The organism is Cedecea colo (assembly GCF_011808225.1).
GTDB classification, from domain to species: Bacteria; Pseudomonadota; Gammaproteobacteria; order Enterobacterales; family Enterobacteriaceae; genus Dryocola; species Dryocola colo.
In genome coordinates, this window is the sequence record NZ_SOYS01000002.1 from 1 (window position 1) to 114,921 (window position 114,921).

Genomic DNA, 114,921 nt, shown 5'->3' on the forward strand with positions numbered 1-114,921 from the left:
TAAAGCCAGTGATGACGAGGCCTGTGGCGAAATAGAAACCGCGCATCCGGGTTATCTGGGTTCGCAGGACACGTTCTACGTTGGCAACCTGAAAGGCGTCGGACGTATTTATCAGCAGACGTTCGTCGATACGTACTCAAAGGTCGCTCACTGCAAGCTGTATGTCACCAAAACGCCGATTACTGCGGCTGACCTGTTGAATGACCGTGTGCTGCCGTTTTATGAGTCTCAGGGGCTACCGGTGCTGAGAATACTGACCGACAGAGGAACAGAGTTCTGCGGTAAAGTGGAGCAGCATGATTATCAGCTTTATCTGGCAATAAATGACATCGACCATACGAAGACCAAAGCGATGTCACCGCAGACCAACGGTATCTACGAGCGGTTCCATAAAACGATACTGAACGAGTTTTATCAGGTAACGTTCCGCAAAAAACTGTATGGCGATCTCGATACGTTACAGTCGGATCTTGATGAATGGCTGGCTTATTATAATAATGAGCGAACTCATCAGGGGAAAATGTGCTGTGGCCGGACGCCAGTGGAAACATTACTTGATGGAAAGCGCATCTGGGCTGAGAAGAATTTAAGCCAGATGTAAACTGACAGATACCTGTATAAATAACCGGTAACTGTCAGATCAGGTCTGAGCTAATACACATAAAATCATCTTATTTTTGTATTATATATACATGATCTGAAGGAATGGCTAGTGAAACGGTACCTATTGGCTTTTTCATCTCAATAACAACGTTTCGTCCAAAGCCATTAAACAGAATAGCAACATTGCTGAATTTAGAATATTCACCCCCAAAATTACTTTTCTCACCAGTCAAACCATATTCAACAGCATATGTAACATATGGTTCTTTGATATGTACTACCGCTGCATCCTTACGAAGATTTGCTAATCGCATCGTTCCATCTAATAGTTCCCCTGTAACGCCTCCCACTAACAATGGAAGGATTAAGAAAATTACGACTATGAATGGTTGTGCACTATTTAGATTCTTTAACCGTTTGATGTCATCATCTGTAGGTGTTTCCTTATGCTCAAGTATAAAAATATCACGATAATTCTGTTGGTATGTACTCCACATCAACGCACAGCCCCATACACACAGGGTTAAAGTCAACAGTATTTTTATGTCAAAGCGGCTAAACCATATAACAAAAAAGATACCGAGCATGGCAAAAAACCAAAATTCAATGCGAGCTTTTTCAATAGTAAATGGATGGTGCTTAATATTTTTTTTGGTTATTTTTTTACATATTATTAATAGTAACGAAAATAATTTTTGCAATCCACACCACACCGGCCCAAGAACGATTCCAAGGCTTGTTAAGCACACAATGAAAAAAAGATAAAAACCACCAAAGGCAATTGCCAGTAATATTAATAACAAACCATCACCGACTGAAGCGTCCTGAGGGAAATATCCAATGCGCCAGCAATAAAAAATAAAAACCGCGCCACCAAGTGCAACCCCAAGTTTGAATGATAAATTTATAAAAGAATTAATCACTTCAATAGTGTCATTCAATCTATTCATTTTCCCCATAGTTTCCTCATCGATATAATATATAAAATATCGTAAGTATCCCATTAATACCGTTATGGATAAATAGTAATAACGAGTTTTATTTGCAACATCCCCCTTGATTAAGGATAGCGTTGCATCGACCCGTTGAACTCACAGCACGAAGCGGACGAACTAACTGAGTTGAAGGTCCGCTGCGAGCGAGGAGCGGAAGTTGGCAATTATTTTCACAGCTGATAAAGGTATTACTAACATCACGGATGTATTAATCCACGGGGAGCAAGCCAGAGGTGAAGGACAGTAAATATATGTAAAACCTTTATTTTTCTTAGTGGAATGGTGAAAGCATAGGGCCAAAAAACGGAGAGATATATGAACGTATCAATGCCTTGGAGTTTAGCTGGACGCCTTTTTAAGTGGATATGGGGCAAAATTACTCGGTTATGGTTACTAAAGACCTATCAAAAATCTCACGAGTACAAAGCTAGTCGCCTTCGGTTAGGAGCGCGTTGGGAACCACTTGGTGAGCACTTGGAGTACTCTTTGCGGCTTTCTAGTCCTGCTGATCATGAAACGGTAAAATCCTGTATAGCTTTTCGGGCAAAAGAAATTCTGGTAGAGAATGTTAAACTTTATTTTGAAGCGTCTGGACATGGTATTCGTTACCAGCAGAAAATTGAGTTGGTAAATCTGGACCAATCTGTCCTGATTGTTTACTTAGATCAAATTCCTCGGCAGGAGCTTGTGGAGGCTTCTGAGCGCGGTATATTCTTTTCGATTACCGAAACGCAGTTCATTCAATGCGTCATTACGTTAGCCGGGGGTCAACAGCAGCAACCCTTTAATTCAATAAGGTCCCACCTTACATATAACTGGTTGCTTAATGACAAATGGGTGCGACGCTGGGGAGAGTTATGGAACTGTAATGCCATTGAGCATGCGAAAACCGAAATGAAGGCTTACTGGCGTTGGCGATTGGGAGAATTTAAACATTTTTCCCTTTACAGTGCTGGGCTCGGGCCTTATCCTTGGAATGGAATATTACGCAAAAGCCTGTGCAAGCTTTTGATCAACCACCATATTATCACAGTACAGTTCTGGCTGGCGGTACATTCTGGGCGGTATATTCTTGGAGATGGAAAACTGAAGCTTAATCAGCGACGAATTAGAAAAGTAAAACCCAGCAAAGCTTCGAACCTTTGAGCTCAGTTGCATTGTTCATTCCGAGTCCTAGGCGCTGGGGGACTGACAAAGATATTACCGTGAATAATGGCCTTCACTGCAGAAACTGCCAGTCCTCCTGTAAGCACCTATGACGATTACATGGTGCTTTAACGCATCACTTTGTTCCAGTCGATTACATGACCAGCAGCCTCGAGTTCACGGGAAAGAGATTGCTTCCATCCATTATTATCATCCATCGGTTCCCAAACAACACCGGCGAAATCACTGGGTATTTCTACTACCCCTTTTTTAAGGGCGCAGACTTTATCCCGTCCAAGGTGACCAATAAAAAAACCTAACTCCAGAAGCACATTTTGGCGTGCTCTGGGTTCAAGCGTACCACCTTTTACACACCCTTCATCATCAGGGGTAAGTAGGACAACCGCAAATCCCACGTTGCCGTATTCAATAACTTTCTCAATAACAGTTCGTCCCCGATTAGCCTGTTCATGCAATATAATTGCTTCCAGACCAAGGCGTTCCAGAAAGCGAGCCACTTTTTCCCGGGAACCCTCATCGTGACCATGAACAATAAATACTTTCTTAGATAGAGGGGGAGTTAAAGCGCCGCCAGAAAGAGTTCGTTGATGAACGCAATTAGCAGCCTAACGAATATGCAAGGATGCGTTATGTTCGCAGATAGCCAATGCCGTACTCAGGCCGAAAGGAAAGCTCAATCGACTCAACGCCTGGGTTAGATGTCATGCTTCCCAGCTAAGCCAGCTCGATGCGGAGATTACATAAAAGCCTCATTTGTTCCTTTGTCTAAAAACCACCCCGCTGCTTTCTCCGCATAGCCTGTTAATTGGAACTATCCTTAACGACGGTTTACTTTTTTCGGTTAGGGGAAAAACGATGACGAAAATGACCAGCGATTTTTTCATTGAGCGCCTGAAAGCGTGGGGCGTCACCCGGATCTATGGCTATCCCGGCGATGGCATCAATGGCGTGCTCGGCGCCTTACAACGCGCGAATAAAGCGGGCGAAGGCATTGAGTTTATTCAGGTGCGTCATGAAGAGATGGCGGCGTTTATGGCGGCGGGTCATGCCAAATTTACCGGTGAACTGGGGGTGTGCCTTTCTACTGGCGGTCCTGGTGCCACCCATCTACTGACCGGGTTGTATGACGCTAAAATGGACCACTCGCCGGTACTGGCGATCGCCGGTCAGGCGGAGGTGACCGCGCGCGGCGCGAGTTATCAGCAAGAATTAAATCTCGATCGTGTTTTCGCCGATGTGGCGAATTTTGTGCAGGAGGTGGCCTCGCCCAGCCAGTTGCGGCATTTGGTCGATCGCGGTGTGCGTATCGCGGTGGCGCAGAACGGCGTGACGGTGCTGGTGTTGCCGAAGGATATCCAGGATGAACCCTGGCAGGCGCCGCCGCATACACATGGCTTTACCCATTCGGGAGCCGGCTACCAGCGGCCAAAAATAGTGCCCTATAAGGTGGATCTTCAACGAGCGGCGGATGCCCTTAACGCCGGCAAAAAAGTGGCAATCCTGGTGGGTGCCGGGGCGCGCGGCGCGGCGCTGGAAGTGGTGCAGCTAGCCAACGTACTTGGTGCTGGCGTGGCAAAAGCGCTGCTGGGCAAGGATGTACTGCCGGATGATGCACCTTTTATTACTGGCTCGATTGGTTTGCTGGGGACTAAGCCGTCTTATGACATGATGATGAATTGCGACACCCTGCTGATGATTGGCACTGGTTTTCCATGGACAGAATTCCTGCCAAAAGAGGGACAGGCTCGTGCCGTGCAGGTGGATATCGATCCGGCAATGCTTGGGCTGCGCTATCCGGTTGAAGTAAATCTGCATGGAGACGCGGCGGAAACCCTGCGCGCGCTGCTGCCGCTGTTAGTGCATAAAAACGATCGTAGCTGGCAGGAAGAGATAGCCCTAAGTGTCAAAGAGTGGTGGCAGACGCTGGAGGAGCGCGCGCTGGCCGCGGCCAAACCGGTCAATCCTCAGCGGGTGGTATGGGAAATGTCGCCGCTGCTGCCGGAAGATGCTATCGTCACCTCCGATTCCGGCTCCTGCGCCAACTGGTTCGCCCGTGATTATAAGGTGAAGCAAGGGCAACGCGCCTCATTGTCCGGCGGCCTTGCCTGCATGGGCGCGGCAGTGCCTTACGCCATCGCCGCCAAATTCGCTTATCCGCAAAAAGTAGTGGTAGCGCTGGTAGGCGACGGGGCGATGCAGATGAACAATATGGCGGAACTGATCACCATTCAAAAATACTGGCAGGGCTGGAGCGATCCGCGCCTGATTGTTTGTGTTTTCAATAATCAGGATCTTAATCAGGTTACCTGGGAGCAGCGGGTAATGGAGGGCAATCCGCGTTTCGAGGCGAGCCAGCAAATCCCCGATGTCAGCTATGCCCGGTTCGCACAATCGCTGGGGCTGAAAGGTATTTTCGTTGACGATCCGGAGCAGTTGCAGAGCGCCTGGCAAGAAGCGTTAACGGCCGATCGCCCGGTGGTGCTGGAAGTAAAAACCGATCCAGAAGTCGCACCGCTGCCGCCGCATATCACCCTGAAACAGGCGAAAGCCTTTATGGCTTCGATGGCTAAAGGGGATCGCTCCGCCGGGAAGGTTTTCGCCGATACCGCCAGCCAGATTATGAATGAGATATTGCCGGGCAAAAAGTCGTGATCGCAGGCACGATCGGGCATAACAAACCAGCCTTCTGAGCGTCAGCGGCAAAATAAAACGCCCGTTAAGATGATAATTAACGGGCGGGAAAGAAAGTAACGATAAGGTTTAAGGCTGGAGGCGATAAGCAGCCAGCCCTGTACAGCAGGCTATTATTGCGACGGCAACAGCTCAGTTTTGATCCAGCCCGGCTGACGCTTATCAAAGCTCTGGTAGGCGGAGACCACATCGGATAACGGCTCCACCTGGGTCAGTACCTGAGTCGGATCGATTGCTCCCATGCGCACCAGCTCCAGCAAACGCGGAATAATAGCGTGATGGTTACAATTGCCCATTTTCATAGTCAGGTTTTTATTCATCGCCATACCAATGGGGAAAAACTGCGCGGCGGGAGGGTAAACGCCGATAATGCTCAGCGTGCCCGCTTTTTTCAGCGCCTGAATCGCCCATTCCAGCGCCTGTCCCGGGGCGTCGCCCGGGATCCAGTTTCCATTCTGCACGTGCCGGTGGTCAAAGTTTTCCGGCGCCACCTGTTGTACTTCCTTGCGATATTGATCCTTTTTCTGTTCGGCCTGTTGTGCCGCCGGGCCATGGTGAGCGTGCTGGCTGTCAACGCCTACGGCGTCAATGGCGATATCGACACCGATGCCGCCGGTAAATGATTTGATGGCTTCCAGCGGATCTTCTTTCTCAAAATTGACGGTAAAAGCGCCCTGACGACGCGCCATCGCCAGCCGATCTTCCTGCGGATCGACAGCGATGACCCGACCGGCCCCCATTAACAGCGCACTGGCGATAACAAACTGACCGACCGGACCGCAACCGAACACCGCCACGGTGTCTCCACGTTTGATGCCCGCCATTTCCGCGCCGAACCAGCCGGTGGGAAAAATATCGCTGATGAGAATCGCCTGTTCATCGCTGACGCCTTCCGGCACTTTCACCAGCGTATTGGCGGCGAATGGGATACGCGCTTTTTCCGCCTGTAATCCGTCGATCGGCCCGGTAGTTTGCGGGCCGCCAAAAAAGCAGGTGCCGGCTTGCGGGCCGTTCGGGTTGGAATTATCGCACTGCGCGGTGTTACCGCTGCGGCAGGGTGGACAGTAGCCGCAGGAGAGAGTGGAACAGACCACCACCCGATCGCCGATATCGAAATTACGTACCCGATCGCCCAGTTGCTCGATAATGCCAACCCCTTCATGGCCGAGAATAGTGCCCTCCTTCATGCCGCTGAAGGTGCCGCGAATAAAGTGAAGATCGGTACCGCAAATCGCCGAGGCTGTAAGTCGAATAACCGCATCGGTGGGTTGTTCAATCTGCGGTTCAGCGACCTCATCAAGACGAATATCGCCGGTAGCGTGCCAGACGAGAGCTTTCATACTTTCTCCTCTTTTCGGTGAGACAGAAGTGCTTCATAGCTGGCCGTCCATGCCCGCTATGACAGCCGGTTATAACTCAGAGAGGTGAAAGTATAGTCAGCGATCGAATGCGCTGCGGGCGACAGCCCCCTGGTTGCGGGCTATCAGCGGCGGGAATATGTAAGGGAACATGTATGCGTCGATGCGTCAATTAAGCGGTTTGCTGTTGTAATAAACCGCCAAAAATTACAGAAGAGAATGTCAGCACGTTCAACCAAATCTGTGCCGGTAAGTAGAGCTCGAAGGATACCTGTGCGAACGAAAGTATCAGCAGAACCGATAAACCCTGAATAGCGGAACAAGTCCGGAGAACTTATTCGCTTTCGCTTTGCGCGATCAAAGCTCTTAATTCCAGCGCATCATGGCTACAAAAAAAGGTGATTTCCTGAGCATAGCGACCCGAAAGTTCCCGTAGCCGCTGCTGGTTATGGCGCCTGGCGCCGTTATCCATCGCCATCATCCATTGATAAAATCGCAGGCCTGGCGTGCAGTGAGGTTTTTGCTGGTGCATTTCGCCGCGATAGAACCATGCGTCACCGCCATGCAGCAACCAACCTTGCGGCTGGCTTATGGCAATCCCCGCATGGCCCAGAGTATGTCCTGCCAGCGGCACAAGCAGGATTTCCGGCGGCAATCCTTGCAGCGCAGTAACCGCCTCAAAGCCATACCATTTTTCACCTTGCGGCTGATAACCTACCCAACCGGAAGCGCCGCTCCACTGTCCGGGACGGTAGCGCTCTCGCGCCAGCCAGCTATGCCGCTGCTGCGCGGTATCGATCTCCCTTTGCAGCAAATGTATCCGCGCATCGGGGAAATCGGTTAGTCCGCCCGCATGGTCAAAATCAAGATGCGTAAGAATTATGTGCCGGACATCCGCTGCGCTGAAGCCCAGCGCTTCTATGCGCGAGCGCGCGGTCAGCTCTTCCCGACGCTGAATATTATTTATTAATCGAAAAAAGCCTGATAGCCGCTGCTCTGGCTGGCGTATATCGTCCCGTCCGAAACCGGTATCCACCAATACCAGCCCATCCCGGTCTGTTTCAATGAGTAAACAGTGACAGACCAGATGTGCATGTAAACCTTTACTGAAACCATCATATAACGCGCCGCCCAGCGGACACATGCAACCACAGTTGAGATGATGAACTTTCATATTTTCTCCCGGAGGTCGTTACTTTGCTTGTCTGGTTTGTTCTGATGTTCCGAAATGCGCGGTTTCGCCGCGAGCATGCTCGCCAGAGCCCTGCACCCGCCTGAGCTGGATAACCTCGCCGTGCCGCCATGCGTCGGCCCCTGCCGCCACAGGATGTGCCACCAAATCTTCGCGCTCACGTTTGATGGCCTGCGTATCCACATCAAGCCGCCGATCTCTGTCTGCCAGTAGCGCCGGATCAAGCTGCCCTTCTCCGGTAAAGCCCATCATCAGCGCCGGAATACCGAGTGGTAAAGTCTTATCGCGATCGGTATGCCATGTGTGCCAGGTTTTCCCATAAGTATTAACAATCTTGCTCATCAGCGCTTTGTCGGCCACCGCAGGCAAACCGGGCGCGGTCAGGCTGCCGGACTTCACTTCATACTGATGGCTATGCCAAAGTTTTTTTTCCTCTGGCGGCAGCGTTTTAAACAGACGTTCGCTAATGATGTATTCGACGCCCATCAAGCGGGCATCTTTGGTGTTGCTGTCGTAAATCACTGCCTGCATGACATCGTCATTAAGCACCGTCACGTAATGATGAGCTTCCATCTGGCCATTTTTATCACCGTTATAAAAATGGAAACCGTCAAGATATGCGCTTATTGCATCAACAGGCGGGCGGGATTGAATAATCTGCGCACCGGTTTCAAGGGTGCGCATTTGAGCAGAGGTTTTTTCACCGGGAACGGGCGTTTTCGGTGGGGTATTATTCGCACCACAGCCCGTTAACGTCAGGCTTGTTAAGATTAAAAGCGATAAGGGTTTCATTCGCGCTCCACGTCAAAGCAACATTACTGAACGTAGTACACCAATGGAGATTTGGCGGTAGAAATTTCGCACTATATAGCTTGTTCAGGAATGTACGCTTCTGAACTCATCCATTTCAATGCGGATAATAAGTTGTCAGCACAGCGACCAGGCGTGTGGCCTGTTCTTTAGCCATCTTTTCCTGTTCAAAAATCCACGCGCCCGCGTGGATTGTTCATTTCTTCCCCGCAGCTTCAGGTTCGCGTAAGCTGTTCATTTACCTGACGACGCAATTCCAGCAGAAATTCCGCTTCACGCGGATAGCTTGTAAAGGTAATGGACATTCCGGCCAGCCTCGCTATCAACTGTTCCACGTGTTCACGGCTGGTAAGCGATTCCAGCAGTTGCAACGCGCGGATATCCTGAAAGGCTTCACGTAATACCATCAGGCGTAATGATTCCACCGGCTGATAATCTTTCCCCGGATAGACCACAAACAGATCGCCTGAAGGAAAAGCGCCCCGCCCGTCTGTCACCGCGAAAGGATCCAGTTTCTCCAGCGAATGCCCGCTGTTATAAAAATTGAAGCCCCAGTGCAGAAAGCCGGTGATGCGATAGAGATAAAGCTGCACGCCGAGAATACGGTTGCGATATGAAGGTTGTGCGAAGAAACGATTGGCGACATTTAATTTCTGCACGCAGCAATAATATGTCCACAACCCCGGCACCTGATTGGAAAGGAAAGGTTCAAGGCGATCGCTTGCGGTCACCGGATTTTTCACCAATCCCTGCTGATAAAACTCATAATCAGACAGCGCATCCAGAACCGGAAAATCTCCGATCAGCGGACGGATCAGATCGCTGGCGCGGCGATAAACATCTATATCCGATATTTTTGGTTCATCAGACACATGGAACCACGCATGTTTTTCCAGACCTTTTCCACGCAGCCAGTCACAGAGCACCGGCAAAAAAGCGTGCAAAAAATCACGATACTTCTGCCCATATGCATCGGTTTCCCAGCCAAACTCCCGTACCACCTGGCCGCCTTTGTGCACCATAATTTTGGGGGCGTGATGAGCGCCCCACTGAGTAAACAGGTGGGAAATTTCAAAGGTAGTGATTCCTTCTTCCCGACATAATTCCACCCAGCGCTGTAGCGCAGAAAAATCAAACTGATAGTCGCCGTTAACCTTTTGAGTCACTCCCACCAGCTGCACCGTTGTACGCTCTCCCCCGATGGCGGTATCCAGCGGCGGCGTGAAAATCGGCGTCAGGATCATGTTCACGCCGTTATTTACCGCGCAACGCACAAAGTGACGCACCGCCTGCCACCAGGCATCGCTGAATACCTCAATGCCATACACGTCAGCCAGACAATCGGTGTGCAACCATTCGGTATGGAGCAGGGTTTGTGGTGGTAACGCTCCCGGCAGAATCTCGATTTCAAGATGCAAACTACCCAGCATTTCACCGCTTGCAACATCGAATAACCGTAAGCAAAGCGAGCTTTCCCCCGTAGGCAAGCTTTCGTTTTGCGGGTTCACCGTCAGCCATAAACTGCCGTAATAATCGCTATTGACGAAAAATGTTTTATCCGGCAACGGCATCAGCGGATCGGGAAAAAGTCCCGGTGCTGTGCTCAGATAATCGTCGTCGGTGGTGCGGTAACAGGGAAAAAGGCTGGGAACGTGGCCAACCTGGCGCACCGATATAAACTCCGCAAGGTCGCCCTTTAATTCATAACGTAATTGCCTGCGCGGTTCATCATCGTCCTGATACAAACAATAACGGCACTGAAAGGAAAGGCTTTCATTCTTTAATAATGAAAGGTTGTTTATGGTAGCGATTTCCTTTGCTTCTTTTTGATGGAATATCTTTTCCAGACTGTGAGTGAACAATAATGACAGGCGCATAGAGTAGTACCCGTATCGGTGATAAATAAAATGAAAAGTCAGCCTGCCATTTCTTTTTGAATTAAACAACCCTGTTAAATAAATCACCTCAGCCAGCAGGCTCTCATTATAAATAAGAATGATTCCTGATAGCGGACCAGAAGGTGATGAAGCTGCATTATGCTCAATGAACCAATCTTTTTTTTGTTTAATTGCATCACAAAAACGAAAGATTTATCTCACTGCACAATAAAAGCATTGTTATTCCCCATATTAGTGCAGGGCTTTTCATCTTTGAAACCCCGGGCTCTGCGGCTGATGGCGCATATCCTCTGGGAAAAATGCCGCCAAATGTTATAAGAAAGTTACAATAATCGCCTTTCAACTTTCACTTTCTACCTTTCGTTTTTAACAACATCGAAAGGCAAACGCACTGATTTAGAGCACTCTTCGCCGTATTGACACACTGAAAGATAGGAGATAGAAAGATTAAACGTTACGCAAATGTTTATTTTCGAACGCTCAAGGGGATGTCAATGTCACTCAAAATATGCGCCAGATCTTTTCTTACTCAGGCATCATTCCGCCGCAGTATAATTACATCAGCGATATTATTACCCGCCCTGGTTTCCTTGTCCGTGCAGGCAGCAGAGCCGATTACATTACGCTATGCGGTCTGGGATAAAAACCAATTAGCCGCTGAACAGGAAATTGCTAAAAACTTCGAAAAACAAAATCCTGACATTAAAATTGATATTGAACTGACGCCGGCGGCGCAATATTTCGTAAAATTAGATGCCGCTGCTGCGGGCGGCGTTGCCCCAGATATATTCTGGATCAATATGCCTTATTTTATTCAATATGCTAAAAACGGGCTTCTGGAACCTTTAAATAGCGACATCGATAAAAGCAAACTGGACATGGGTAACATCGTCGCCAGCTCCGTGAAAGCTTATCAATATAACGGAAAACAACTGGCTATTCCGCGCGACGTCGATTCCATTGCCGTCTGGTATAACAAAAAGTTGTTTGATGAAGCGAAAGTCAGCTACCCGACCAACAACTGGAGCTGGGATCAGCTAAAAGCCAAAACCGCCGAGCTGAAAGCCGGGCTTAAAGGCGATGCCTTCCCGCTGGTAATGGATCTCAGCGGCGACGGGCAGGACAGTTACCTGAATCTGCTGTACCAGAACGGCAACAATGTAGTACCCATCGACGACAAACCAACCGATATCGACAATGACAAATCCATCTGGGTTTACCATCAGCTACAGGAAATGATGAAGTCCGGTCAGCTACCGACCGCACAGCAAATGAGCGAAGTTAAAACCGAGAATATCTTCCAGTCCAATCGTGCCGCAATGGCCTATGCCGGTTCCTGGCTGGCTGCACCCTTTGCAGGCAACCCGCTTATCAACGATCACATCGGTGTAGTGCTGATGCCGAAAATCGAACGTCAGTCCGGCGTAGCGCACAGCCTGGGCTTTGCCATGTCGTCCAAAGGTACACATAAGGCTGAAGCCTGGCGCTATATCCAGTTCATGAGTTCAGAAGCCTCGCAGGAAATTCTCGCAAAAGCGGTGATCCCAGCCAATAAAACCGCCGCGAAAGCCTGGGCTGCCAACATCAAAAATGTCGACGTTACGCCGTACATTGAAACGCTCGAATTCACTAAAGCCTATCCGACCGCCGGCACCAATACGCCGAAATGGCAAAACATATGGATAGCCAGCCTGAAGCGAATCTTTATGGGCACCGATGCCAAAAAGGAAATGGATAAATCGGTGAAAAAAATCTCACGTGTCATGGAAAAATAAACCCGTCTCTCAGGTCTGTCCCGTCGGGCCTGAATGATTTATTTCCCTGTGCAGAGGACTTCCGTTATGTCGCTTGCAGATTCGGTTTCCGTTACGGTAAAGCATAAAAGCCACGCCGCCGACGTTAAACCGCCAACGAAAACCACGGCCCGTCCGGCCCTCACCCGCCTTGAACGCGCCGAGCGGTTCTGGGGCTGGATTATGGTGCTGCCTTTGCTTATCGGGCTGGCGGTTTTTTATTTCATCCCTTTTGTACAAAACATCTTTTACAGTTTTACCGACCTTGACCAGTTCATGAACTGGAGCACGTTTGACATCAATAATTATCTCGACCTGTTTAGCGACGATGACTTCTATTCGGCGGTGTTCAATACGCTGTTCTACGTGGTGGTCTGTGTGCCGATCGGCCTGGCGATATCCCTTCTGCTGGCAATTGGGTTAAATCAAAACATTCGCGGTAAAGCCCTGTTCCGCACGCTGCTGTTCCTGCCTGCGGTCACCATGCCAGCGGCGGTCGCGATGGTCTGGCAATGGCTGTTCAACAAAGATTTCGGGCTGATCAACTACCTGCTGCATTTCTTCGGCGTTTCCGCCGTGGGCTGGCTCTCCGACCCGGACATCGTGCGCATCAGCGTTTCCATCATCATCATCTGGTCTTCGCTGGCGCTGAAAATCATTATTTTGCTGGCTGGCCTGCAAAGCATCCCACGCTCTATTTATGAAGCCGCTGATATCGACGGCATCAGTACATTACGCCGTTTTTTTTGCCTGACCCTGCCAATGATGGTGCCAACGCTGTTTTTCGTCTCGGTTATGAGCTTTATCGAAGTGCTGCAAATCTTCGACGTAGTGTTCCTTACGTTTGATCGTTCGATGGTGGAAAGCGACACCATGACCGTTACCTATCTGTTCTATAAAAATGCGTTTTACCTGCAGCAGAAAGGTTATGCCTCCGCGATCACCGTGGTGCTGTTTATCTTCACCATGCTGATAACCCTTGTGCAAATGGCCATCGGCAAACGTCTGAAAGTGGCGTAAGGAACTTCGGATGACAATATATTCCCCGGCAACAACCAACCGCCCCGCGCCAGGCGTAATGCCGCGCAGAAAAGCCGACATGCAAAAAGGGCTGGTCTATCTGTTTATGCTGCTGGCAAGCCTTGCTTCCATCACGCCCTTTATCTGGATGCTGATCACCTCGCTGAAAACGCAGGCGGAGAGTATTCAGATCCCGCTGCAGTTATTGCCTGCGCATCCCGCTTTTACCGCTTATGGGCGCATTCTGCATGAAATTCCGTTTACCACCTTTTATCTGAACTCGATTCTCGCCACGTTTTTCACCGTCACCCTGCAAATGGTCATCGCCACGATGGCGGCATACAGCTTCGCCCGGCTTCACTTTCGCGGCCGCAACGTCGTATTCGTGCTGTGCATTTCCATCCTGATGGTGCCCGGACAGGCGTTCCTTATTCCACAATTTTTAGCGGTGCAAAAACTTGGCCTGCTTAACACGCTGACCGGTCTGATCCTTCCGGGCGTATTCAGTATTTACGCCACCTTCCTGCTGCGTCAGTTCTTTATGGCGGTGCCAAAAGAGATGGAGGAAGCGGCGCTGATGGACGGCTACAACCACTTCACTATCTTCTGGCGGATCATGCTGCCGCTGATCCGTCCCGGCATTATCGCCTGCATCATCATCAATGGCTTGTGGAGCTGGAATAACCTGATGTGGCCGCTGATTGTCAACACCAGCAGCAGCAAACTGACGCTGCCGGTCGGGCTGGCCTCGCTCTCCAGCCGCGCCGGTGAGGAATATCCGATGCTGATGGCCGGCGCGCTGATGGCCATCATTCCGATGCTGATGTTGTTCATCGTCTTCCAGCGCTATTTCATTCAGGGCATCGCGGGTGCCGGCGTGAAAAGTTAATCCTGTGGGCTTAAACATTGAGGAAAAAGTTATGACCGGAATACAACTGCACAGCGTGGAAAAAGTGTATCCCAACGGCTTTAAGGCGCTGCACGGTATCGACCTTGATATCCGTGAAGGCGAATTTATGGTGTTTGTCGGACCGTCAGGCTGCGCCAAATCTACCCTGCTGCGGATGATCGCCGGGCTGGAAAGCGTCAGCGAAGGTCAGATTGTTATCCACAATCAGTGCGTGAACGACACCATGCCGAAAGACCGGGGAATTGCGATGGTGTTTCAGAACTACGCGCTCTACCCGCACATGACCGTGTACAAAAATATGGCCTTCAGCCTGATCGGCAAAGCGAGCAAACAAGAGATTGACCGCCGGGTGCGTGAAGCCGCGGAAAAACTTGAGATAACCAATTTATTGCAGCGCAAACCGGGACAGCTTTCCGGCGGCCAGTGTCAGCGCGTGGCGGTAGGCCGGGCGATTGTGCGCAAGCCAAAAGTCTTTCTGTTCGATGAGCCGTTGTCCAACCTTGATGCCAAACTGCGCGTTACTATGCGCGTACAGCTGATTGATTTACATCATCAGCTCAAACGCGAAGGCGTTGGCGCCACCATGATTTACGTTACGCACGATCAGGTTGAAGCCATGACGATGGGCGACCGTATCTGCGTGCTCAACCGCGGTGAAATCATGCAGGTGGACAAGCCGGTTAACCTCTATCACCACCCGGCCAATAAATTTGTCGCCGAGTTTATTGGCAGCCCGTCGATGAATCTCCATGACCTGGAGGTGCAGCACAACCACGATGCGGTCAGCCTGCGTCTGAACGATAGCGCAGCGCTGAATCTGCCCCCCGATCTGACGGAACAGATGCTTAGCTACAGCCACAACGACATTTGTCTGGGTATCCGTCCGGAGTATCTGCGCATTGTCTCCGGTCCCGAAGAAAACGCCGCTCAGGCCGCCATCATGACCGTTGAACGCATGGGCAATGAAGAGCTGCTGCATTGCGACATCGGTGGTTACCGCTTCATCACTCGCGTAGCAACCCGGCACGACTGGGAGCCGCTGCCTGGCGAGAAGATCTGGCTGCATTTCGATCTGCATCGCGCGCACCTGTTCGATAAAGAAACAGGGCTGAACTTAAAACAGCGTCATTAAAGCCCGATAACCTGCTTTGAGCAATGTGGAGAATTACAATGTCATCCGAATCTGTAAAAAATACTTCCGGCTGCAAACCGGTCTCTGTGCTGGTAGCTGGTGCCGGCGCGCGCGGTGAAATCTATTCCCGTTTCGCCCTCGCCCATCCTGAGCTGATGCGCGTTGTTGGGGTGGCAGAGCCGCGCGAAACCTACCGCCAGCAGTTCGTTGCACAGCATAATATCGCGCCTGAAAACGTCTTTCACGACTGGCGCGATGCCGCAGCCGCAGGGAAAATGGCCGATGCGGTGCTGATTTGTACTCAGGATAATATGCATCTGGAACCGGCTCTGGCGTTTGCCGCGCAGGGTTACCATATGCTGCTGGAAAAACCGCTCTCACCCGACAGCCGCGAATGTAAAGCCATCGTCGATGCGGTAACGCGCGCCGGGGTAATTTTTTCCGTCGGCCACGTCCTGCGCTATACCCGCTATACGCAAAAACTCAAACAGCTGCTGCGCGACAAAGTGATCGGCGACGTCATCAGCATGCAGCATCTGGAGCCGGTCGGTTACTGGCATCAGGCGCACTCTTTCGTGCGCGGCAACTGGCGCAACGACCGGCTTTCTGCCTCCATGCTGCTGCAAAAATCCTGTCATGACATCGACTGGATCCGCTACATCATGGACACGCCCTGCGAACAGGTCAGCTCGTTCGGCGGGCTGCGCCATTTCCGCGCCGAAAATCAGCCAGTAGGGGCGGCTGACCGCTGCCTTGACTGCGGAGTGGAAACCACCTGCCCTTATTCCGCTAAAAAGATTTACCTCGGTGAACAACGTAAATCAACCCCCGGCTTTCTGCGTGTGCTGACGCCAGAAGTCAGCCAGCAAAATCTTCTAGCCGCCCTGCGCGAAGGGCCGTATGGCCGCTGTGTCTACCGCTGCGATAACAACGTGGTCGATCATCAGGTGGTCAATATTCAGTTTGCAGGCGGCAAAACTGCCTCATTCACCATGACCGCATTTACCCGCCACGAAGACCGCAAAACGCAACTGTTTGGTAGCCACGGTCAGCTTGAAGGCGACGGTCGTTTTATCCGCATTACCTCGTTTATTGATGACAGAGAAACGGTTTACGACGTTGAGGATATCGCAGACACCGATCCGGCGCTGAACAGTGCAATGGGCGGGCATGGCGGAGGCGACTACTACCTGATGGCGCATTTCATTGATGCGGTACGCAACAACGATGCCAGCCAGATCTTTTCCGGCCCGCAGGAAACTTTAGAGAGCCATCTGATGGTCTTTGCAGCCGAACGCGCCCGTCGTGAAGGCGCGGTTGTTACCGTGAATTCGGATGCCTGAACGTTCACACCGGGGAAATAACGATGCGATACGGATTTGATATCGGCGGAACCAAAATTGAAATGGCCGCCTATGATGACCGACTGAACCAGGTGTTCTGCCAGCGAGTCAGCACGCCGACAGCGGATTACAGACAATTTCTGAGCTGTGTCAAAACGCTGGTAGCGCAGGCAGATATGACGTTACGCGCGCGCGGCACGATAGGCATCGGCCTGCCGGGAGTTACCGATCCGAAAAGCCGCAAGCAGCTCTCGGTAAACGTGCCCTGCATTACGGGTCAATGCCTCGCCGAAGATCTCGCCAGCACGCTCGACCGGCCGGTTGCCATTGAGAACGATTGCCGCTGCTTTGCGTTATCAGAGGCCAGCACTGAACAAACGCAGCGTCACGATATTGTTTTTGGCGTCATTCTTGGCACCGGCGCGGGCGGCGGTCTGGTGCTGCATAAGCACCTGCATAAAGGCAAAAACGGGCTGGCCGGGGAATGGGGACATATTCCGATTTCCGCACTGTTGGTTCAGCGCTACGACCTGCCGCTGTTTGCGTGTAGCTGCGGGCTCACCGGCTGCTTTGAGCGTTACGTTTCTGGACGCGGACTGATGGCGCTCAGCCAGTATTTCCACCATCGGGCAACCAGCGTGCCGGAGCTGCTCGGTTTTTATCGTCAGGGAGAACCCCTGGCTCGGCAGCTGATTGCTATCTATATCGACATTCTTGCTAGCGCTCTCGCCAGTCTGCAGCTGATGCTTGACGTCGATGCGTTTGTGCTGGGCGGCGGCGTCTCCAACATACCCGAGCTTTACCGCCTGTTACCCCTGGCCATGCGCGACTGGTTGTTCCCCAACAGTGAACCCGCCGTCATTTTATCGCCGGTATTTGGTGATAGCAGCGGAGTGCGTGGTGCCGCTTTGCTGGAACAGCATGAACGCTGAATACGGCACAGGAAAAAATAACAAAATAAATGACGAAAAATAAACGAAGGATAAAAGAAACAACCTCCTGCGGCATCTTTCGGTTTCACCGGAAAATATTGTCAGCAGGCGTGAAAGGAATGCTGAAATATAACAGATTTAGCAAATAAAACGCTTTCGCCTTACCTTTCGATTGCAGACAAATCGAAAGCCAGAAAGCAACATAACTTACTGATATATAAATATTTATTGTGAAAGCACCGTTGCATTTCAGTTTTTCGTTTGCTGTAATTCAGGCCGAAACACCGAAAGCAGCCGAATACGCGTCCGCGCCAGGCTCAATGCTGTTTAGGGGATTAAACATCAATGATAAATACGCTAAAACGCCGGGAATTGATTATCGACCAGCTATGTCGTGAGGGTTCCGTGCGCGTCGAAGAACTCAGCGGGCAATATGAAGTGTCGAGCGTGACCATTCGCAACGACCTGCGTTACCTGGAAAAAAGCGGCTGCGCGGTACGGGCTTACGGCGGCGCCAAACTGAATAAACAATTCGTGTTTGACCGCCCGTTGCAGGACAAAGGGCGCATCAACCGCGACGTGAAATATACCATTGCCTGCGCGGCAGCAGCGCTTATCAACGACGGCGACTCGATCATTCTCGATTCCGGTTCGACCATCAGCCAAATGGTGCCGCAGTTACAGGGCAAGCAAGAACTGGTAGTGATGACCAACGCGCTGAATATCGCCTTCGATTTGGCCAGTAACGAACAGGTGGATCTGATGGTGATTGGTGGCAGCGTGCGGCGTAAATCCTGGTCGCTGTACGGCCCTTCTGCCGAACAGCATATCCGCCAGTACCGTTTCGACAAGCTTTTTCTGGGCGTGGATGGTTTTGATCTGGTTAGCGGCATCACTACCCCTAATCCCGGCGAGGCCCAGCTAAACCGTGCGATGTGCGACGTGGCGCGGGAAGTTATTGCCGTCGCCGATGCCAGCAAGTTCGGCCGTACCAGTTTTTGCATGATTTGCGAAATCAGCAAAATCAACAAGCTGGTCACAGACAGCCGCATCCCGGACGATTACCGCCGGGCATTACATGACTCTGGCGTCGAAGTGATCATCGCCGACCGGTTGTCCTCCCCTTTCTGATAAGGAGTTTGGCTTATGCAACAACTACTTGAATTGATACAGCGCCATAAGGCCGGGGAACCGGTAGGCGTGTTTTCCGTCTGTTCAGCGCATCCGTGGGTGATTGAAGCTGCGCTGCGTCAGGCTTTACAGCGTGGCACGGCGGCGCTGATCGAGGCAACGTCTAATCAGGTGAACCAGTTCGGCGGGTATACCGGCATGCAACCGCACCAGTTCCGCGATGCGGTGTGGAAACAGGCTGACGCCATCGGTTTACCCCGCGACCGCGTGTGGCTGGGAGGCGATCATCTCGGCCCGAATGCCTGGCAGGATCAGCCGGCGGAACAGGCCATGCGGTTAGCCGAAACGCTGATTGCAGATTACGTCGCTGCGGGTTTTCGCAAAATTCACCTCGACTGCTCAATGTCCTGCGCCGATGACCCTTCACCGCTGGGTGACGATGAAGTTGCCCGCCGCGCCGCACGGCTGTGCGCTGTGGCAGAGAAAAGCTGGCAAAAGCACGGTGGTGAAGCGCCGGTATACGTAATTGGTACGGAAGTGCCGATACCGGGCGGCGCTCAGGAAGCACTGGAAGAAGGGCTGCACGTCACCACGCCGGACGCGGTAGAAACCACGCTTGGCGTGCATCGTAGCGCCTGGATGGCGCAGGGGCTGGCCGCCGTCTGGCCACGGGTTATCGCCGTAGTGGTTCAGCCAGGCGTCGAGTTTGATAACCATAGCATCGAACGTTATCAGCCCGAACGCGCCCGTCAGCTGACGCGTTTTATCGAAAACTGGCCGACGATGGTTTACGAAGCACATTCTACGGATTATCAGGCACCGCTAGCCTATCGGCAGCTGGTTCGCGATCACTTTGCCATTCTCAAAGTCGGCCCTGCCCTGACCTTCGCCTTACGCGAGGCGTTGTTTGCCCTCGACCATATTGAGCGCGAATGGCTGGGTGAGCATCAGGCTTCTCATCTATGTTCCACGCTGGAGCAGGTGATGTGCGAGCGCCCTGAACAGTGGCGTCGTTACTATCCCGGAGAGCCGCATCAGCAGCATCTTCACCGCCAGTACAGCCTGAGCGATCGGGTTCGCTATTACTGGCCGCTGCCGGAGATCCGCATAGCGGTCGACAGCCTGCTGAACAATCTGCGTCACAATCCTGTGCCGCTAGCGTTGCTCAGCCAGTATCTGCCCGAACAGGCCCGCGCCATCAATGCCGGCCAGCTCTCCTCCGATCCACAGGATTGGGTTTTACACAAAATCAGCGAAGTGCTGGCCGATTACGCCAATGCCTGCCAGCCAGCCACCAGGGAGCACGTATCATGAAGCAATATTTTTCTTACAGTAATGAATGGCTGGAACAGCACAACGCCCAGCATACCGCGCGCGAGATTTGGCAGCAGCCTGATTTGTGGCACGCCCTGCATCAGCAGCTGCAGGAAACTCAGGCGCAGTGGCAGCCGTTTCTGCAACCACTGCTGGATAATCCGCGCCTTCAGATTGTGCTGTGCGGCGCTGGTAGTTCGGCGTTCGCTGGGCGCGCGCTGGCCCCGTGGCTGCGCCAACAAACCGGTCGTGATGTAGTGGCTTATGGCACCACCGATATTGTTGCTAACCCGCATCAGTATCTTGACCGTTCCCGCCCGACGTTGCTGGTCTCTTTTGCCCGTTCAGGTAACAGCCCGGAAAGCGTAGCCAGCGTCGCGCTGGCCGACCAGCTGGTGCCGGAGTGCTATCACCTGATGCTGGTGTGTAATCCGGACAGCCAGTTGGCGAACTATGCCGAAGGTCACGATAACGTGCTGGCGCTGCTGATGCCGGAAGGCTCAAACGACCAAAGTTTCGCCATGACGTCAAGCTTCAGCTGCATGTTACTCAGCGCAGCCTTGCTGCTTGGTCCGCATACGCTAAGCGAAGCGCACAAACCGCTCGGACGCATGGTCGCCCGCTGTCGCGAACTGCGCGAAACGCTGCAAATGCAGGTGAAAACACTGGCCGCCAGCGGCTTCCGTCGTTATATCACTCTCGGCGGCAGCTGTTTTACCGGCCTGGCCGAAGAAGCATCATTGAAAATGCTGGAACTGACCGCCGGACGCATCGTCACTCGTTACGATTCCTCACTGGGACTGCGGCACGGACCGAAATTTATGGTGGATAACCAGACGCTGGTCCTGCTGATGTTCTCAAGCGACAGCTACGCACGTCAGTACGATGTGGATTTATGGCATGAGCTCAAACGTGACGGGCTGGCGCAGCAGATGGTCGGGCTGAGCGGAGAACCACACGATTTCGCTGGAGTGCAAACCTTGCACAATGACCCCGACGATCTGTGGCTGATGTTCCCATATCTGCTGTTTGTGCAAATGCTGGCGATGGAAACCTCGCTGGCGCAGGGACTGACGCCGGACAATCCTTGCCCGACCGGTGAAGTTAACCGCGTAGTAAAAGGCGTGACCATTTACCGCTATTCCAGAACAGCCGTACAGGCCAGCACGGCGGCGCTGTAGCCGCAACCGAAATTCAGGGAGTTTTTATGTACTTAGTCTCTAATCGTGAAATGCTAAAAAAAGCCCAGCGTGAGGGTTACGCCGTTCCGGCGTTCAACGTGCATAATCTGGAAACCGTTCAGGTGGTCGCAGAAACCGCTGCGGAAATGGCCTCACCGGTGATCATGGCGGGCACGCCCGGCACGTTTTCCTATGCCGGTACTGACTATCTGGTGGAAATCTGTCAGGCTGCCGCCCGCCGCTATAATCTTCCGCTGGCGCTGCATCTCGATCACCACGAAGATATGGGTGATATCGAAGGCAAAGTACGTCAGGGGATCCGCTCGGTAATGATTGATGGATCTCATCTGCCGTTTCGTCAGAACATTGACATCGTGTCGCAGGCGGTAAAGCTCTGTCATCGTTACGGCGCAAGCGTGGAAGCGGAGCTCGGACGGCTCGGTGGTCAGGAAGACGATTTGTTGGTTGATTCAGCCGACAGCTTCTTTACCGACCCGCTGGCTGCGAAGGAGTTTGTCGAACTGACCGGGATTGACTCGCTGGCCGTAGCCATTGGTTCAGCACACGGGCTGTATCAGGGCGAACCGAAACTGGATTTCGAGCGGCTGGAAAAAATTCATGACTGCGTGGATATTCCACTGGTCCTGCATGGCGCATCAGGAATTCCTGAAGCCATGGTGGCACGGGCAATTTCTCTTGGGATCTGTAAAGTCAACGTGGCGACGGAACTGAAAATCGCTTTTGCCGATGCTGTTAAAAGTTATTTTATCCAGAATCCGCAAGCTAATGATCCGCGAAAATACATTGTGCCCGGCAAGCTGGCAATGAAAGAAGTGGTTGCCGAAAAAATTCGCATCTGCGGCAGTGCCGGATGGCTGTAGAACGCCTGTCTGGCGTATTTTGCAATAAATCTCGCGCTAATAAAAAAACGACCTTCCCCTGTGGAAAGCCGTTTTTTATTATGGATGATACTTTGATCTGCAGATAAACCGGCGTTGTCGTCAGGCGCAAAGACGTTAACCGGCAACCGGCCGGACGTTTTTTTGCCCGGCGACGCACAACAAAAGCATAACCGCCCGGCGTGACGGGCTCCGCTCATTAAAACCAGCTATGGCCCTGGATGGCGTTTTCACCACGTTCATGAGGCCGTACATCCACCGGTTGCGTGGAAAGATGCCCTGCCCAAAGGCCGGCAATCCACTTGACGCCACGTGCGGTAAAGCGCGCCTGGGCCCAGGTATGCTTGTTCTCTCCGGTACCGCTATGTACGGTAAAATAACCCGCCTGGATATGAGATTGTGCAGGCATCAGAACGCCGTTAGCACGGGACATGATGTTACGTTCCAGCAAAAATTGACGAAACTCCGCCTCTTTTACCTTGAGCATTTTACAAAGCTGGCGGAAGCCAAGCGTGTCATTGACCTGGACATACCAGTCAAAAAACTCTGCCTTTGGGGCAATAAGAGCAAGCTGCTCCTCTGCCCGCTGGCGTTTTTCATACTGCTCGGCCCAGGCGTGCGCCGCGACGGCAGGATTAGTAAAATCTGGCAGGCAGACGCTCTTTTCGCGTTCCTGCCAGCGATCCAGCACTTCTACCGTAAAGCCCGGCGATACGCTCGCAACGGTCAGCAACGAGTCTCGCTTATTAAGCAAATACTCCTGCCGCATCTCGCCTTCTTGCTCATACTGGTTAGTCGTAACCGACTGCGACAGGCGCTGTGCCGTTTCCAGACTTTTGACCATACGCTTCACTTCTTTATGAGTGATGCCCGTCAGCCTGGCGATTTCACGACTGCTCATGATGGGAGACCGATCGTGCGAACTTAAACTTTCCAGTGGAATCACCATATTTCCCCCTAACCAGTACTATTAACGAATGACTTACTGAAGAAATAGTATACAAATGCCTGGTTAAATATCCAGTATTTTTTTTGAGCACAAGTAAGCCGCTGAAAAATCGGATTTTATTCCCTATAGGCAGCAATCAGGCGTATCCGCAACGTTATACGCGATACCTTCTTTACTCAAAGCCTGCTGGATTCTGCGCGTCACTGTTTCGAACTCGTCAGGCGGGAAAGCGATTTTGTCTGTCGATGAGAGGCAGCCGTTCTGGCCGCCAGGTTTTCAGTTCCCTGACTTCCGGCTACGAATTCCGTACGGCGGCAAGCCTCGTCTCCCCGTACGCTCGCGTCCAGTATTACCGGACCTGGCTGGATGGCTATGCAGAATCGGACGCGGACGTTTTCAATCTGGCGTTTACCCGGCAGACTTTCTCGCAGGTGATGACAAGCGCAGGCCTGCGCGGAACGCATAGCGTGCCGACCGCGTGGGGCTTTATGAAATTGCAGGGCCGCCTGGAGTACTCGCAGCTGGTGGATGACAGCGGCGGCGCCCGGGTAGGCTATGCCGACGTCAGCGACGATACCTGGGGCATGTCGCTCTATGAAGAGAGCAAGCAGACGCTGGCGCTGGGCTTTGGCGTCGATTTCCTGCTGCCATATGACATCACGCCGGGATTCGCCTGGCAGGAAACCATCGGGCTGGATGAACAGAAGTCTCGTTCAGGGATGTTTATGTTTCGCATGAATATTGGTTTTTAATACGCGCTGAAAGCGGATTTGATAGCCATATTTAGTATGGAAGAAAAAATAAGGCAGCATTCGATAAGTTACCGCTCGCCTCTTTCTGTAAAACGTAAAAAAGCCGATAACACAGTTATCGGCTTTTTATTTTGCTGCAACGTCAACATCAGTCTGCGTTATTAAGCGCTCAGCAACCGTTGCGCCGTTTCATCCACCAGCGCCAGCAGGATTTTAATATCTTCCAGGCTAACCGTTGGGTTTAACAGCGTCAGCTTCAGACAGGTTACGCCATTAAACTCGGTCACGCCTACGTTTGCACGCCCGGACTCCAGCAAAGCATCGCCAATCTTTTGGTTCAGCAACGCTACCGCTGCATGCTGGTCGGCCGCCCATGCAACAGGACGATAGCGGAAGAGGACGCTGGCCAGCTGCGGCTGCATCACCAGCTCCAGCGCTTTTTGTTCAGTGACGTATTGCGCCACTTCCTGCGCCAGGCTCACGCCGCTATCGATAATCGCGGCATATTGCTTCTGGCCTAAAGCTTCAAGGCCCATCCACAGTTTTAAGGCATCAAAACGGCGGGTGGTCTGCAAAGATTTAGAGACCAGGTTCGGCACGCCCTGGGCTTCATCAAACTCGGAGTTCAGGTAAGCCGCCTGGTAGCGCATCAGCTCGTAATGACGGGCTTCTTTTAACAGGAAAGCGCCGCAGCTTATGGTCTGGAAGAACTGTTTATGGAAATCCAGCGTGATGGAATCCACCAGCTCAAGGCCGTCCAGATAGTCGCGGTACTTTTCAGAAAGCAGTAACGCCCCGCCCCACGCCGCATCAACGTGCACCCAGATATTATGCCCGGCTGCAAGCGTTGCAATTGCGCGTAGTGGATCGATTGCACCCGCGTCTGTCGTACCGGCGGTAGCCACAATGGCGAGGATCTGCTCGTCGTTAGCCTGAGCCTGCGCCACTTTCTGAGCTAAATCATCCAGGTCCATACGCGCGAAACGGTCGGTTTTCACCAGCGTAACGGACTGATAGCCCAGGCCGAGTAAAGCCATGTTCTTCTGCACCGAGAAATGGGCATTTTCAGAACAAAGGACCTTAATCTTCTTCAGGTTACCCACTAATCCATCTTGCTGGATAGAATGGCCCTGACGAGCAAAGAAGGCGTCACGCGCCAGCATCAGCCCCATCAGGTTGCTCTGGGTACCGCCGCTGGTGAACACGCCCGCGTCGCCCGGCTGGTAACCCACCTGAGCGCGCAGCCATTCGATAAGCTTCATCTCGATAATGGTCGCCGACGGGCTCTGATCCCAGGAGTCCATGCTCTGGTTGGTGGCGTTAATCAGTACCTCGGCGGCCTGGCTTACCACCAGGCTTGGGCAATGCAAATGCGCGACGCACTGCGGGTGATGCACCGACAGGCTGTCCTTTAAAAAGTATTCAATCGCGCGTTCAATTGCGGCCTGGTTGCCCAGGCCCTGAGGATTAAAATCGAGCGTAATACGTTCACGCAGTTCGGCAACGGTTTTCCCCTGATACATTTCAGGTTGCTGCAACCACTGCACTACGGCCTGGCTGCTCTGGGCGATCGCCTGCTGGTATGCCTCGGTGCTTTGCGCTGAGGCCGCCAGAATCGGGTTTAATTCGGACATTGCGATAATTCGCTCCATTCAGACAGGTTTGATGCCGGCCGCTAACAGGGCCTGCTCAAATTTATCCAGGAAAATATTTAACTCATCGTTGGTGATAAGCAGCGAAGGCAGCAGACGCAGCACGCAACCGTTGCGGCCGCCGCGCTCCAGAATCAGCCCGGCCTGGAAGCATTTTTTCTGCAGCAGGGCGGACAGCTCGGCATCTGCCGGGTAGCAGCCCATATGATCCTGCGCTTCGTTTGGCTTAACTATTTCAATGCCAATCATTAAGCCCAGGCCGCGAACGTGGCCAATCACCGGATAGCGTTTTTGCAGCTCGGCCAGTTTGGCTTTCAGCCATTCGCCCTGCGCGGCTACTTTGTCAGCAATATTGTTCTCTTTCAGATGCTTCAGGGTCGTCAGGCCGGTCGCCATCGCCAACTGGTTACCACGGAAGGTGCCGGTATGGTGGCCAGGCTCCCAGGCGTCGAACTGTTTCTTGATGCCCAGTACGGCCAGCGGTAAACCGCCGCCCACGGCTTTTGACATCACGATGATGTCCGGCTCGATGCCCGCGTGTTCGAAGGCGAAGAATTTACCGGTACGCGCGAAGCCTGCCTGAACCTCATCGATAATCAGCAGAATGCCGTGCTCCTGGGTGACCTTGCGAATGCGCTGTAACCACTCGGCCGGCGCCGGGTTGACACCGCCTTCACCCTGCACCGCTTCAAGGATGACCGCCGCAGGCTTGCGCACGCCGCTTTCCACATCGTTGATTAAATTATCGAAGTAATAAGTCAGGGCCTTAACGCCAGCCTCGCCGCCGATGCCCAGCGGGCAACGGTACAGGTGCGGATAAGGCATAAACTGTACTTCCGGCATCAGGCCGTCGACCGCTTCCTTCGGCGATAAGTTGCCGGTGACCGATAGCGCGCCGTGGGTCATGCCGTGATAGCCGCCGGAGAAGCTGATCACACCTGAACGGCCGGTGTATTTTTTAGCCAGCTTTAATGCGGCTTCAACCGCGTCGGCACCGGATGGGCCGGTGAACTGCAGGCAATACTCTTTGCCCTGAGCGGGTAATAAAGAGAGAAGATATTCGGAGAAAAGATCTTTCAACGGCGTTGTCAGATCCAGTGTATGTAACGGCAAGCCGCTGGTAATGACATTTTGGATGCTTTGCAGCATATCAGGGTGGTTATGCCCAAGAGCCAGAGTACCGGCTCCCGCCAGGCAGTCAAGATACTGATTATTCTCAACGTCTGTTATCCACACGCCTTCGGCTTTGGCGATTGCCAGCGGTAATTTGCGCGGATAGCTCCTGACATTCGATTCAAATTCAGCCTGTCTGGCTAAATAAGTCTCGTTGTTTCCCTTTAATGAAGTTGCACCTAAAGTATCAATACGGACTTTATCCGTCATCATATCACTCCTACAACTGAGGTTATGGGTTACACCGCAGTTGAATAATTGAAAGTAAAAAGTAAGTAGCCTGCAAAAAACGCGGCCAATATAGGTTTTTTTAGCCCGCTACTCAATAATTTATTTCATCACCAGGCGTTTATATTTTATGTTTAATATCAATAGGTTAATTTATATTCAGATTTATGTGCTGCCATAAAGCCATTCAGAAGATGTTAACACCAGGCTGGCAAGGCCGGACTGCTGGCTGCGCACGTTTTCTCCGGGCTGCTTTCCGCTTAACAGCCGAAGCGCCCAATCAGGCATATTAAATACATGTTTATTAATAGAGAGATAGAAATCTTAGCGGCAGATATTTTATCTGTCCGACTGATGTTCTTTATTCTCTTGCATGAGGCGCATGGTAAAAATTCATTATCGAGGCGGATATCAGGAATACGATAAAATAGTGTACCTGCTGATGCTCAAAACAATGCCCGCCATCCGGATACGGATCAATTTCGATTTAAGATTAACCTCAGGTAAATCCTTTCAGCATCCATTCTTTTGCCGGTAGTACAGGCTCTTTTTTTGCCCTATAGCTAATGTTATTCATATTTTTCAATAAGTTAAATTTAAAGCGTTTATTAATTGCTTTTTCCTCTTCCCGGCATTTCGGGCGTAACACCTGAAGGCTATAGCCTCTGCCTCTCTTCTTCTTTCAATCCATCTTCGTTTAATGTCGGCCTGCGGTTATCTCGCCATTGAATTGTTATTCAGGCTATGTAAAATCACGGCTACTATGCTTAACCCATATGAATCATTTCTATTCCGGGCCGGGTCGTTTCCTGCTCATAAGGTAAAATGTTCATGGGCGTTTCCTGCGCCATGGACTATTTTTTCCTCTGTAGCACCGCGCTCCACGGCAGGCGGGTTTAAACCATTTTTTCAGGGAAAGTCACGATGAAATTGCGAAATCTGTTAGCCCTTCTTGTGATCACAAGCGTAGTCGGATGCAAAGCGCCCCCCCAGAATATGACGGACGACACTTTGGTAACCAGCGAGGTTAACGGTGTGACGCTCACCCACCGTTACGCGGTAGCCGCGCCGAGCGAATTTACACCGATCAATGCCAGCTATCGGGCGCTCTATCCCGGCTCCATTATGAGCAAACCGGATTTCGGCGGTAAGGTCATCAGCCAGCTTGAAAACGGCCAGACCTATACGGTGCTCGGCCAGGTTGAGCACGCCTGGCTTGCGGTTGCCGAACAGGATAAACAGGAAATGCTGGGTTACGTGCCGATGCGTGCTTTGGTCAAAAGCGAGCTTTACGCCCAGACGCTGAAAAAAGATCGTCCGCGTCCGCGCAAGTCCACGAAAAAAGCCGCTTCCACCTGTGTTGCCGTCGATAACGACAGCAAAGCGTGTCAGAACGCCAATAGCGGGACGTGGATTATTGATTAACCGGCAGGGGCAGCGGCAAAAGAAAATATTTAAAACAACCGGTTACCGTGAGAATATAGGGCGTATCCGGCGACAACCTCTTATTGATGCCGCTTCCCCCTCATCCTTATTTACTTTGGCTTGCAAGGAATTTTATGAAACTCTGGCTCTCTGGTGTGGCATTGCTACTGGCATCTACAACCGTGTTGGCAGGGAACTATCGTATTGTGCAATCCCCTTCGCAGAAGCTGGATGTATGGATAGATAACATCAAAAATAATTCCCCGCAAAGCTGGTGCGATACGGAGCTTCCGCTACGTATTGTCGCCAACGGTGAGAAAAATCCCGCCTTACTGAACACCTTTATGCCGCGCCTGGGTGCCCTGCTGGAAAATCAGTGCGAAAAAATCGCAAGCGTTAGCTGGCGGATGGAAGACGACCGGGGCGATACGCTGGCCTACGGCACCACAACGAAAGATAGCGACTGGGCCGTAACTATCGCGCCCGTTATTGCAGGCGTAGCGAATACCACTGAACGCGCCGAAGAAATGTCACCCCCGGCTGACCGCACGCCGTGGCAGGAATTTACCCTACAGGATGGCTGCCATCTGCGTACCTTCTGGCAGGGCGACGCGGCTACTTCAGCCCTCTTTATACCCGATGGCAAATGCGAAAAAGGCGGCTGGCTCAACGGGCGCAGCGAAGTCATTCAGAGCGGCAAAAACGGCGAAAAACGCCTTGAAATGACCTTCGTACATGGTTTCCCGGTCAGCGGATTAAGCAGCCAGACCAATGCGGACAGCCTGCTTATCACCGGCCTGAATAATGAACGTATGGTGGTCAGTACGGAACATGCGCCGCTTAGCTGGATGATTCTGCCCTATAAACCTGAGCTGAACGGCTGGCAGGCCAGCGGGACGATTGCCGTTGAAGTGCCGCGAGAAATGGCGCTTGATGAATCCCGCCTGCAGGCCCGGCTTAACGAGGTGCGCAAAGTGTGGTCCGGCTGGCTTGAGCCCGACACCACCATAACGCTGTTATTGATTGATTCTCTGCACCCGCAATTACGCGATCCGGCAGTCGGCGCCTGGCGTGCCCAGAAATAATCCTGAATATTCGTCAATTTTCGAGCAGAGAAAGCTATCATGACAGATAACGATTACACCCCGAGGATCCCCGACGCTCTGCCGCCAGGCTACCGTTTCGACGAGTTTGAAATTCAGGAAGTCATTGATTCAACCAACGTCGGTATTATCTATCGCGCCTGGGATCACCAGCTTGAACGTCCGGTCGCCATCCGTGAATTTATGCCGCGAGCGTTGACGGTGCGCAGCGATAATATGCGTCTGGTTTTGCGCAGCAAGCAGGATAGCACCGCCTTCAACGCTGGCCTGAACAGCTTTATTCAGGAGGCGCGCCAGCTCGCCCATTTTAACCATCCGAATCTGTTGCAGGTTTTACGCTTCTGGACGCTGAACGAAACCGCCTATACTGCCACGCTGTTTTACAGCGGCATTACCCTTGCGGAACTGTATCAACAGCAGCCAGAGATCGTTAATGAAGGCTGGATAAGGCACATGTTGCCCATGCTGTGCAGCGCGCTCGCAGCGCTCCACGAGGGCGACTATATTCACCGTGACCTGTCGTTAAAAAGCATTCAGATTCAGGATAACGGCATTCCACTCCTGCTTAACTTTGCCGCCTCGCGCCGCAACGTAAACGGCATGAGCGATGAAAGTAAAACCCTGCTGCACCCGGGCTTCGCCCCGCTCGAACAGTACACTGAAGACCTGGAAAACCAGCTCGGACCCTGGACGGATATTTATGCGTTAGGCGCCGTGCTCTACACGCTTATCACCGGTGCCAGTCCCCAGGCAAGCGTTGCCCGCAGCATTCAGGATACCTGCATTCCCCTCGCAGAAACTCAGCCGGCAGGCTACACGCAAAGTCTGCTGCTGGCGGTTGATCGTGCGCTGGCGCTCAAGCCAGAAGACCGCCCGCAGTCGATAGCAGAATTTGCCGCTCTGGCGGAAATTTCATCGGCGGATATCAGCGAGTTATCGGGCGCCAAACAGCCCGGAACAATGCTGGTGGCGGTAGAGGAAGAGTCTGACGCAGGCGGGTTGCCGCTGTGGAAGCGCTACAAATCACCGTTACAGGTTGCAGCGGGTATTGTGGCAGGGATTATTGTTGGCGCAGTTATTTTTGGTAGAACGCCGCAGGCGCCTGTCGAGAGCAAAAGTGCGGCAACCCAAACCGTGCCTGCAAAAAATAACGCCGATCCTGCGGCAGCGCCGGCCACCCCAGCTGCAAACGGCCTGATTGCCCGTGTTTACGTCCATATAAACGAAGGCGAAGAGATGGAAGTGAACGGGGAAGCGCAAAAAAACGTTCCCTCCATCAATGGCTACGGCATTCTGCAACTGCCGGCGGGCAAATATGATATCAGGCTGCATAACCAGACCCAGTCGCGCAGCGTAACGGTATCCGTCGACAAACCCGGCACCTGGCTTTTAAATCCGCAACAGTAATCCATCGTGACGAGGTAATTTATCTGCTTTCGTCACTTTTGCTACATCCTGCACACAGGCTGGTACAAATTCGTCTAAGGTTTTCATATGGTTGATCGCGGTAAACTTTGGCTGCGATCCTGCAAAGGAGAACAATAGATGATAAATCCTGTTTTGCGCCGTCCGCGAACGCTACTGCTTGCTATCCAGATGGCGCTGGGTTGCGCCTTCGTTACTTTCACCCTTCCCGCCGCCGCCGATGACAACCCGCAAATCCGTACCCAGCCGCAGCCGCCGGATGTGCTGCTCGGCCCGTTGTTCAGCGATGTACAAAGCGCGAAGCTTTTTCCCGACCAGAAAAGCTTTGCCGATGCGGTCCCGAAAGGCGATCCGCTGATGATCCTGGCGGATTACCGCATGCAGCGCAGCCAGTCCGGCTTTGACCTGAAGCATTTTGTCGAAGTGAACTTTGTATTACCGAAAGACGGTGAAAAATATGTTCCGCCTGAAGGGCAGTCGCTGCGTGAACATATTGATGGACTATGGCCGGTTCTGACGCGCACAACGGATAGCCTCGGTAAATGGGATTCCCTGCTGCCGCTGCCAAAACCTTATGTCGTGCCAGGTGGCCGGTTCCGCGAAGTTTATTACTGGGACAGCTATTTTACCATGATGGGACTGGCTGAGAGCGGGCACTGGGACAAAGTGCAGGATATGACCGATAACTTTGCCAGCGAGATTGATACCTGGGGCCATATTCCCAACGGCAACCGCAGCTATTACCTGAGCCGCTCCCAGCCGCCTTTCTTCTCCTTTATGGTCGAACTGCTCGCCAGCCATAACGGCGATGAGGTTTACAGCAAATACCTGCCGCAGCTTAAAAAAGAATACGCTTACTGGATGGAAGGCAGCGAGAGTCTGTCGCAGGGCCAGGCGAATAAGCGCGTGGTGAAGCTCAAGGATGGTTCCGTACTTAACCGCTACTGGGACGATCGCGATACGCCGCGTACCGAATCCTGGCTTGACGACGTGACCACCGCGAAAAATAATCCGGATCGCCCGGCAACGGAGATTTATCGTGATTTGCGCGCCGGTGCCGCATCGGGCTGGGATTTCAGTTCGCGCTGGATGGACAACCCCGAGCGGTTAGGTTCTATCCGTACCACGTCTATCGTGCCGGTAGATTTGAACGCGCTGATGTACCAGCTTGAAAAAACGCTGGCGCATGCCAGCGTCGTGGTAAAAGACGACGCGGCGGCGAAGGAGTATCAGCAGCTTGCGGATGCGCGTCAGAAAGCCATTGAGGCGAACATGTGGAACGCCAAAAAGGGCTGGTATGCGGATTATGACCTGCAAAATAATTCCGTGCGCAACCAGCTAACCGCGGCGGCGCTGTTCCCACTTTATGTTCACGCAGCGGCGCAGGACCGGGCAGACAAAATGGCCACGGTAACTCGCGCGCAGCTGCTTAAAGCTGGCGGGCTGACCACCACCAATGTGAAAACCGGTCAGCAGTGGGATGCGCCAAACGGCTGGGCCCCGCTGCAATGGGTCGCCACCGAAGGCCTGCAGAATTACGGACATAAAGACCTGGCGATGGAAATCACCTGGCGCTTCCTGACCAACGTACAGCACACCTATAACCGCGAGAAAAAGCTGGTGGAAAAATATGATGTGACGAGTACGGGCACAGGCGGCGGCGGTGGCGAATATCCGTTACAGGATGGTTTTGGCTGGACCAACGGCGTGACGCTAAAAATGCTCGATATGCTCTGCGGCAGCGAGAAACCATGTGATTCCACGCCGGATAAACTCCCTTCGGCAACGCCTGGACCGGCAACATCCACCACCCCGGAAAAAACGCAGGAAACGCCTCAGCCTGCGGCCGTGCAATAATTTTGTCAGGTGGATAAGCGCCACCGCTTTCCACCGCTTTCAGCCTGCGGCGGGTGACCTGAAGCTCACCCGCCCCGCCATTTCCTTTCGGTTCCACAACGGCTCCGGTTTTACCGCGATCTCTACCTCTCTTCCTGCCGAAATCCATACTTGAAACTGATAACAATAACGATAATAATTCGCATTCCTTATGAAATGGCAACTTCAGATGCCTGGCGGTCCTGATGGCCTGCGGCGTCTTTTGTAATAACAACTCTACCTTCACGGGAAAATAATAAAATGAAACTGGCCTTTACCGTAAAGCGCTCCGCTTTACTTTGCGCGCTTGCACTTGCCGCTCCGGCATACGTCATGGCAGAAGATACGGTTGTCGTCACCGCCAGACCAGCAGATAACGCAACTTCTCCAACTCAGGGTTACGCTGCTACCACTACCCGTGGGGCGACCAAAACCGACGAACCGCTGATTACCACCGGTCAGTCCGTTTCCGTCGTTACTCGTCAACAGATTGAAGATCAGGGTGCGCTATCCGTGAACAGCGCACTGAACTATACGCCGGGCGCGTTCACCGGTTTCGCTGGCGGGGCGACACGCTATGACACCGTTGCCCTGCGTGGTTTCCACGGCGGCGATGTAAATAACACTTTCCTCGACGGCCTGCGTCTGATGAGCGACGGCGGCAGCTACAACGTGGTGCAGGTCGATCCGTGGTTCCTGGAGCGTATCGACGTCATCAAAGGGCCATCTTCGGCGCTTTACGGGCAAACGATCCCCGGCGGCCTGGTGATGGAAACCTCAAAACGTCCTCAGTTTGTCGCGGAAGGCCATGTTCGAGCCATGTACGGTAATAATAATACCAACGGCACCGCGTTCGATTATACCAACGCGATTAACGACGAGTGGGCTTACCGCATCACCGGTATGACGAAAAATACCGATACCCAATACGAGCACACTCGCGAAGAGCGCTATGCTATTTCACCTTCTCTTCTCTGGCAGCCAGACGAAAATACTTCGCTGCTGCTGCGGGCGTATCTGGAAAAAGATCCGTCCGGCGGCTTCCACGGCTCCGTGCCGGGCGATGGCAGCATCTACTCTTCGACGGGGCGTAAAATCAGCACCGGTTTCTCTGACGTAGAGCCCGGCAACGACGCGTTCAAGCGCCACCAGCAGATTTACAGCTATGAATTCGCCCACGGCTTCAATGACGTCTGGGCATTCCGTTCCAACGCGAGCTATACCCATTCGAATGTGGATCTAAAACAGGCCTATCAGATTGGCTGGGCAGATGCGGCGCACAACGAACTGATGCGCTATTACAGCGGTGAAACATCATCCCTGGACGCCTGGGCGATTGATAACCAGCTGGAAGCTGATTTTGCTACCGGCGATCTACAGCACAAAGTCGTGCTGGGCGGTGAATTCCATAAATACAACAACAATCTCTCAGACGACTCCGCTTATACGACGAACCTGAACCCGTGGAGCGGTGAATCCGGCGGTGCCGGTGGTTTTTACTACTACGATCCGCGTGACCCAACCTACGCCACCGTCAATCAGGGCCTGCTGACTAAAGCCGGTAAACGCCAGTATGAGCAAAGCGGCGTCTACCTGCAGGATGATATGAAGTGGAACCAGTGGCATATGACGCTGTCTGGCCGCTACGACCATATCGTCACCAAAAGCCATATCGTTGCGCCAGCCATTGAAAGCGACGTTACCGATAACCGCACCGACGACCACTTCAGCGGCCGGGCTTCATTACTTTATGCGTTCCAGAACGGCGTTTCTCCGTACATCAGCTACAGCCAGGCAATCACGCCGCAGGTATTGCCAGGCGCCGATGGTAATCTGCTGAAACCAACCACTGCCGAACAGTATGAAGCAGGCGTGAAATATCAGCCGGTTGGCACCGCTGATATGTACAGCATCGCGCTGTATGACCTGACGCAGAAAGATGTGGGTAACCGTATCGTGCAGGGCAGCTATTATGAACCTGCCGGTAAAGTACATTCTCAGGGCATTGAACTGGAAGCCCGTTCACAGTGGAACGATCGCTTTTCAACTATCGCGGGTTATACCTGGAACAAGGTTCGCTTTAAAGACGCCATTGACGGTAACGACGGCAACACGCCGTACGTAACGCCTGACCAGATGGCAAGCCTGTGGGGTGTTTTCAAAGCCGATTTCGGCATCAGCATGGGCGCTGGCGTGCGCTATATCGGCAAGCAATGGGCGGATAACGAGAATACCCTGCGCGTACCTTCCGCAACGTTGCTGGATGCGATGGTGCGTGCCGATATGGGCGCGTGGTCGCCTGCGCTGAAAGGCGCTTTCGTGCAGGTTAATGCCGCCAACCTGACCGGCCGTGATTATGTTGCGGGCTGCTACGGAACTGGCTACTGCTACTGGGGAGCGGAACGCTCGGTTATCGCCACCGTGGGTTACGACTTCTGAGTCGGTGAACCCCTCTTCCTTGTGCAAGAGGGGTGCTTTGCTTACAAACTTACGCTTCCGGCGGGCTTTATCGCCGCTGGCGTTTCCAGTTGACGCTCCAGCGCGATTTGCGCTAAAGGCGTATCCGCGTCATAACGCGCCCTGGCATCAAGTCCTTTCTCATATTTATTGTATTTCCACCAGGCATAGCCGAGGAATATTACCAGCCCGCCGACGTTATAAAAGACGATGGTCATGATGCTCGCCCCTGTCGGGAAGGTTGAGGCGATAAATCCAACGGTGAAAATAACAATCAGAACGCTGACGATAGCTATTCCCTGCATCCGCGATCCCATGCGGAAGTCGCGCTCAACCCGATCGTATTTCAGGCGCAGGTTGAGGTAGGCCAGCATAATAAACAGCGGCGGCAGCATCGACGCTGCGGCGGTCATATTGATCAGCGTGTTCATCAGTTCCTGTACGCTACCTGAGCCAATCGTTGGGATAAGCATCAGAGGAATAACAATCAGGAACTGGATCCAGGCCGCGCGGGTCGGCACGCCGTGCTGGTTGAGGCGCACTGTTTTCTCGCCAAAAATACCTTTTGGAATTTCAGTGAAGAAGATTTTTACCGGGGCCGCCGTCCACATCAGCAGGGAGCCAAACATCGCGGTAAACGAAACAAGTCCCACAAAACGGTTCATCAGCACAGGAGGCAGGCCAAAGTGACGGGAAAGCCCTTCGAATACCTGAACCGTACCGCCGGTAAAATGCAGCTCGGCTTTATCAACAAAGACGTTAATCAGCAGGGAAGAAACTGAATAGAGCACGCCAATAAACAGGCCGGACAGGATAATCACTTTCACGAAGGCTTTGCTGCCGCCCTTCACGTCGTTGACGTAAACCGCCACGGACTCCGCACCGCCTGCCGCCTGGAATATCCACGCGATAATACCGAGGAATGCCCAACTGAACTGCGGTGTAATCGCCTGCACGTTAATCGGGTCGGCTGGCTCTACGCCGCCGATTACCGCTGCACCTGCAAGGATAATGTAGGAGAACGTCAACAGCAGCATCAGGGTGGAGGTTACCGATGTCATCGGCCCCAGCAGTTTTGCCCCGTGGTTGGAAATCCAGGTGGAGAAAGCAAACAGGCAAATGCTGATGAGCGAGGTGGTTAACGGAGTAAAGATATAATCATAGCCAAGGAACGCGTAAGAGGCGTAGGCAATTACCCTTGGCAACAGTGCGGTAAAGAAGAACAGGTTTACAAACCAATAGGTATAAGCGGTGATGAACGCCCAGCGCCCGCCCAACGCGCTTTTTACCCACGCGTAAACGCCCGCCTCTGAATTACGATTTAGCGAAACGAATTCCGCGATGATAAGACAGAACGGAATAAAGTAGATGATGGTCGCCACCATAAATACCGGCGCCGATGCGATACCTAACTGAATATTGTTATTAATCACGTTATTGAAGCTGAAGACCGCCGCAAACGTCATTGATAATAAGCCGAACTTGCCAATTGTATTTCTGCTGGTCGAAGCCATGAACACACTCCACGTTTTGTAGGGTATTTTTATTGTGTTTTTTCGACCCTTGCCATTTTATATCAGCCAGGGTCGGGAAGGTTATTTGTTCAGGAAATAGGTCTCTTCAACGGTGACCTTCAGGATCGCTTTTTTAACGCCCGTGCTTTCTCTAAAGCGGTACGCCTCATGGTTTTCGAAGATAGCGACGTTCCCTGCAACAAGCGTGCAGGCTGCGCCTTTACCACAAAAATATTCACGGTCGCTCTCGTCCCGATAAGCCGCTTCCGGGGTTAAAGTTTTTTTATCGGCATATTCCACCGTCTCCTGCCCGGACAGGTAATAATGCACGTCGAAATAACGGCGATGGCCTTCAAATAACTCTGTTCCTTCCTCTGTGCCCTCGGCAAGACGATAAACCAGCGAATCGCCTATCGAATAGAAGACGTTCGGCAGAATATTATCCAGGTTATTGATAGCTTCCATACAGCGCTGCCATTTTTTCCCCGCACGGTAAATGCGCTGGAAATTTTCTACAGTATCTAAAATAATCATTACGCATTTTCCCATTCTGAACGCGGCAGGAAATTGTATTTCGCAAGCGTCGCGGCGCAGGTTTTTCCCTGACGGAACGGCACCATCGTAAAGCCGTACCGGAACGACCGCAGGTAGACCCGGAACGAATCGAGAACCTCAGAGCCCCAGGAATTGGAGCCCAGGCCGAGAATTTGCTGGTCAAGATTCAGCGTCAGGTACTCGCTTTCCTCCAGCTCGTTAATGTGCTGCGCCTGTTGCAGCATTTCCGCACTGTAAGGCCAGAGGCTGAAGTTAATAGGGTTGCGCGGCTGAATGAAAATACCGCTGCCCTTTTCATCTTCAACGGCAAGCCAGCGCACCTGCTGACGGTTGCCGTTGTCCTGCGGGAACGGATAGTGCTCAAACAGGCTTTCCAGCGGCTGGCGATAATGGCCGATCAGGTTGCTCTGGCTGCTGTCCGGATAGTTTTCACCCGGCCCGCGTCCGTAATATTCCACCTGTTTAAAGCGTTTGCTGAGGCCAAAATCCAGACCGATTTTTGGAATGATTGCCTGATAATTCCCGTAAGGTGTCCCGGTAAGATCAAGCGTGACCTGTCCTGCGGATGTGATGCGCCAGCGGTAAGTGCAACGCATACCGAAATCAAACACCGGCGGAGCAATAACCGTATCCACTTCTATCACCACCTCATCGCCGCGCGGGAGATGCCGCATTTCACGGAAATGATGCTGCATCAGGTGCAGATGGTACGGTTCCCAGAGTCCTTCAAACTCCTGCTTGTGGTTATCGATCACCGGTTTGAAGAAGGAGAGATGCGGCGCGCGCCCGATAATTTCTTCTCCATTCACCCGCCAGGAGAGCAGTTCGCCGCTCAGCTTGCAGAAGGTCAGCGAAAAATCTGCGCCGCTGATAATCAGCTGATGCTCACGCGTTTCACTCTCTGGCGCGCCCTGTACCTTCTGAGGGAAAGGTTCACGAGAAGCCGCTTCCTGATACAGGAACTGATAATGCCCGAGCGGATGCATAGCTTCGCTCCAGGCGGTGGCGCTGCGCCTGAAGATTTCTACATTGATAAAAACTTCTCCGGCAGGCAGGGCTGGCGGGCACAGATGCAGCTCGCCCGTTTCACCCGGCAGGATATGCGGCATGGCCAGCGTTTGCTGCGCTACCGTTTCACCCTCCAGTTGATAGCTTACAAGCAACTCAATGTCGTCGAGGGTGCTGAACCAGTAACGGTTATCCACCAGCAATACGTCAGCCTGCTTCACGCTGCGAATGGCTACGGGACATAAAACCTGCTTATATTCGCGCAGGCCGGGGCCGGGACGCTGGTCGGGATAGATAAGCCCATCCATGCAGAAGTTATAGTTGTTCGGATAGTCGCCGTAGTCACCGCCGTACTGATAGCGTTCCCTGCCCTGCTCATCATGTACCAGCAGGCCGTGATCGCACCATTCCCAGACGTAGTGGCCCTGTAGACTTTTATGCTGGTTAAAGACCGCCTGGTATTCGGCAAGCCCACCCGGCCCGTTGCCCATCGCATGTGCGTATTCGCAGATGATGCGTGGCTTCGGATGCGGATATTCGCCAAAGGCGTTCATCATCGACACGCGGGAATACATGGTGCTTATCACGTCCACTACTTCTGCGTCGCGGTCTTCTTCATAGTGCACCAGGCGAGTCGGGTCCAGCGCTTTACAGCGGGCCGCCATAGCGCGGATATTACAGCCGTAACCGGATTCGTTGCCCAGCGACCAGATGAGGATGGAAGGATGGTTTTTCTGCGCCATCACGTGTCGCTCAATACGTTCAACGTAGGCCTGCTCCCATGCGGGATCGTCGGTAATGCGGCTGAGATCGCCGACGTTAGCAAAACCATGGCTTTCCAGATCGGTTTCTGCCATCACAAACAGGCCATAGCGATCGCACAGAGCATAGAAACGCGGATCGTTTGGATAGTGGGCCGTGCGCACGGAGTTAATGTTGTGCTGCTTCATCAGGATGATGTCGCGTTCGGCCCGGGCCATATCTATTGCCCGGCCTTTGAGATGATGGTGATCGTGGCGGTTAACGCCGTGCAGCTTTAGATAACTGCCGTTGACATAAAACAGGCCGTCGCGCACCTGGATATCGCGGAATCCCACCTGCTGCGGCACCACGGAAACGATTTCATTGTTCGCGTTACGCAACGTCAGCAACAGCAAGTAGAGATGCGGATGCTCCGCGTTCCACTGTTTTGGCTCTTTAACGGGCATCGAAAACCGACATGGCTCTTCGTGAGAGGCGTTCAGGCGCTGTTCTGCAACACAGCGTTCTGCGTCGAACAACTGCGCCTGAAGCTGATAACCTTGCGTCCGGGCGCTGGCAACATTACCCAGCACGCAGGTGACGTTAAGCTCCGCATCGCGGTAGTTTTCATCAAACTGAGTGACGACGGTAAAGTCGTGCAGATGGACTTTTGTCTGGCCTGTCAGGTAGACGTCACGGAATATTCCCGCCATCCACCACATGTCCTGATCTTCGATATAGGTGGAGTCAGCCCACTGCATAACGCGAACCGAGAGTAAATTTTCTCCGGCCTTAACATAAGCGCTGATATCGAATTCCGCGCTCAGGCGGCTGCCTTTGCTGAACCCAACGTAATGGCCGTTAACGTAGACTTCAAAGTAGGTTTCAACGCCGTCGAATTTAATGATCACCTGGCGCTGGAGCCACACTTCCGACAGTGAAAAGTTGCGTTGGTAGGCGCCCGTTGGGTTGTTAGTCGGCACAAAGGGCACGTCAATGGGGAAAGGAAAACCTTCATCGGTGTATTGCAGCTTGCCGTGGTCTTCCATTTGCCACATGCCGGGCACGGTGATTTCACCCCACTCCGCCATCGTCTGATGATAAAACGCAGCCGGAACCTTGTCCGGATGGTCGAAATAGTTAAACGTCCATCTGCCGCTCAGCAGCTTAAAGCCCAGGCTTTGCGTACGGTCAAGCGTTCGGGCCTGCTGTTCGCTGGCGTAGCTATGAAACCACGCCCGTGGCGGTAGTCGGTTCTCGGACTGTCTGTCTATGTTTTCCCAATTTTTCACGTCGCCATCCTCATTACGTGTATTTCGGAAAACAATAAGTAAATTTTTACTAAATTAAAAACCAATGATTTACTAATTGCTGTGGGGATCACAATAAATCGTCATCCCGTACGCAAAGCAAAACGCCCCGCCGACGGTGAATATCGGCGAGGCGTTTAACGTAACTGGTTGATTATTCAGGTATGGTTGTATCGCGTAGCTGCAGGGAGCTTGGAACATACAGCGAAAGAGGAATCGCCCGATCGTCGCGGATGCGCTCTGCCAGCAGATTCACCGCCTGCGCGCCCATCGTTTCAGAAGGGATACGCACGGTAGACAGCGCCGGGTAAACAAAGCGCGCGGTAGGAATATCATTGACGCTGATCAGCGCCATCTGCTCAGGCACCCTGATGCCATGCTCATGCAAAGCGCGCAGCACGCCGATAGCAATAGAGTCGGTGGCAACAAACAGGGCTGGCGGGTGATCTTCCGAGGCGGCCAGCATTGTCATTGCACACTGATAACCCGCCTGGCTGGTGAAATCGCCATAATAGATATCCTGCGGCCGAACAACTTTTTTAGCGCGCCCGTATTCCACAAACGCCAGCTCACGCTGATCCGCATAGGCCGGGTCGTCGCGCCCGCCAATAAAGCCGATGCGCATATAACCGCGCGAGATGAAGTAGTCGATAACCTTCCGGCTTATTCTGTATAAATCGACGTTTACGCAGTCAAAACGCGGATCGTCGATAACGCCATCCAGGTATACAAGGGGCAGCTCCTGCTGTTGCAGCAGCGTCTGCGCCGCCGGTTGAGGTTTACCGATAACCAGTAAACCATCCGCTGCTGCAAGGAGACGTTCGCCTTTAAAGTCATAACAGGAGATAAGCGTTATCCCCAGCTTTTCGCATTGGGTTTCAATGCCATAGCGCATCGCCAGATAATAGGGATCGTTAATTTCTAACTCTTGCCCGTGGGTATAAAGGGCGACAAAAGTGAGGCGCGCGCCAGCCTGGCGTTTTGCGCTCGGCACTTTGTACTCAAGGCGCTCTGCGGCTTCGAGGATTTTCTGACGCGTCTGGCTTTTCACGCTCAGAGTGGGATCGTCATTCAGCACCCGCGAAACCGTTGCCACAGATACCTGGGCCGCCAGGGCGATTTCCTTCAATGTAGCCATAACTTCCCGATAATCATCAGCCGAAAACAACAGCTTAATGCCATCTCCGGTGCATGTATACCCCTGCGCTTGACCCGCAACCGGATTGGATAATGCTGTGAACTGCTTACCGCTTTACCAGCTCAAGCGTATTTTTAGTAAAAATTAACTAACTTTTGCGCCGCTCCTCTGTCCAGATGTACCGATAAAAACAAGAACTGCACTCATGTTTAAGTTTTCCTCCGGGGCTATGCCTGTCCTGCTGCTCTTACCGGGCGGCACGCTTCTTGCCGCAGAATCCGTGGTTCCGGCTGAACATCAGGGCAATGCCTGGGTGCCGGATCGCGGTTGGGCGGTTTCGAAGGAGACATCAACCGCTTCTACGGCGGCTACCGGACCGGCAAAGGCGACGGGCACGATGCCGGTAGCGAAAACGGGATGCTGATTAGCGGCATGATGAACCCGCTAAGGGACTCTATTTCTCCATCGCGCTGGAGTTATGCGAAACATCTGCTGGATAATGCCGAAGACCAGACCACCTCCCGCGCCCAGTTTGGCATCTGGTATGAGTACCTCGGGGGAAAATTAGCCACCGCGCTGGACAGCCGCTTTTATCTGCAAAACGACATCACGGACGCCAGCAACCCGGTATTCGTGATGCAATAACCGGTAAGGATACAACATGACGCTTTTATTCCGTCTTATCCCGCCGGGCACCGCTTCGCTCACTAACCCGGCCTTTGGGGCGGACATTTACTGACGCGGCCGCGTATGGGTGGATCGGCTCAACTTTGGGCTAAAAGGCATGGAGCGTTACGGCTATTGTGCCGATGCGGTTGAAATGGTAAACCGCTTCTTTGCGCATGCAAACGGCCTGGTGGCAGACGGACCTGTTCGCGAAAACGACAATCCGCTGGATGGTCAACAACAGGGGGCGCCAAACGTCTCATGGAGCGCGGCTCATCTGTATATGCTGTACACCGATTTTTTTACCCGCCGATAGCAGCCTTAACAGCAGAACGGCCCCGCAAAGGGCCGTTCGATTGCTGACAAAGAAGGAAAAAGCGTGGTTTTTCCTTCTTTGGGGTTATCAGCCGGTAATTAACCTTTTGATTTCCGGGTTTATTTTATTAAAGACATCTTCAGAGCTTTGCACGCCATGAGGTTTGTCATCGGCCCCGCAAGGAGCCGTTTTTATAAAAGTTAAAATAAATTAACGCCGCACCATGCGGAAAATCGCCAGCACGACGATCGCACCCACAACCGCGACCAGGAAACTGGGTAGGTTAAAGCCGGTTACGCTGCCGCCGATATGGAAAAATGTCGCTAACCACCCGCCGACTACGGCACCCACAACGCCCAGAATACAGGTCAGGATAAAACCACCACCATCTCTACCAGGCATGATAAATTTCGCGATAACGCCAGCGATCAAACCGAATACAATCCAGGCAATGATACCCATTTTTGAAAATCCTCTTCATTATTGTGAGCAGTAACAAGGCCGAACCGCTACGTCAGGCAGGGATCGGTCTGTCGGTACGCTAAGTATAATCAAGCTGTAGAAAAACGTGACGAACATCACTAGCTTATCGAAAATTTCATCCTAACCGCCTGAGATTTATCTTAAGTTTCCTTTTTCCCTGCCGATAACTTCGCTTATTACTATCTCAGAAGACCACAAGGACCAGGGCCTTGAGTAACTATAACGAGCAGTTTCTGAAACAAAGTCCTCTCGCTGTATTAGGCGTATTACGCGATCTCCACAAGCAACAGGTCCCGGTACGTCTTACCTGGAATGCAGGGCAATTCATTAGTAAGATTCTGGAAGTTTCGCCTGCGCAGCTGGTGATGGACTTCGGCAGCCAGTCGCACGAAAACCTGGCGGCGCAGAAAGCGACCGATATTCAGTTCATGGCAGAAACGCAGGGGGCGAAAGTAGAGTTCACGCTGCCCAAACTGCAGACCGTGAATTACCTTAATCTGCCCGCGTTTAGTTCACCGCTGCCGCCAACCCTGTGGTTCGTGCAGCGACGAGAGTATTTCCGTATTAACGCCCCGCTCCATCCGTTTTATTTCTGCCATACAAACCTGCCGGACGGCACTCCATTTGATTTCAGGCTATGTGATTTATCGCTCGGCGGCATGGGCGCGCTGCTTGATGGACCTCTGCCGGCCGGGCTTTGCGCCGGCATGCGCTTTGCGCAGGTGGAAATCGATCTTGTGGAATGGGGTAAGTTTTACTTTGATATGCAGCTGGTGACGCTTTCAGAACGCAAGGTGGTGGACAATAAGAATGAGACCGTCAGTACGCCGCGTCTTAGCTTCCGCTTTCTGAACCTCAACCCGGCGGTTGAGCGAGAATTACAGCGGATAATTTTCTCGTTAGAACGGTCAGCCCGGGAAAAGGCCGACCGCGTTAAATAGCGTTACATCGCCTCCATGGCCCGCGAGACTTTATACAGGTAGCGCGGCGCCTGGGCGGCAGGATGGTTTTTCGCTACGTATTCCCAGAATTCATCAGGGCTCAGGCTATTGATTTCGCTGATGGCCTTTTTGCGATCTGAGGAAAACGTTCTGAGCAGCGCCCCCGCCCCGTTCGCATAAGATACCAGCAGGGCGTATTGCATGGTTTGTGGGTCTTCAATGCCGGCGAGAATGCCATGTTCCATAATACTGAGATAGGCCGTTCCGATAGAGATATTACGCGCCGGATCTTTCAGCTCGCCGGTAGACGGTTGCCCGCTCCATCCCAGATGGCGATAGACGTCGGCGCCCGCCGTAGAAGCTTTAATCTGCATCAGGCCAACCGCATTGGACTTGCTGACAAGCGCCGGATTACCGCCGGACTCTACGGCGATGATAGCCGTAATCACTCGCGGACTGACGCTCCACTCTTCTCCCGCCTGTTCGGTTAAAGGCATCCAGGTAAGGGCGCGCTGGACCGGTTTCGTTGGGTCCCATACCGGTTGTTTAGCGGTGTGGCTGGAACAACCAGCAAGAAACAGAACCAAAACAATCAGCCATCTTATTTTCACGCAATCTATCCTTATTAAATACTTGGCTCGCTATTGCAGTATTTCAACGCCGCCGGGCGAGTGACAACCGCCCGGGATAACGGCATCATAACCAAATAACCTATCGCCAGGAAATGCCATGTCTCTGATTCGTTTGATTGCTCCTTCAGGCTATTGTGTTAACCAGACTGCGGCGGCTCGCGGTATACAGCGCCTCCAGGATGCCGGGCATCAGATTGAGCATCAGCAGGCGGTCACCCGGCGTTTTCAGCGTTTTGCAGGTACTGACGAAGAGCGTCTGGCCGATATCCACCAGCTCGCCTCGCTTTCTCCCGAATGCGATATCGTTCTCGCCGTACGCGGCGGCTATGGAGCAACGCGCCTGCTCGAACAAATTGATTATTCACGCCTGGGGCACGCGCTGCGAGCGCGAACGCCGGTGATTTGTGGTCACAGCGATTTCACTGCCATCCAGCTCGCTTTGCTGACGCAGTGCGGCATTATCACGTTCAGCGGACCGATGCTAGCCGGAAATTTTGGCGCAGAGACGCTGGATGACTACACCTGGCAACACTTCTGGAAAGCGATCGCGCAACCGCGGTTTACCCTAAGCTGGCAAAACGCGGCTCCCGCCTGCTCCGTTAGCGGCACGATTTGGGGCGGTAACCTCGCCATGTTGGTTTCGCTTATCGGTTCGCCGTGGCTGCCCGCAATCGACGGCGGGATTCTGGTGGTTGAGGATATTAACGAACATCCTTTCCGCGTCGAGCGCATGCTATTGCAGCTACACCATGCCGGCATTCTGAGGCGGCAAAAAGCGCTTATCCTTGGCAGTTTTAACGGCACGACGCTCGGTGACTACGATGCGGGATATGATTTTAACGAAATGTGCAGCCTGCTTGCGGAACGATTTTCTGTTCCTGTGCTGCCGGGTCTGCCGTTCGGGCATGAGCCGCAAACGGTAACGCTGCCGCTCGGCGCCTTTGGCGAATTAAAGCACGATGGCGGCACAAGCGTGCTATCAGTTAGCGGACATCACGTGATCAGGTAAAAAAAGCCTGTTTTCGGACGTTTAATCAGCCACTTCCGTGTTAACATTTTGCAATGATCACAGCGACTCTCATATAAGGAGAATGATAATTTTGGACGCGGGTGCGATAATTAGTCTGTTTATTTTAGGTTCCGTATTGGTAACTTGTAGTATTTTATTGAGTTCTTTTTCTTCCCGCCTTGGTATTCCCATCCTCGTTATTTTTCTCGCTATCGGTATGCTGGCGGGCATTGACGGCGTGGGCGGTATCCCGTTCGACAATTATCCTTTTGCCTGGCTGATCAGTAACCTTGCACTTGCGGTCATCCTCCTTGATGGCGGTATGCGTACCCAGGCCAGTTCGTTTCGTGTCGCCCTTGGTCCGGCGCTTTCCCTTGCCACCGTTGGCGTTCTGATTACGTCGGGATTAACGGGCATCGCCGCCGCATGGCTGTTTAACCTTGATTTGATTCAGGGCCTGTTAATTGGTGCCATCGTCGGGTCTACCGATGCGGCTGCGGTATTTTCCCTGCTGGGCGGCAAAGGGCTCAACGAACGCGTTGGCGCAACCCTTGAAATCGAATCCGGCAGCAATGACCCGATGGCGGTATTCCTGACCATCACGCTTATTGAGATGATTGAGCAGGGGCGAACCGGCCTGAGCTGGATGTTCGCGGTGGATATCCTGCAACAGTTTGGCCTCGGCATACTGCTTGGTTTAGGCGGCGGCTACCTGTTATTGCAGATGATTAACCGCATCACCCTGCCGCAGGGGCTTTATCCCCTGCTGGCGTTAAGCGGCGGCATCATGGTGTTTGGTATCACCACGGCGCTTAACGGCAGCGGTATTCTCGCCGTTTATCTGTGTGGTTTTCTGCTGGGCAACCGCCCGATCCGTAGCCGCTTCGGTATTCTGCAAACCTTTGATGGCCTGGCCTGGCTGGCGCAAATCGGCATGTTCCTGGTGCTGGGCCTGCTGGTTAACCCGTCGGATCTGCTGGCCATTGCGATACCGGCATTGCTGCTTTCCGCATGGATGATTTTCTTCGCGCGCCCGCTTTCCGTCATCCTCGGCCTGCTGCCTTTTCGTGGGTTTAACGGCCGTGAACGCATATTCATCAGTTGGGTTGGGTTACGCGGCGCGGTGCCGATCATTCTTGCCGTTTTCCCAATGATGGCCGGGCTGGATAACGCCAGGCTGTTCTTTAACGTTGCGTTCTTCGTGGTGCTGGTTTCGCTGCTGTTGCAGGGCTCTTCCCTGGGCTGGGCGGCGAAAAAAGCCAAAGTCGTCGTGCCGCCGATTGGCTGGCCGGTTTCCCGCGTTGGGCTGGACATCCATCCGGAGAATCCGTGGGAACAGTTTGTCTATCAGCTTAGCGAAGATAAATGGTGCGTGGGCGCTGCCCTGCGCGACCTGCATATGCCCGATGAAACCCGCATCGCCGCCCTGTTCCGTGACAATGCTTTGCTGCACCCAACCGGCAGCACACGCCTGCGTGAAGGCGATGTTCTGTGCGTCATCGGCCGCGAGCGGGATCTGCCAGCCCTTGGCAAGCTCTTTAGCCAGTCGCCGCCCGTTGCGCTCGACCAGCGCTTCTTCGGCGACTTTATCCTTGAGGCCAATGCGCAGTTCGCGGACGTGGCGATGATTTACGGCCTGGATCTGGATGAGGCGGTCAACACGCAGCAAACCCTGGGCGAGTTCGTGCTGGGAATGCTGGGCGGCGCGCCGGTGGTGGGTGACCAGGTTGAGTTTGCCGGGATGATCTGGACGGTGGCAGAAAAAGAAAATAATCAGGTACGCAAAATTGGTGTACGCGTGGCTGAGCAGAAAGAAGAGTAATGCTGGCAGTTCCCTCTCCTGACGGAGAGGGAGAAAAACGGATTAAGACTGCACCACGACAGGCACGCGCGGCGCCAGAGCACACATCAGTTCATACCCTACCGTTCCCGAAGCAGAAGCTACGTCATCGATTTTAACTTCGTTCCCCCACAGCTCCACCGGGCTGCCAATACCGGCCTGTGGACAAGGCGTTAAATCCACCGCCAGCATATCCATGGAAACCGTGCCCAGGGTGCGGGTTAAGATACCTTCGACCTGTACCGGCGTGCCGTCCGGCGCATGGCGCGGATATCCATCCGCATAGCCACCCGCCACAATGCCGATACGCTGCTCGCCCGTTGCGCGGTAACGGCTTCCGTATCCAACGGTATCGCCGGCTTTCAGGTTCTGAATGCCAATCACTTCACTGCGCAGCGACATCACCGGTTTCAGACCGCTGTTGGCGATATCACGCCACTGCCCGCTCGGCGACGCGCCGTAAAGAATGACGCCCGGACGCACCCAGTCGTAATGCGCCTCCGGATGCCACAGCGTTGCCGCAGAGTTGGCAAGCGAACGCGCGCAATCCAGCCCTTCGGCCGCCTGTTCAATGCGCGCCAGGGGTTCGACAATGCCTTCCGGCTGTTCGGCATCGGCAAAATGCGCCATCAGCGTCAGTTGGCCAACGTTGGCAACGGCGCGTAACTGCTGCCAGATAGAATGCACGCGCTCAGGGGCAAAACCGAGGCGGTTCATCCCGCTGTTCATTTTTAGGTAAACATCAAGCGGCGCATTCAGCCGGGCGTTGGCCAGCGCCCTTACCTGCCAGTTACTGTGCAGGCTGGTGGTGAGGCGATACTTATCGAACAGGGGCAATTCATCGGTATGGAAAAAGCCCTCCAGCATCAGAATCGGCCCTTTCCAGCCACGTTCGCGCAGCAGTATCGCCTCTTCGAGGTTAAGCAACGCAAAACCGTCGGTCGTACTCAGCGCGGACCAGACTCGGTCGAGTCCATGACCATAAGCGTTTGCTTTTACTACCGACCAGACATGGGAATTGGGCGCAGCCTGACGCACCACCTGCAGGTTATTGCGCATCGCGCTGAGATCGAGCGTTGCCACAACGGGACGAGACATGACCACTCCTTATTGTTGTTAATTATGGGCGCCGTGTAACCGTTGTGAACCCGATGGGGAAAAACCCGGCAGATAACGAGCAACTGACAAATCGTCAAACGGGATGGCAGGCGTTCTTCCGGAAATCAAATCGCTGAGCATTTGTCCGGAGCCGCACGCCATGGTCCAGCCCAGCGTACCGTGTCCGGTATTCAGCCAAAGATTTTTGAACGGCGTACGGCCAACGATTGGCGTGCCGTCAGGCGTCATCGGACGCAGGCCGGTCCAGAAAGTTGCCTGTTCAACGTGACCACCGCGCGGATAAAGATCGCGTACTACCATCTCCAGCGTTTCGCGGCGCGGCTGCAGCAGCTCGGTATTATAACCGACGATCTCTGCCATGCCGCCTACCCGAATACGGTTATCAAAACGGGTAATCGCGATTTTGTACGTCTCATCGAGGATAGTGGAAACCGGCGCACCCTGCTCGTCAGCAACGGGAATAGTCAGCGAATAACCTTTCAGCGGATAGACCGGGATATCGACAATATTTTTTAACAGCGCCGTTGAGTAAGAGCCGAATGCCACAACGTAAGCATCGGCTTTCACCACTTCTTTGCCGCACTGCACGCCGTAAATTCTTTGCCCTTCATAAAGCAGGCGGTCGACGGCGGTATTGAAGCGGAAATTCACGCCGGCTTCTGCGGCCATGCGGGCCAGATTCTGCGTGAAGAGCTGGCAGTCACCCGTTTCATCGTTAGGCAAACGCAGCCCGCCGGTGAGTTTATGCGCGACTCCGGCAAGCGCCGGTTCAACCTGGCCGAGCTGACCGGCCTCCAGCAGCTGATAAGGTACGCCAGCCTCTGTGAGCACCGCGATATCTTTTGCCGCATTTTCATACTGCTGTGCGGTACGGAATAACTGCAGCGTACCGCCCTGACGGCCTTCGTACTGAATGCCGGTGCTGTGGCGCAATGCTTTCAGGCAGTCGCGGCTGTATTCGGCCAGGCGCACCATTCGCCCCTTGTTTTCCATGTAGTGACGCATATCGCAATTGCGCAGCATCTGTAGCATCCACCTGAGCTGGAAGCCTGTGCCATCCAGGCTGATAGCTAAAGGCGCATGGCGCTGAAACATCCATTTAATGGCCTTCAACGGCACGCCGGGCGCGGCCCATGGCGCGGCATAACCCGGAGAGATTTGTCCGGCATTGGCGGCGCTGGTTTCCAGCGCGGGGCCCGCTTCACGTTCGATTACCGTAACGTCATGCCCTGCCTGGCGCAAATACCAGGCACTGGCAACGCCGACAACTCCACTTCCCAGCACCACAACATGCATATCCATCCCACCCTTTAGCTAAAAGAATAATCTTCTGATTACAAATTGATAACTCAGATGAAAATGTTATTCAACATATGGCCTTATTATGGTGAGCATCCTCACACCCTGACCCATCATCACTGGCACGGCATAATTAGGATCTCCTGCGAAGGAAAATATTTACCGCAGAATAAAATGCGGCTCACCCGCGAAATTACGGTGACTGAAAATGACTAAATCGTGCAGAAATTATTTTTCTCATCGCCGCTAAGTGTGAGGAGTGTTCTATCCTTTGATGGAGGCTTTCCATCCAGAGAGAGCCGCCAACAATGAGGGCGCGCTGATGGCTACTGTTGATCTTTCCGCCACAAAGGATTCCAAACGTCTTAGTGATGGACCTGACTGGACGTTCGAATTGCTGGATGTCTACCTCGCCGAGATAGACCGCGTAGCAAAACTCTATCGTTTAGATACTTACCCGCATCAGATAGAGGTCATCACTTCTGAGCAAATGATGGATGCCTACTCCAGCATCGGTATGCCGATAAACTACCCGCACTGGTCATTCGGTAAGAAATTCATTGAAACCGAGCGGCTGTATAAGCATGGACAGCAGGGCCTGGCCTACGAGATTGTGATTAATTCCAATCCCTGTATCGCCTATCTTATGGAAGAAAACACCATCACCATGCAGGCGCTGGTTATCGCGCACGCCTGCTATGGACATAACTCCTTCTTTAAAAATAACTATCTGTTCCGAAGCTGGACGGATGCCGGTTCGATAATCGACTATCTGATTTTCGCCCGCAAATATATCAGCGAGTGTGAAGAGCGCTACGGCGTGGATGAAGTAGAACGGCTGCTGGATTCCTGCCATGCGCTGATGAATTACGGCGTCGACCGCTATAAACGCCCGCAAAAGATCTCGCTACAGGAGGAGAAAGCGCGGCAGAAAAGTCGTGAAGAATATCTGCAAAGCCAGGTGAATACGCTGTGGCGCACCCTGCCTCGTCGTGAAGAGGAAAAAACGGTCGCTGAAGCGCGCCGTTATCCTTCTGAACCCCAGGAAAATCTGCTCTACTTTATGGAAAAAAACGCGCCGTTGCTGGAGCCATGGCAGCGTGAAATCCTGCGTATCGTGCGCAAAGTAAGCCAGTATTTTTATCCGCAGAAACAGACTCAGGTAATGAACGAAGGCTGGGCAACGTTCTGGCATTACACCATCCTTAACCATCTGTACGATGAAGGAAAAGTGTCGGAACGCTTTATGCTTGAATTTCTGCACAGCCATACCAACGTGGTGTTCCAGCCGCCGTATAACAGCCCGTGGTACAACGGCATCAACCCTTATGCGCTGGGCTTTGCAATGTTCCAGGACATCAAACGAATTTGTCAGAATCCGACCGAAGAAGACAAATACTGGTTCCCGGATATGGCAGGTTCTGACTGGCTGGACACGCTGCATTTCGCGATGCGCGACTTTAAAGACGAGAGCTTTATCAGCCAGTTCCTGTCACCAAAACTGATGCGTGACTTCCGGCTGTTTACCGTACTGGATGACGATCACAATAATTATCTGGAAATTTCGGCTATTCACAATGAAGAGGGTTACCGTGAAATTCGCGCGCAGCTTTCTGCTCAATATAACCTGAGCAATCTGGAGCCGAATATTCAGGTGTGGAACGTGGATTTACGTGGCGACCGTTCGCTGACGCTGCGCTACATCCCGCATAACCGCGCTCCGCTCGACAGAGGCCGCCGTGAAGTGCTCAAGCACGTGCACCGCCTGTGGGGATTTGATGTGATGCTGGAGCAGCAAAACGAAGATGGTAGCGTTGAGCTACTTGACCGCTGCCCGCCGCGAATGAACAGCATTTAAAAACAAAAAGGCTTCCCTCGGGAAGCCTTAGGTTGCTGACAAAGAAGGAAAAAGCGTGGTTTTTCCTTCTTTGTGGTTATCAGCCGAAAATCAATCCGTTGATTTTCCTTATTTTTTATTCGGTGGTAGACGTTCAACCTGTGCTGGTTGAGAGTTTGTCATCAGACTGAGGCTTCCCTCGGGAAGCCTTTTTACAGGGAAAGATTAACGGCTATGCATCGCCAGGTCGCCCGGCAGGTTCTTCTGCATGCGGTGCCAGATTTCCCCGCTTTCACGCCCATAGGTACGCACGGTATCAAACACCTGATCGTACAACCCTTCTTTACAGAGGGTGCCCAGGCGATGATAGAAACCTAACGCCAGGCTACGCGCTTCCGGGCTGGAGAAATAATGACGCCCGATGCGGGTGTACAATCCTTTCATGCCGTTCAGAATCAGGCCGTAAATTGGATTGCCGGATGCAAACGCAAGGCCGCGGAAGATGCTGTAATCGAGAGCCGCAAACGCGTCTGCGTGGTCTTCCACGCTGTCTGCCGTGGCTAATACTTCCTGCGCTTTCTCCGGATGCTGGCGAATCGCAGTGCGGATAAAGATAGTGGCAATGTTAGTGCGCACGGATAACAGATTGTCGATAAGCTGCGGCACGCTGTCGTGATCCAGGCGCGCCAGGGTTTCCAGAATATTTAACCCTGACGTTTCCCAGAAATTATTTACTTTAGTAGGCTTACCGTGCTGAATCGTTAGCCAGCCGTCTCGCGCCAGGCGCTGCAGCACTTCTCGTAGCGTGGTGCGGGTAACGCCAATCAGCTCCGACAGTTCACGTTCGGCAGGCAAAATGGAACCAGGGGGAAAGCGGCTATTCCAGATGCTTTCAATAATGTACTCTTCCGCGAAACCCGCTGGGCTCTGCGCCTTAATGACCATAGTATGATTTCCATTACACAGGTTTAGCAAATTTGGACTCATCATACCAGATGCACCACGCTCCAGATAGCAGGCCAGCGCGCCCATTTACGGGATCGGTGTTTGAATTTTCTAAAATAGCGAGGCAGGTAATATTTTCTGTGCCTTGATAGTCACGCAGGGCGCGGGTAACCTGTTGCACCCGACGCAATAATCTTTCGGAGAATGATTCCCTCACCATGGAAATATCCACCGGCCGTGCCCTTTATCGAAATTTTTTAGGCCAGTCACCCGACTGGTATAAAATAGTCATGCTTTCTTTTCTGGTGATTAATCCACTGGTTTTTTGGTTCGTTAGCCCTTTTGCCGCAGGCTGGATGCTGGTGGCTGAATTCATTTTCACTCTCGCAATGGCGCTGAAATGTTATCCCCTTCTGCCCGGCGGCCTGCTTGCCATCGAAGCGGTGCTGATCGGCATGACCAGCGCGCATCACGTGCGTGAAGAAGTTGCGAGCAACCTCGAAGTCTTGCTGCTGCTTATCTTTATGGTGGCGGGCATCTATTTTATGAAGCAGTTGCTATTGCTGGTCTTTACCAAACTGCTGCTGGGGATTCGCTCAAAAATCCTCCTTTCCCTGGCGTTTTGCCTTGCCGCAGCCTTCCTGTCCGCTTTCCTTGATGCGTTAACCGTGGTCGCCGTCGTGATAAGCGTGGCGATCGGCTTTTACGGTATTTATCAGCGTTTTGCCTCACAAAGCGGTGAAGAAGGCGATATTCAGGATGACAGCAATATAGAAAGCGGCAACCGCGCTATTCTGGAACAGTTCCGGGCCTTCTTACGCAGCCTGATGATGCATGCCGCCGTGGGCACGGCGCTGGGCGGTGTGATGACTATGGTAGGCGAACCGCAGAACCTGATTATTGCCAGGAACGCAGGCTGGCATTTTGGCGATTTCTTCCTTCGCATGTCGCCCGTTTCCGTACCGGTTCTGCTGTGCGGGTTGCTGACCTGCGTGTTACTGGAGTACAGCAAGATACTCGGTTACGGCGCGCCCTTACCGGAAAAGGTGCGTGGCATTCTGCAGGATTTCGATACGAAAAACGCTCAGAAGCGCAGCAAGCAGGATAAGGTTAAGCTGGTCGTGCAGGCGATAATTGGCGTCTGGCTGGTTGTGGCGCTGGCGCTGCATCTGGCGGAAGTCGGGCTGATTGGCTTATCCGTCATTATCTTCGCTACTGCTTTATGTGGCGTGACGGATGAACATGCTATCGGTAAAGCTTTTACCGAAGCGCTGCCGTTTACCGCGCTGCTGACCGTCTTTTTCGCCGTGGTCGCCGTGATTATCGATCAGCAGCTTTTTGCCCCGGTTATTCATTTTGTCCTGCAGGCGCAGCCTCATGCGCAGCTCTCTCTTTTCTATATCTTTAACGGCGTGCTGTCGTCGATTTCCGACAACGTGTTTGTCGGCACGGTTTACATTAACGAAGCCAAAACCGCGCTGGAAAATGGCATCATCAACCTGAAGCAATTTGAGCTGTTGGCGGTAGCTATTAACACGGGCACAAACCTGCCCTCGGTCGCCACGCCAAACGGCCAGGCTGCCTTCCTGTTCCTGCTCACTTCCGCTCTTGCGCCGTTAATTCGCCTCTCGTATGGCCGCATGGTGCTGATGGCGCTGCCGTATACGCTGGTGCTGACGCTGGTGGGACTATTGTGCGTGGAATTTACGCTGGTGCCAGCGACGGACTGGATGCTCCAGGCTGGATGGATTTCACCTCCGCCTGCCAGCGAGCTTCCGCACTAAGGATATTACGCGGGTGGTCCGCTGCCCGCAGGGGTTATTTGCCTGTTAAGCATTCGAATAAACACTTATTTTTCACGGTGCTACTGGCGCAAAAATCGAATTCGTTTACACTGCCGAATCACCGCAAATTGCATGGAAACTGATTATGTTGCGATATTTAAACCAATGCTCCCGCGGACGAGGTGCCTGGCTGTTGCTGGCCCTTACCGCTTTTGCCCTGGAGATGGTGGCACTATGGTTTCAGCACGTAATGCTGTTGAAGCCATGTGTGATGTGCATTTATGAACGCTGCGCCCTGTTTGGCATTATGGGCGCGGGGATTATCGGCGCCATCGCACCTAAATCACCGTTACGCTATGGTGCGCTGGCCATCTGGCTGTACAGCGCGGGAAAAGGCGTTCAACTGGCGTGGGACCATATCATGTTGCAGCTGCATCCTTCCCCTTTCGTCACCTGTGATTTTGCCGCACGTTTCCCGTCCTGGCTGCCGCTCGATAAATGGCTGCCTTCCGTATTCGTCGCTACCGGCGACTGCTCCGTGCGTCAGTGGGTATTTTTGTCCCTCGATATGGTTCAGTGGCTGTCAGGCATTTTCGCAGCGTTTTTGATTGTTGCCGTGCTGGTGCTTATAGCCCAGCCGTTCAAACCTAAGCGCCGCGATTTATTTGGCCGCTAAGCTTAAGGCCTGAGAAAGTAAAAACCCGCCAGCAAAACTGTCCAACTTTAAGGGGACAGTGCAGATGGCGGGTTTTTTATTAGTGGTCGCGTCGGTAAAGCTTCCATTCGTCAAGCCGTTCACCGCTCGGTAAGATGCAGTCGCCACGCTCGCCCAGGTCGGTCTTCACCGTTCTTAGCTCGCCGCCTTTATCTATGCAGTAAGCTGATGCCGGATTCGGCATGCCGATAACCTGTGGCGGTTCAGGTGCAGTGGGTTCAGGCGAAGAACAGCCGCTGAGAATAAGCGCTCCGAGCAGTAACGTTATTTTTTTCATTTATCCTCCTTTATGGAGGCTGAATGTTAACAGTGCGGGAGCGTGAAAAGCAAAACCAGCGGGACAGCTCTTAGCGAGCGGCTACGTTATGTTGATGGATCGCACTCATCGGACGATGCAGAGCATGCATACCTGCTTTGCAGAAGATACAAACAGCGCCATGGGGATTTGTTTCTCGGACATCGTAGGGGGAGGTGCGATACTGTGAACCGCCACATGACGGACACTTAAATGTTAAGTACTGGATAAAAACCTTCTTTTACTTGTTATAGAAAATACACCGTATCATAAAGGTTTCGCTTTGTACGATTTATTTTCGTCTATTTTCTTAAAACTGGTGGATCAATCTGCCCAGTCGGGTTTGTTTAAAATATGGTCCTGCCAGTCACGCACTTCAGACTCTTTCACAGCAATATGACGCACGGAAATGCGTTCGCCGTGCATTGCGGCTTTTGAACCGGCCAGAAGCGGGTGCCACTCCGGCAGAGCCTTTCCTTCGGCCAGCAGGCGGTACGCACAGGTATGCGGCAGCCATTCGAAGGTTGGTAGATTGTCGCGCGTGAGCTTGATGCAGTCTGGTTCATAGTCAAAACGACGTTCATAATTTTTGCACTGGCAGGTTTTGATGTTCAACTGTTTGCACGCGACGTTGGTGAAGTAGATTTCATCCGTGTCCTCGTCCATCAGCTTATGCAGGCAGCACTGACCGCAGCCATCGCAAAGAGATTCCCACTCCGCATCGCTCATTTCGTCGAGTGTTTTACTCTGCCAAAAAGGTGCCTGTGTCATGTTGATGCCTGCATTTGAAAAACAAGCTGCACCTTATAAACACTATGGGTAAAAGATGCAAGCGTTGCCGCCCCGGGACGGCAAATTCATTATAGTACGCGGGTGCTAAGGCTGCGTCCGTCGAAACTTAATTCCAGATCGTCGCCGCTCACAAGTGGGCCTACGCCTTCCGGAGTGCCGGTCAGGATCACATCACCTGCACGTAAGGTAAAGAAGCGGCTCATATAGGCTATCAGCGGCACAATCTTGTGAATCATGTCAGAGGTTGAACCCTGCTGGCGGATCTCGCCGTTTACTTTCAGGGCAATGTCGGTGTTTTGCGGATCGGCTGCAAATTCAGCGGCCGGAATAAAGCCTGAAACTGGACAGGCGTTATCAAAACCTTTCGCTTTTTCCCACGGCTGACCTGCTTTCTTCAGCTTACCCTGCAAATCGCGCAAGGTCAGATCCAGCGCCACACCGTAACCGGCAATCGCTTTCAACACGTGTTCTTCCGTCGCCTGCCTGAGCGTGGAGCCGATTAATATCGCCAGTTCAACTTCGTGGTGCACGGAACCTAAACCCTGCGGCAACACCAGCGGCTGGCGAATGTCGCATAACGCGCTTTCGGGTTTAATAAACAGCACCGGTTCTTCCGGCGTGGCGCTGCCCATCTCTTTAATATGCTTTGCGTAATTGCTGCCCACGCACACTACTTTGCTGACCGGAAAATCCAGCAGCGCCCCCTGCCAGTTATGATGTTGATACATGCCTTTCCTCTGCGTCGTTGTGTTCACTGCATTTGATACTAGATAAAAAAATCCCCGGTGAATACCGGGGAGAGAGCATTATTAATGCGATTGTCTAGCGTGCAGTATCTTGCCGGGCGATAGCGTCCGCCATCGTACCTATGCCGATGGCGAAGTACCAGGAGCGGTTCCAGTGCATTATTGTCCTGAAGTTGTTATACACCAGGAACGAGCGCCCCTGATTATCGTCTGGCGTAACTATCCACGCTCGTTCGGCAGAGGCAGGCAGCCGTAACCCATCCGGTAAGGTGACGCCCAGTTTTTGCCATTGCGAAACCGTTTTGCCCTGCGCCGTTTTGGTGCCCGCAAGCGCCGCGTCAAATCCTGCTGGCAGTTTCACTGCCGTTCCCCAGCCGCCGCCCGCTTCCCACCCTTCGGTTGCGAGATAGTTTGCGGTTGAGGCGAAGACATCGCTGGTATCAGTCCAGATATCAATTTTGCCATCGCCGTTACCATCTTTTCCGTAGCGCAGGTAAGAACTCGGCATAAACTGGTTTTGCCCCATCGCACCGGCCCAGGAGCCTTTCAGCTCGTCCACCGCGACATGGCCCTGGTCGAGAATTTTTAGCGACGCCATCAACTCTTTAGTAAAGAAGGCTTCACGCCGCCCTTCAAAGGCAAGCGTTGAGAGCGCCGAAATAACATCTTCTTTGCCCTGGATTTTGCCGAAGTTGCTCTCCATAGCCCACAACGCGACGATGTAATTGCCCGGCACACCGGTTTGCGCGCTCACAGGAGCTAGCTGAGCCTGATACTGCTGATAGAGCGTTCTTGCCTGCGCAATCTTTGCCGGCGTGACGACGCGCGCAAGGTAATCATCCAGCGTGATCTTTTTCTCAGGCTGGTTCCTGTCGGATTTAATTACCCGGTCAACAAAATGGACGTTGGCGAACGCAGCCGTAACGGTGGCCTCGCTGATGCCCAGGCTACGGGCTTGTTGCTTAAGCGCTTCCACATAAGCGGGGAACTCTGCCGGATCGCGTCCTTGTTCAGCGAGCGTTGTCGCGCTTCCAGCGACGGAAGAAGCCATAGGCTGAACGGCAGCGGGAGGTGCCGTGGGTGTTACGGTCTGCGCGCCGGGGGATTTTGCAGCACAGCCAGCAAGAAACAACGCGCCGACGGTTAAACAGATTGCTGAAGTATTCATCTACCCTCTCGCGATTAGTTTTCTGCTGCCATCCTCCCCTTTTACGCCCGGGAAAGATTTACCGTTAGTCCGAAACTTATTTTTTCGGATTTTTTTCCAGGTGCATTTTTAACAAACTTTCCGGCGGTGGCGGCAGCTGCAAATAATAGCCTTGGTCTTTGAGTGCCTGTTTTACTTTATCAAAATCTGCATTGGCCAGTTTTTTACTGCCGTCGAGCGGTAATATCATTGCCAGCCTGGGTTCACCGAAACCTTTCATCAATTCTTCAGGCACCCGAGAGAAATCGTCCTTTTTTTCGACATACAGATAAGTCTGGTCACGTTTGTTACTTCTATAGATCACACAAAACATTTTTTTTACTCTATTTTCACCGGATGGTGGCTTGCCTGAATATACCTCTGACTATACCATGCTTAAGGTACTTCGGAATATCGTCCCACACGCCGTGGGGATTGAAACTGAATTGAGTAAGGCCAGGATGTCAAACACGCCAATCGAGTTAAAAGGCAGCAGTTTCACCTTATCAGTTGTTCATTTGCATGATGCTCAACCCGAGGTCATTCGCCAGGCCCTACAGGATAAAATTGCCCAGGCGCCTGCGTTTCTTAAAAATGCCCCGGTTGTGGTTAATGTTGCCAGCCTCGATGGTTCCGTAAACTGGAAAACACTCCAGCAGGCGGTGGTCTCGACCGGTCTACGCGTGGTTGGTATCAGCGGTTGTAGAGATGAAGCATTAAAAAAGGAAATTGAACGCGCCGGGCTGCCGCTGCTGTCGGAAGGGAAAGAGAAACTTCCTCGCGCCGCAACGGTCACCTCTCCGGAACCATTGGCCGTTACAGAACCAACTGCTGCGGCGGTTACAAAAACGCGTTTGATTGATACCCCGGTTCGTTCCGGACAGCGTATTTACGCACCACACTGTGATTTGATTGTCACCAATCACGTCAGCGCCGGTGCGGAACTTATCGCTGACGGCAACATCCATATATACGGCATGATGCGTGGCCGAGCCCTGGCAGGTGCCGATGGCTCTCGTGATGCACAAATATTTTGTACCAACCTGGTAGCTGAGCTGGTCTCAATAGCGGGTGAATACTGGCTGAGCGATCAAATTCCAGCCGATTATTATGGGAGAGCGGCGCGCCTGAGTCTTGCGGGCGGTGCTCTCTCCGTTCAACCTTTGAATTAAGCCCTTTTAACAAGGAATTCCTTTATGGCACGCATTATTGTTGTTACATCGGGTAAAGGGGGCGTCGGTAAGACCACGTCCAGCGCGGCCATCGCTACGGGTTTGGCCCAGAAGGGAAGAAAAACCGTCGTTATCGATTTTGATATCGGTCTGCGTAACCTGGATTTGATCATGGGTTGCGAACGCCGGGTAGTGTACGATTTTGTTAACGTCATTCAGGGCGATGCGACGCTTAACCAGGCGCTTATTCGCGATAAACGTACCGAGCAGCTATATATCCTGCCGGCATCGCAAACCCGCGATAAAGACGCGCTGACCCGCGAAGGCGTGGCTAAAGTGCTCGACGATTTAAAAAACATGGATTTCGAATTCATCGTTTGCGACTCGCCTGCCGGTATCGAAACCGGGGCGCTGATGGCGTTGTACTTTGCCGATGAAGCCATTATCACCACCAACCCGGAAGTCTCTTCGGTGCGTGACTCAGACCGCATCCTCGGCATTCTGTCATCCAAATCCCGTCGCGCTGAAAATGGCGAAGACCCGATTAAAGAGCACCTGTTACTCACCCGCTACAATCCTGGCCGTGTGAACCGTGGCGACATGCTGAGCATGGAAGACGTGTTAGAAATTCTGCGCATTCCTCTTGTAGGTGTGATCCCGGAAGATCAATCCGTGCTGCGCGCCTCAAACCAGGGCGAACCTGTTATCCTGGATGCTGAAGCAGATGCAGGCCAGGCCTATGCAGATACCGTTGAACGTCTTCTCGGAGAAGAACGTCCTTTCCGCTTCATTGAAGAAGAGAAGAAAGGTTTCCTCAAACGCCTGTTCGGAGGATAAGTTATGGCATTACTAGACTTTTTTCTCTCACGGAAAAAGAACACCGCTAATATCGCTAAAGAGCGACTGCAGATTATTGTGGCAGAACGCCGCCGCGGCGACAGTGAACCGCACTATTTACCACAGTTAAAACGCGATATCCTGGAAGTGATTTGTAAATATGTTCAGATCGATCCGGAAATGCTGACCGTCGTGCTCGATCAAAAAGATGATGATATTTCCGTTCTGGAACTTAACGTCACCTTACCGGAGCATCAGGAAACATCGAAATCCGCCTGATACAAATAATAAACCCCCTGCTTTAACCAGGGGGTTTATTATATCGGGCTTATGTCGGTGTTATTTATAAAGTAACTATTGTTTAATAGCTTTTTATATTCGCCTGACCTGTTCGCCCTCACTGTATTTATTTACAGGTCTTTGCGGGCTGTCAATAATCCGCCAGCAGCGTTTTAAGCTTGTCGCCCAATAATTCGCCGCGCCAGCCGCTGATTAATTCCGGGGCCGTGGTCTTCGTTTTTAATTGCCAGTGCCAGTTGAGCAACTGATTAATCTGGCGACGCGAGGCGAGCAACTCTGCGCTTAAGCCGCTGGTTTCACTGACTTCCTGCACTGATGCTTTAATAGCCTTAAACACCTTACGGTAGCCTGGCATATCCACCAGATTGCTCAGCGGTGCTGGCCACTGCTCTTCAGGCAACGCCTGCGCCTCGGCTACCAGCGCCAGCAGCGTTTTGCCATGGAAACGGATCTCACTGCCGCTCAGGCCAAGGCTTTCCAGTTCACCCAGCGAGCCCGGCATATAGCGTGCAACCTGCCAGAGGTGCTCTTCACGCACGACAAAATTGACGGCCATATCACGCTCACGCGCCTTGCGCAGGCGCCATGAAGCCAGTTTTTTCAGGCAGGCAAGCTGACGGGTCCGTAACTGCCACGCATTGCCGATGTCACGCCACGCCTCTTCCGGGTCGAGAATTTCCTGACGGCGATTTGCCATAAGGTTGCATTCGTCCAGCGCCGCTTTCATCCAGCCCGCCGCTTCCGTTTCTTCCATCAGCTTGTGCGCGATGGGCAGCAGATAGAACACATCCGCCGCAGCGTAATCGCACTGACGCGCGGTCAGCGGGCGCGCCAGCCAGTCGGTACGTGATTCGCTTTTATCCAGCGCGATGCCCGTGTACGCCTCCACAATCGTGGCAAAACCACAGGAAAGCGCGCGCCCGCTGAAGGCGGCAAGGATTTGGGTATCGATAAACGGATCCGGCAGCGTACCGAAGGTGTTCAGGAATACCTCCAGATCTTCGCTACCGGCGTGCAAGAACTTAATCACCTTGCTGTCCTGCAATAGCGCTTTAAACGGCGACCAGTCCGTGATGGTTAACGGATCGATAAGGGAAACTTGTACGCCATCATAAAGTTGAATCAGGCCAAGCTGCGGGTAATAAGTACGCGTACGGACAAATTCAGTGTCCAGCGCCAGGGCGGGCACCTGACGAGCGGCCAGGCAAACCCCGGCCAGCGCTTCATCAGTGGTAATCATATGGTAAGTCAAGTTCGGTTCTCTTAGGTTTGCGCTCATAAAAAACGCCGGATCGCCGGCGTTACAGGACGCTGAATAAATTCACTGTTCTTAACAGTACCTAACAGGACTAGTAAAAACAAAGAATGAGATCTTCTGATTGGCTCCGGACCGCCGGAAAACACGTTTTCGGCTGTTTGTCAGCGATAAAAAACGCCGGCTTACCGGCGGTCGGCGACTGACCCGAAGTTCAGGCGTTATTGTTGATCGGTCTTAGCTGCTTCGTCACGTAGTTCTCGTCGTAAAATTTTTCCGACGTTAGATTTTGGCAGCGCTTCGCGGAACTCAATCAGTTTAGGCACTTTATAAGCGGTAAGGTGGCGGCGGCAGAATGTCACCAGCGATGCTTCGCTAAGCGCAGGATCTTTTTTGACCACGAAGATTTTCACCGTTTCACCGGATGCTCCGCCGGGCACTCCCACGGCGGCCACTTCAAGCACGCCAGGATGCTGCATCACCACGTCTTCGATTTCGTTCGGGTAGACGTTAAAACCGGACACGAGGATCATATCTTTCTTGCGATCGACAATGCGCATAAAGCCTTCTTCGTCCATCGTTGCGATATCGCCGGTGCGTAACCAGCCATCCTGCATAATTTCGTCAGTGGCATCCGGACGCTGCCAGTAACCCAGCATGACCTGCGGGCCTTTCACGCACAGCTCGCCCGGTTCGCCCGCTGGCGCTTCGTTACCTTCATCGTCGATAAGTTTCACTTCCGTAGAAGGCACCGGCAGCCCAATGCTGCCGCTGTGATAATCGATATCGTGCGGGTTTGCGCTCACCAGTGGCGCGCATTCGGTCAGGCCGTAACCTTCAAGCAGATAACGCCCCGTAAGTTTTTCCCAGCGCTCTGCCACCACGTGCTGCACCGGCATGCCGCCGCCTGCGGAAAGATGCAGGCTTGAGAAATCGAGCTGCTGGAACTCCTTATTATTCAGCAAGGCGTTAAACAAGGTGTTCACGCCGGTCATCGCCGTGAATTTGTATTTGCTCAGCTCTTTCACCAGGCCCGGAATATCACGCGGGTTGGTGATCAACAGGTTCTGGCCGCCCAGGTCGATAAACAACAGGCAGTTCATGGTCAGCGCGAAGATGTGATAAAGCGGTAACGCGGTTACTACCAGCTCTTTACGCTCGAACAGCAGCGGGCTGTAAGCCGCTCTCACCTGCTCCAGGTTTGCCAGCATGTTGCGATGGGTCAGCATTGCGCCTTTCGCGACGCCCGTTGTACCGCCGGTATATTGCAGGAATGCCAGATCGGTGCCAATGACTTCCGGTTTGATGTACTGCATCCGGTAGCCGTTGTGTAAGGCGCTACGGAAAGAGAGAGCGTCCGGCAGGTGATATTTTGGCACCAGGCGCTTGATATATTTGACGACAAAGTTAACTACCGTGCCTTTCGCCGCCGAGAGCTGATCGCCCATGCGGGTCAAAATGACGTGCTTAACCTGGGTTTTATCGACGATTTTTTCAAGGGTGTGGGCAAAGTTGGAGACAATGACGATAGCGCTTGCGCCGCTGTCGTTGAGCTGGTGTTCAAGCTCGCGCGGGGTATAGAGCGGGTTGACGTTAACCACCACCATCCCTGCGCGTAAAATACCGAACAGCGCTACCGGGTACTGCAGCAGATTTGGCATCATCAGCGCTACGCGATCGCCTTTTTGCAGGCCAAGCCCCTGTTGCAGATAAGCCGCAAAAGCACGACTGCGCTCTTCCAGCTTACGGAAAGTCATTACTTCGCCCATATTTACGAACGCAGGCTGATCCGCGTAGCGCGTTGTCGCCTGCTCAAACATATCAACCAGGGATTGATAACGATCGGGATTAATCTCAGCCGCAACGTCGGCCGGGTAGCGGTTAAGCCAAACCTTCTTCAAGGATTCACCTCTGAATTTATTATTTTCCGTCATCACAACCCCAATTAACATACACGCTGTTAACATAATATTAACTCAGCGTACCAGTTTATTAATTCGCCTCATTTAAGGTTGCGAAGCGCATCACTAATTTTTTTTATTCCGTCCTGGAAATAAATAAACAGCGGACCAGCCGCTGTTTAAAATTTATTAAAAAACAAAAAGTTACTCGGTTACGATGGTCTGCACCTGTGCAGGGCCTGGATTATACCAGCCGGCTGTGCCCCACATGCCATAATGGCCGCGGTACGGATAAGCTCCGCCCCAGAACCAGGGATCGATGGGCTGCGGCGGCATCATAACCTGCTGCGTAACGTGCCAGCGCTTGTAACCGTTGACCTGCATCAGCATAAATTTATATGGCGTTTCGCCAACCTTGCCATCCACGGTACCTGTAATCGGCCCGACGACCGTCACCAGCTGACCACGGAAATCGACCGGGTCAAGAAAACCGTTCACGTCGGCATAAATGCGTCCTTTCGAAGGTTCGCCCAGCTGCGGACGAGCGCCTTCATCCAGGCTCACCGTCGCGATTTCCAGACGGGTTTTACCTTGCCGGTTGTCGATATTAACCACCCGCCCGCCAAAACGCGCTTCCTGACCAACGTACAGTTCAGGCGCGCCCATCACCTGCACCAGATTCTGTTGAGGCGTCGCGCTGGTGCCCTTGATGGCATCCGGCACCGTCACACAGCCGCTCAGCAGTAGCGTGGCGACGAGAGCCAATAAGCCACCGTACTTCCTGACATTACAATCTGCCATACCCCATCTCCTTATACCGCGTTACGCGCCCTGGTAACGCTGAGTATCACTCTTTGCCGGGAAGTTTCTTCCATGTCACTTCGTTACGCAGATAGACCGGCTCCGCATGTTCAACCGCCACGGTGCGTTTTGCATTAAATGCCTGAATCGCCAGCGGCAACATATCTTCAGCCGTGGGAAGGGTAATCTGCCCGTCACGCACAGCTACGCTGCCGTTGCTCGCCATCTCAGGCCACGCCTGCCAGCCGGTGCCGACCGTAGCCCAGTCGCCGTTAAGCTGCTTCAACCGTTCGGCAACCGCCTCCGGCTTTAATACCGCTTCGGTTTCTTCGCCGTGCCATACGCCCTGCTCGTCACGCTGGTATTCGGCCCAGTAGACTTCGCCCATGCGTGCATCAATAGCGGCCAGCACGCGCGTTGCGCCAGTCAAACGCCAGGCGCCCTGGGCCATCATCGCAAGCGTTGAAACGCCGATCATCGGCAGTTCAGCGCCCAGAGCCAGCCCCTGCGCAATACCAATACCAATACGCACGCCGGTGAAACTTCCCGGCCCTCGCCCGTAAGCGAGTGCGTTAAGCTCAGACAAGGAAAGGCCGCCCTGGTTCAGGATGTCCCGCACCAGAGGCAAAATACGCTGGGTATGTTCGCGCGGGCAGAGTTCGAAATGGGCACGGGCTGTGCCGTCGTTATACAGGGCAACCGAACAGGCTTCTGTCGCGGTATCGATGGCTAAAATTCGCATGGACTGGCCAACCTCTGGCGAGAATCTAAGGTAAAAAAACAAGGTCAAAAATCGGCGCGCATCATACCATAGCCTGGCACAAATTACTGCGTCGGTGGGGAGTGAAGGAACTCGACTGCCCGCTTTATGTCCCGCGTGCGCGGCGTGGGCGGCAGGCTGTTCAGGAATACCGCGCCATAGGGACGCATCACCAGACGGTTGTCGCAGATAACCAGCACGCCCCGGTCATCCACGTCGCGGATCAGGCGACCGACGCCCTGTTTTAGGGTGATAACCGCATCGGGAAGCTGTACGTCATCAAACGGATCTCCGCCGCGAATGCGGCAGTCTTCCATGCGCGCTTTAAGCAGCGGATCATCCGGGGAGGTAAACGGCAGCTTGTCGATAATCACCAGCGACAGCGCATCGCCGCGTACGTCCACCCCTTCCCAGAAACTGCTGGTTGCCACCAGCAAGGCGTTCCCGGCGCTGACAAACTGTTCCAGCAACTGACCTTTGCTGGTTTCCCCCTGCAATAAAACAGGTAACGTCATGCTGGCCCTGAACTGCCCGGCCAGTTCGCGCATCATAGAATGCGAGGTGCAGAGCATGAAGCAACGCCCGTTGTTGGCTTCAATCAGCGGCTGGAGCATTTTTGCTAAATGACGGGCGGCATGGGGCTGATTCGGCGTAGGCAAACCGCGCGGCACGCATAAAAGCGCCTGAGTGGCGTAATCAAACGGGCTCGCCAGCAGCAGCGTTTCCGCATTATCGATGCCTAAACGGTCGGTGAAGTGGCTAAGCCTATCGTTCACCGAAAGCGTTGCCGAGGTGAAAATCCACGTGCCGGCCTTCTGGGCAATAACTTCTTTGAATTTATCGGCAACGGAAAGCGGCGTTAGCGCCAGCGTGAAATGACGCGAGTTGCACTCATACCAGTAGCTATAGCCCGGCTGGTCAACGTCTTTCAGGCGTTTGATACGGCTGCGGTAAATTACCGCTCGCTCAAATGCGGCATCCAGTAGTGCGGAACGGCCAAGCGAAAGCTTAGCCACGTCATAACAAAGCTCCAGCGCATCATCGAGCAGTAACAACGCGCGCTGGATAGCTGGCTGAGCAAGCAGTTCGCGCAGATTGCCACGATAGCCCGGATCGCCAAGCTGCAGGCGAAAATCCTGCGTGCTTTGCGCCAGGCGGTCGGCGCTTTTCTGTAACTGCTGGGCATCGCGCACTTCGGTGCGATAGGCAATAGAAATGTCTTTCGCCAGATCCAAAAGTTGACGGCTTGAGACCGACTGGCCGAAATACTGGCTGGCGATATCCGGGATCTGGTGCGCTTCATCGAAGATCATCACTTCGGCTTCCGGAATAAGCTCCGCAAAGCCGCTCTCTTTGACCACCATATCGGCAAGAAACAGGTGATGGTTAACCACCACCACGTCCGCATCCATCGCCTTTTTACGCGCTTTGACGACGAAGCAGTCTTTATACAGCGGGCAATCCTGACCAAGACAGTTATCGTTGGTGCTGGTTACCAGCGGCCAGACGGTAGAGTCTTCCGCCACGTTAACGCAGGTGCTGATATCGCCATCGACGGCTTCGATGGCCCAGCTACGAAGCTGTATCACTTCGCTTAACGTTTGCACCGGCAAATCTCCGCCCGCCAGCGCCTGCTGTTCAAGGCGTTCCAGGCAGAGGTAGTTTGAGCGGCCTTTCAGTAGCGCAAGACGCCCTTTAAAATCAAGGGCCTTCGCCACGGTAGGTAAGTCGCGGGAATAAAGCTGATCCTGAAGCGCTTTGGAGCCGGTGGAGATAATGACTTTTTTACCGGAGCGCAGGGCAGGCGCGAGATAGGCGTAGGTTTTCCCTGTACCGGTTCCCGCTTCAACCACTAATTCACGCCCATCGGTAATAGCTTTGCTGACGGCCTGCGCCATTTCGCGCTGTGGCTCACGCGGTTTAAAACCTGGTATCGCCAGAGCGAGCTGACCGTCTGCTGCAAAATCGTCCGTCACATTACCCCCTGGATTTGTGCCCGCGATTATGTCAGCCCTGACGTGGTTAATCCAGCAAGCAGGTGGAAGCGAGCCTGCGATTATGGCAGTCTGTTGGCAAAAATAAGTCCGTTGATAAGGAATAAGTCATGAGTATTGTGCGTATCAAACCTGAAGCGCGTATGTCCGATGCGGTTATCCATAACCAGGTACTTTATTACACCGGCGTGCCGGAAAACCTGGATGCGGACGCCTACGAACAGACCGCTAATACCCTGGCGCAAATCGATGCGTTGCTAGAAGAGTTGGGCAGCGATAAAACACGCATTCTGGACGCCACCCTCTTTTTACCCGACGCGGCTGACTTTGCGGCGATGAACAAAGCCTGGGATGAGTGGGTTGTGGCAGGCCAGGCGCCCGTACGCTGCACCGTACAGGCGAAGCTGATGAATCCGCGTTACAAGATTGAGATTAAAATTATCGCGGCGGTGTGAGCGTGCTCCCCGGGGCGACCCTGAGGTGCGGCGTCCCTCCGGGAACCTGGCTCAGGTTTCCTCTGATAATAAGCTGAAGAGCAAACTTTATAGGGTGGCCAAGCGTTAGCGTTAGCGTCATCCACCGTAAAAGTTAATCGTCCTCCTGATCGCTGTCGGGGCCGTGGCCGTAATCCGGCTGCTCTTCAGGCGTCTGCTCTTCTTCATCATCTTCAAAACGAGCAACTATCATGTCGCCGGTATGCGTGGCGCGGATCTCTGCCGCAACGACGGTGATGGCTTCTCCGCTACTCATACCCTGCGCCATAAGCTCCTGAATACGCTCCACGGCCTGCTGCTGCTGCGCATGGGACAGTGCTGGTAAACCTGAAATCATCGTAGGCTCCTGTTACATTGCTGGATGTTAATTATATTTCATGCCGCATCAGTTGATGCCTGAAAGTCGTTTTTGTGGCAGGCTGGCGGCTTTTGTTGCAGGTTGTGGTTATGACGTCGCAAACTCCCGCTTTTCGCACCCTTCCCTGGCAGCCAGACGCTGTTCAACACTATTTTGCCGCCCTTGCCGATGAGCCGTGGGCGATGCTGCTGCATTCGGGTTTTGCCGATCATCCGCATAACCGTTTTGATATTCTGGTCGCCCAACCTCGCGCCACGCTGGTTACCCGAGGTCCGCAAACAACCTGCACGGTCAACGGCGTCACGTCAGAGCATCCCGACGATCCGCTGGCTTTACTGCAACAGACTTTGGACAGTTTTGGGCTGAGGCCGCAAACGAGTCCGGATTTACCGTTTTCAGGCGGTGCGCTGGGGCTGTTTGGCTACGACCTGGGCCGCCATTTTGAAAAAATCCCACGTCTGGCGCAAGCCTCCGCACACACGCCGGATATGGCCGTGGGGATTTATGACTGGGCGCTGATTGCCGATCATCATCAACAGCGGGTAACGCTGCTGAGCTGGGGCGATATTTTAGCACGCTTAGACTGGCTGAAATCGCTGTCTGCTCCGGTTCGTGAACCGTTCCGCCTGACGAGTTCATGGCAATCCAACATGACGCGCGAGCAGTATGGACGTAATTTCCGCCAGGTACAGGAATATCTTCTCAGCGGCGATTGTTATCAGGTTAATCTTGCCCAGCGCTTCAGCGCTTCCTACGCCGGGGACGAGTGGCAGGCGTTCAACAAGCTGAACGCCGCCAACCGCGCGCCCTTTAGCGCTTTTATCCGTCTGCCGGACAGCGCGATTTTAAGCCTTTCCCCGGAACGTTTCATTTTGCTGGCAGGTAAAAAGATCCAGACTCGCCCGATTAAAGGCACGTTGCCGCGTCTTGCTGACCCGCATGAAGATGCGAAACAGGCCGGGAAACTTGCCGGTTCCCCTAAAGATCGCGCTGAAAATCTGATGATTGTCGATCTGCTGCGCAACGATATTGGCCGGGTAGCGGTTCCCGGCAGTGTGCGCGTACCGGAGCTGTTTGTGGTTGAGCCGTTCCCGGCTGTGCATCACCTCGTCAGCACTATTACGGCCGAGCTTCCTGAATCGTTGCGGGCAACGGACTTGCTGCGCGCCTGTTTCCCCGGCGGATCTATAACCGGCGCGCCAAAAGTCAGAGCGATGGAAATCATCGAAGAACTGGAGCCGCAACGGCGCAATGCATGGTGTGGAAGCATCGGCTATATCAGCTTTTGCGGCAACATGGATACCAGCATTACCATCCGCACCATCATCGCAGAGAGCGGCAAACTGTATTGCTCCGCAGGCGGTGGTATCGTTGCCGACAGCACTGAGACGGCTGAATATCAGGAAACTTTTGATAAAGTTAACCGTATCCTTCCTCTCCTGGAGAACTGATGCATGTCCGGCCCGTCCCTGACGCTGAACGACTTTTTATCGCGCTTCCAGATGTTACGGCCATCCAGCGCGCGCCTGAGCAACCTGAGCAATAATAAACGCCAGGCCGCCGTGCTGGTGCCGATTGTACGCCGTCCGCAGCCAGGCCTGCTTCTGACGCAGCGTTCGCCGCTGCTTCGCAAGCATCCCGGCCAGGTTGCTTTCCCCGGCGGAGCCGTGGATAGTTCGGACGCCTCGCTTATCGCCGCGGCCCTGCGCGAGGCGCATGAAGAGGTCGCCATTCCGCCCGACTCAGTGGAAGTTATCGGTATTCTGCCGCCGGTAGACAGCGTGACGGGTTTTCAGGTCACGCCCGTTGTCGGCATCATTCCGGCGAACCTGCCTTATCACGCATGCGAAGACGAAGTCTCCGCCGTGTTTGAAATGCCGCTAATGGAAGCGCTAAGCCTTGGCCGCTATCATCCGCTGGATATCCATCGTCGTGGCAACGCCCACCGCGTCTGGCTTTCCTGGTATCAACACTATTTCGTCTGGGGAATGACCGCAGGCATTATCCGCGAGCTGGCTTTACAGACAGGTGTGGAACCTTGATCACCCTTTAATTCTACCAAAGAGGCTATATTTAGCAGAGAGTCTTGCTATGAAACGGCTGATATTAGGTGTTTTATCATTAATCATTAGTTTAATTCATGTGAATAGTTTACTCAGCGCATCAATAAATTTTTAAACTAGTGACCAGCTATTTTTTAGCATCATATTTTACGAACGCGGTGCCTCAGAGGAGTTTTAACGTGATTAGCATATTCGACATGTTCAAAGTCGGCATTGGGCCATCCAGCTCCCATACCGTCGGGCCGATGAAAGCCGGTAAGCAGTTTGTCGACTCGCTAGTTGAACAAGGACTGCTTGAGAGCACCACGCGTATTGCTGTGGATGTCTACGGTTCCCTGTCCTTAACGGGTAAAGGTCACCACACGGATATCGCCATTATTATGGGCCTTGCGGGCAACCAGCCGGATAACGTGGATATCGACGCTATTCCGGGGTTTATCCGCGACGTTGAAGCGCGTGACCGTTTATGGCTGGCGCAGGGTCGTCATGAAGTCGACTTCCCGCAAGACAACGGCATGCGTTTTAGCCGCGATAACCTGCCGCTGCATGAAAATGGCATGACAATCCACGCTTATAGCGGCGACAAAGAGATCTACACCAAAACCTACTATTCTATCGGCGGCGGTTTTATCGTTGATGAAGAGCATTTTGGCAAAGATGCCGTCGATGAAATCGTCGTGCCTTACTCGTTCAACTCGGCGCAGGAAATGCTACAGCACTGCAAAGATACCGGCATGTCCCTCTCAGGCGTGATCATGCAGAACGAACTGGCCCTGCATAGCCGCAAAGAAATTGAAGCGTATTTCGCCAACGTATGGAGCACCATGCGCGCCTGTATCGACCGCGGCGTGAATACCGAAGGCGTGCTGCCTGGTCCGCTTCGCGTGCCGCGTCGCGCCTCCGCGCTGCGTCGTATGCTGGTTTCCAGCGACAAACTCTCTAACGATCCGATGAACGTGGTGGACTGGGTCAATATGTTCGCTCTGGCGGTTAACGAAGAGAATGCCGCTGGCGGACGCGTGGTTACAGCGCCAACTAACGGCGCCTGCGGTATCGTTCCGGCCGTGCTTGCCTATTACGATCATTTTATCGAATCGGTCAGCCCGGATACCTATATTCGTTACTTCCTGGCTTCGGGCGCTATTGGCGCGTTGTATAAAATGAACGCTTCTATTTCTGGCGCTGAAGTTGGCTGCCAGGGTGAAGTGGGCGTGGCCTGCTCGATGGCCGCCGCTGGTCTTGCCGAGATTCTGGGCGCAAGCCCGGAGCAGGTTTGCGTCGCCGCAGAAATCGGCATGGAACATAACCTTGGTCTGACCTGCGACCCGGTTGCAGGCCAGGTACAGGTGCCGTGTATCGAACGTAACGCGATTGCATCAGTAAAAGCGATTAACGCTACCCGCATGGCGATGCGCCGTACCAGCGAACCTCGTGTTTCTCTCGATAAGGTTATCGAGACGATGTACGAAACAGGCAAGGATATGAATGCTAAATACCGCGAAACCTCGCGCGGCGGCCTGGCCATAAAAGTCCAGTGCGACTGATTTATGACGGCGCCTTCTCCGGCGCCGTTTTTTACCTGCAAGAAACCCATCTCTTTCTCGTTGTAACCTCATTCCCCCACTACACTTTTAATGTTCTGCGTGCCGCTTCCGGTCGCAGTGCTGAGCAAAGGTGACCAGGGATGCAGACCGCACAACGTATCGTTAAGAGATATCTACGCAGACGCCTTATTGTCTGTGCTGCTATGGCCGTGCTGGTGCTCTTCCTGACGCTTATCGTGCGATACGTCGCTGAACGCAATCTCAACGAGCAGCGAATGCTGGCCTTCAGCACGCGCACTATCGCCACGCTTGAAAGCGTTCTTGCTCCGCTGGACGATATCGGTGCGGATGTCGTCCAGCTTGTCGGTACGCCCTGCGAAACCGCACAGCTCAGCATTCGTGAACACGCAGCCCGGATGCAGACCCTAAGATCCATCGCCTTGATTAAAGATGGGGTGCTGTATTGTTCGAGCATCTTTGGCCCCCGGAACGTTCCTGTTTCACAGCTTCAATCTCGCCTGCCGGCCTCGTCGCCTCTCCTGCTGCTTTCCACTGACAGCTCATTGCTTAAAGGCTCCCCGGTGCTGGTTTCCTGGCATCCGCTGGACAACAGCGGCCGGGATGGCGTAATGGAAGTTGTAAACATTGAGATGCTGACGGGCCTGATGTTTGAACCCGAGCGGCCCTGGGTAACACGCGCCGTGCTCAACGTGGCCGGCTCGCATCTGGAGCATGGAAAAGGTTTACTTACGCATGTGAGCGTTGAGCGCGGGCTGGTCAGCCGGCAAATAGCGTCGGAGAAATTTCCGTTTTCCGTTACCACCATTGGCCCGTCTGCCGGAGATTTGGCGTTAAAAAATCTGCCAGCGCAGCTTCCGCTGGCGCTGATCCTTAGCATGCTTATCGGTTATATCACCTGGCTTGCTACGGCAAACCGCATGAGTTTTTCCTGGGAGATTAACCTCGGCCTTGCGTCGCGGGAGTTTGAGGTCTTCTGTCAGCCGCTGCTGAATGCGCGAAATCTGCAGTGTACGGGCGTGGAATTGCTGCTGCGCTGGAACAACCCGCGTCAGGGATGGATATCGCCTGAAGTGTTTATTCCCCTTGCCGAACAACAGAATTTAATCGCGCCGTTAACGCGCTTCGTGCTGGATGAAACCGTGCGGCATCTGGATATGTTCCCGCAATCTCGCGACTTCCATATCGGCATTAACGTGGCGGCCAGCCACTTCCACAACGGCGAAATTATTGACGACCTGAAGCGCCACTGGTTCCCGTCACAGGCCATTCAGCAGCTCGTGCTGGAGTTAACCGAGCGCGATGCACTGCCGGATGTCGACTATCGCGTGGTGCGTGATTTGCACGGGCTGGGCATCGCTCTGGCAATTGATGATTTCGGCACCGGGCAGAGTTCGCTGACCTACCTTGAAACGCTAAATCCTGACGTGCTGAAAATTGATAAATCATTCACGGCAGCAATTGGTACGGATGCGGTAAACTCAACGGTGACTGATATTATTATCTCGCTGGCGCAGCGCCTGGGGATCTCTCTGGTGGCGGAAGGCGTGGAAACACCGCAGCAGGCAGAGTATCTGCGCAACCACGGTGTGAATGTTTTGCAAGGCTATTTGTACGCACGGCCTATGCCGTTAAAAGCGTTCCCGCTCTGGCTTGAGGGCCGCGATCCGCCTCCTCACCATAATGGTCAAGCTGTTCCGGCGTTACCGCTGCGCTGATTACTCTTCTTCATCCTGACGGGGATCGTGCTCTTTTACGACGCGAACCAGGTCCACGCGGTAATCGTTAGCTTCCACAATCTGGACGCTCAGCGGGGCAAACTCAATTACATCACCCTGTTTCGGGATCTGACCGTTAACTGCGATCAAAAGACCCGCAATAGAAGCAATGTCCTCTTCGTCATTGACCAGGGTATTGATATCCAGATGCTGCTGCAAAGCGTGCAGATCGGTTGAGCCTTTCACCAGCCAGCCGTCGCCATCACGAACAATTTCCGGCGTTTCATCGGCATCCGGGAACTCTCCGGCAATCGCTTCCAGCACGTCCAGCGGCGTGACCAGGCCCTGCACCACGCCAAATTCGTTGTTGACGATAACAAAGCTACCGCGGGCACGACGCAGTACGCCCAGCAGGTTAATTGGGTCCAGCGTTTCCGGCACCACGATTACCGGCGTCCGGGAAGCAACGGCCGTCACGTCCACACCTTTGTCGAGCGCCACCAGCAGCTCTTTAGCGCGCACAATGCCGATGATTTCATCCAGCTCGCCGCGACACACCGGGAACAGACTGTGTGGAGATTCCAGAAGCTGCTCGCGGATCTCTTCGACAGATTTTTGCGCATCGACCCAGGAAATTTCACCGCGTGGGGTCATGATGCTGCGCAACGAACGCGAGGCCAGCGTCAGCACGCCGTTAATCATGTAGCGTTCTTCAGCCGCAAAGGCTTCCGCTTCAATCGGCGTAATGGTTTTGCTCTCGTCACGCTCGACACGTTCCTGACGTTTGCCGTTCATCAGGCGCAGGATCGCATCGGCGGTACGGGCACGCAGCGGAACATTTGACTGATGACGAATAAAATTATGCCGCGCAATCTGGTTGAACAGTTCGATAATGATGGAGAAGCCGATAGCCGCATACAGATAGCCTTTCGGAATATGGAAGCCGAAACCCTCTGCTACAAGGCTAAGACCAATCATCAACAGGAAGCTCAGGCAAAGCACCACGACCGTAGGATGCTGGTTGACGAAGTTCGTCAGCGGCCTTGAGGCCAGCAGCATGACACCCATCGCAATAACGACCGCGGCCATCATTACCGGCAGGTGGTTGACCATACCCACAGCGGTAATCACCGCATCAAGCGAGAACACCGCGTCCAGGACGACAATCTGCAGCACGACAACCCAGAAGCTGGCATAGCCTTTTCCGTGACCGTCGCCATGCTGGCGATTTTCCAGCCGCTCATGCAATTCCGTCGTGGCTTTAAACAGCAGGAAGATCCCCCCGACCAGCATGATCAAATCACGCCCGGAGAAGGCCTTATCCATTACGCTGAACAGCGGTTGGGTGAGCGTCACCATCCATGAGATTAATGACAGCAAACCGAGTCGCATTACCAGAGCAAGGGATAAACCGATAATTCGCGCTTTATCCCGCTGTTTTGGCGGTAGTTTATCCGCAAGGATGGCGATAAACACCAGGTTATCGATACCCAGCACGATCTCCAGCACGACAAGCGTCAGCAAGCCCACCCAAATCTGGGGGTCGATTAAGAATTCCATGACAGGCTCCTGCAGCCGGAATGGCTAAACGGCACCACGGGATTTGCGGGCGCGATACTTTGGCTGGAATGGGTAAACGGACGGGAAAGGTCGCGTTGCTGGACTATGGCTTCAGTCCGGAAAGTGAAAAGACGTCGGTGACGGTCCATACGGTGGGCTACAGCCCTCTACTCCCTGGTAATTAAACAAGAGCTCAACATTATCAGAGCAAAAGCGTCTTTTGCAAAGATTTACCTGTCTTTGCAATTTTTCTGCAACCTGTAGCGGTCATATTCTGCGCTGTAGCTGGCTGAAGCCATAACAAAGTTAAATTACGGATGTTCATCACAAAAATTATTTTTTCACTGTCTAAAATAATTCAGGTAAATGGTTCAATTCTTCTTAACCCTTTATCTGAATCGATTCAAGCCATAGGGGCAGATGTACAAAACACAGGAGGTAGCGGGTGACTATTGCTATTGTCATAGGCACACACGGCTGGGCGGCGGAGCAACTGCTGAAAACCGCCGAAATGCTATTAGGCGAACAGGAAAACGTTGGCTGGATAGATTTCGTTCCCGGTGAAAATGCCGAAACGTTAATCGAAAAATACAACGCGCAGCTGGCGAATCTGGACACCGGTAAAGGTGTACTGTTTCTCGTCGATACCTGGGGCGGCAGCCCTTTCAATGCGGCAAGCCGTATTGTCGTCGATAAAGAGCATTACGAGGTCGTGGCCGGGGTTAATATTCCGATGCTGGTCGAGACGCTGATGGCGCGTGATGACAATCCCTCCTTTGACGAGCTGGTAGCGCTGGCGGTAGAAACGGGTCGCGAAGGCGTTAAGGCCCTGAAGGCTAAACCCGTCGAAAAAGCAGCACCCGTTGCGGCAGCGCCAAAAGCCGCAGCGCCGGCCAAGCCAATGGGTCCAAACGATTACATGAATATCGGCCTTGCGCGTATCGATGATCGTTTAATTCACGGCCAGGTCGCTACCCGCTGGACCAAAGAAACCAACGTAACCCGCATTATCGTCGTCAGTGATGAAGTGGCAGCCGATACCGTAAGGAAAACGCTGCTGACGCAGGTTGCTCCTCCTGGCGTTACCGCACACGTGGTGGACGTCGCTAAAATGATCCGCGTTTACAACAACCCGAAATATGCAGGCGATCGAGTGATGCTGCTCTTTACGAACCCGACCGACGTCGAGCGCATCGTAGAAGGCGGCGTGAGAATCACTTCTGTCAATATCGGCGGCATGGCGTTCCGCCAGGGCAAGACCCAGGTGAATAACGCTATTTCAGTCGATGAAAAAGATATTGCAGCCTTTAAGAAGCTGAACGAGCGCGGCATTGAGCTTGAAGCCCGTAAGGTCTCTACCGATCAAAAACTGAAAATGATGGATCTGATCGCGAAGGTGAAAAGCTAAATTCGCAGCCCGGATTTGCCTGACCTACTTTTTGCTCAGTTTTTACACTTAAGTCATACGTTTAAGGAGAAGTACAATGGAGATTACCACTCTTCAGATTGTGCTGGTGTTCATCGTAGCCTGTATTGCCGGTATGGAATCGGTCCTTGATGAATTTCAGTTCCACCGCCCGCTTGTCGCCTGTACGCTAATTGGTCTCGTACTGGGCGATATGAAAACCGGTATTATTATCGGCGGTACGCTCGAAATGATCGCGCTGGGCTGGATGAACATCGGTGCCGCCGTGGCGCCGGATGCCGCTCTCGCGTCCATTATTTCAACCATTCTGGTTATAGCCGGACATCAGGGCATCGGCTCTGGTATCGCCCTGGCTATTCCGCTGGCCGCCGCAGGCCAGGTACTAACCATTATCGTTCGTACTATTACCGTTGGTTTCCAGCACGCGGCGGATAAAGCTGCCGAAAATGGCAACCTCACGGCGCTTTCCTGGATCCACGTCTCCTCCCTGTTCCTGCAGGCAATGCGTATCGCCATCCCGGCGGTTATCGTGGCAATTTCTGTCGGTACCAGCGAAGTTCAGAACATGCTGAACGCCATTCCTGAGGTGGTAACCAGCGGCCTGAATATCGCTGGCGGCATGATCGTCGTTGTTGGTTACGCTATGGTTATCAACATGATGCGTGCTGGCTACCTGATGCCGTTCTTCTATCTGGGCTTCGTGACCGCCGCGTTTACCGAGTTCAACCTCGTTGCTTTGGGTGTGATTGGCGCCGTAATGGCCATCCTGTATATCCAACTGAGCCCGAAATACAACCGTTCCGCAGGTGCTCCGGCACAGGCTGCTGGTTCTAACGACCTCGATAACGAATTAGATTAATAGGTGAGCGAAATGGTTGATACCACCAAAACAACGACTACCGAGAAGAAACTTACTCCGGGCGATATTCGCGGCGTGTTCATGCGTTCAAACCTCTTCCAGGGGTCATGGAACTTCGAACGTATGCAGGCGCTGGGCTTCTGCTTCTCTATGATCCCGGCCATCAAACGCCTGTATCCTGAGAACAACGACGCGCGCAAACAGGCGATTAAACGTCACCTGGAATTCTTTAACACCCATCCGTATGTTGCAGCGCCAGTGCTGGGCGTTACGCTTGCGATGGAAGAACAGCGTGCGAACGGCGCTGAAATCGACGATGGTGCCATCAACGGTATCAAAGTTGGTCTGATGGGGCCGCTGGCAGGCGTGGGCGATCCAATTTTCTGGGGCACCGTGCGTCCTGTATTCGCCGCGCTGGGCGCCGGGATTGCCATGAGCGGCAGCCTGCTGGGTCCGCTGCTGTTCTTTATCCTGTTTAACGCCGTGCGTTTGCTGACCCGCTACTACGGTGTGGCATACGGTTACCGTAAAGGTATTGATATCGTTAAGGATATGGGCGGCGGCTTCCTGCAGAAATTGACCGAGGGGGCATCTATTCTTGGCCTCTTTGTGATGGGGGCGCTGGTCAACAAGTGGACGCACGTTAACATACCGCTGGTGGTGTCGAAAATTACCGACCAGACCGGTGCGGTTAAAGTCACTACCGTACAAACCATTCTCGATCAGCTGATGCCGGGCCTGGTGCCGCTGCTGCTGACCTTCGCCTGTATGTGGCTGCTGCGTAAGAAAGTCAATGCGCTGTGGATAATCATGGGCTTCTTCGTCATCGGTATTGTTGGTTATGCTATCGGCCTGCTGGGCCTGTAAGTCGCTTTCCTGTAAACCGGGGCGTTGCCCCGGTTACAGTGTCGGCCACCCGAAAACGTGGTTTTCAGATGGCCGGGATAAACCAGAAGACAATATTCTTTGGGTTTGTCAGGACTGGCTTCAGTACTTTATGGCTGAAGAAAGCATGAAGGTTCTGACCGGGGCGCTGCCCCGGTTTATTCAGTGTCGGCCACCCGAAAACGTGGTTTTCAGATGGCCGGGATAAACCAGAAGACAATATTCTTTGGGTTTGTCAGGATTGGCTGCAGTACTTTATGGCTGAAGAAAGCATGAAGGTTCTGACCGGGGCGCTGCCCCGGTTTGTTATTGGTGGGTAAGGACGTGGAGTTGCCATGACGTTAACGGATGTCGTACTGCTGGTATTTATTGTTCTGCTGCTGGGTTGGGCAATCTATGACGAGTTCTTGATGGACAGGTTGAAAGGCAAAACGCGCCTGGCTATTCCCCTTCTGCGCCGCAACCGCATCGACAGCACCATCTTTGTTTTTCTGGTCGGGATCCTCATTTATAACAACGTCACCACCAACGGAACTGCGATAACCACATGGTTATTATCCGCGCTGGCGTTGATTGCCGTTTATCTGTCATGGATTCGCCAGCCTAAGTTGTTGTTCAAAAATGATGGTTTTTTCTTTGCCAGCGTCTGGATCCGCTATTCCCGAATAAAAGAGATGAATTTATCTGAGGATGGCGTGCTGGTGATGCAATTAGAACAGCGCCGCCTGCTTGTCCGCGTCAGGAATATAGACGACCTGGAAAGGATTTATAAACTTCTTGTTGTAACTCAATAGGTTAAAAAGATAGCAATCTCTATATTTTTTAACCAATTTGCCGAATTAAAAACATAGCCAAAGCTATTTCCGGCTATTCTCTGCGCTTATTTATTAACGTTTTGATTACTTTTCTAATTAAATAACAATCGTTATCATTTGCAGGATTAAGCCTCAATATCAATTATTGTTTTATCTTCAAAAAATATGTTAAGGTTGCGCCCGTCGTTGGGGAGTAGCCGATTTTCACAGCAGTGAAAATGTACATGTCAACATACTCGTTCTAAGAACGTGGCGTGTACGACTCAGTTATGAGTAGGCGAGACCATAGGCACGTAACCATCGAACGTTGGGGATGGGCGACGTGTATATGGATATTACCCAACTGAGGCGCTGTAATGAATCTCTCCGCAACTCTCCTTCTCGCATTTGGCATGTCGATGGATGCTTTTGCAGCATCAATCGGGAAAGGTGCCTCGCTTCATAAACCCAGATTTTCAGAAGCGCTCCGCACGGGCCTTATTTTCGGCGTCATTGAAACCCTTACTCCGCTTATCGGCTGGTGCCTTGGCCTGCTGGCAAGCCAGGTGGTGCTGGAATGGAACCATTGGGTGGCCTTTATCCTGCTGGTTTTCCTTGGCGGAAGAATGCTTATCGAGGGAGTTCGGGGCGGCGAGGCAGAGGATGCACCGAAGCTGCAGCGTCACGGGTTCTGGCTTTTAGTCACCACCGCCATTGCCACCAGCCTGGACGCCATGGCGGTTGGGGTTGGTCTGGCATTCCTGCAGGTGAACATCATCGAAACCGCGCTGGCGATTGGCTGCGCCACGATGATAATGTCCACGCTGGGCATGATGGTTGGCCGTTTTATCGGCCCGATGCTGGGTAAACGCGCCGAGATCCTCGGTGGCCTGGTATTAATCGGCATTGGCTGCCAGATTCTGTACGGCCATTTTTATCCTTAAGCTATCCCTCGCGTCGCCAGACCCGCACCACAAAGTCGGTTTCACAGGCAAACGCCGTTTCTGCTTTCAGCGCCTCCCATATTTCCGGGCGCGCACGCCAGGCAAACGGCGTCATTTGTAATAGCGCCACGGCTTCTTCTCCCTTAAGCGTCATCGGCCAGCCAATCTGTAGGGTCTGCTCCTGCGTAAAGCCGGGCAGCGATTCAACCTCTTCCGAATGCAATAAAACGTCCTGATAGAGTAAACCTTTTAGCTGCATCAGATGGCGCGGGCCGGGCGTGCCGGTAATGACCACGCCGCCAGGTTTGACTACACGCGCCAGCTCTTCGGCCTTGCACGGAGCAAAGATTCGTACTACGGCATCCAGGCTACCGTCATCAAACGGCAAACGATGGCTGGAAGCGACGCAAAAATGCACCTGAGGATAGCGCTTAGCCGCATAGCGAATCGCCACTTTTGAAACATCCAGTCCCCAGATATTTTCCGTAAGCCCTGTTAACGCCCCGGCAAATCCAGCGGTGTAATACCCTTCTCCACAACCGATATCCAGCAGCTTTTCCGGCGCGAAACGCGTCAGAATCTGACAAATAGCATCGCGCAGCGGCTGGTAATGCCCCGCATCAAGGAATGCCCGGCGGGCCTGCATCATCTCAGCGCTGTCGCCCGGATCTTTGGAGTGCTTATGCTGTACCGGCAGCAGATTCACGTAGCCTTCTTTCGCCTTGTCGAACCGGTGTCCCTGCGGACAAACAAAACTTTTTTCCTCAGCGGCAAGGGAGGAATGGCAAAGCGGGCAGAGATAGGACATGGTGACTCCGGGCAACTATAGAGAACGCAAGTGTAACGCTTACGCTCCGCCACGAAAAGCGGCTACAGCGCCGGGGCCGTCTCCTGTGCCTTATTCATCAATACCAGACGCTTATCTCCCGGCGGTAAACCATCCGGTTCGACGTTTTCCAGGCGTAACACGTCGCCCATGATTTGGCTGAACACCGGCGCCGACACCGCCCCACCGTAATAGGCCCCGTTAGAAGGATCGTTAATCACCACGGCTAACGCAAAGCGAGGATTGCTGGCGGGTGCGACGCCTGCGGTGTAGGCAATATATTTATCGATATATTTGCCGTCATCACCAATTTTCTTCGCCGTCCCGGTTTTCACCGCTACGCGATAGCCGCGCACGGCAGCTTTTGTGCCGCCACCGCCCGGCAGCGCCACGCTTTCCATCATATGTTCAACCTGATGGGCGATCTGCGCGGATATCACGCGTTGCCCAACCACCGGCGGATCGACTCGCGTAATGGATAATGGCCTGGAAATGCCATAGCTCCCGATGGTTGCGTAAACGTGCGCCAGTTGCAGCGGGGTCACCATCAATCCATAACCGAATGAGAACGTTGCACGATCCAACTCTCCCCAGCGCCGCCGGTGCGGTAGTGAACCGCTGCTCTCCCCCGTTAAGCCCAGGCCTGTGGGCGTGCCAAAACCAAAGCTTTTATAGGTATCCAGCAGAGCCTGAATCGGCATGGCAAGCGAAAGCCGGGAAACCCCGGTATCGCTGGATTTTTGTAAGATGCCGGTGAGCGTTAATTGTGGATAGAACCCCACATCGCGGATCCGGTGGCCATCAAGCGTATAGGGGTGCGTATCCACCACGCTATCCGGCTGAACGATCCCCTGCTTCAGGGCAGTCATAATGACCATAGGCTTAACCGTAGAGCCGGGTTCGAAGGTGTCGCTGATGGCGCGGTTACGGAAATCGTCTAAGGTTGCCCCGTCGCGATTATTTGGATTAAAGGTCGGGTAACTGGCCATCGCCAGCACTTCACCGCTATTCACATCAATAATCACCGCCGCGCCTGAGCGCGCTTTATTCCAGGATACCGCATTGCCCAGCGCATCTTCCGTCATCGTCTGCAGACGCTCATCGATACTCAAAATAATGTTGTGTGCCGGTTTCGGCGGCGTCTCTGTAATATTCTCAATCACGTGGCCATAGCGATCTTTACGCACCAGACGCTCGCCTGAAGCGCCGGTTAGCTGGCGGTCGAAGCTCTTTTCAATGCCCTCAATACCCCGATCGTCGATATTGGTAAATCCCAGCAAATTCGACGCAACGTGTCCGGCTGGATAAAACCGGCGAGATTCTTCGCGCAACGAGATACCGGCAACGTTTAATTTGTCGATCCAGGCCGCTTGCTGAGGATCAAGCTGGCGAGCAAGGTAGATAAAGCGGCTGTGCTCGTTATGATGAATACGCGCTGCGATTGTACTCAACGGCATGTGTAATGCATTAGCGAGCGCCTGCCAGCGACGGTCGAACTGGACGCCTCCTTTTTCCATAATTATTTTTGGATCGGCCCACACCGCCTCGACCGGGACGCTCACCGCCAGCGGACGACCGTCGCGGTCCTGTATCATGCCGCGCGGCACCATAATGGTTTTTTCGCGCAGGGATCGCATGTCTTCCTGTCTGACAAGATTATCGGGAGAGATAATCTGTAGCCAGGCCACCCTGCCAAGCAAAAAAACCAGGCTTAGCAGGATTGCCAGACAAAGCAGACCAAAACGCCACTGGATGAAACTGCCCACGAGCGCGGGGGTAATTTTCCTCACCATCAATCCTTATCAAAACGTAAGCGAATAAAAATTTAAACAGACTTTCGCGGCGGTTCGTGCGGAAACAGTGCTAAATCATTCGCAGGAGTGCAACAAGAGGCAACGCGGGGAGGATTCTGGTAATACTTTGAAAGGTATTGCTTTTGTTTCAACCATTAAAAAGCCCCGCTACAAGAGCGAGGCTTTTAATTCAATTAGGCGTTTTGGCGCCTGAGCCTAATTCAACTGAATTAGATGGCAGTCACGTTAACTGCAGCAGGGCCTTTCTGGCCGTCCTGGATTTCGAACTCAACGTTCTGGCCTTCAGCCAGAGTTTTGAAGCCGTTACCCTGGATTGCAGAGAAGTGTACGAACACATCTTTGCTGCCGTCAGCAGGAGTAATGAAACCAAAACCTTTAGACTCGTTGAACCACTTAACTTGACCTTTAATCTTTGCCATTTTGCAAATTCCTTAGATAGTTTTCTTCGCCCGCAGGCATTACTTAGATAAAACAGAGACGTTACTGCTTGAGGCACTAATATAAGGCTCGGCAGAGAAGCGGTATTCAACGACAACGTGTTTACTCAGGACTTCTATACTGAAAATGCCACACATAAACAGAACTGTACCTCGTTTAACCCAAAGTGTTATCACATACAACGTAAACAATGGCAAGCCATTTTTAAGCACGTATCGATCTGCCGCACAGATTCCAGAAACTGTACATTTGCCGGTGAAAAACAAACGTACACTTTATGAATAAAACACTTCGCAAGCTCACGCTTGCCGCTGTGCCTGCAACAGCAAGATTCTGACAACTTTTTTACCATAGCTCAAAGGCTTCACTTCGTCCAGGCGAAGTCTTAAAAAGGCGTCAGCCCCCTCGCTATATTTATGCATATTACCGCATAACTATGCAAAAAATGAGCAATACAAACCGGGTCTATTTGACATCAGGTTAAAAAACTTTCAATTCCAACCCAAATAGAATAAAGCTTGCACAGCTAACCGCTAATATTATGCAAGAATAATGAAATCTTAATGACGCTGCGTTTCGCCAGGAAGCAATAAAAACGTTTCGCTATAATATATCCCACCAAACGAGAGACTGATGGTGCGGTAAAAATAAAAAATATAATTCTGCAATAATAACTATTACTTATTTTTAAATAAGCTCGCGCTTTGTCCAATGATGAACGGCATGAAACCTTCTGCCCTCTCGCCAGCGGCCGAGAGCGCCGCAAGCAGCTCCTGCGGCGGCTGATCCAACGACTCGTCCGCAAGCTCAAATACGCCCCAGTGGATGGGTATCGTCATGGGGCGGCCAATCTGCTGCCATAAGGTAACGGCCTGTTGGGGATCCATATGATGAGCGCCCATAAACCAGCGCGGTGCGTAGGCGCCAATCGGGATAGCGGCGGCGTCCAGCGGCCCTAAACGCAGCGCAATGTCCGCCAGATCGCTGGTAAACCCGGTATCGCCGCTAAACCAGAAGCGTAGCCGCGCTGTTTCAATAACCCATCCACACCACAGGCTGCGATTGCGATCCCATAGCGATCTCATGCTCCAGTGCTGCGCCGGAACGGCGGTAATGGCCATTCCCTTCCAGGTTAACGCCTGCCACCAGTCAAGCTCGGTCACATGACGAATGCCGCGTCTTGTAAACCAGCGCTTTAGCCCCAGCGGCACAAAGAAGCGTGCATCGGGGAAGCGCCTGGCAATCTGACGCACCGTAGCGTTATCGAGATGATCGTAATGATTATGGGAAATAAGCACCGCATCAAGCTGGGGAAGCTCGTTGATATGCAGCGAAACCGGCGTTTTACGCAGGGGACCGGCAAAGGAGAACGGAGAAGCGCGCCGGGAGAAAACCGGGTCGGTGAGCAGATATTGCCCTTGCAGACGTAGCAGCAAACTCGCATGCCCCAACCACCAGACACGATCGTCATCACCGCTCACCTGGGCTTTTTGCCACCAGCGCTCAATAAAAGCCGGATATCCGCCGGACGGAGGATGCGGAAGCCCCTGCGCCTTTCTTTCTTCACGCCAGCGCTTAACATCGCCCGGCTGACGTTTCAGAGCATGCAGATTACGAAAGCCATCGGGAAGATGGTGTGGCTGCTCGGGATCGAACCAGGGATTTTTCCACGGCATACCGGCTCCTGAAAGAAAAACAGTGGACCACCCGGCAGAGCGTTAACGCTCTGCGACCAGACGGACAAAATCGTCCTCATCTTCCTCTGCCGCCGCCGTCGCTTTTTTCTCAACTTCCGGCTCGTTTGCTTCACACAAACGACGCAGCAGAGCGTTCTGGCGCTTTTGCTGATCGAGCAGTTCTTCAAGCAGAGCGATTTGCTCATTTGCACGGCTGCTGGCGCGATTAACAAAAAACCACAGTACCAGACCAACTAACAGCACAACCAGGGAGACTGCCAGAGACGCAATATTAACAATGCCAACGTTCAGTTCGTTCATCTTACCACCTCAACAAAACGCGTATTCTACACCTGCCCGAGCGCAGGGAAATCACCACAACGATTAAAAATATCCTACCAGGGGATAAATTTATTGATGGTGCAAATGCCGCTGAAAAATTGTACATCCTGATCGCACAATACATTGACCATTTGGGTCCAAAGAAGCAGGCAGACGACGACAATCGCCGCCAGGATACCCCATCGGTACTTTTTCACGCATTTCTCCACTTCAACGCTAATCTTCTGCCAGCGTAACACCGTTAAATTAAACCTGACTTAACCGCCGTTGCATTTAACTATCAGGAATCCTGATAGTTAAATGCAAAACAAACCGCTACGCTGAGAGGCAGGATACACAGCAAAAAATGAGGTTTCTATGCGTATGGTGATCCGTGCCGTTATTGTTATTGCACTTTTGTGGATCGGTTTGCTCTTATCGGGCTATGGCGTTTTGATTGGCAGTAACGAAAATGCCGCAGGTCTGGGCTTACAATGTAAATACTTAACCGCGCGCGATGTGGTTACGGCCCAGTTCGTTCACACCGATAGCGGGATTATTGGGCTCACCAGCTGCCCGGTTTTGCGTAAAAGCGTCACCGTTATTGACGACGGCCGCTAATAAAAACGCCGCATTGGGCGGCGTTTCAGACTGATGATATACTCTCAACCAGCACAGGTTGAACGTCTACCATCGAATAAAAAATAAGCAAAATCAACGCAGTGATTTTCGGCTGATAACCACAAAGAAGAAAAAACCACGCTTTTTCCTTCTTTGTCAGCAATCTAAAACGCCACATTTAGCGGCGCTTTTTAAGCATCTGTCAGAATGGATAATCGTGATAACCCATTTGTCTGGAGATAATTCGCGCAGCATCGTGAAGCATCGCTACGTATTCGTGCAAACGTTCTTCTGAGAAACGCAACGTTGGAAAAGAAATACTCAACCCGGCAATGACTACGCCAAAACGGTCAAATACGGGTACGCCAATGCAACGCAGCCCTTCTTCCTGTTCCTGATTATCTTCCCCGTAGCCCTGCTCGCGAACCTGATCCAATTGCGGAAGCAGCTCTTCGGTGCTCATAATCGTGCGGTCCGTACTGCGCGTATATTCCACGCCCGCGAGAATTTCTTTCACTTCTTCCCGATCGCGCCACGCCAGCAGCACTTTACCAATGGCGGTGCTGTATAACGGATTACGCCGCCCCACGCGGGAGTACATTCGCAGGTTATACATGGAATCGATTTTATGGATGTAGACAATACTGTCTTCATCCAGCGCGCCCAGGTGAATTGTTTCTTTAGTCAGCCGCGATAGCTCGCGCATTTGAATGTCTGCGCTGCGAATCAAATCGACATTTTGTAGCGCGCGAGCGCCCAGTTCAAACAGCTTTAGCGTCAGGGAATATTTCTCAGACTCGCCTTCCTGAGCGACATAGCCCAGCGATTTCATGGTTTGCAAAAAGCGATAGACGGTGCTTTTTGACATCATGACGCGTTGCGAAAGTTCAGTGATACCAATTTCACGTTCTTCGCCAAGAGCCTGTAAGATGCCAAAAACTTTCAGGACAGAAGAGACAGAATCAGGTTGTTTATCCAGATCTGCGATTGCCATTGATCACCTCGATCGCATGTGTTTTATAAAAATCAGAACCGGTTTTTAGTATAATTTGACGCACGGTCTACCGCAATCTATGTCTGCTATTTCGTTACAAATCTGCGGCATACTGCAGAAATATCGATGCTAGAATAATTGTTCGTAAAATAATACCCACAAAACCACATTATTGATATGGATACAATCCTCTCCGATGGACTGCCAACGCCCAGGCGTTATGGCGCCATATTTACCATTGCCCTGGGTATTACCGTTGCGGTGCTTGACGGTACAATTGTTAACGTTGCGCTCCCGACTATTGCCCACGACCTCAGCGCCAGCCCGGCAGAATCTATTTGGGTAGTGAACAGCTATCAAATCGCCATAATTGTATCGCTGTTATCTATGTCGTTTTTAGGCGATCTTTTCGGTTATCGTCGGGTTTATCAGTGCGGCCTGGTGCTTTTTTGCCTGACGTCATTATTCTGCGCCCTTTCCACTTCGCTTCCCATGTTAACCGTGGCTCGCGTGCTCCAGGGCTTTGGCGGTGCCGCATTAATGAGCGTAAATACCGCCCTGATCCGGCTTATTTATCCGCAACGTTTTCTTGGGCGCGGCATGGGCATTAACTCATTTATTGTCGCCGTCTCTTCGGCTGCCGGACCAAGCGTCGCAGCCGCCATACTCGCCGTAGCGTCCTGGCAGTGGCTGTTTTTAATCAACGTACCCATCAGCATTATTGCGCTTCTTTTTGCCTTGCGTTATTTACCGCCGAATCAGCAAAAAGCCCAGGGACAGCGTTTTGATATCCCGAGCGCCATTATGAACGCCCTGACTTTTGGCCTGCTTATTTCCGCCATTAGCGGTTTCTCGCAGGGACAATCAGGCGCGTTGATTACCGGTGAGCTGGTCGCGCTGGTTATCGTTGGCTACTTCTTTATTCGTCGCCAGCTGGCCCTGCCGTTTCCGATATTGCCGGTCGATTTGCTGCGTATTCCCGTTTTTTCCCTCTCGATGGTCACATCCGTCTGTTCATTTACGGCGCAGATGCTGGCGTTTGTCTCTCTTCCTTTTTTCCTGCAAACCGTGCTTGGCCGCAGCGAGGTAGGCACCGGCCTGCTGCTGACCCCATGGCCGCTTGCCACAATGGTGATGGCCCCGCTTGCCGGATATTTAATCGAGCGTGTTCACGCAGGTTTATTAGGTGGGATTGGCCTGGCGGTGATGGCGACAGGGCTGTTCGCCCTGGCTTTACTGCCGCATAACCCAGGCAATGTGGATATTGTCTGGCGTATGATCCTGTGCGGTGCGGGCTTCGGGCTGTTCCAGTCGCCTAACAACCATACGATTATCTCCGCCGCGCCGCGCCACCGCAGTGGCGGAGCCAGCGGGATGTTAGGCACTGCGCGTCTGCTGGGGCAAAGCTCGGGAGCCGCGTTGGTGGCATTGATGTTCAACCTGTTCCACGCGCATGGTACTCACGCCTCCCTTCTGTTGGCGGGTAGTTTTGCCACGCTTGCGGCGATTGTCAGCAGCTTACGAATGTCACAGCCACGGGTTCAGGCATAAAAAAAGCGTGCCGCTCAGGGCACGCTTTTCTCATTTTACCGCTTACTTCAGGTAGTCACCGTTACGCAGCGCTTCGATACGTTTGTCCAGCGGCGGGTGCGTCATAAACAGTTCGCTCATGGATTTCGCCTTACCGTTAATACAAAACGCCATCATGCTGCTGGCTTCCTGCGGTTCGTAGCTGGTTTTCAGACGCTGAAGCGCCGCTATCATTTTTTCACGGCCAACCAGTTTTGCGGACCCCGCATCGGCGTGAAATTCGCGATGACGCGAGAACCACATCGTGATAATGCTGGCGAGAATACCAAATACCAGCTCCAGCACCGTCGCAACGGCAAAGTACACCAGCGGGTTACCGTTGCTGCCTTCGCCTTCGTCACGGTTGCCGGACAGGAAGCCGGAAGCCACCTGAGCGATAATACGAGAAATAAAGATTACGAAGGTGTTCACCACGCCCTGAATCAGCGTCATGGTGACCATGTCGCCGTTAGCGATGTGGCTGATTTCGTGAGCGATCACCGCCTCGGCTTCATCGCGGCTCATGTTCTGTAAAAGACCGGTACTGACGGCAACCAGTGAAGCATCGCGGCGAGCGCCGGTCGCGAACGCGTTAATGTCCGGCGCATGGTAGACAGCTACCTGCGGCATGGCGATGCCCGCCTGTTGCGACTGACGGTGAACGGTTTCCATCAGCCAGCGTTCCGTTTCATTGCGCGGTTGCTCAATCACTTCGCCGCCCACGGAACGCAATGCCATCCATTTCGACATCAGCAAAGAAACAATTGAACCGCCAAAACCAAACAATACCGCCATGATCATCAGACCAGAAACGCTGCTTGACTGGATCCCCGTCAGGCTTAGCACCAGCCCGAAAACGACCATAACCGCAAGGTTGGTCAGCAGGAAAAGCCCGATACGCATCATAATTTTCTATTTACCTCGGTTAACAATACGCACTGTGCGTTACCCCACATCGTAGGGGCAAGCCTGCCATTTTCAAGCAACATTTCATTACAAGTGGTTAATAATACATAACTTTACATTGTGCAAAGGCGCCGCTTACGTGGCTTAAGAGAGGCAAAAAAACGGGCACAATTGCTTATGCCCGTTGCAGACTGATAACAAACTTCATGCTTGCGAAGTTCTGAAAGATGTCGTCCAACAAATTAACGGGAAAATCAATTCGTTGATTTTCGGCAGATAACCGCAAAGGAGGAAAAACCACGCTTTTTCCTCCTTTGGCAGCAAATATTAAACGGGCACAATTGCTTGTGCCCGTTTGAGGTTACTTAGCGGCGGCGGGTTGCGCTGCCGGCTCGTCCTTTTCCATTTTCGCAAGGTCCAGGGCAATGTGAACCGTTTCATCAAGATACGGATCCGGCTCCTGATAATCCTTCGCTAAATCGTCCAGTTTTTTCAGCGGCGCTTTACCTTCACGCTTGAAGCGGTCGTTAATGCGCGCCAGCCGCGTGGCATCGTCTTCCTGGTTTTCTTTCTCACGCTGGGCAAGATTCAGGGATACGATGTTGCGTTTCTCTTTCAGGGCATTGAAGCGCGCAATGTCCTTCATGATGTACTGGAACTCAGGATCGACCGCGATGCGGTCCTGGTGAAGCTTGAGCAACTGCGACTCAAACGGCGCCAGATCGCCTGATTTAACGTAGGTGGCAGCCTCGATGCTGTCCCACGGCAAGGCATTATCTTCGAACTTCTCGCCGGTTTCGGTCTCTTGTGTGCCGGTAGGCATCATGATATCCGGCGTGACACCTTTACGTTGGGTACTGCCGCCATTAATGCGGTAGAACTTCTGAATGGTGTACTGCACGGAACCCAGAGCAGGCCATTCCGGACGCAGCATCTGATCGTAAATACGATTCAGCGAACGATACTGCTGCACGGTGCCTTTACCGAACGTCGGCTCGCCAACAATCAGCGCGCGGCCATAGTCCTGCATTGCAGCAGCAAAGATTTCCGAGGCGGAGGCGCTGAAACGGTCAACCATCACCACCAGCGGACCTTTGTAGTAAACCACGCCGTCGGTATCGCTATCTTCACGAACTTTACCGTTGTTGTCGCGAACCTGCACCACCGGGCCGCCAGGAATAAACAGGCCGGATAGAGACACCGCTTCAGTCAGCGCCCCGCCGCCGTTAGAACGCAGATCGATGATCACGCTCTTCACGTTCTGTTTTTCCAGCTTTTGCAGCTGGACCTTGACGTCATCCGTGAGGCCAACGTAGAAGCCCGGGATGTCCAGCACGCCTACTTTTTCTTTGCCCACGGTTTTCACTGTCAGCTTCACGGCGCGGTCTTCAAGGCGAATACGTTCGCGCGTTAACGTTACGATGCGGGTTTTGCTTCCCTTACCAGCAGGCAGGATTTCCAGACGAACTTTACTGCCCTTTGGTCCTTTGATCAGGGCGACGACGTCATCTAAGCGCCAGCCGATGACATCCACTATCGTCTTGCCTGGCTGGCCGACGCCAACGATACGATCGCCTACGGTAATCGCCTTGCTTTTCGCCGCCGGGCCGCCCGCTACCATGGAATTGATAACCGTGTAGTCATCGTCCATTTGCAGCACGGCGCCAATACCCTCAAGCGACAGGCTCATTTCCGTATTGAACTGTTCGGTATTGCGTGGAGAGAGATAGTTAGTATGCGGGTCGATTTCATGCGCAAAGGCGGTCATCGCCAGGGAGAAGACGTCTTCGCTGTTGGACTGCGTCAGACGACGAATCGCGAACTGATAACGTCTGGTCAGCGCTTCGCGAATTTCCTGCTCATTTTTGCCGGTCAGCTTCAGGCTGAGTTCGTCATACTTAACCTTGCTGTCCCAGAGCTGGTTTAACTCCGCAACGCTTGTCGGCCATGGCGATTTACTGCGGTCAAGATTAAAGGTGTCGTTACCCGTGAAATCCATAGGTTTTTCAAGCACCTTCAGCGCATACTGGTAACGTTCAAAACGGCGCTTTTGACCCAGGTTGTACAAATCGTAAAACACATCCAGCTTGCCCGAACGAAGCTCATCGCCAATCTTACTTTTCCTGGCCGCGAACTGCTCAACGTCGCTGGCAAGCAGCACGTTGTGGCTAAAGTCGAGCAGGTTCAGATAGCGGGAAAAGATTTTGGCGGAGAAGTTTTGGTCGAGGTCAAACTGGCGGTAATGCGAGCGAGTAAAGCGCGACGTTACGCGCTCACTCACCGTGGCATGCTGTGCTTCTTCCTTTAACTGCGGGATTTGGTCAGCACGCGTGATGTTCTCAACGGCCAGCGCGCTGCCTGCGAGAAACAACAGGCTAGCGACGGCCGTAAGCTTAAAGAGTTTGTTCATGCCCGGGTATGGCCTCCGTTTCAGAACTGCAAGTGTTCTGCGCGTACAATCATAGCCATACCAGAAGTCAGCTGTACACGGACGCCATCTTTGGTAATTTCCAGTACGGTGGCATCCATCGCGTTGTTACCCGCTTTGACTTTAATTGCCTGTCCAACCTGCAGCGCTGAGATATCCGTTACCGGCGTGCGTTTTTCTTCGCGTGGCGCCTGAGCAACCGGCTTATCAGCACGAGGTTTACGTTCGGCTCCTTCTTTGCGACGCGGTGCCGGGCGTGGTTTACGTTCGCGACGAGGCTTGTCTTCGACAGTCTCACCGTTTGCGATGGCCGCTTCGCGTTTTTTCGCAAGCTGTTCAGCGCGCTGAGCCTGAACGCGAGCTTTTGCTTCTTCAAGCTGCTTGCGGGCGTGTTCAACGTGTTGCTCGTCCAGCTCGCCGCATGGGTTGCCGTCGAGATCGACACGAACCGCGCCGACTTTAATACCGTACAGGTAGCGCCAGCTTGAAGTATAAAGACGTAACGCGGAGCGAAGCTGGGTTTTACTGAGGCTCATTTCGCCTTCAACGCGCGCGACCAGATCCTGGAAGATTCCAATCTTCAGGGGGCGAGCTTCACCTTCAGCGCTGAAGCACTGTGGGAAACGCTCAGCCAAAAAGGTAATAACTTCTTTGCTGCTATTCAACTTGGGTTGATTTTCCATGAAATTTCCTGATTACAACGGAGTCGCCAACAAACCGCGGCATGAACAGGCGACATTATAATGACGCTATCGGCAAATGCCACGTTATCCGTTGCTTATCATGCTAACGAGTGAAGAATTTTTTATAATCCGTAGCGGTTAGCAGTTGTGAAAGCTGCGTAACCAGTTGGGATAAGCCTTGTTGATCGTCCGGCGCGAAGCGCCCGTATTCGGTGCTATCGATATCCAGCACACCGATAACCTCGTCATTCACCACCAGCGGGAAGACGATTTCGGCATTACTTGAGGTATCGCAGGCGATATGACCATCAAAAGCGTGCACATTTTCTACGCGCTGGACTTCGCCGGTTGAAACCGCCGTGCCGCAGACGCCCTTGCCCACAGGAATACGCACGCAGGCAATCTTGCCCTGGAAAGGGCCCAGAACCAGAGTGTTGCCTTCCAGCAGGTAGAATCCCGCCCAGTTTACGCCATCAAGGCGTTCAAAGAGCAACGCGCTTGTATTAGCGAGCGTTGCCAGAAAACTCGTTTCACCTGCCATTAACGCGCTGAAATCGCGGTTTAAATCCGCGTAAAATTGTTCTTTGTTCATTGAATAACCATTTTGTTGTCTGACGCTACTGCATAGCATACTAAAATAAGCACTAAATGCGCTGTTCCACAAGGTGTATCATTTTGTGAATTACTATAGGCTTGACGCCACAAACCATATCAGAGCGAGATACAACATGCCGCACGGGTATTTCTGGCCGACGACGAAAAATGAAAATATACGCCATTAGTCAGGTTTTGCCGCAGGCACGTTATCAGCGTTGCCCCCAATGCGATACACTTTTCTCTTTACCTGGGGTTAAATCATTCCAAAGCGCCTGCTGTCCTCGCTGTGACGCTACAGTGCATGACGGGCGCGACTGGTCTTTAATCCGGCTGGCCGCAATGGCAGTCGCCATGCTGGTGCTGATGCCTGTCGCCTTCTCCGACCCTCTGCTGCGTATTTACCTGCTGGGAGCGAAAATTGATGCCAATGTTTTTCAGGGCATCTGGCAGATGGCCCGTCAGGGCGATGCGATTACCGCAGCTATGGTGCTTTTTTGCGCGGTGGGGGCGCCCGCAACCCTCGTCGCGGCGCTCGCGTATCTCTATTTCGGAAATATTCTCGGCATGAACCTGAGGCCGGTATTGCTGATGCTCGATAAGCTTAAAGAATGGGTAATGCTGGATATTTATCTGGTGGGCATTGGCGTTGCATCCATCAAAGTCAAAGAATATGCCTTTATGCAGCCCGGTCCGGGCCTTGTCGCCTTTGTCGCCCTCGTTATCTTGAGCCTGCTGACCATGATTCACCTGAACGTTGAACAGCTCTGGGAAAAGTTTTATCCCCAGCGGCCCGCTCGCGCTTTCAACGCCCAGCTACGCGTGTGCCTCGGCTGCCATTTTACCGGCGTGCCCGATAACCGTGGCCGCTGCCCGCGCTGCCACGTGCCGCTGCGCCATCGCCGCCGTCAGAGCCTGCAAAAATCCTGGGCCGCGCTCATCGCTTCATTAGTGTTCCTGTTTCCCGCAAATTTGCTGCCCATCTCCGTGATTTACGTTAACGGCGCACGCCAGGAAGATACTATCCTCTCCGGCATTATTTCGCTCGCCAGCAGCAATATCGCCGTAGCCGCGGTGGTATTTATTGCCAGTATTCTCGTACCTTTTACTAAAGTAATTGTAATGCTTACGCTTTTGTTAAGTATCCACTTTAAATGTGAAAGAGGACTGCGCACGCGCATTTTGCTGCTGCGATTTATTACCTGGATTGGCCGCTGGTCGATGCTTGACCTGTTCGTGATCGCACTCACTATGTCGCTGGTCAACCGTGACCAGCTGCTGGCATTTACTATGGGACCCGCCGCGTTTTATTTTGGCGCGGCGGTAATTTTAACTATTCTTGCTGTCGAATGGCTGGATAGCCGACTGCTTTGGGACGCACATGAGTCAGGAAACGCCCGCTTCACCGACTGAGGCGCGAATTAAAACAAAACGCAGGATTTCTCCTTTCTGGTTACTGCCAATTATCGCCCTGCTGATCGCCAGCTGGCTTATCTGGACAACCTATGAAGAGCGAGGCACCACGGCCACCATTGACTTTATTTCTGCGGACGGCATTGTCGCCGGGCGCACGCCCGTACGCTATCAGGGTGTCGAAGTTGGCACCGTGCAGAACGTCAGCCTTGGCGATAACCTCAATAAAATCGAGGTCAAAGTCAGTATAAAAAGCGACATGAAAGATGCGCTGCGCGAGGAAACGCAGTTCTGGCTTGTGACGCCTAAAGCTTCTCTGGCGGGAGTGTCCGGTCTGGATGCATTAGTCGGCGGTAACTACATCGGCATGATGCCCGGCAAAGGCGAGCCCAAAGATCATTTTGTTGCCCTCGACACGCAGCCCAAATATCGTCTGAACAACGGCGAGTTAATGATTCATCTTCGCGCCCCGGATTTAGGCTCGCTGAACAGCGGTTCGCTGGTTTATTTCCGTAAAATTCCCGTTGGCCGCGTTTACGATTACACCATCGGCCCGAACAAACGGGACGTCATTATAGATGTGTTGATCGATCGTCGTTTCACCAACCTTGTAAAAAAGGGCAGCCGCTTCTGGAACGTTTCCGGGGTAAAAACCGATATCAGCCTTAGCGGGGCGCAAATTCAGCTTGAGAGCCTCGCAGCGCTTGTTAACGGCGCAATAGCTTTTGACTCGCCGGAAGGTTCGCAACAGGCGAAAGCCGAAGACGAATTCGGCCTCTACGAAGACCTGGCCCACAGCCAGCGAGGCGTGCTGATAAAACTCGATCTGCCGGGTGGTGAAGGCCTGAAGGCTGGCTCAACGCCGTTGATGTATCAAGGGCTGGAGGTGGGAACGCTGACAAAACTTAATCTGGTTCCCGGCGGCGCGGTGACCGGCGAAATGACGGTCGATCCCGGCGTGGTTAACCTTATGCGCAGCGGTACCCGTATCGAGTTGCGCAGCCCGAAAATCTCCCTGAGCAATCCGAACATCAGCAGCCTGCTGACGGGCAGCACCTTTGAGCTGGTTCCGGGCGAAGGCGACCCACAGGATCATTATGTGATACTGCCGAGCGACAAAACGCCGCTGCAGCAGCCTGACGTTCTGACGCTCAGCCTGACCGCGCCGGAAAGCTATGGCATCGATGCGGGCCAGCCCGTTATCCTGCACGGTATTCAGATAGGCCAGGTTCTGGAGCGTTCGTTAAGCACCAAAGGCGTGAGCTTTGCCGTCGCCATCGAACCACAGTACCGTCACCTGTTACAGGGCGACAGTAAATTCGTGGTGAACAGCCGCATCGACGTCAAACTGGGTATGGACGGCGTCGAGTTCCTCGGCGCCAGCGCCAGCGAATGGGTCAGCGGCGGCGTTCGCGTTATTCCTGGCAGCAAAGGCAAGATGAAATCCAGCTATCCGCTGTATGCCAACCTGGAAAAAGCGGTGGAAAACAGCTTAAGCGACCTCCCTACCACCACCTTAACGCTTACGGCCGCAAGCCTGCCGGATATTCAGGCTGGCTCCGTGGTGCTGTACCGTAAATTCCAGGTCGGTGAAATCATCACCGTCCGCCCAAAAGCCAATAGCTTTGACATTGATGTCCATATCAAACCGGAATATCGCAAACTGCTTACCCCAAGCAGCGTGTTCTGGGCCGAAGGCGGCGCGCGAGTACAGTTGAACGGCAGCGGCTTAACCGTTCAGGCCTCCCCGCTTTCGCGTGCTTTAAAAGGAGCCATCAGCTTCGATAACCTTAGCGGCGCGGGCGCGGGCTTCAACAAAGGTGATAAACGCGTGCTGTACGCGTCGGAAACGGCCGCCCGCGCGGTCGGCAGCCAGATCACGCTGCATACCTTTGACGCCGGTAAACTCTCCGCCGGGATGCCTATTCGCTATCTGGGGATCAATATCGGCCAGCTTGAATCGCTGAATCTCACCGAATCGCGCAGCGAAGTGGAAGCCAAAGCGGTGCTGTACCCGGAGTTTGTGACCACATTCGCTCGCGGTGGCACACGTTTCTCCGTGGTGACGCCGCAAATTTCGGCAGCGGGTGTCGATCATCTGGATACTATCTTCCAGCCGTATATCAACGTCGAACCTGGCCATGGCGCTCCGCGACGCGACTTTGAACTGCAGGAAATCTCCATCACCGACTCGCGTTATTCAGATGGCCTGAGCATCGTGCTTGAAGTGCCCGAAGCCGGCGCGCTGAGTATTGGTACGCCGGTGCTGTTCCGTGGCGTGGAAGTGGGTACCGTGACGGGACTTACGCTTGGCAATCTATCCGACCGCGTAATGGTCGGCCTGCGTATCAGCAAGCGCTTCCAGCATCTGGTGCGCGACAGCTCGGTCTTCTGGCTGGCCTCAGGCTACAGCCTCGATTTCGGGCTGACCGGCGGCGTGGTGAAAACAGGTACCTTTAGCCAGTTCATTCGCGGCGGCATAGCCTTTGCGACCCCTCCGGGCACGCCGCTGGCGCCGAAAGCCGAACCGGGTAAACACTTCCTGCTGCTGGAAAGTGAACCAAAAGAGTGGCGTCAATGGGGCACCGCCCTGCCACGTTAATCTACGCGCCCCGGTATCAAGCCGGGGCGTTTAGATTTCTGGCAACCGGCTGAAAAACATGCTTTTCGAGTCGTTGGGTTAAGCCAGAATACCCGATCCGCTGTTTTTATTATTGCTGCGTTCAATATTTATGCGCGTCTCTGCTGTCCGTCATCCCGGGCGTTTATGCTACACTGCGCGCCTTATTTTTCTGTGGAACTCCCAAGTGGCCCAAACTCACTCCGCTTATCTGCCGCAATCTTTCCTTGACGTGATGCGTGATGCGCTGCCCGCAGGGCAATCGCTCGAGAGCTTTATCGAGTACTGCCAGCGCCCGCTGCGCCGCAGTTTGCGCGTTAATACGTTAAAGATTTCGGTCACCGAATTCCTTGCACTCGTTGCGCCATACAACTGGCAGCTCACGCCGGTTCCATGGTGTGAAGAAGGATTCTGGATTGAGCGGGAAGACGAGGAAAGCCTGCCGTTGGGCAGCACAGCCGAACACCTGAGCGGCTTGTTTTATATTCAGGAAGCCAGCTCAATGCTGCCCGTTGCGGCACTGTTTGCCGACGGCCGCGAGCCACAGCGCATCATGGATGTCGCCGCCGCCCCAGGCTCCAAAACCACGCAAATTGCCGCGCGCATGGGCAATCGGGGCGCCATTCTCGCCAACGAATATTCCGCCAGCCGGGTAAAGGTTCTGCATGCCAATATCAGCCGCTGCGGGATCGGTAACGTCGCGCTAACCCATTTTGATGGCCGGGTGTTTGGTGCCGCTCTGCCAGAGTGCTTCGACGCTATTCTGCTGGATGCTCCCTGCTCGGGCGAAGGCGTGGTGCGTAAAGATCCCGACGCCTTACGTAACTGGACGCCAGAAAGCACCGCCAGCATTGCCGACACCCAGCGGGAACTCATCGCCAGCGCATTTCATGCCCTGCGCCCCGGCGGCACGCTGATTTATTCCACCTGCACGTTAAACCGCGAAGAGAATCAGCAAATCTGCCAGTGGTTGCTTGATGAATGGCCTGATGCGGTTGAAATCGAATCGCTTCACGATCTTTTCCCGCAGGCGGACAAAGCCATTACGAAAGAAGGTTTCCTGCACGTCTTCCCGCAGATTTACGATTGCGAAGGTTTTTTCGTGGCGCGTCTGCGTAAAACTGCTTCTGTCGAACCATTGCCGCAGCCAGGTTATAAAGTGGGCAAATTCCCCTTTACGCCGTTGCACGGACGGCCTGCTGCGGAAGTTATCACGTCGGCGGCAAAAGTGGGTATCAGCTGGGGCGATGAACTCAAGCTGTGGCAGCGCGACAAAGAGATCTGGTTATTTCCGACAGAAATCGTGCCGCTGATTGGCAAGGTGCGCTTTTCGCGCATCGGCCTGCGCCTCGCAGAGCAGCATAATAAGGGTTACCGCTGGCAGCACGAAGCCGTTATCGCGCTCGTTGCGGGCACCACCCCGCTGGCCTTTGCATTAACGGAGCATGAAGCGCAAGAGTGGTATCGCGGACGTGACGTTTACCCGCAATCAATGCCCGCCGGCGACGATGTCGTGGTGACTTTTCAGGGGCAACCCCTTGGCCTGGCAAAGAAAATCGGTTCACGTCTGAAGAACAGCTATCCGCGCGAACTGGTGCGTGATGGCAAACTGTTCTCGGGCGGCCATTAATTCACGACAAAAATAAGCGCTTTTTATTTGGCACTTTTTGCACAATTGACTAGGCTCAAATTTGGGTGACTTTACTGGTCATACCACGCTAAGTGGACCGGAGGAGAGCGAGATGACGAAAACTAACGTACGAATAGGCAACTTCGAAATTGAAGATGCCGAATTACACGGTGAGCAGCAAGGCGAACGAACGTTAAGCATCCCTTGTAAATCTGATCCCGATCTGTGCATGCAATTAGATGCCTGGGATGACGAAACCAGCATTCCCGCCATACTGGATGGCGAGCATTCCGTACTTTATCGTCAACATTACGACCAACAGTCCGATGCATGGGTCATGCGCCTTGCCTGATTCAGAATGAACCCGTCGCCGCAGACGGGTTATTTATGCCTTTGATTTCCCCTCTTTTTGCCATATCCCCTACAATTAAGCCAAACGGAACGGTTTTGAGGCGCTAATGTTTGCGTTGGTTTTATTTGTTTGTTACCTGGACCGTGGGTGCGACGATATCGTGGTTGACGTGTTTAATACCGAGCAGCAATGTCTGGTTGCTATGGATGAGCAGCGGATGCGACACGGCGGCTGTTATCCGGTAGAGGATTTTATTGACGGCTTCTGGCGACCAGCGCAGGAGTACAGCGATTTGTAACCATTACTGCACCTGAACCAGAGTGAGCTTGTTACCAAACACCGCGCCGGTATCAATATAATTCTGATTATTGTAGTGAGCGGCTTCTTTTAGCGGCGTATGCCCGAAGTAAAACTGGTCGGCTCCGGTGATATTCTCGCCCTTCCCCAACATGTTTTGATTCAGCCTTTCGCGGCTCCAGACCAGACGATGTTCATCTACCGGCTTGTTCCAGGCGTAATGCGAAGAGGGATAATCCGCGTGGGCAATAACGAAAGTTTGGTTGTGGCTATGCAATTCAATAATCAGCGGCAGTTCCCGGCAATGCAGCAGCGCGTCGTGCACGTGTTGCCTGCGTTCTTCCGGCAGCCCGCGAAACCAGTCGCCGCCGTTCATCACCCACAGCATTCTGTCACCCATTTCGAGTGCATCAATGGCCATTTCCTCGTGGTTACCACGAACGGCTTTAAACCACCGCTTGTCTAATAATGCCAGGCAACCGGGGCTGTCCGGCCCGCGATCAATCACATCCCCCACGGAGATGACTAAATCCTGCCAGGGATCGAAGTGGTGAGTCTTAAGCAGCGCGACCATTTTCGCCAGGCAGCCGTGCAGGTCGCCCACAATGTAGATATGCCGCCAGTTTTCACCGTCAATACGCTGATACATAACGCCTCCTCCGGCCGATACCCGATTAACAAGTATAGGCCAGAGACATGCGCCTTATAAGGCCGGCTGGCGGGTAAGCATCTGCACCTGTTTGTCATGATAAGTAACGTAGTGCTGGAAAGTGAAACCAAAGCGTTTCGCCAGGTTAAGGGAACGCTGGTTATCATCGTCAATAATGCAGCAGACCGGCCCTTTGAAGGTGTTATCGGCCCACGTTAAAATTGCCGCCAGCGCTTCTGCTGCATAACCTTTGCCATGTACTGCCGGAACCAGCGACCAGCCAGCTTCTGGGTATTCCAGCGCGGGCGTCAGGTCGCGACGGGCATTTTGAAAGCCAAACGAGCCAACATAGCGCCCTGAAGCTTTATCAAATATCGCCCAGTAGCCGTAGCCTAACGCATGCCAGTGACCGATGTAACGGAGTAAGCGCCCCCAGCTCATCTCGGCGCTCTGCGGCTTTCCGCCGCCGATAAATTTAACCATTGCCGGGTCGGCCCAGCAGGCTGCCAGATCATCAAAATCATCCAGCGTAAACTGGCGTAATACCAGACGTTCGGTTTCCAGGCGAGGTGCTTGTATCATAACCATCCTTTCTTATCGTTATAAGTTTTGTAGACGTGTCTGCATACCCGCTTTGCAGACGTAAATAATGGCGCATAGCAGCAAACTGAGTAGCGCCGTGGCGAGAAATACCCCGGCCCCGGTTAATGCGAGCAGCACGCCGCCAATCAACGGCCCGGTTGCGATGCCAAGCGTCGTCAAGTTTGCAGCGCCGAAATACGCGCCGCGATGCTCTGCCGGGGCCAGTTGGTCGAGCAAAATATTAAGGTTCGGCAGCAGAATCGCCTCGCCCAGGCTAAACACGACGGTGACCAGCAGCCAGGCCCAGGCATCCGGCGTACGCGTCGCCCAGAAGCAAAGCTGAGAGAACGCGAAGATTGCCCCGCCAAGAAAGATACGTTTCGGAAGGCTAACCTGTGCCAAAAACCGTATTAAAAAAGTCTGCGCGATAAGCACGGTAAAGGCGTTCCCAACCAGAATCAGCGTGATGAGTTTAACCGCCGCATCGGCATCAAGTAACAGCAAATACTGAGGAATCACCGACTCGTAGTTGACGTAGACAATGGTGCACAGGATGCTACACAACAAAGCCGCGACATAGATTTTGTCCCTCGCGATTACCATCATAATTTGATGGAATTTTACGGAAGCGTCTTCATGCGCTGACGGCTTATCAAGCAGCTTACCGGCGGGGATAAATAGCAGCACGTAAACGAGAAAAGGCAGATAGCTCAGGCCGGTAATCAGAAACGTCCCTTTCTGCGAAGTCAAACCAAAGGCAATGCCCACTAACGGACCGCTCACCGCTGCCACGTTGATCAGGTAATAACGGATTTGCAATGCCAGAGCGCGGCGACGTTTGTCCCCTAACAGGTCGCTCATCAGTGCCCTGACGGGTGGATCGACCCAGGCGAAGCACACGCCGATAATCATCAGCCCGGCAATAAACAGGCCCATGCCGGTGGCGAGCGCAAGCGTTGCATAGCCAACGGCGGAAAAGGCACAGCCTGCGAGAAGAATAACCCGTCGGCCTAATCTGTCCGATAGCTGCCCGCCATACATGCCCAGCACCACCGAAAGTAACGCGCTGCTGGTCATTGCCATACCAATGGAAACCGGCGTCATATGGTAATTTTGCGTCATGATCACCGCGATAAATGGCCACGTCATGAAGTAACTAAAGCGGATGAGTAGCGTAAAAAAAAGCAATGCATGCACGGTAGCCGGGAAGGTTTTTAGCGTCTGGATAAAGGTCGCCTGTACGCAAATCTCCGCGGCGGGTTTTGTCGTCATTCGTCATCCTGTTCATTCTCGTTATAAGGCGGCGGACCCGCGCAGCCTGAGCTAAGCGGTTAAATAGTAATAAAATTTTTCCGTCATCGCCGCAATGATAATGTTAAGAGAATGTTGAATTCGCCAGCTTGTTAGTTAAACAACGTCTGCGGCAGAGAAATATAGGGGAAAAATGTGATGCAGATAGAAAAAACCGGTGATTAATACTGAGATGCCGGTAACCCCTTGCAGGTTACCGGCCTGTGTTTTAAATCTTGCCGCTTAGCCGTCCGTGGAAATCAGCGCTACGAATATCAAGCCCGACAATATTTACCTGCGCATCGTAACGCTGATAACGCGTTTCGATGGCGTCCAGCACGGCGACCGTCGAGGCATCCCAGATTTGCGCCTGCGAAAGATCGATAGTCACCTTCTGCGGGTCATCCGCATAGTGAAAATGTTCAAACAGATCGTTGCTGCTGGCAAAGAACAGCGGGCCCGTTACAGTGTAACGCACAGATTGACCATCCGCTAAAAGCTGGCGTTCGGCACGCACAACGTGAGCGATACGACGAGCGAACAACATCATCGCAAAAATCACGCCTCCTACAACGCCTATCGCCAGATTACCGGTAAAGACCGTTGCAGCAACGGTGACAATCATAACCAGCGTTTCCGGAACGGGCATGCGCTTTAGCGTTTTGGGCGCCAGGCTATGCCAGTTGAGCGTTTTCACGGCCACTATCATCATGATGCCGGCCAGCACCACCATCGGAATTCTGGCCATCATATCGCTTAACGCGGTGACCAGCAGCAGGAGCACTAGCCCCGCAGCCAGCGTCGAAATGCGCGTGCGTCCCCTGCCCAACTCTACGTTCACAATGGTTTGCCCAATCATGGCGCAACCTGCGATGCCACCGTAAAATCCGGCAAAGATATTGGACAACCCCAGCCCCCAGCATTCGCGACGTTTGCTCGAAGGCGTATCCGTCAGTTCATCAACCAGCTTTGCAGTCAGCAAAGATTCCATCAGGCCTACGAAGGCAATACTTAATGCACACGGCCAGATGATGCTTAACGTATCAAGGTTCAGCGGCACCAGGAGTTCCGTCAGGCCGGGCATACCCGCCTGCATCGGGCCGGTATCGCCCACGGTCGGAACAGAAAACCCCATTGCAATACTGGCGGCGGTAATTACTACGATAGCGACCAACGGCGAGGGCACCGATTTCACAACGCGCGGCAACAGCAGAACAATGGCCAACGTTAACGCGAACAGCCCCCAGACCAGCGGGCTATTTCCCCACACATGAGGAACCTGAGCGAAGAAAATCAGAATACCGAGCGCGTTCACAAATCCCGTCATCACGGACAAAGGAATATAGCGCATCATGCGCGCAAACCCGGCCACGCCGAATAAAATCTGAATCAGTCCCGCAAGGATCACGGCGGGCAGGATGTAACCCACGCCGTGCAGATGAACCATCGGCCCAATGACCAGCGCGACCGAACCCGCCGCAGCGGTGACCATTGCGGGTCTGCCGCCCAGCACGGACATCGCCAGGCAAAGTACGATGGAAGCCACAAGGCTAACTTTTGGATCAACACCCGCAATAACTGAGAATGAAATTACTTCTGGGATCAGCGCCAGCGCGGTAATCACGCCAGCAAGCGACTCCCGCGCCAGCAGGCGCGGCGAGTGCAAAACGTAGCGAAGGGAATTCTCCTGCGCGTGCATCTGGGTTTGAGTGGTGGTCATAGTTTCGTCTTTGCAGGTTTATATTTTTATTACCCCGTCCTTCAGACGCGGCAGAATCAAGCAGAGCGTGATTGTACTGACAGATTAGTGAGGATGCTAATGAATATGGCCGGTGTCTTACTTCTCCGCGCCGTTAGCTATAACTAACCGATTTGAAAAACCAGCGTAAAAGCCCGGCAGCACGCTCCCCGCGACGGCTGACGTATGTTCGCCAGCAGGAAGTAAAAGGCCATATATAATCCGCAATATTGCTATTGTCTTTTCGCGCAGGAAAATGAACGCTTGTCTACCTCAATTGCGTTACTTTATCTATTTCTCGATTTAAGTGCCTGATAAAAAAATAAACTTCCGTCAGTAATAATATTTCTTAAACATTTGCACTTGTAAGAGAAGTTTACGCGAAATATATAATCTAGGAATAATCCTGGTATCGGCAAAGCATCGAAAATAATGCGCCTTATGATTTGTCATAATGCTATTGCCAGCTATAGTTAATATTGCTTAGCGGAGAGGCGCAGCCTTTCCATTATTTAACCAATACATTATGAGGTAATAATTATGACTCAGCATCGTGGCGGTTCAGGAAACTTTGCAGAAGATCGAGATCGTGCATCAGAAGCCGGTAAGAAAGGCGGTCAGCACAGCGGCGGGAACTTCAAGAACGACCCGCAGAAGGCCTCTGAAGCCGGGAAAAAAGGCGGCAAAAACAGCCATGGCGGCGGCCGCTCGTCTTAATCGCCCTTAAACATGTCGGTGAATGTAAGCGATTTTGCTTATCTCATTTGCATGAGTGACAGTAAAGTTAATTATTTATTAAGCTAACCTTACCGGCATCGGCAATCCTGTTTTAAATAACAGGATTGCCTTTTATTTTAATACATACTAAGGATATATTTGTATCAGCAATAGAATCTCTTAATAATGTATATATTCAAAACCATTCAATATTTATTGCGCTGGAAAAGTATATTTCCCCGTCAGTATTAAGTCGGATTATTTTGCTTCAGTAACGACAGCATTTCAGCAAGGGCATAATCTGTGGCCTGCACAATTACCGACTCACAATCGCCATTGAAATGCGCTGACCTGGTATAGATTTTCGCTTCGGGTAATTGCCATGCAAACCATACGGTTCCTGCTGGCGTTCCGTCTTCTCCCCCCTCCGGCCCGGCGTAACCGCTGACCGCAAGACTGACATCCGCAGACGCACAGCGTAGCGCACCGGTTGACATTTCCGACACCGTCTGGCTGCTTACTGCCGTATATTTGTCGAGAGTTTCAGGGCTGACGTTCAGTACCGTTTTTTTTGCCTCGTCGTTAAATGTCACAAATCCTGTCCCATAAAAAGTGGGCGTATCATCTGCTGCGCATAAAGTCGACGCTACGTGTCCGCCGGTGCAGGATTCAGCAGTAGTCAGAAATAATTTCTTCTCGATCAACAATTTTCCCAGCTCGTTGGCCACTGATGATGAAGTGTTCATAGCTGCATCTTCCTTTGTCTTGTTTGTGCCCGGTCTGAAGACGATTCACTGCCCTTCAGGGTTAATAAAGAATAGTCATAAAAAAAGCCGCCGTAGCGGCTATTTTTACGACAGGAATTTTATATAAGCTTAATTTTAACGTCATATCCTTCAAGCCCGGCCATCGTCTCACGGGGCGTAAACTCAATCTCAGAAACTTCCATCGCCGATTTTTTTCGTAGCTCGGCAATCTTTTTTGAAATCAGGGCGGAGATTTCCGCCTCGGCTTTTCGCTTCTGTTCTTCAATGCTCATCTTTACCTCGTCTGGTTTCTTAAACGCATCAATGCGCCAGTAAGGTGACTGCAGATTGTTTGCTGCATTTGTCTATAACTAACTATAAATAATAGACTAACTCAGCCCCAGCCGCCCGGAGCTGCTGGAAACTTTCCAGGCGCAACCTTCCTGTGAATTACCTGTATGTTTCGTGTTACCTTTGCAGCACAAGTTTTCTAAAATGAGGCCGACCATGAAACTCATCCTTTTGCTCATCCCTTTACTCAGCCTGCCCGTTTTCTTGCAATCTTCAGCTTTTGCTGCGACGGCTACCCGGCTTTCATGCTCATTGCGCAAGAATGTAGTCATATCGCGGTTTAAACATAACCTTTCGACGATGCAATGGGGCGATCATTTCCTGATTGCGTCAGGAATAAAGAAAACCGCAACAAAGAGTAACGTACCGTTCCGCATCACCAGCTTTCAGAATGGCGATGACCTGGTTTTCTTTCCGGACGAGCTTAAGTATTTCTTGTTTTATTCGGGAAATCCGGTGCCTGACAGATGCACAGTACTGAGCACCAGCACCTATCAGATAACCCAGTTGCCGCGGTATAAAAAACCAGACGCGTAGCCCCTCTTACTCAGGCTTCCGCCAGTGCTTTGGCAGGCCTGCGAGATTTTCCCTGAGCTTACCCGGACAAAAAAGTTAGCGGTAACCCTAAAAATACCTGGACGCGCGCACTGCAGAGTATGTTATGGTTTAAAGCAAATATGAGGTGCAGAAATTTTTCGGAAAAGTTTAAGGATAAACTGCAAAATGCCTTCTATTTCAAACAGATAAAAAAAGACCGAATACGATTCCTATATTCGGTCCAGGGAAATGGCTCTTGGGAGAGAGCCGTGCGCTAAAAGTTGGCATTAATGCAGGCTAAGTCGCCTTGCCTCTTAAGGATAGATTACCGGCGCAGGTTTTCCAGTCCGACACAAAAGTGTTCAGAAAAAAACCAGGCTTCAGGTAATTATTACAATGAAAACAGCAATAATCGGCTTACGGATATCGCTGTTTTTTTTTGCATAAAATATGGTGAGAGCGGGATTTAGTTACACAATTTCCCGGCACGTTCGATAAACGGCGCCAGACTCATTTTTTTACCCGGGGCGTTTGGATCCTCAATCTGAATGACGGACACGGGCTGTCCGCTGGTCTTACCGCTTGCAACCTGTTGTTCCGCTTCTTCGTTGAGCGGGTATTGCATCAGCGTGGATGGGTTAATAACAAACAGAGCATGATTCGCCCGGCAGCTCAGCATCACTTCTTCGCGATTAAACGCCCACTTGTCTTTACCCATATCAAAACGGCTGACCGTAATAATTTGCGGTGCTGCAAAGGCTGCGCCGCCGCAAGCCAGTAATAACAGCGTCAGAATACTCTTTTTCATGAATCTCTCTTAAATTCTATGCCGCCAGTAACGGCTCCCAGGTAGCGAAGGCGCTTACCGTGAGCAGCACCGCCACCGACAAAATAACTTCCAGCCAGGTTAGCTGAATAAAACGTTGTTGCGCTACCGCGCTGGCAAAGCGCGGCACCAGCAGATAGCGATTGACCAGCGCTATTGTCACCATTAGCGCTACCAGGGCAATCTTTACCAGCAGCAATTGTACATAGCTGCTCGCAAGCGGCAAAGCCCAGCCCAGAATCAGCAGGCTATTGATAACACCGGTTGCTATCACGGCTGCGACGGCAAGATGTCCGTAGCGTGAAAAACGCATCATCGAGATGATGGCTGCCTGCCGCCAGCGCGGCTTTTGCGCCATTCGCATACACATTAGCAGCGGTAATAAGCCTCCGGCCCACCAGGCTGCGCTAAGCAGATGGATGGCGTGATTCAGGCGCTGGATAGCGCCTGGAATTCCCTCGCGCATCGCCGCATGCCCAACGCCCGCCAGCAAGATTAACTGTGCGGCGGCAAAGATCAGTAATATGCTTTGCAGCGCGCGCGGCTTAAGCAAAAAGACCGCAACCGTCACAACGCTTAGTGAGATCTGCCACAGCCAGACCTCACCAAAGCGCGTGCCGGACACGGCAAGCCAGACCTGAGGATTAACGGCGTCAGCCCAGCCGCTGCCCATTAATCCGGCCTGCGCTCCCTGTAGCAGAACGGCGCTGAGCGCCGACAGCCAGATGGCGGCATGGCATTGTTTTACCAGCCGACGACTCAATACGTTTCTAAACGGCGCTGGCGCAAGCAGCACGCTACAAACGGTGCTGCCAAACAGCACCATCAAAGCGGCAAAATGGACAAACCGCAGCGTAATATAAAGCGCCGACAGCATCGCCTTTATTTCACGGAGAAGTGATACGTTCCTTTGGTCTTATGCCCGTCCACGGACACGACGTGCCAGTCGACCAGATATTCGCCGGGCTTGAGCGATTCTTCTATCGGCACGATAAGCTGCTTATTGTCTTTCTCGTTGCGTTTAACCGCGCCGGTTTTCACCGCGGCTTCCTGCGGACCGGTAATTTTCACGCCGCTGAAATTTGGCTCAATCCCTTCTGAAAAATCAAGCGTCAGGGCCTGGGGCGCCGCCGTTACCGCTGCATCTGCGGCCGGGTACTGGGTTTTAAGGTGCGCGTGTGCAAACGCAGCAGGAGAAACGGAGATCGCAGCAAAAAACGCTGCGGCGGTCAGGACACGCGGGAGGGTGAAGGCCATATCGACTATTCCTTTTTATTATGTGAGACGGCAAAAGGATAACCCCGGGCGCCGGCCAAGTCGAATTGAGCGCAGCTATCAATGCATGTAAAAACTTGTCATCGTGTTCATCACGCAGTACCTTCTGCCGGGACAAAGACGGAGGACCACATGAACTACAATCTCGCCGATTTACCCCAGGATGAAATGGACAAAGTAAATGTCGATCTCGCCGCCGCAGGCGTAGCCTTTAAAGAACGCTATAACATGCCCGTGATCGCCGAAGCCGTCGAGCGCGAACAGCCGGAAAATCTACGGAACTGGTTCCGGGAAAGATTAATCGCTCACCGTTTAGCTTCCGTCAGCCTTTCCCGCCTGCCCTATGAGCCAAAGATGAAGTGATTTTTTCATGCAGCCTTTTACAGAAGTGGTGTCAGGCTTTTTCCCGTTCAGTTATTCGCGGCCCGGTCACGGCCCAAAGGTGGGCCAGTGAGGCGGGTTGATTAAAAAAGATACTATGGTTTGCGTGGAATGTTGCCGCTGCGCAATATAGCGCCCGGCCCGGAGTCCTTCGAGCCAACATTTCTCACCATCCCGACTTTATTCATCCTGCTTCCGCCGGGCGGAGCGATTTCTATATTTTTCCCGGCTTTCGTTAACAAATCACGATCGGGCGCAGGCTATTTCCCCTCGCCTTCCCTTTACGGCTGCTGTTATCCATCGCATAGCTAGCGTTGCTAAATGCTATTGCGCTGCGAGCAAGAGGCGTCAACCGGTTTTTTATCGCATAGTTCTGCTGAGATGGTCCAGGGCAACGGGCGGTAATAGCTGACCACGGCTGCTGCTACCCATTGCTCGATATATTGAGAAAGGTTGGCATGGCGAGGCCATTCCTTTACGCTAACGTTTTAAGCATGCGTTCGAAGGCAAACCTGGAGTCATTATGCTGCGCGTTATAGATACGGAAACCTGCGGGCTGCAGGGAGGCGTGGTGGAAGTTGCGTCTGTCGATATTGAAGGCGGAAGAATCGTTAATCCGATGAGCGACCTGGTGCGTCCGGACCGTCCAATCAGCCATCAGGCTATGGCTATTCATAAAATAACCGAAGATATGGTGGTCGATAAGCCCTGGATAGAAGAGGTTATTCCGCGCTACCACGGCAGCCCGTATTATGTCGCGCATAACGCCAGCTTCGATAGCCGCATGCTGCCAGATATGCCCGGCGAGTGGATTTGCACCGTGAAACTGGCCCGCCGTTTATGGCCGGGCATCAAATACAGCAACATGGGATTGTACAAGTCCCTGAAGCTTGACGTCGAAACGCCAGCAGGTTTGCACCACCACCGCGCCCTCTTCGACTGTTACATTACCGCAGCCTTGCTGATTCGCATTATGGATGAATCAGGCTGGACGCCGGACCAGATGGTTACCATCACCGGACGCCCTGCGCTGGTTAGTACCATGATGTTTGGTAAATATCGCGGTAAAAAGATCGAAGAGATTGCGCAGGACGATCCGGGTTACCTGCGCTGGATGTTAAATAACATCAAGGAACTCACGCCGGATCTGCGCATGACCTTAAAGCATTATCTGGGGAGCTGAATAACGCGCTATCCCTTCTGCCCTGGCAACGTCCCCTGCGCCAGGGCAATCAAAAAGGCATACTCCAGCGATACGCCTTCGTAAGATTTAAAGCGCCCCGATTTCCCGCCGTGCCCGGAATCCATGTCGGTACACAGCAACAGCAAATTGTTATCCCGTTTCTTATCACGCAGTTTCGCCACCCATTTTGCAGGCTCCCAGTATTGCACCTGTGAATCGTGCAGACCCGTAGTGACCAGCATATGCGGATAGATTTGCTCCGCGACCCGATCGTAGGGACTGTATTGTTTCATATAGAAATAATACTCTTCGTTCTGCGGATTTCCCCACTCTTCAAACTCCCCGGTGGTAAGAGGAATGGATTCGTCGAGCATGGTTGTTACCACATCAACAAAGGGCACCTGCGCCACGATCCCATGGAACAATTCTGGACGCATGTTAATTACCGCGCCCATTAGCATGCCGCCTGCGCTGCCTCCCATGCCGTATAAAAGGTTGGCATCGCCGTAGCCTTGCTTCAGAAGCGCATCACAGACATCCAGATAGTCGTTGAAGGTGTTCATCTTTTTGAGATATTTGCCATCTTCATACCACTGCTGGCCCAGCTCGCCTCCGCCGCGCACATGGGCGATGGCAAACACAAAGCCGCGGTCTAACAGGCTAAGACGGCTGCTGCTGAAGTCTGCATCCATGCTGCTGCCGTAGGAGCCATAGCCGTAAACCAGCAAGGGATTTTTCCCGCGCTGAAAATGTTTGCGATGGTAAACCAGCGAAACCGGCACCTGCACGCCATCACGCGCGGTCACCCAAAGGTGCTCGCTGAGATAGTTACCGGCATCAAACCCGGGCACTTCCGTTTGCTTGATAACCCGGCGCTCACCGGTATTCATATCCAGCTCAAACAGCGTATCCGGCGTGGTCATAGACGAGTAGCCATAACGCAGCCGCGAAGATTCAGGCTCCGGATTATACCCAAGCCAAGTGACATAAGCCGGATCGTCGAATGCAATCCCCGTTACTTCGCGCGTTTTACGGTTGATTTGCCGCAGGCTGGTCAGGCCGCGCTGACGCTCTTCAACCACCAGCCAGTCGGTAAACAGCGTAAAGCCTTCAAGCATGATGTGTTCACGCGGCGGGATAAGCTCTTCCCACTGTTTTTCATCGCGGACCTTGCTGCGGTACAGACCGAAGTTTTTACCCTCGCGGTTAGAACGTATATAGAAATTGTGCTGATAATGATCGAGCGTGTATTCGTGGTCTTTGCGGCGCGGCGCAAAGCGCTGCGGCTCCGCATCCAGTAATTCAGCGTCCAGCAACAGTACCTCGCTGGTTGTCGCGCTGCCGAGGTGGATCAGAATAAAGTGCCGCGAGGTCGTTCCATGCACGCTGACGTAAAACGTGTCGTCTTTCTCTTCATACACTAAATCGTCGTCGGTTGTGGGGTGACCTACGGTGTGGCGCCAGACCTGGTATGGCAGCAGCGTTTTAGGATGCTTGCGCACGTAGTAAAGCGTGGCGGAGTCGTTCGCCCAGACAAAGCTGGTTGAGACGTTGCTGAGTACCTCAGGATACCAGTTGCCGGTTTCAAGATTGCGGAAACGCAGGCCGTACTGACGGCGCGACAGGTAATCCTCTGCCAGCGCCATAATCGTGTTGTCCAGCGTTATCGCCATCCCGCCCATAGTATAAAACTCGCTATGAGCCGCGCGTCGGTTCGCATCAAGCAAGGTATCCCACTCGTCCCACTCCGCAAGGACGGCCGACTGGCGTTGATAAATGGCGTATTCATTGCCCGTCTCATACACCTGCCTGTAACGATAGCCGTTTTGCGTATAAGGGGCAGAAACGTCGTGCTGAGGAATACGATCGACCATCTCTTTGAGCAGACGCTCCTGGAGCGCCTGCTGAGTTGCCATCACCTGCTGCCCGTAGTCGTTCTCTTCATGCAGATAATCGAGCACATCCGGGTTCTCGCGATCGTCGTCACGCAGCCAGTAATAGTTGTCGATTCTTGTGTCACCATGCTGTTGCAGGGTGTGGGGGATCTTTTGCGCTTTTGGTGGCATGTCATTATTCATTTTTAGTTAACACCCTGTAAGGGTGGCAAATTCAGACAGGCTTGCAAGCGAAACGTGGGTTTTTGAGGAAAATGCCGGGGTTAACCCGGCAGGCTTAGCTTCTGTTGTTTGAGGTCCTGCTCAATGCCTTCACGCACGTCCTGCGGGATTTTCAGCTCGTCGCCTAACGCGTTGAGATAGCTGCGTTCCATAAAATGATCGACGTCGATTGCCGCACAGCTCAGAAAATAAATTTCGAGGGCTTCTTCCTCGTTTTTCACATCCTGCGCCAGGCGTTGCGGATCGAGCGGCATGTCGATAGCCTCCTGAATCAGCGTGCGCCCCGGCCCTTCGATATTCGCCTCCCTTAGCTGCTGTTCAATGACCTGACGCTCTTTATCATCAATGTGGCCGTCGCTTTTCGCAGCAAACACCAGCGCCATAATTAAGCGACGGGTACGCACATCCACCGGTGATTGCTGCTGCCCGAACTGAGGCTCATCCTGATGCGTCTGGCGAACACGGTCTTTATATTTGTTCCACAGCACGCTTCCCGCAACGGCTCCTCCGCCCACCAGCAGCGCGCTGGAGCCATATTTGGCTAGTAATTTTCGGGAGGATTTATTCGCCAGCAGCAGGCCTGCAAGCCCGCCTAATGCGCCCGGCACCAGCAGGTTGCTCAATCCCTGCTCCTGACCGTTTACACCATTCCGGCGCTGTGTTTGTTGGTCGGAAAGGCCGGTCTGGCCCAGCATAGTTTGAATCTGTTGTAACCAGTTATTCATAAGAGTTGCCCTTAATTTATCGCTTAGCTGATTGAAGGTAAGCGAACGGGCGTCAAGAACTGTCTGACTACGCTAAAGCTGCGCAAAGGGGAACGCCGGGCAACCCCGGCGAGAGGTTGATGACAAACAGCCGAAAAACGTGGTTTTCGGCTGTTTGGGATAAACCAGAAGAGGTAATCCTTTGTTTTTATTAGTCCGGATTAATGTATTTAAGGGCAAGAGATTTTGTTAACGTTCTCACGCCGGGCAACCCCGGCGAGAGGATCAGGACTGATAATCTGCGGTTCCGGCGGTGCAATCGACCACAACGGTGTAATGGATATCCGTATTCATGCCGCGCACCGTGAGCGGCACCTTCCATTGGCCATTTTTCCCCGCGATCTCTTTGCTGTTCACCCAGATAACGGGATCGGCCTGGCCGAGTTTTTCCCGATCTTTGGGCCAGCTTACGATACGGTTTTGTTGATAATCGTTTTTTACGCTATCGCCAACCGCATCTGCGTCCAGGTTCTGGCAGTGCGGAAACTTAACTTTGTGAGATTCCGCTGCGGAAACGGTAAAACTGGTGAAAAAACAGGCCATACAAAGCGCAACGCCGATCTTGTTCATAATGTTCTCCTGACGACAGGTTGTCAGGAAAAGCCTGGTACAAAACCGTTATTGCGCAAGCGCTAAACCGGCCTATGCGGCCTTAGTGCGTTTACGTCCGGGATGAGCGGCAACGTTATCTTCATCCGGGGTTTCCTGTACGCTGGCTGTTGCAGCCACGTCCGGCAATTTACTGCTTCTTAACACCGTAGAGAGCGCGTCTTTGTTTTCTGCCAGCCACATTGCCAGCGCGTCGCTCTGCCCTTCTTCGAAGGCGACAGGGCTTTGTTGCAGCCAGTCACCTAATACTTCCGCCAGGTCGAGCATTTTGTCATAAGCGTCGGCCTCTTTTTTACTGGCAAAAGACATTTTTTCCTGCCCCTCTCGCACAACAACGTATTTAATTTCAACCGCCATGTTTGCAGCTCCGGTTAACTGTGTATTTATACAGTATAGTTGTATTACACCTGCTGCGCAAGCGGGAAAGCCGCTGCCTACGCAAACGTTTTCGTATATACTGCGGACGTTCATTTTATCACATCGGGTAAGCGGATTATGTCAATGTTGGGAACGGCCCTGCGTCCAGCGGCCACGCGCGTTATGCTGTTAGGTTCAGGCGAATTAGGGAAAGAAGTGGCCATTGAATGCCAGCGTTTGGGGCTGGAAGTCATTGCCGTCGACAGGTACGCGGATGCCCCTGCCATGCACGTGGCGCACCGCAGTCATGTCATCGATATGCTCGACGCGGCGGCACTGAGAGCGCTGGTCCTTCAGGAAAGCCCGGATTTTATCGTTCCCGAAATTGAAGCCATTGCCACCGACATGCTGATAGAGCTGGAGCGGCAAGGCCAGCATGTGGTGCCCTGCGCGCGTGCCGCCCAACTCACCATGAACCGGGAAGGCATTCGCCGTCTTGCCGCAGAAGCGTTATCTCTCCCCACCTCCAGCTACCGGTTCGCCGATACTGAAGATGATTTCCGCAGGGCCGCCGAAGAAATTGGCCTGCCCTGTATCGTGAAGCCCGTTATGAGTTCCTCCGGCAAAGGCCAGAGCTTCGTTCGCACCCGCGAACAGCTGGCGAAAGCCTGGGAATATGCGCAACAAGGCGGACGCGCGGGCAAAGGCAAAGTTATCGTCGAAGGCGTGGTGAATTTTGATTTTGAGATAACCCTGCTGACCATCAGCGCCGTGGACGGCGTGCATTTTTGTGCGCCAATCGGCCATCGTCAGGAAGACGGCGACTACCGCGAATCCTGGCAGCCGCAGCAAATGAGCGAGAAAGCGCTCGCCCGCGCGCAGGAAGTCGCTGGGAAAATCGTGGTGGCCCTGGGAGGTTACGGCCTGTTTGGCGTTGAGCTGTTTATCTGCGGGGATGAAGTCATTTTCAGCGAAGTTTCCCCTCGTCCGCACGACACCGGCATGGTCACGCTTATTTCGCAGGATCTGTCCGAGTTTGCCCTGCACGTGCGCGCCTTCCTCGGCCTGCCGGTTGGCGGTATTCGTCAGTACGGCCCGGCGGCATCCGCGGTAATTTTGCCGGAGCTCATCAGCGATAACGTCAAATTTGGCAATGTGTCGGCTGCAACAGGCGCGGGTTTGCAGCTGCGCTTATTTGGGAAACCGGAGATTAACGGTAAGCGTAGAATGGGCGTGGCGCTGGCAACGGGAAGTGATATCAAAGATGCTGTCAATCGCGCTGTGCTGGCAGCGGCAGCGGTAAAAGCCGCAGGATAACGGTAAACCCTCTCCGCAGCGGAGAGGGATTTATACCTCAGCAGATCTGAATTACGCTTTCGCGCCTTCAACCGCTTCGCGAGCAAGTTTTGTGATGCGGTCATAATCACCCGCTTCCAGCGCATCCGCCGGTACCAGCCAGGAGCCACCGATACACAGCACGCTCTTCAGCGCCAGGTAATCACGGTAGTTAGCCGGAGAGATGCCGCCGGTCGGGCAGAAGCGCACGTTGGCAAACGGGCCTGCAATCGCCTGCAGCGCTTTGGTGCCGCCGTTAGCTTCAGCCGGGAAGAATTTGAATTCTTTTAAACCATAATCCATGCCCAGCATCAGTTCAG

108 protein-coding genes, 3 pseudogenes and 1 riboswitch (1 of these 112 only partly in view) are annotated in these 114,921 nt (G+C 52.9%); of the genes and pseudogenes, 52 read left to right on the top strand and 59 right to left on the bottom strand.

Annotated elements, in window-relative coordinates; all coding sequences use genetic code 11:
- On the top strand, positions 1–601 hold a 601-nt coding region (locus E2L00_RS04375), incomplete at its 5' end, for an integrase core domain-containing protein (protein ID WP_167607591.1).
- A 70-nt stretch (positions 602–671) separates the two neighbouring features.
- Here E2L00_RS04375 and E2L00_RS04380 read toward each other — a convergent pair.
- Positions 672–1,562, bottom strand: coding sequence for a hypothetical protein (locus E2L00_RS04380; protein WP_167607594.1), 891 nt, complete (start codon positions 1,560–1,562; stop codon positions 672–674).
- Positions 1,563–1,913: 351 nt separating this feature from the next.
- On the opposite strand from E2L00_RS04380, the gene E2L00_RS04385 reads away from it, so the two are divergent.
- The gene (locus E2L00_RS04385) at positions 1,914–2,744 is read left to right on the top strand and encodes a hypothetical protein (RefSeq protein ID WP_167607596.1); all 831 of its coding nucleotides are present in this window, start codon (positions 1,914–1,916) and stop codon (positions 2,742–2,744) included.
- Positions 2,745–2,872: 128 nt separating this feature from the next.
- On the opposite strand, the gene E2L00_RS04390 is transcribed toward E2L00_RS04385, so the two are convergent.
- On the bottom strand, positions 2,873–3,298 hold the full coding sequence (locus E2L00_RS04390) for a TIR domain-containing protein (RefSeq protein WP_167609565.1): 426 nt from the start codon (positions 3,296–3,298) through the stop codon (positions 2,873–2,875).
- A 322-nt stretch (positions 3,299–3,620) separates the two neighbouring features.
- Here E2L00_RS04390 and E2L00_RS04395 point away from each other — a divergent pair, with 322 nt between their 5' ends.
- Positions 3,621–5,417, top strand: coding sequence for a thiamine pyrophosphate-requiring protein (locus E2L00_RS04395; RefSeq protein WP_167607599.1), 1,797 nt, complete (start codon positions 3,621–3,623; stop codon positions 5,415–5,417).
- Between the two features lie 152 nt (positions 5,418–5,569).
- On the opposite strand, the gene E2L00_RS04400 is transcribed toward E2L00_RS04395, so the two are convergent.
- The 4 genes from E2L00_RS04400 to E2L00_RS04415 form a co-directional block, all read right to left on the bottom strand.
- Entirely contained in the window at positions 5,570–6,796 is a 1,227-nt protein-coding gene (locus E2L00_RS04400) for a zinc-dependent alcohol dehydrogenase (RefSeq protein ID WP_167607602.1), read from the bottom strand.
- Between the two features lie 352 nt (positions 6,797–7,148).
- The gene (locus E2L00_RS04405) at positions 7,149–7,988 is read right to left on the bottom strand and encodes an MBL fold metallo-hydrolase (RefSeq protein WP_167607605.1); all 840 of its coding nucleotides are present in this window, start codon (positions 7,986–7,988) and stop codon (positions 7,149–7,151) included.
- A gap of 18 nt (positions 7,989–8,006) precedes the next feature.
- Positions 8,007–8,798 carry an OBAP family protein gene (locus E2L00_RS04410; protein ID WP_167607608.1) on the bottom strand — a complete coding sequence of 264 codons (792 nt, stop codon included), beginning with the start codon at positions 8,796–8,798 and terminating at the stop codon, positions 8,007–8,009.
- Between the two features lie 233 nt (positions 8,799–9,031).
- Positions 9,032–10,486, bottom strand: a complete 1,455-nt coding sequence (locus tag E2L00_RS04415) for a DUF4091 domain-containing protein (RefSeq protein ID WP_338031893.1) — start codon at positions 10,484–10,486, stop codon at positions 9,032–9,034.
- A gap of 722 nt (positions 10,487–11,208) precedes the next feature.
- Here E2L00_RS04415 and E2L00_RS04420 point away from each other — a divergent pair.
- The 10 genes from E2L00_RS04420 (at position 11,209) to E2L00_RS04465 (ending at position 22,351) form a co-directional block, all read left to right on the top strand.
- A complete protein-coding gene (locus tag E2L00_RS04420) occupies positions 11,209–12,489 on the top strand; it encodes an ABC transporter substrate-binding protein (protein WP_201279310.1) in 1,281 nt (426 codons plus the stop codon).
- Positions 12,490–12,555: 66 nt separating this feature from the next.
- Complete coding sequence (locus E2L00_RS04425; protein WP_167607614.1) at positions 12,556–13,527, top strand: carbohydrate ABC transporter permease; 972 nt, start codon at positions 12,556–12,558, stop codon at positions 13,525–13,527.
- Between the two features lie 58 nt (positions 13,528–13,585).
- On the top strand, positions 13,586–14,416 hold the full coding sequence (locus E2L00_RS04430) for a carbohydrate ABC transporter permease (RefSeq protein ID WP_167609571.1): 831 nt from the start codon (positions 13,586–13,588) through the stop codon (positions 14,414–14,416).
- A 31-nt stretch (positions 14,417–14,447) separates the two neighbouring features.
- Positions 14,448–15,569 (top strand): ABC transporter ATP-binding protein, encoded by a 1,122-nt coding sequence (locus E2L00_RS04435; RefSeq protein WP_167607617.1) that lies wholly within the window; start codon positions 14,448–14,450, stop codon positions 15,567–15,569.
- Between the two features lie 38 nt (positions 15,570–15,607).
- Complete coding sequence (locus tag E2L00_RS04440; protein WP_167607620.1) at positions 15,608–16,912, top strand: Gfo/Idh/MocA family protein; 1,305 nt, start codon at positions 15,608–15,610, stop codon at positions 16,910–16,912.
- Positions 16,913–16,935: 23 nt separating this feature from the next.
- The gene (locus tag E2L00_RS04445; protein ID WP_167607623.1) at positions 16,936–17,844 is read left to right on the top strand and encodes an ROK family protein; all 909 of its coding nucleotides are present in this window, start codon (positions 16,936–16,938) and stop codon (positions 17,842–17,844) included.
- Positions 17,845–18,189: 345 nt separating this feature from the next.
- The gene (gene agaR, locus E2L00_RS04450; protein WP_167607626.1) at positions 18,190–18,975 is read left to right on the top strand and encodes a transcriptional repressor AgaR; all 786 of its coding nucleotides are present in this window, start codon (positions 18,190–18,192) and stop codon (positions 18,973–18,975) included.
- A gap of 15 nt (positions 18,976–18,990) precedes the next feature.
- Positions 18,991–20,289: a D-tagatose-bisphosphate aldolase, class II, non-catalytic subunit gene (locus E2L00_RS04455; protein WP_167607629.1), complete on the top strand. Its 1,299-nt coding sequence runs from the start codon at positions 18,991–18,993 to the stop codon at positions 20,287–20,289.
- Positions 20,286–21,470, top strand: a complete 1,185-nt coding sequence (locus E2L00_RS04460; protein ID WP_167607632.1) for an SIS domain-containing protein — start codon at positions 20,286–20,288, stop codon at positions 21,468–21,470. Before E2L00_RS04455 ends, E2L00_RS04460 begins: the two co-directional genes overlap by 4 nt.
- Before the next feature lie 26 nt (positions 21,471–21,496).
- The gene (locus E2L00_RS04465) at positions 21,497–22,351 is read left to right on the top strand and encodes a tagatose bisphosphate family class II aldolase (protein ID WP_167607635.1); all 855 of its coding nucleotides are present in this window, start codon (positions 21,497–21,499) and stop codon (positions 22,349–22,351) included.
- A gap of 217 nt (positions 22,352–22,568) precedes the next feature.
- Here the strand turns inward: E2L00_RS04465 and E2L00_RS04470 are convergent, their stop codons facing one another.
- Positions 22,569–23,318: a phage antirepressor KilAC domain-containing protein gene (locus E2L00_RS04470; protein ID WP_167607638.1), complete on the bottom strand. Its 750-nt coding sequence runs from the start codon at positions 23,316–23,318 to the stop codon at positions 22,569–22,571.
- Between the two features lie 245 nt (positions 23,319–23,563).
- On the opposite strand from E2L00_RS04470, the gene E2L00_RS04475 reads away from it, so the two are divergent.
- Positions 23,564–24,070, top strand: a complete 507-nt coding sequence (locus E2L00_RS04475) for an autotransporter domain-containing protein (RefSeq protein ID WP_167607641.1) — start codon at positions 23,564–23,566, stop codon at positions 24,068–24,070.
- Positions 24,071–24,231: 161 nt separating this feature from the next.
- Here E2L00_RS04475 and E2L00_RS04480 read toward each other — a convergent pair whose 3' ends face one another.
- Together E2L00_RS04480 and E2L00_RS04485 are read right to left on the bottom strand one after the other, a co-directional pair.
- Entirely contained in the window at positions 24,232–25,704 is a 1,473-nt protein-coding gene (locus E2L00_RS04480) for a pyridoxal phosphate-dependent decarboxylase family protein (protein WP_167607644.1), read from the bottom strand.
- Positions 25,705–25,722: 18 nt separating this feature from the next.
- The gene (locus tag E2L00_RS04485) at positions 25,723–27,108 is read right to left on the bottom strand and encodes a diaminobutyrate--2-oxoglutarate transaminase (RefSeq protein ID WP_201279312.1); all 1,386 of its coding nucleotides are present in this window, start codon (positions 27,106–27,108) and stop codon (positions 25,723–25,725) included.
- 939 nt (positions 27,109–28,047) lie between these two features.
- Between E2L00_RS04485 and E2L00_RS04490 the strand changes: the two genes are divergently transcribed.
- From E2L00_RS04490 to E2L00_RS04510, 5 genes are all read left to right on the top strand, one after another.
- Positions 28,048–28,548, top strand: a complete 501-nt coding sequence (locus E2L00_RS04490) for an SH3 domain-containing protein (protein WP_167607647.1) — start codon at positions 28,048–28,050, stop codon at positions 28,546–28,548.
- Between the two features lie 134 nt (positions 28,549–28,682).
- The gene (locus tag E2L00_RS04495) at positions 28,683–29,633 is read left to right on the top strand and encodes a hypothetical protein (protein WP_167607650.1); all 951 of its coding nucleotides are present in this window, start codon (positions 28,683–28,685) and stop codon (positions 29,631–29,633) included.
- A 39-nt stretch (positions 29,634–29,672) separates the two neighbouring features.
- Positions 29,673–31,058: a serine/threonine-protein kinase gene (locus E2L00_RS04500; protein WP_167607653.1), complete on the top strand. Its 1,386-nt coding sequence runs from the start codon at positions 29,673–29,675 to the stop codon at positions 31,056–31,058.
- Positions 31,059–31,196: 138 nt separating this feature from the next.
- Positions 31,197–32,933: an alpha,alpha-trehalase gene (locus tag E2L00_RS04505; protein ID WP_167607656.1), complete on the top strand. Its 1,737-nt coding sequence runs from the start codon at positions 31,197–31,199 to the stop codon at positions 32,931–32,933.
- A gap of 279 nt (positions 32,934–33,212) precedes the next feature.
- Positions 33,213–35,390, top strand: coding sequence for a TonB-dependent siderophore receptor (locus E2L00_RS04510; RefSeq protein WP_167607658.1), 2,178 nt, complete (start codon positions 33,213–33,215; stop codon positions 35,388–35,390).
- A gap of 41 nt (positions 35,391–35,431) precedes the next feature.
- Here the strand turns inward: E2L00_RS04510 and E2L00_RS04515 are convergent, their stop codons facing one another.
- From E2L00_RS04515 to ebgR, 4 genes are all read right to left on the bottom strand, one after another.
- Positions 35,432–36,922 carry an amino acid permease gene (locus E2L00_RS04515; protein WP_167607662.1) on the bottom strand — a complete coding sequence of 497 codons (1,491 nt, stop codon included), beginning with the start codon at positions 36,920–36,922 and terminating at the stop codon, positions 35,432–35,434.
- Between the two features lie 81 nt (positions 36,923–37,003).
- Entirely contained in the window at positions 37,004–37,456 is a 453-nt protein-coding gene (locus tag E2L00_RS04520; RefSeq protein ID WP_167607665.1) for a beta-galactosidase subunit beta, read from the bottom strand.
- Positions 37,456–40,518, bottom strand: a complete 3,063-nt coding sequence (gene ebgA, locus E2L00_RS04525; RefSeq protein ID WP_167607668.1) for a beta-galactosidase subunit alpha — start codon at positions 40,516–40,518, stop codon at positions 37,456–37,458. Before ebgA ends, E2L00_RS04520 begins: the two co-directional genes overlap by 1 nt.
- A 172-nt stretch (positions 40,519–40,690) precedes the next feature.
- The gene (ebgR, locus tag E2L00_RS04530; protein ID WP_167607671.1) at positions 40,691–41,674 is read right to left on the bottom strand and encodes a transcriptional regulator EbgR; all 984 of its coding nucleotides are present in this window, start codon (positions 41,672–41,674) and stop codon (positions 40,691–40,693) included.
- Between the two features lie 327 nt (positions 41,675–42,001).
- On the opposite strand from ebgR, the gene E2L00_RS04535 reads away from it, so the two are divergent.
- Together E2L00_RS04535 and E2L00_RS04540 are read left to right on the top strand one after the other, a co-directional pair.
- A complete protein-coding gene (locus E2L00_RS04535; RefSeq protein WP_167607674.1) occupies positions 42,002–42,319 on the top strand; it encodes a hypothetical protein in 318 nt (105 codons plus the stop codon).
- A gap of 37 nt (positions 42,320–42,356) precedes the next feature.
- Positions 42,357–42,656 (top strand): annotated as a pseudogene (locus E2L00_RS04540) (MGH1-like glycoside hydrolase domain-containing protein); the annotation flags it as partial.
- Positions 42,657–42,866: 210 nt separating this feature from the next.
- Here E2L00_RS04540 and E2L00_RS04545 read toward each other — a convergent pair.
- Complete coding sequence (locus tag E2L00_RS04545) at positions 42,867–43,118, bottom strand: GlsB/YeaQ/YmgE family stress response membrane protein (RefSeq protein WP_167607677.1); 252 nt, start codon at positions 43,116–43,118, stop codon at positions 42,867–42,869.
- A gap of 230 nt (positions 43,119–43,348) precedes the next feature.
- On the opposite strand from E2L00_RS04545, the gene ycgR reads away from it, so the two are divergent.
- A complete protein-coding gene (gene ycgR / locus E2L00_RS04550; RefSeq protein WP_167607680.1) occupies positions 43,349–44,080 on the top strand; it encodes a flagellar brake protein YcgR in 732 nt (243 codons plus the stop codon).
- Positions 44,081–44,082: 2 nt separating this feature from the next.
- Here ycgR and emtA read toward each other — a convergent pair whose 3' ends face one another.
- The gene (gene emtA, locus E2L00_RS04555) at positions 44,083–44,691 is read right to left on the bottom strand and encodes a membrane-bound lytic murein transglycosylase EmtA (protein WP_167607683.1); all 609 of its coding nucleotides are present in this window, start codon (positions 44,689–44,691) and stop codon (positions 44,083–44,085) included.
- 118 nt (positions 44,692–44,809) lie between these two features.
- On the opposite strand from emtA, the gene ldcA reads away from it, so the two are divergent.
- Entirely contained in the window at positions 44,810–45,721 is a 912-nt protein-coding gene (ldcA, locus tag E2L00_RS04560) for a muramoyltetrapeptide carboxypeptidase (protein ID WP_167607686.1), read from the top strand.
- An 82-nt stretch (positions 45,722–45,803) separates the two neighbouring features.
- Positions 45,804–47,477, top strand: a pseudogene (locus E2L00_RS04565) (potassium/proton antiporter); the annotation flags it as partial.
- Here E2L00_RS04565 and E2L00_RS21935 read toward each other — a convergent pair.
- The 3 genes and pseudogenes from E2L00_RS21935 to E2L00_RS04575 form a co-directional block, all read right to left on the bottom strand.
- A pseudogene (locus E2L00_RS21935) lies at positions 47,478–47,552 on the bottom strand (hypothetical protein); the annotation flags it as partial. It abuts the pseudogene before it with no gap.
- A gap of 33 nt (positions 47,553–47,585) precedes the next feature.
- Positions 47,586–48,659 (bottom strand): catabolic alanine racemase DadX, encoded by a 1,074-nt coding sequence (dadX, locus tag E2L00_RS04570; RefSeq protein WP_167607689.1) that lies wholly within the window; start codon positions 48,657–48,659, stop codon positions 47,586–47,588.
- Between the two features lie 18 nt (positions 48,660–48,677).
- The gene (locus tag E2L00_RS04575) at positions 48,678–49,976 is read right to left on the bottom strand and encodes a D-amino acid dehydrogenase (RefSeq protein WP_167609580.1); all 1,299 of its coding nucleotides are present in this window, start codon (positions 49,974–49,976) and stop codon (positions 48,678–48,680) included.
- Between the two features lie 325 nt (positions 49,977–50,301).
- Here E2L00_RS04575 and E2L00_RS04580 point away from each other — a divergent pair, with 325 nt between their 5' ends.
- Positions 50,302–51,837 (top strand): SpoVR family protein, encoded by a 1,536-nt coding sequence (locus tag E2L00_RS04580; protein ID WP_167607692.1) that lies wholly within the window; start codon positions 50,302–50,304, stop codon positions 51,835–51,837.
- Positions 51,838–52,041: 204 nt separating this feature from the next.
- On the opposite strand, the gene fadR is transcribed toward E2L00_RS04580, so the two are convergent.
- Both fadR and E2L00_RS04590 read right to left on the bottom strand, forming a co-directional pair.
- The gene (gene fadR / locus E2L00_RS04585; RefSeq protein WP_167607695.1) at positions 52,042–52,761 is read right to left on the bottom strand and encodes a fatty acid metabolism transcriptional regulator FadR; all 720 of its coding nucleotides are present in this window, start codon (positions 52,759–52,761) and stop codon (positions 52,042–52,044) included.
- Between the two features lie 13 nt (positions 52,762–52,774).
- Positions 52,775–52,993, bottom strand: coding sequence for a hypothetical protein (locus E2L00_RS04590; protein ID WP_167607699.1), 219 nt, complete (start codon positions 52,991–52,993; stop codon positions 52,775–52,777).
- Here E2L00_RS04590 and nhaB point away from each other — a divergent pair.
- Together nhaB and dsbB are read left to right on the top strand one after the other, a co-directional pair.
- Entirely contained in the window at positions 52,980–54,545 is a 1,566-nt protein-coding gene (gene nhaB / locus E2L00_RS04595; protein WP_167607703.1) for a sodium/proton antiporter NhaB, read from the top strand. The two genes, E2L00_RS04590 and nhaB, sit on opposite strands and share 14 nt — an antisense overlap.
- Positions 54,546–54,690: 145 nt before the next feature.
- Positions 54,691–55,221 (top strand): disulfide bond formation protein DsbB, encoded by a 531-nt coding sequence (gene dsbB / locus E2L00_RS04600; protein ID WP_167607706.1) that lies wholly within the window; start codon positions 54,691–54,693, stop codon positions 55,219–55,221.
- A 79-nt stretch (positions 55,222–55,300) separates the two neighbouring features.
- Here the strand turns inward: dsbB and E2L00_RS04605 are convergent, their stop codons facing one another.
- The 6 genes from E2L00_RS04605 to E2L00_RS04625 all read right to left on the bottom strand — a co-directional run bounded on the left by E2L00_RS04605 (position 55,301) and on the right by E2L00_RS04625 (position 58,613).
- Positions 55,301–55,537, bottom strand: a complete 237-nt coding sequence (locus tag E2L00_RS04605; RefSeq protein ID WP_167607709.1) for a putative hemolysin — start codon at positions 55,535–55,537, stop codon at positions 55,301–55,303.
- Between the two features lie 70 nt (positions 55,538–55,607).
- Complete coding sequence (gene ymcF / locus E2L00_RS21535; RefSeq protein ID WP_420808837.1) at positions 55,608–55,784, bottom strand: cold shock small protein YmcF; 177 nt, start codon at positions 55,782–55,784, stop codon at positions 55,608–55,610.
- Between the two features lie 95 nt (positions 55,785–55,879).
- Positions 55,880–56,326 (bottom strand): YcgN family cysteine cluster protein, encoded by a 447-nt coding sequence (locus E2L00_RS04610; RefSeq protein WP_167607712.1) that lies wholly within the window; start codon positions 56,324–56,326, stop codon positions 55,880–55,882.
- A gap of 89 nt (positions 56,327–56,415) precedes the next feature.
- Complete coding sequence (locus E2L00_RS04615) at positions 56,416–57,075, bottom strand: fumarylacetoacetate hydrolase family protein (protein WP_167607715.1); 660 nt, start codon at positions 57,073–57,075, stop codon at positions 56,416–56,418.
- 94 nt (positions 57,076–57,169) lie between these two features.
- Positions 57,170–58,261, bottom strand: coding sequence for a lytic murein transglycosylase (locus E2L00_RS04620; protein ID WP_167607718.1), 1,092 nt, complete (start codon positions 58,259–58,261; stop codon positions 57,170–57,172).
- A 76-nt stretch (positions 58,262–58,337) separates the two neighbouring features.
- Positions 58,338–58,613 (bottom strand): YcgL domain-containing protein, encoded by a 276-nt coding sequence (locus E2L00_RS04625; protein ID WP_167607721.1) that lies wholly within the window; start codon positions 58,611–58,613, stop codon positions 58,338–58,340.
- A 127-nt stretch (positions 58,614–58,740) separates the two neighbouring features.
- Between E2L00_RS04625 and minC the strand changes: the two genes are divergently transcribed.
- From minC to minE, 3 genes are read left to right on the top strand one after another with little or no spacing between them, the layout of a single operon-like run.
- Entirely contained in the window at positions 58,741–59,451 is a 711-nt protein-coding gene (gene minC, locus E2L00_RS04630; protein WP_167609583.1) for a septum site-determining protein MinC, read from the top strand.
- Positions 59,452–59,475: 24 nt separating this feature from the next.
- Entirely contained in the window at positions 59,476–60,288 is an 813-nt protein-coding gene (minD, locus tag E2L00_RS04635) for a septum site-determining protein MinD (protein WP_167607724.1), read from the top strand.
- A 3-nt stretch (positions 60,289–60,291) separates the two neighbouring features.
- A complete protein-coding gene (gene minE / locus E2L00_RS04640; protein ID WP_167607727.1) occupies positions 60,292–60,567 on the top strand; it encodes a cell division topological specificity factor MinE in 276 nt (91 codons plus the stop codon).
- 151 nt (positions 60,568–60,718) lie between these two features.
- Here minE and rnd read toward each other — a convergent pair whose 3' ends face one another.
- The 5 genes from rnd to E2L00_RS04665 form a co-directional block, all read right to left on the bottom strand.
- The gene (gene rnd, locus E2L00_RS04645) at positions 60,719–61,828 is read right to left on the bottom strand and encodes a ribonuclease D (RefSeq protein ID WP_167607730.1); all 1,110 of its coding nucleotides are present in this window, start codon (positions 61,826–61,828) and stop codon (positions 60,719–60,721) included.
- 236 nt (positions 61,829–62,064) lie between these two features.
- Positions 62,065–63,744: a long-chain-fatty-acid--CoA ligase FadD gene (fadD, locus tag E2L00_RS04650; RefSeq protein WP_167607733.1), complete on the bottom strand. Its 1,680-nt coding sequence runs from the start codon at positions 63,742–63,744 to the stop codon at positions 62,065–62,067.
- A gap of 204 nt (positions 63,745–63,948) precedes the next feature.
- On the bottom strand, positions 63,949–64,545 hold the full coding sequence (locus E2L00_RS04655; protein ID WP_167607736.1) for a Slp family lipoprotein: 597 nt from the start codon (positions 64,543–64,545) through the stop codon (positions 63,949–63,951).
- Positions 64,546–64,591: 46 nt separating this feature from the next.
- On the bottom strand, positions 64,592–65,287 hold the full coding sequence (gene tsaB, locus E2L00_RS04660; RefSeq protein ID WP_167607739.1) for a tRNA (adenosine(37)-N6)-threonylcarbamoyltransferase complex dimerization subunit type 1 TsaB: 696 nt from the start codon (positions 65,285–65,287) through the stop codon (positions 64,592–64,594).
- 83 nt (positions 65,288–65,370) lie between these two features.
- Positions 65,371–67,281: a DNA repair helicase YoaA gene (locus tag E2L00_RS04665; protein WP_167607742.1), complete on the bottom strand. Its 1,911-nt coding sequence runs from the start codon at positions 67,279–67,281 to the stop codon at positions 65,371–65,373.
- 128 nt (positions 67,282–67,409) lie between these two features.
- Here E2L00_RS04665 and E2L00_RS04670 point away from each other — a divergent pair, with 128 nt between their 5' ends.
- The gene (locus E2L00_RS04670; RefSeq protein WP_167607745.1) at positions 67,410–67,754 is read left to right on the top strand and encodes a RidA family protein; all 345 of its coding nucleotides are present in this window, start codon (positions 67,410–67,412) and stop codon (positions 67,752–67,754) included.
- A gap of 133 nt (positions 67,755–67,887) precedes the next feature.
- Here the strand turns inward: E2L00_RS04670 and E2L00_RS04675 are convergent, their stop codons facing one another.
- Complete coding sequence (locus tag E2L00_RS04675) at positions 67,888–68,130, bottom strand: YoaH family protein (RefSeq protein WP_167607748.1); 243 nt, start codon at positions 68,128–68,130, stop codon at positions 67,888–67,890.
- A 110-nt stretch (positions 68,131–68,240) separates the two neighbouring features.
- On the opposite strand from E2L00_RS04675, the gene pabB reads away from it, so the two are divergent.
- The 4 genes from pabB (at position 68,241) to E2L00_RS04695 (ending at position 73,494) form a co-directional block, all read left to right on the top strand.
- The gene (gene pabB, locus E2L00_RS04680; protein ID WP_167607751.1) at positions 68,241–69,602 is read left to right on the top strand and encodes an aminodeoxychorismate synthase component 1; all 1,362 of its coding nucleotides are present in this window, start codon (positions 68,241–68,243) and stop codon (positions 69,600–69,602) included.
- A 3-nt stretch (positions 69,603–69,605) separates the two neighbouring features.
- A complete protein-coding gene (locus E2L00_RS04685) occupies positions 69,606–70,193 on the top strand; it encodes a CoA pyrophosphatase (RefSeq protein ID WP_167607754.1) in 588 nt (195 codons plus the stop codon).
- 200 nt (positions 70,194–70,393) lie between these two features.
- On the top strand, positions 70,394–71,758 hold the full coding sequence (gene sdaA / locus E2L00_RS04690; RefSeq protein ID WP_167607757.1) for an L-serine ammonia-lyase: 1,365 nt from the start codon (positions 70,394–70,396) through the stop codon (positions 71,756–71,758).
- A 140-nt stretch (positions 71,759–71,898) separates the two neighbouring features.
- Positions 71,899–73,494 carry an EAL domain-containing protein gene (locus E2L00_RS04695; RefSeq protein WP_167607760.1) on the top strand — a complete coding sequence of 532 codons (1,596 nt, stop codon included), beginning with the start codon at positions 71,899–71,901 and terminating at the stop codon, positions 73,492–73,494.
- Here E2L00_RS04695 and yoaE read toward each other — a convergent pair whose 3' ends face one another.
- A complete protein-coding gene (gene yoaE / locus E2L00_RS04700; RefSeq protein ID WP_167607763.1) occupies positions 73,495–75,054 on the bottom strand; it encodes a CNNM family cation transport protein YoaE in 1,560 nt (519 codons plus the stop codon).
- A 445-nt stretch (positions 75,055–75,499) separates the two neighbouring features.
- Here yoaE and manX point away from each other — a divergent pair, with 445 nt between their 5' ends.
- From manX to mntP, 5 genes are all read left to right on the top strand, one after another.
- On the top strand, positions 75,500–76,462 hold the full coding sequence (gene manX, locus E2L00_RS04705) for a PTS mannose transporter subunit IIAB (RefSeq protein WP_167607765.1): 963 nt from the start codon (positions 75,500–75,502) through the stop codon (positions 76,460–76,462).
- Between the two features lie 76 nt (positions 76,463–76,538).
- Positions 76,539–77,339 (top strand): PTS mannose/fructose/sorbose transporter subunit IIC, encoded by an 801-nt coding sequence (locus tag E2L00_RS04710; protein WP_167607766.1) that lies wholly within the window; start codon positions 76,539–76,541, stop codon positions 77,337–77,339.
- Between the two features lie 12 nt (positions 77,340–77,351).
- Positions 77,352–78,206, top strand: a complete 855-nt coding sequence (locus E2L00_RS04715) for a PTS mannose transporter subunit IID (protein WP_167607768.1) — start codon at positions 77,352–77,354, stop codon at positions 78,204–78,206.
- A gap of 353 nt (positions 78,207–78,559) precedes the next feature.
- Positions 78,560–79,018 carry a DUF986 family protein gene (locus E2L00_RS04720; RefSeq protein WP_167607769.1) on the top strand — a complete coding sequence of 153 codons (459 nt, stop codon included), beginning with the start codon at positions 78,560–78,562 and terminating at the stop codon, positions 79,016–79,018.
- 197 nt (positions 79,019–79,215) lie between these two features.
- A riboswitch (yybP-ykoY riboswitch) is annotated at positions 79,216–79,389 on the top strand.
- 6 nt (positions 79,390–79,395) lie between these two features.
- Positions 79,396–79,962, top strand: coding sequence for a manganese efflux pump MntP (gene mntP, locus E2L00_RS04725; RefSeq protein ID WP_167607771.1), 567 nt, complete (start codon positions 79,396–79,398; stop codon positions 79,960–79,962).
- 1 nt (position 79,963) lies between these two features.
- Here the strand turns inward: mntP and rlmA are convergent, their stop codons facing one another.
- The 7 genes from rlmA to mgrB form a co-directional block, all read right to left on the bottom strand.
- On the bottom strand, positions 79,964–80,770 hold the full coding sequence (rlmA, locus tag E2L00_RS04730) for a 23S rRNA (guanine(745)-N(1))-methyltransferase (RefSeq protein WP_167607772.1): 807 nt from the start codon (positions 80,768–80,770) through the stop codon (positions 79,964–79,966).
- Positions 80,771–80,832: 62 nt separating this feature from the next.
- Positions 80,833–82,581 carry a peptidoglycan glycosyltransferase FtsI gene (gene ftsI, locus E2L00_RS04735; RefSeq protein ID WP_167607774.1) on the bottom strand — a complete coding sequence of 583 codons (1,749 nt, stop codon included), beginning with the start codon at positions 82,579–82,581 and terminating at the stop codon, positions 80,833–80,835.
- 230 nt (positions 82,582–82,811) lie between these two features.
- Complete coding sequence (gene cspE / locus E2L00_RS04740; RefSeq protein WP_001062678.1) at positions 82,812–83,021, bottom strand: transcription antiterminator/RNA stability regulator CspE; 210 nt, start codon at positions 83,019–83,021, stop codon at positions 82,812–82,814.
- 39 nt (positions 83,022–83,060) lie between these two features.
- Positions 83,061–83,177: a DUF2627 domain-containing protein gene (locus E2L00_RS04745; protein WP_167609586.1), complete on the bottom strand. Its 117-nt coding sequence runs from the start codon at positions 83,175–83,177 to the stop codon at positions 83,061–83,063.
- A 540-nt stretch (positions 83,178–83,717) separates the two neighbouring features.
- Positions 83,718–84,716, bottom strand: coding sequence for an MBL fold metallo-hydrolase (locus E2L00_RS04750; protein WP_167607775.1), 999 nt, complete (start codon positions 84,714–84,716; stop codon positions 83,718–83,720).
- Between the two features lie 42 nt (positions 84,717–84,758).
- Positions 84,759–85,037 (bottom strand): YebO family protein, encoded by a 279-nt coding sequence (locus E2L00_RS04755; protein ID WP_167607776.1) that lies wholly within the window; start codon positions 85,035–85,037, stop codon positions 84,759–84,761.
- 74 nt (positions 85,038–85,111) lie between these two features.
- Positions 85,112–85,255 (bottom strand): PhoP/PhoQ regulatory lipoprotein MgrB, encoded by a 144-nt coding sequence (mgrB, locus tag E2L00_RS04760; RefSeq protein WP_167607779.1) that lies wholly within the window; start codon positions 85,253–85,255, stop codon positions 85,112–85,114.
- Positions 85,256–85,415: 160 nt separating this feature from the next.
- Between mgrB and E2L00_RS04765 the strand changes: the two genes are divergently transcribed.
- Positions 85,416–85,658 (top strand): YobH family protein, encoded by a 243-nt coding sequence (locus E2L00_RS04765; RefSeq protein WP_167607781.1) that lies wholly within the window; start codon positions 85,416–85,418, stop codon positions 85,656–85,658.
- 202 nt (positions 85,659–85,860) lie between these two features.
- Here E2L00_RS04765 and kdgR read toward each other — a convergent pair whose 3' ends face one another.
- Positions 85,861–86,652 (bottom strand): DNA-binding transcriptional regulator KdgR, encoded by a 792-nt coding sequence (kdgR, locus tag E2L00_RS04770; RefSeq protein WP_167607783.1) that lies wholly within the window; start codon positions 86,650–86,652, stop codon positions 85,861–85,863.
- A 177-nt stretch (positions 86,653–86,829) separates the two neighbouring features.
- Here kdgR and E2L00_RS04775 point away from each other — a divergent pair, with 177 nt between their 5' ends.
- Positions 86,830–88,203, top strand: coding sequence for an MFS transporter (locus E2L00_RS04775; RefSeq protein WP_167607785.1), 1,374 nt, complete (start codon positions 86,830–86,832; stop codon positions 88,201–88,203).
- Between the two features lie 42 nt (positions 88,204–88,245).
- Here E2L00_RS04775 and htpX read toward each other — a convergent pair whose 3' ends face one another.
- From htpX to E2L00_RS04795, 4 genes are all read right to left on the bottom strand, one after another.
- Complete coding sequence (htpX, locus tag E2L00_RS04780; protein WP_167607787.1) at positions 88,246–89,127, bottom strand: protease HtpX; 882 nt, start codon at positions 89,125–89,127, stop codon at positions 88,246–88,248.
- A gap of 361 nt (positions 89,128–89,488) precedes the next feature.
- A complete protein-coding gene (prc, locus tag E2L00_RS04785; RefSeq protein WP_167607789.1) occupies positions 89,489–91,537 on the bottom strand; it encodes a carboxy terminal-processing peptidase in 2,049 nt (682 codons plus the stop codon).
- 20 nt (positions 91,538–91,557) lie between these two features.
- The gene (gene proQ, locus E2L00_RS04790; protein WP_167607791.1) at positions 91,558–92,238 is read right to left on the bottom strand and encodes an RNA chaperone ProQ; all 681 of its coding nucleotides are present in this window, start codon (positions 92,236–92,238) and stop codon (positions 91,558–91,560) included.
- Between the two features lie 103 nt (positions 92,239–92,341).
- Positions 92,342–92,830, bottom strand: a complete 489-nt coding sequence (locus E2L00_RS04795) for a GAF domain-containing protein (protein ID WP_167607793.1) — start codon at positions 92,828–92,830, stop codon at positions 92,342–92,344.
- A 170-nt stretch (positions 92,831–93,000) separates the two neighbouring features.
- Between E2L00_RS04795 and yebS the strand changes: the two genes are divergently transcribed.
- The 5 genes from yebS (at position 93,001) to E2L00_RS04820 (ending at position 99,145) form a co-directional block, all read left to right on the top strand.
- Entirely contained in the window at positions 93,001–94,245 is a 1,245-nt protein-coding gene (gene yebS, locus E2L00_RS04800; protein ID WP_167607796.1) for a membrane integrity lipid transport subunit YebS, read from the top strand.
- Entirely contained in the window at positions 94,214–96,847 is a 2,634-nt protein-coding gene (locus E2L00_RS04805; protein WP_167607799.1) for a PqiB family protein, read from the top strand. Before yebS ends, E2L00_RS04805 begins: the two co-directional genes overlap by 32 nt.
- Positions 96,848–97,052: 205 nt before the next feature.
- Positions 97,053–98,495 carry a 16S rRNA (cytosine(1407)-C(5))-methyltransferase RsmF gene (gene rsmF / locus E2L00_RS04810; protein ID WP_338031896.1) on the top strand — a complete coding sequence of 481 codons (1,443 nt, stop codon included), beginning with the start codon at positions 97,053–97,055 and terminating at the stop codon, positions 98,493–98,495.
- A gap of 112 nt (positions 98,496–98,607) precedes the next feature.
- Positions 98,608–98,847 (top strand): YebV family protein, encoded by a 240-nt coding sequence (locus E2L00_RS04815; protein ID WP_167607804.1) that lies wholly within the window; start codon positions 98,608–98,610, stop codon positions 98,845–98,847.
- Positions 98,848–98,953: 106 nt separating this feature from the next.
- Positions 98,954–99,145 carry a YdfD/YebW family protein gene (locus E2L00_RS04820; protein WP_167607807.1) on the top strand — a complete coding sequence of 64 codons (192 nt, stop codon included), beginning with the start codon at positions 98,954–98,956 and terminating at the stop codon, positions 99,143–99,145.
- A 3-nt stretch (positions 99,146–99,148) separates the two neighbouring features.
- Here the strand turns inward: E2L00_RS04820 and E2L00_RS04825 are convergent, their stop codons facing one another.
- From E2L00_RS04825 to E2L00_RS04840, 4 genes are all read right to left on the bottom strand, one after another.
- Complete coding sequence (locus E2L00_RS04825) at positions 99,149–99,793, bottom strand: metallophosphoesterase (RefSeq protein WP_167607810.1); 645 nt, start codon at positions 99,791–99,793, stop codon at positions 99,149–99,151.
- A 54-nt stretch (positions 99,794–99,847) separates the two neighbouring features.
- Positions 99,848–100,381, bottom strand: coding sequence for a GNAT family N-acetyltransferase (locus tag E2L00_RS04830; RefSeq protein WP_167607813.1), 534 nt, complete (start codon positions 100,379–100,381; stop codon positions 99,848–99,850).
- Between the two features lie 12 nt (positions 100,382–100,393).
- Positions 100,394–101,647 carry an MFS transporter gene (locus E2L00_RS04835; protein WP_167607815.1) on the bottom strand — a complete coding sequence of 418 codons (1,254 nt, stop codon included), beginning with the start codon at positions 101,645–101,647 and terminating at the stop codon, positions 100,394–100,396.
- A gap of 247 nt (positions 101,648–101,894) precedes the next feature.
- A complete protein-coding gene (locus E2L00_RS04840; protein WP_167607818.1) occupies positions 101,895–103,385 on the bottom strand; it encodes a SulP family inorganic anion transporter in 1,491 nt (496 codons plus the stop codon).
- 558 nt (positions 103,386–103,943) lie between these two features.
- Here E2L00_RS04840 and E2L00_RS04845 point away from each other — a divergent pair.
- Entirely contained in the window at positions 103,944–104,120 is a 177-nt protein-coding gene (locus tag E2L00_RS04845) for a con-10 family general stress protein (RefSeq protein WP_167607821.1), read from the top strand.
- A 248-nt stretch (positions 104,121–104,368) separates the two neighbouring features.
- On the opposite strand, the gene E2L00_RS04850 is transcribed toward E2L00_RS04845, so the two are convergent.
- Both E2L00_RS04850 and E2L00_RS04855 read right to left on the bottom strand, forming a co-directional pair.
- A complete protein-coding gene (locus E2L00_RS04850; RefSeq protein ID WP_338031905.1) occupies positions 104,369–104,911 on the bottom strand; it encodes a 2-oxo-tetronate isomerase in 543 nt (180 codons plus the stop codon).
- A gap of 74 nt (positions 104,912–104,985) precedes the next feature.
- Complete coding sequence (locus E2L00_RS04855) at positions 104,986–105,159, bottom strand: GnsA/GnsB family addiction module toxin (protein ID WP_167607825.1); 174 nt, start codon at positions 105,157–105,159, stop codon at positions 104,986–104,988.
- Positions 105,160–105,373: 214 nt separating this feature from the next.
- Between E2L00_RS04855 and E2L00_RS21540 the strand changes: the two genes are divergently transcribed.
- Positions 105,374–105,754, top strand: a complete 381-nt coding sequence (locus E2L00_RS21540; RefSeq protein ID WP_236127682.1) for a hypothetical protein — start codon at positions 105,374–105,376, stop codon at positions 105,752–105,754.
- Between the two features lie 466 nt (positions 105,755–106,220).
- On the opposite strand, the gene E2L00_RS04865 is transcribed toward E2L00_RS21540, so the two are convergent.
- From E2L00_RS04865 to yobA, 3 genes are read right to left on the bottom strand one after another with little or no spacing between them, the layout of a single operon-like run.
- Complete coding sequence (locus E2L00_RS04865; RefSeq protein ID WP_167607829.1) at positions 106,221–106,562, bottom strand: YebY family protein; 342 nt, start codon at positions 106,560–106,562, stop codon at positions 106,221–106,223.
- Between the two features lie 16 nt (positions 106,563–106,578).
- The gene (gene copD, locus E2L00_RS04870; protein ID WP_167607831.1) at positions 106,579–107,457 is read right to left on the bottom strand and encodes a copper homeostasis membrane protein CopD; all 879 of its coding nucleotides are present in this window, start codon (positions 107,455–107,457) and stop codon (positions 106,579–106,581) included.
- A gap of 5 nt (positions 107,458–107,462) precedes the next feature.
- Complete coding sequence (gene yobA / locus E2L00_RS04875; protein ID WP_167607834.1) at positions 107,463–107,837, bottom strand: CopC domain-containing protein YobA; 375 nt, start codon at positions 107,835–107,837, stop codon at positions 107,463–107,465.
- 150 nt (positions 107,838–107,987) lie between these two features.
- Between yobA and E2L00_RS04880 the strand changes: the two genes are divergently transcribed.
- Both E2L00_RS04880 and exoX read left to right on the top strand, forming a co-directional pair.
- Entirely contained in the window at positions 107,988–108,218 is a 231-nt protein-coding gene (locus E2L00_RS04880; RefSeq protein WP_167607837.1) for a DNA polymerase III subunit theta, read from the top strand.
- 541 nt (positions 108,219–108,759) lie between these two features.
- Positions 108,760–109,419, top strand: a complete 660-nt coding sequence (gene exoX, locus E2L00_RS04885) for an exodeoxyribonuclease X (RefSeq protein WP_167607840.1) — start codon at positions 108,760–108,762, stop codon at positions 109,417–109,419.
- An 8-nt stretch (positions 109,420–109,427) separates the two neighbouring features.
- On the opposite strand, the gene ptrB is transcribed toward exoX, so the two are convergent.
- From ptrB to E2L00_RS04905, 4 genes are all read right to left on the bottom strand, one after another.
- Positions 109,428–111,485, bottom strand: coding sequence for an oligopeptidase B (ptrB, locus tag E2L00_RS04890; protein WP_167609592.1), 2,058 nt, complete (start codon positions 111,483–111,485; stop codon positions 109,428–109,430).
- Between the two features lie 92 nt (positions 111,486–111,577).
- Positions 111,578–112,261 (bottom strand): tellurite resistance TerB family protein, encoded by a 684-nt coding sequence (locus tag E2L00_RS04895; protein WP_167607843.1) that lies wholly within the window; start codon positions 112,259–112,261, stop codon positions 111,578–111,580.
- 264 nt (positions 112,262–112,525) lie between these two features.
- On the bottom strand, positions 112,526–112,870 hold the full coding sequence (gene yebF, locus E2L00_RS04900; RefSeq protein ID WP_167607846.1) for a protein YebF: 345 nt from the start codon (positions 112,868–112,870) through the stop codon (positions 112,526–112,528).
- Between the two features lie 72 nt (positions 112,871–112,942).
- Positions 112,943–113,266, bottom strand: a complete 324-nt coding sequence (locus E2L00_RS04905) for a YebG family protein (protein ID WP_167607849.1) — start codon at positions 113,264–113,266, stop codon at positions 112,943–112,945.
- Positions 113,267–113,404: 138 nt separating this feature from the next.
- Between E2L00_RS04905 and purT the strand changes: the two genes are divergently transcribed.
- Positions 113,405–114,583, top strand: coding sequence for a formate-dependent phosphoribosylglycinamide formyltransferase (gene purT / locus E2L00_RS04910; RefSeq protein WP_167607852.1), 1,179 nt, complete (start codon positions 113,405–113,407; stop codon positions 114,581–114,583).
- A gap of 51 nt (positions 114,584–114,634) precedes the next feature.
- Here the strand turns inward: purT and kdgA are convergent, their stop codons facing one another.
- On the bottom strand, positions 114,635–114,921 hold the final stretch of the coding sequence (gene kdgA, locus E2L00_RS04915; protein ID WP_167607856.1) for a bifunctional 4-hydroxy-2-oxoglutarate aldolase/2-dehydro-3-deoxy-phosphogluconate aldolase. Its footprint extends 355 nt past the window's final position; 287 of the gene's 642 nt are visible here — the last part of the coding sequence; its start codon lies beyond the right edge, outside the window; the stop codon is at positions 114,635–114,637.

Bases quoted from the DNA above. Each gene is read 5' to 3' on its own strand.
- E2L00_RS04855 (WP_167607825.1), bottom strand. From the start codon at position 105,159: ATGAGCATTGAAGAACAGAAGCGAAAAGCCGAGGCGGAAATCTCCGCC.
- mntP (WP_167607771.1), top strand. From the start codon at position 79,396: ATGAATCTCTCCGCAACTCTCCTTCTCGCATTTGGCATGTCGATGGAT.
- exoX (WP_167607840.1), top strand. From the start codon at position 108,760: ATGCTGCGCGTTATAGATACGGAAACCTGCGGGCTGCAGGGAGGCGTG.
- E2L00_RS04715 (WP_167607768.1), top strand. From the start codon at position 77,352: ATGGTTGATACCACCAAAACAACGACTACCGAGAAGAAACTTACTCCG.
- E2L00_RS04440 (WP_167607620.1), top strand. From the start codon at position 15,608: ATGTCATCCGAATCTGTAAAAAATACTTCCGGCTGCAAACCGGTCTCT.
- E2L00_RS04655 (WP_167607736.1), bottom strand. From the start codon at position 64,545: ATGGCAGATTGTAATGTCAGGAAGTACGGTGGCTTATTGGCTCTCGTC.
- ptrB (WP_167609592.1), bottom strand. From the start codon at position 111,485: ATGCCACCAAAAGCGCAAAAGATCCCCCACACCCTGCAACAGCATGGT.
- E2L00_RS04825 (WP_167607810.1), bottom strand. From the start codon at position 99,793: ATGTATCAGCGTATTGACGGTGAAAACTGGCGGCATATCTACATTGTG.
- minC (WP_167609583.1), top strand. From the start codon at position 58,741: ATGTCAAACACGCCAATCGAGTTAAAAGGCAGCAGTTTCACCTTATCA.
- E2L00_RS04895 (WP_167607843.1), bottom strand. From the start codon at position 112,261: ATGAATAACTGGTTACAACAGATTCAAACTATGCTGGGCCAGACCGGC.
- yebS (WP_167607796.1), top strand. From the start codon at position 93,001: ATGAAAATATACGCCATTAGTCAGGTTTTGCCGCAGGCACGTTATCAG.
- E2L00_RS04675 (WP_167607748.1), bottom strand. From the start codon at position 68,130: ATGATTTCAGGTTTACCAGCACTGTCCCATGCGCAGCAGCAGCAGGCC.
- E2L00_RS04745 (WP_167609586.1), bottom strand. From the start codon at position 83,177: ATGTGTGGCATTTTCAGTATAGAAGTCCTGAGTAAACACGTTGTCGTT.
- E2L00_RS04795 (WP_167607793.1), bottom strand. From the start codon at position 92,830: ATGAACAAAGAACAATTTTACGCGGATTTAAACCGCGATTTCAGCGCG.
- rnd (WP_167607730.1), bottom strand. From the start codon at position 61,828: ATGATTACCACTGATGAAGCGCTGGCCGGGGTTTGCCTGGCCGCTCGT.
- E2L00_RS04625 (WP_167607721.1), bottom strand. From the start codon at position 58,613: ATGTTTTGTGTGATCTATAGAAGTAACAAACGTGACCAGACTTATCTG.
- ebgR (WP_167607671.1), bottom strand. From the start codon at position 41,674: ATGGCTACATTGAAGGAAATCGCCCTGGCGGCCCAGGTATCTGTGGCA.
- proQ (WP_167607791.1), bottom strand. From the start codon at position 92,238: ATGGAAAATCAACCCAAGTTGAATAGCAGCAAAGAAGTTATTACCTTT.
- E2L00_RS04410 (WP_167607608.1), bottom strand. From the start codon at position 8,798: ATGAAACCCTTATCGCTTTTAATCTTAACAAGCCTGACGTTAACGGGC.
- E2L00_RS04545 (WP_167607677.1), bottom strand. From the start codon at position 43,118: ATGGGTATCATTGCCTGGATTGTATTCGGTTTGATCGCTGGCGTTATC.
- E2L00_RS04845 (WP_167607821.1), top strand. From the start codon at position 103,944: ATGACTCAGCATCGTGGCGGTTCAGGAAACTTTGCAGAAGATCGAGAT.
- E2L00_RS04580 (WP_167607692.1), top strand. From the start codon at position 50,302: ATGGCTACTGTTGATCTTTCCGCCACAAAGGATTCCAAACGTCTTAGT.
- kdgR (WP_167607783.1), bottom strand. From the start codon at position 86,652: ATGGCAATCGCAGATCTGGATAAACAACCTGATTCTGTCTCTTCTGTC.
- E2L00_RS04775 (WP_167607785.1), top strand. From the start codon at position 86,830: ATGGATACAATCCTCTCCGATGGACTGCCAACGCCCAGGCGTTATGGC.
- E2L00_RS04425 (WP_167607614.1), top strand. From the start codon at position 12,556: ATGTCGCTTGCAGATTCGGTTTCCGTTACGGTAAAGCATAAAAGCCAC.
- E2L00_RS04610 (WP_167607712.1), bottom strand. From the start codon at position 56,326: ATGACACAGGCACCTTTTTGGCAGAGTAAAACACTCGACGAAATGAGC.
- E2L00_RS04695 (WP_167607760.1), top strand. From the start codon at position 71,899: ATGCAGACCGCACAACGTATCGTTAAGAGATATCTACGCAGACGCCTT.
- E2L00_RS04685 (WP_167607754.1), top strand. From the start codon at position 69,606: ATGTCCGGCCCGTCCCTGACGCTGAACGACTTTTTATCGCGCTTCCAG.
- E2L00_RS04400 (WP_167607602.1), bottom strand. From the start codon at position 6,796: ATGAAAGCTCTCGTCTGGCACGCTACCGGCGATATTCGTCTTGATGAG.
- E2L00_RS04830 (WP_167607813.1), bottom strand. From the start codon at position 100,381: ATGGTTATGATACAAGCACCTCGCCTGGAAACCGAACGTCTGGTATTA.
- E2L00_RS04445 (WP_167607623.1), top strand. From the start codon at position 16,936: ATGCGATACGGATTTGATATCGGCGGAACCAAAATTGAAATGGCCGCC.
- ftsI (WP_167607774.1), bottom strand. From the start codon at position 82,581: ATGGTGAGGAAAATTACCCCCGCGCTCGTGGGCAGTTTCATCCAGTGG.
- E2L00_RS04865 (WP_167607829.1), bottom strand. From the start codon at position 106,562: ATGAAAAAGAGTATTCTGACGCTGTTATTACTGGCTTGCGGCGGCGCA.
- htpX (WP_167607787.1), bottom strand. From the start codon at position 89,127: ATGATGCGTATCGGGCTTTTCCTGCTGACCAACCTTGCGGTTATGGTC.
- E2L00_RS04805 (WP_167607799.1), top strand. From the start codon at position 94,214: ATGAGTCAGGAAACGCCCGCTTCACCGACTGAGGCGCGAATTAAAACA.
- copD (WP_167607831.1), bottom strand. From the start codon at position 107,457: ATGCTGTCGGCGCTTTATATTACGCTGCGGTTTGTCCATTTTGCCGCT.
- E2L00_RS04480 (WP_167607644.1), bottom strand. From the start codon at position 25,704: ATGTCCGAATTAAACCCGATTCTGGCGGCCTCAGCGCAAAGCACCGAG.
- E2L00_RS04500 (WP_167607653.1), top strand. From the start codon at position 29,673: ATGACAGATAACGATTACACCCCGAGGATCCCCGACGCTCTGCCGCCA.
- nhaB (WP_167607703.1), top strand. From the start codon at position 52,980: ATGGAAATATCCACCGGCCGTGCCCTTTATCGAAATTTTTTAGGCCAG.
- E2L00_RS04710 (WP_167607766.1), top strand. From the start codon at position 76,539: ATGGAGATTACCACTCTTCAGATTGTGCTGGTGTTCATCGTAGCCTGT.
- E2L00_RS04405 (WP_167607605.1), bottom strand. From the start codon at position 7,988: ATGAAAGTTCATCATCTCAACTGTGGTTGCATGTGTCCGCTGGGCGGC.
- dadX (WP_167607689.1), bottom strand. From the start codon at position 48,659: ATGTCTCGTCCCGTTGTGGCAACGCTCGATCTCAGCGCGATGCGCAAT.
- E2L00_RS04905 (WP_167607849.1), bottom strand. From the start codon at position 113,266: ATGGCGGTTGAAATTAAATACGTTGTTGTGCGAGAGGGGCAGGAAAAA.
- E2L00_RS04455 (WP_167607629.1), top strand. From the start codon at position 18,991: ATGCAACAACTACTTGAATTGATACAGCGCCATAAGGCCGGGGAACCG.
- E2L00_RS04840 (WP_167607818.1), bottom strand. From the start codon at position 103,385: ATGACCACCACTCAAACCCAGATGCACGCGCAGGAGAATTCCCTTCGC.
- cspE (WP_001062678.1), bottom strand. From the start codon at position 83,021: ATGGCAAAGATTAAAGGTCAAGTTAAGTGGTTCAACGAGTCTAAAGGT.
- E2L00_RS04815 (WP_167607804.1), top strand. From the start codon at position 98,608: ATGACGAAAACTAACGTACGAATAGGCAACTTCGAAATTGAAGATGCC.
- E2L00_RS04465 (WP_167607635.1), top strand. From the start codon at position 21,497: ATGTACTTAGTCTCTAATCGTGAAATGCTAAAAAAAGCCCAGCGTGAG.
- E2L00_RS04510 (WP_167607658.1), top strand. From the start codon at position 33,213: ATGAAACTGGCCTTTACCGTAAAGCGCTCCGCTTTACTTTGCGCGCTT.
- fadR (WP_167607695.1), bottom strand. From the start codon at position 52,761: ATGGTCATTAAGGCGCAGAGCCCAGCGGGTTTCGCGGAAGAGTACATT.
- E2L00_RS04460 (WP_167607632.1), top strand. From the start codon at position 20,286: ATGAAGCAATATTTTTCTTACAGTAATGAATGGCTGGAACAGCACAAC.
- E2L00_RS04620 (WP_167607718.1), bottom strand. From the start codon at position 58,261: ATGAATACTTCAGCAATCTGTTTAACCGTCGGCGCGTTGTTTCTTGCT.
- agaR (WP_167607626.1), top strand. From the start codon at position 18,190: ATGATAAATACGCTAAAACGCCGGGAATTGATTATCGACCAGCTATGT.
- E2L00_RS04435 (WP_167607617.1), top strand. From the start codon at position 14,448: ATGACCGGAATACAACTGCACAGCGTGGAAAAAGTGTATCCCAACGGC.
- E2L00_RS04495 (WP_167607650.1), top strand. From the start codon at position 28,683: ATGAAACTCTGGCTCTCTGGTGTGGCATTGCTACTGGCATCTACAACC.
- E2L00_RS04750 (WP_167607775.1), bottom strand. From the start codon at position 84,716: ATGCCGTGGAAAAATCCCTGGTTCGATCCCGAGCAGCCACACCATCTT.
- pabB (WP_167607751.1), top strand. From the start codon at position 68,241: ATGACGTCGCAAACTCCCGCTTTTCGCACCCTTCCCTGGCAGCCAGAC.
- purT (WP_167607852.1), top strand. From the start codon at position 113,405: ATGTCAATGTTGGGAACGGCCCTGCGTCCAGCGGCCACGCGCGTTATG.
- E2L00_RS04765 (WP_167607781.1), top strand. From the start codon at position 85,416: ATGCGTATGGTGATCCGTGCCGTTATTGTTATTGCACTTTTGTGGATC.
- E2L00_RS04395 (WP_167607599.1), top strand. From the start codon at position 3,621: ATGACGAAAATGACCAGCGATTTTTTCATTGAGCGCCTGAAAGCGTGG.
- E2L00_RS04490 (WP_167607647.1), top strand. From the start codon at position 28,048: ATGAAATTGCGAAATCTGTTAGCCCTTCTTGTGATCACAAGCGTAGTC.
- E2L00_RS04755 (WP_167607776.1), bottom strand. From the start codon at position 85,037: ATGAACGAACTGAACGTTGGCATTGTTAATATTGCGTCTCTGGCAGTC.
- minE (WP_167607727.1), top strand. From the start codon at position 60,292: ATGGCATTACTAGACTTTTTTCTCTCACGGAAAAAGAACACCGCTAAT.
- ldcA (WP_167607686.1), top strand. From the start codon at position 44,810: ATGTCTCTGATTCGTTTGATTGCTCCTTCAGGCTATTGTGTTAACCAG.
- E2L00_RS04575 (WP_167609580.1), bottom strand. From the start codon at position 49,976: ATGCATGTTGTGGTGCTGGGAAGTGGAGTTGTCGGCGTTGCCAGTGCC.
- minD (WP_167607724.1), top strand. From the start codon at position 59,476: ATGGCACGCATTATTGTTGTTACATCGGGTAAAGGGGGCGTCGGTAAG.
- E2L00_RS04470 (WP_167607638.1), bottom strand. From the start codon at position 23,318: ATGGTGATTCCACTGGAAAGTTTAAGTTCGCACGATCGGTCTCCCATC.
- E2L00_RS04475 (WP_167607641.1), top strand. From the start codon at position 23,564: ATGAGAGGCAGCCGTTCTGGCCGCCAGGTTTTCAGTTCCCTGACTTCC.
- E2L00_RS04820 (WP_167607807.1), top strand. From the start codon at position 98,954: ATGTTTGCGTTGGTTTTATTTGTTTGTTACCTGGACCGTGGGTGCGAC.
- E2L00_RS04835 (WP_167607815.1), bottom strand. From the start codon at position 101,647: ATGACGACAAAACCCGCCGCGGAGATTTGCGTACAGGCGACCTTTATC.
- rlmA (WP_167607772.1), bottom strand. From the start codon at position 80,770: ATGTCCTATCTCTGCCCGCTTTGCCATTCCTCCCTTGCCGCTGAGGAA.
- E2L00_RS04670 (WP_167607745.1), top strand. From the start codon at position 67,410: ATGAGTATTGTGCGTATCAAACCTGAAGCGCGTATGTCCGATGCGGTT.
- yobA (WP_167607834.1), bottom strand. From the start codon at position 107,837: ATGGCCTTCACCCTCCCGCGTGTCCTGACCGCCGCAGCGTTTTTTGCT.
- dsbB (WP_167607706.1), top strand. From the start codon at position 54,691: ATGTTGCGATATTTAAACCAATGCTCCCGCGGACGAGGTGCCTGGCTG.
- E2L00_RS04505 (WP_167607656.1), top strand. From the start codon at position 31,197: ATGATAAATCCTGTTTTGCGCCGTCCGCGAACGCTACTGCTTGCTATC.
- yoaE (WP_167607763.1), bottom strand. From the start codon at position 75,054: ATGGAATTCTTAATCGACCCCCAGATTTGGGTGGGCTTGCTGACGCTT.
- E2L00_RS04485 (WP_201279312.1), bottom strand. From the start codon at position 27,108: ATGATGACGGATAAAGTCCGTATTGATACTTTAGGTGCAACTTCATTA.
- tsaB (WP_167607739.1), bottom strand. From the start codon at position 65,287: ATGCGAATTTTAGCCATCGATACCGCGACAGAAGCCTGTTCGGTTGCC.
- E2L00_RS04880 (WP_167607837.1), top strand. From the start codon at position 107,988: ATGAACTACAATCTCGCCGATTTACCCCAGGATGAAATGGACAAAGTA.
- E2L00_RS04720 (WP_167607769.1), top strand. From the start codon at position 78,560: ATGACGTTAACGGATGTCGTACTGCTGGTATTTATTGTTCTGCTGCTG.
- E2L00_RS04615 (WP_167607715.1), bottom strand. From the start codon at position 57,075: ATGTATCAACATCATAACTGGCAGGGGGCGCTGCTGGATTTTCCGGTC.
- E2L00_RS04420 (WP_201279310.1), top strand. From the start codon at position 11,209: ATGTCACTCAAAATATGCGCCAGATCTTTTCTTACTCAGGCATCATTC.
- E2L00_RS04430 (WP_167609571.1), top strand. From the start codon at position 13,586: ATGCCGCGCAGAAAAGCCGACATGCAAAAAGGGCTGGTCTATCTGTTT.
- prc (WP_167607789.1), bottom strand. From the start codon at position 91,537: ATGAACAAACTCTTTAAGCTTACGGCCGTCGCTAGCCTGTTGTTTCTC.
- E2L00_RS04520 (WP_167607665.1), bottom strand. From the start codon at position 37,456: ATGATTATTTTAGATACTGTAGAAAATTTCCAGCGCATTTACCGTGCG.
- E2L00_RS04385 (WP_167607596.1), top strand. From the start codon at position 1,914: ATGAACGTATCAATGCCTTGGAGTTTAGCTGGACGCCTTTTTAAGTGG.
- E2L00_RS04605 (WP_167607709.1), bottom strand. From the start codon at position 55,537: ATGAAAAAAATAACGTTACTGCTCGGAGCGCTTATTCTCAGCGGCTGT.
- E2L00_RS04515 (WP_167607662.1), bottom strand. From the start codon at position 36,922: ATGGCTTCGACCAGCAGAAATACAATTGGCAAGTTCGGCTTATTATCA.
- yebF (WP_167607846.1), bottom strand. From the start codon at position 112,870: ATGAACAAGATCGGCGTTGCGCTTTGTATGGCCTGTTTTTTCACCAGT.
- E2L00_RS04380 (WP_167607594.1), bottom strand. From the start codon at position 1,562: ATGGGGAAAATGAATAGATTGAATGACACTATTGAAGTGATTAATTCT.
- E2L00_RS21540 (WP_236127682.1), top strand. From the start codon at position 105,374: ATGAAACTCATCCTTTTGCTCATCCCTTTACTCAGCCTGCCCGTTTTC.